The following is a 114,097-nucleotide window of genomic DNA, read 5'->3' as shown; positions in this document are numbered from 1 at the left end:
CGACCACTGGCCGCCGGGCTCGCGATACCACCCCGACACGATGTGCTCGTCGTTGCGCAGTCGCAGCTGCAGCCGACGCACCGCGGGCGCCGGCTCGCGCCAGTGGGTGCTGTGACCGCCGGCGTAGCTCAGCATCCGCTCCCCGTCGATCCCCATCCCGCAGAAGAGGCGGTCGTTGAAGTACAGGAGGATGCCGCCTTCCGCGGCCTCGCCGAGCAGTTCGACGTCGACGTCGACCTCGTACGCGTGCGCGTCGACGATCACCGCGAGGGGCGACGTGTCGGCAGGCGACGCACCGCGCGCCGAGACGATGAGTCCGTCGTCGAGCCGAAGCCGCTCCGCCTCACCGGGCGAGGGCGCGTGGAACGCCCAGCGCTGCCCGAGCAGCACGCTCGAGAAGTCGTCGTGGAATCCTTCCGCGGCGCGCTGCGGCGACGCACCGGCGGGAGCGGGCAGCGCGCCGCCGATGTCGGTCGCGCCCACGGGCCAGCCGTCGTCGGTCCAGGTCACCGGTTCGAGCAGGATCTGGCGGCCGAGCGTTCGGTAGCCGTTCTCGTAGCCGTGCGACAGCATCCACCATCCCTCGCCGCTCGGCCCGGGGACGATCGTCGCGTGTCCGCGCGACCACCAGGCCTGCGCGGGATCGGTCGTTCTGGCGACGGGGTTGTTCGGCGCGTTCTCCCATGGTCCGTGCACCGAGCGCGAGCGCGCGACGATGACCATGTGCCCGGTCGGCGGACCCGCTGTGCCGCCGACGGCGCTCACGAGGTAGAGCCACTGCTCGTGCCAGAACAGCTTGGGGCCCTCGAGTGCGTACGCCTCGGTGACCCAGTCATCGGGGTACCGCCAGCCGTCGTACACCTTCTCGAGCTGTCCGACGGTCGCGAGACCGTCGTCGGTCAGGCCGATGCGCCGGATGCCGTTGACGAACAGGTACCGCTTCCCGTCCTCGCCCACGACGTGACCGGGGTCGATCGCCCCTCGGATGCCCAGATCGATCGGCTCGGACCACGGCCCTTCCATGGAGTCGGCGTGGATCACGAAGATCGACGGAGCCTCGAGCGCCGACCACGGCGCGGGGATGAACGGGATGTAGATGAAGAAGCGTCCACCGTGCTCGGCGATGTCGACGGCGAACGTGCTGCCGAGCGGCTCGGCGAGCGCGGATCCCACGTACGTCCAGTTCACGAGGTCGGGCGAGCGGTAGAGCAGCAGGCCCGGTGCCGACACGAACGACGAGTACGTCATCCAGTACTCGTCGCCGACCTTGATGACGGCGGGATCGGGGCGGTCGCCGCCCAGGACGGGGTTGACGAAGGTCAGTCCAGTCACCGCCGATCCTTCCTTCCGCGATCCTCGCGCAGCATCAGCGCGCGATCCACGCGGCGATCGCCTCGACGGTCGGCAGCGCGGTCGGGTCGGACGGCTCGTTGACATGACCGTGGCCGGCGCCCTCCTCGAGCCGGAGCGTCACCGGCACACCCTCTTCCTCCAGCTGACGCGCGAACGCCTCGCCGGAAGGGCGGAGTGCGTCGAACTCGCACACGAGGACGAACGTCGGCGGGAAGCCCTCCGCCGGCCCGAGCCCGGCGAAGGCGTGCGGATCGGCGAGGGCCTCCGTCGTGCCGACGAAGTTCACCGACAGCGCGCCGTGCGGGGAGTCGGGATCGACCCGAGCCGACGCCTCGGGCCCGTTCGGGTGGACCACCGGGTAGACCAGCACGAGTCCCGACGGCACGGGCTCGCCGTCGTCGCGCAGGCGTGCCGTCGCGCCGGCCGTGAGGTTGCCCCCGGCGCTCGCTCCGCCGAGCACCACGGCGGAGGCGGGCACGCCGAACAGCTCCTCGGCGTGCCCGACGGCGTACCGCCAGGCGGCCAGCACGTCGTCCGACGGCTCGGGGAAGTGCGTGTCGCCGAGGCACTTGACGTAGTCGACGGCGAGGACGGGGATGCCTCGTGCCGCCAGCTCGAGCGCGACCCAGTTCGACTCCGGCATGTCCAGATGCCCGCCGATGAAGGCGCCGCCGTGCACCCACACGAGAGCGCGATCGGATGCCTCTGCCGAGGCATCCCGATACAGCCGGGCCTGCACCGCACGGCGGCCGCCGTCCACGGTGATGTCGCGCGTCGCGACCTCCGCGAGCCGGGGGAAGCGTCGCCGGAGCGACGCCGTGTCGATGTCGGGGCGAGGGTCCGCCGGTTCGCCCCGCTCGCGGAAGAGACGCAGCACGTCGGCGAGGGGCAGCGTCCGGAAGTCGACGTCGGTGTCAGACACCCGCCGCCTCCACCGCGTGCATCGAGCGGCGGATGAGGTCGTGCTGCCGGCGGACGAGGAGGAGCGGGTCGACCTCGCCGAGCTCGGCGAACGCGTGACCCTCCCACTCGCTCGACCAATAGCCTCGGTAGCCGCCCTCGACGAAGACCCGTACGAGCTCGGGATAGTCGATCGCGGGCTCCTGCCCGTTCTCGTCGATGTCGTAGAACTTCGCGTGCACGTGCTTGATCTGCGGCATGATGTCCGCCCACTCGCGCGGGTCGACGTGGCCGTGCATGTTGAAAGCGAGATGCGCGAACGAGCCGAGACGGCCCGGGTCGAAGTCGCGGCTGTCCAGGTAGGCGATGAACTCCTGCTGGCGGTCGCGCATCGAGGCATCCGTCGCCCAGATCTGCTGCAGTCGGGCGACCGCCTCGTCGTCGAGACCGGCGCGCCGGACGGCCCGGAGGAGCGTCGGCGACATCGCGTGCATCGTCGACGAGAAGTCGGCGACGAAGCCGAGCAGCGGCGAGTCGAGGTCGGCGTAGACGTCGCGCACCTTCATGATCTCGGGCGAGTTCGGCCCCATCGGCGCGTGGATCTCGTACGCGAGGGTGAGGTCGAGGGCCTCGGCGACGGGAAGAAGCCGACGCAGGAGCTCGGGCTTGGCCGACTGGATGCGCACCAGCGGGAAGCCGAGCTTCCTGGCGCCCTGGAAGAGCAGCTCGCTGAACTCGAACTCCTCGTCCGGCGTCATGTCGCGGTCACGGCGGCGGCCCATGTCGAGATTTGCGCCGAACGAGCTCTCGTCGAAGCCGTGGCGGTCGAACGCCGCGCGCCATCGCGCGACGAATGCGTCGGTGATGACCGGGTAGGTCGGCACGACCTGCGATGCGACGATCTCGATCCCGGGTCCGATGCCCAGGTCGGCGACGCGGTCGAGCAGCCCGTCGAAGTCGTACCAGCCCGCCCGGAACTCCGCGCTCGCGGAGTAGAGCGTGAGCCCGAGCTTGACGGGATCGGCGTCGGAGGCCGGCGGCGGCGGCGGGACGTCCGAGACCGTCGCGAGGGCCGCGGCGTCGCGGTCGGTGACCGTGAGGGTGAGGCTCTGGCGCACGACGTTCGGCACGTACATGCCCGGACCGCCGTCCCGGCCCGGGGCGATCTGCATGTACGGCAGCCGCAGCTCGCCGAAGATCTCGACCGCGTGCTCCTCGCCGATCGCGACGGGCGCGTCCCGGCGGACGACGAGGAGCGGATGCTGCTGCAGGAACCACAGCTGATCGCTCTGGCCGGGGAGCTCCGCGATGGCGTACCGCGTCCCGTCGAGCTCGAAGGCGAGGTCGTCGGCGGGGATCTCGGCGCCGTCCACCGTGAGGCGGATCGTCGACACCGACGAGAGCCACAGGCTGCGGTACCAGGGGATCGTGAGCCTCAGCGCCAGTCCGTCGGGGTGCGGGCGGAGGCTGTCTTCGGCGAGAAGTCCGTTGGGCATGTCTTCTTTCCTGACGTCGGTTCAGAGGCGCGAGGCGACGGAGCGCAGGAGCGAGTGCTGTCGGCGGACCTGCTCGATCGAGCGCCACGGGGCGCGCTCCCCCTCGTACTCGCTGGAGAGGTAGCCCGTATAGCCGACGTCCTTGAGGGCGCGCAGCACCGGCTCCCACGGGATCTGCTGGTCTTCGAGGTTCTCGTCGATGTCGTGGAACTTCGCCTGGATGAAGACGACGTGCTCCGCGATGTCGGCGATGTCGGCGGGGTCGACCGCGATGCCGTCGAGGAATGACGGCCGACGGCCCGGCAGCTCCCCGGGGCGCAGCGGGATCGGGCGGTCCTGGAAGATGCCGGTGTCGAGCAGGATGCCGAAGTGCTCGGTGCCGGTGCGCCGGATGAGCTCGACGTAGCCGTCCACGACCTCGTGCTTGATCGGCGTCGGCGAGTGGATCTCCGGGCAGATCACGACGTCGAGCTCGGCGGCGAGGTCGAGCGACCGCTCGACCGACTCGGTCCAGATCGGGTGCGGCACGAGGTCGCTCGACACGACGCCGATCTTCGGGCGCACGAAGCGGAATCCGAGGCGCTTCGCCAGCCGCAGGTCGCGCTGCAGCATCCCCGCCCCCTCCTCGGCGGTCAGGTCGCGCGCGCGAATGCCGCTGGAGTGCAGGCGCGTGTCGATCCACGACCCGTAGTTCGTCGGCTCGAGGGAGTACTTCTCGAGCAGGGCGAACCAGCGGTCGATCCACTCCGTCGTGGGCTCGGGGTACCGCTCGATGTGACCCTCGCCGAGGATCTCGACCCCGGTCGCGCCGACGTCGGCGACATGGGCGAGCGCCGTCTCGAGGTCGAGCACCGTCCCGTAGTCGGTCATGTAGCTGTAGAGGCTGACGCCGTACTTGAACGGGCCGCCGTCCTCGGCGGAGGTGAGGGTGATGTGGCGCGAGACGTCGTAGCGCGACGGCTGGTGCTCCTCGGGGATGTACGACATCCGCAGGCGCAGACCGATCGACACCTCGTGCGTCCCCTCCGGCAGCCCGCCGGGGAAAGGGACCGTGACGATCGCGGATTCTTCGAGCGGCCAGCGCACTCCCTCGGAGTCCCACAGGTCCTGGAGCGTGAACGTGCGACCGCCGAAGGTCCACAGGGGCACGTCGGGTCCGACATCCACGAGATCTCCGACACGCACCGAGACGCCGTCGATGAGCGACGCCGCCATCCCGCGGTAGGACGGCATCCGCAGGCGCAGCTGGAAGCCGGTCACCTCGTCGCCCTCCCGCACATTGCGGAAACCGGTGGACTGGATGAGGTCTCTCTCGAGAAGCATCGGTGCTCCCTTTCTCGCAGCGCGCCGTCGCGGCCGTCTTCCTCGAGACTATTCGGTTTAGCCGCTTTTGCGCATAAGTAGGTGCGATGTGGGCATTAGAGAAGCGGATGCCTCGGCATCCGTTCCCGCATCGCTCGGGGCAATGGCCCCTTCGGTCGGCATAGATTGCGTTGATACACTCGGCCCACGCCTCCGCACCCGAAGGATCACACACCGCCGTGACCGATCAACCGCTGCTCTCTCGGCTCGACCTCAACCTGCTCGTCGCCCTCGACGCGCTTCTCACCGAGCGAAGCGTGACCCGGGCCGCCGAGCGGCTGCACCTGAGCCAGCCCGCGCTGAGCGCGTCCCTCGCGCGACTGCGCACGCACTTCAACGACCCGATCCTGGCCCGCCGCGGCAACACCTACGAGCTCACGCCGCTCGCGCTGCGCCTGACCGAGCACACCACGACCGCCCTCGACGCCGCGCGCCGGGTGTTCGAGAGCCAGGCCATCTGGACGCCGCACGACTCCACCCGCGAGTTCTCGATCTACGGCTCGGACTACGGCTTCGCCACGATCGGCAAGGCCGTCTCGCGCCTCGCCGCGCAGGAGGCGCCGGGCGTGCGGTTCCGCTTCATGCTGCACAACCCCTCGATCGTCGACGACGCCGTCAACCGTCTTCGGTCGGCCGACGGGATGGTCATCCCGCACGGGCATCTCGCGGAGCTGCCCTACATGGACCTCTGGCGAGACGGATGGGTCGTCGTCGTCTCCGAATCCAACGCCGAGGTCGGCGACGAGCTGTCGATGGAGGTCATGGGACGCCTCTCGTGGGTGTTCACGTACCAGACCCGCACGGCCTTCACGTCCGCGACGCGGCAGCTGCAGCTCCTCGGCATCGAGCCCCGCGTCGAGGCGGTCGTCGAGAGCTTCCTCGCCCTCCCCCACTTCATCGCCGGGACCGACCGGCTCGGGCTCATCCAGGCGGGCCTCGCGGACTACGCCTCGAGCGTGCCGGGCATCCGCGTGCTCGACCCCCCGTTCGACGCCACGCCCGTGGTCAACGCGCTGTGGTGGCATCCCGTTCACGGGCGCGATCCGGAGCACACCTGGATGCGCGGGATCTTCGAGCGCGCCGGGGCCGAGGTCGGGGCGCAACCGGCCCGGCTCGTGCAGAGCGTATAGGGGGTCGGCCGGTCCTTCTGGGGCGCGCTCGCAGCCCGACTCTGGGCGCGCTGGCACAGCCCCCCAGCTTTCCGGTCCCCGAGCGAGCGAAGCGAGAGGAGGGGACGACACCAGTCCGACGAGGCGCGCCGCCGCCCCGCATCCTCTCCTCCCCACCCGCAGTTCTCCACAGTCTGCTTTCTCCTTCTGATCTGGGGTGAATCAGGCCGGCGGAATGTCGGAGCCCCTCGGCAGACTGGAGGTATGACACGGATCGTGAACGCGCTCGAGGCACTCGCCTCGCGCGTCGACGAGAGCCTCGCACCGGGTCTCCGGGATGGGGAGATCCGCGGGCTGACCGACGGCGAACTGCTCGAGGTGCTGCGCGTGGCGGCATACATTCAGCGCCGACTCGACGCCGTCGTGATGGAGGGGGTCGGCGAGGTGGATGCGCGCTCGCAGAGCGCCGTCCGAGACGAGCGGCTCAGCTCACGCCTCGGCTGTCACGACGTCGTCGAACTGGTCGAGCGAGTGACGCGGCTGTCCCGCGCGTCGGCCACGCGGTTCCGCAGAGCGGCTCGAGGCGTCGTCGGCGAAGAGTCCGTCACCACGGGGGAGGTGCTCGAGCCGGCATTGCCCGCCCTCCGGGGGGCGCTGCTCGACGGCGTCGTCGGCGTCGACGGTGTACTCGCCGCAAGTGCGCCGCTGCTCGCGATGGAAGAGCGGGCGCGCCGAGAAGACGTCCTCGCCGCCGACGCTGTGCTCGCGGCTCAAGCGCGCGGCGAGGCGCCGGACTGGGCGCCGCCCGCGTCAGCGGATCTCCTTCGGGTCCACGCGCAGACGTGGGCGGTGTTCCTCGACCAGGACGGCGCCGAGCCCCGTGACCGACGGGCGGCGCGTCACCGCGCGCTCGTGCTCGGCACCGCGACAGATCGCGGCGTCCCGGTCCGCGGGATGCTGCTCCCCGATGTCGCCGCGCAACTCCGGCGCATCTTCGACTCGCTGCTGTCACCGAAGGTTTCGGGTGTTCGCTTCATCGATCCCGACGGCGCGCTATCGGGCGACGAAGCGCAACTCCCGCCCGACGATCGCACCCGCGCTCAGAAGCAGCACGACGCGCTCGCCACCGCGCTCGGGGTCGCAGCGGCCAGTGGGGAACTGCCGACGGTCGGCGGCGCGGCGCCGACGCTCGTGGTCTCGGTTCGTGCGCAGGATCTGCACTCCGCTGTCGGCGAGGGTCATGCAGCGGGGTCCGACGTGCCGATTGCCCCCGCCGCCGTCCGTCGCGTCGGGTGCGCGGGAGTGATCCAGCGGGTCGCCCTCGGCGACGGCGGCCGCATCCATCGGCTCGGCACCGAGGAACGCGTGTTCAACCGCCACCAGCGCCGCGCGATCGCGCTGCGCGATGGAGCCTGTGTCATTCCGGGATGCGGGGTGCCAGCCGGCTGGTGCGAGATCCATCACGTCACGGACCATGCGCTCGGGGGACCGACTCACACAGACAATGGAGTGCTCCTCTGCTGGTACCACCACCGCCACCTCGACACTTCCGGATGGTCGATCCGCATGACCGACGGCGTGCCCGAGGTCAGGGCTCCGCAGTGGTTCGATCCGAGCGGTCGATGGCGGCGCGTCACCTCGTCGAAGGTCCGCCTCCTGGATGTCGTCCGCAGGCAGTAGGCCGATGACCCCCGCCCTACACGAGACGCAGTTCGGCGTCGATCGCGTCGGCCGCACGCAGCAGCGGCGGCACGTAGTCCTGCATCAGGTGCTCGAGGGAGTCGCGCGTCGCGCTCGTCGAGACGTTGATCGCCGCTGCCACCTCCCCGGACCGGCTATGGACAGGCGCCGCGACCGAGCGAAGACCCGGCTCGAGCTCACCGTCGACGAGCGCCCACCCGTCGCTGCGCACGCGGGCGATCTCGCCCCGCAGCGCAGTCCGATCGGTGAGCGTGCGCTCCGTGAGTCTCTGCAGATCGGATGCCTCGACCACCGCGGCGGCGGCATCCTCTTCGAGACCGGCCAGCAGCACGCGGCCCATGCTCGTCGCGTACGCGGGGAAGCGCGTGCCGATCGTGATCCGCACGCTCATGATCCGCCGCGCGGGGACGCGCGCGATGTAGACGATGTCGGTGCCGTCGAGCACCGCAGCCGACACGCTCTCTCCCACCTCGCGCGAGAGGCGCTCGAGGTGCGGCTGCACGATCTCGGGCAGCGACAGCGAGGAGAGGTAGCTGAATCCGAGCTCCAGCACGCGAGGGGTGAGAGCGAAGGTGCGCGCGGAGCCGTCGCCGCGGCCTCGCACGTAGCCGAGCGTCTCGAGCGTGCGCAGGAACCGGCGGGCGGCGGCGCGTGGGATGTCGCTGCGTCGCGCGACCTCGCTGAGGCCCAGCTCGGCGTGATCACCGTCGAATGCGCGGATCACCGCCAGACCCCGCGCGAGGGACTGGACGAAGTCGCCGGATGCCGCGGCCTCGGCTCCCTCGCTCATCGGCCGTCGCCCTCCCTCTGGTTGAGCGGGGAGCTGAACGACGAGACGATACGCGTCGAGCACGGCCGGAACGTCGCACCGAATCCACGCGCGGATCCGGTGCGTCTCGTCTCGCTTCGCTCGCTCAGCGAGCGAAGGGCGGCGGTCGGCACCGTGGTCAGCGCTCGAGGACGACGGCGAGGCCCTGGCCGACGCCGATGCAGATCGCCGCGACCGCCACCCCGCCGCCGCGGCGCTTCAGCTCGTGCGCGGCGTGCCCGATGATGCGGCCTCCCGAGGCGCCGAGGGGATGCCCGATCGCGATCGCTCCGCCGTGGACGTTGACCTTCTCGGGATCGAGGTCGCTCCACAGCTGAACGCACGCGAGGCTCTGCGACGCGAAGGCCTCGTTGAGTTCGACGAGGTCGACATCCGCCCAGGTGCGGCCCGCCCGCGCGAGAGCGCGATTCGCGGCTTCCACAGGCGCGATGCCGAAGACGTCCGGGTCGCTGCCGAACGCGGCACGGCCCGCGATGCGGGCGAGGGGCTCGGCATCCAGAGCCCCCTCCGCCCCGAGGAGCACGGCGGACGCGCCGTCGTTGATGGGCGACGAGTTGCCCGCCGTCACCGTGCCGTCCTTGGCGAACAGGGCGCGCAGCGTGCCGAGCTTCTCGAGGGTCGTGTCGTCGCGGATGCCCTCGTCGCGTGCGAGCTCAACGCCGGGGACCTGGACGATCTCCCCGTCGTAGGCTCCGGCAGCCCACGCCTCACCGGCCAGGCGGTGGCTGCGCAGGGCGAACTCGTCCTGCGCGCGACGGGAGATGCCGTAGATCGAGGCGAGCTTCTCCGCGGACTCGCCGTTGGAGATGGTCCACTTCGCGGGGAAGCTCGGATTGACCATGCGCCAGCCGATCGACGTGTTCCACAGCGTCTGGTTCCCGACGGCTGGGAACGGCTTCGGCGACTTCTCGACGACGAACGGCGCGCGGCTCATCGACTCCACGCCGCCGGCCAGGATGATGTCGGCGTCGCCGGCCTCGATCGCGCGGGATCCCTGGATGACGGCCTCGACCGACGAGCCGCAGAGCCGGTTCACGGTCACTCCCGGGACCGTGGTGGGCAACCCTGCCAGCAGCGCGCCGAAGCGCGCGACGTTGCGGTTGTCTTCGCCGGCCTGATTGGCGTCGCCGAAGATCACATCCTCGATCCGCGCGGGATCCACGCCCGTGCGCTCGACGATCGACTTCATCACGACGGCGGCGAGGTCGTCGGGCCGGACGCCCGAGAGAGCTCCGCCCGCACGGCCGAACGGCGTGCGCACGGCGTCGTAGACATACGAAGCGGTCATATCAGGCTCCTTGCGTTCGGTCCGGCTGCGCTCGCTCACCGACCGAGACGAGCGTCAGTCCGGTCAGCTGGGCGAGGGATTCGACGGTGTTGTCGCCGAAGGCCTCACGGACGGCGAAGCCGTCGGGCGTGACATCGAAGACGGCGTGATCCGTGTAGACGCGGGTCACGCAGCCGACGCCCGTCAGCGGGTAGCTGCACTCGGCGACGAGCTTGGACTCGCCGGTCTTGGTCAGGAGGTCGGTCATGACGTAGACCGCCTTCGCGCCGATCGCGAGGTCCATCGCGCCGCCGACGGCGGGGATCGCACCGGGCGCGCCCGTCGACCAGTTCGCGAGGTCACCCGTCTGACTCACCTGGAAGGCACCCAGCACGCAGACGTCCAGGTGCCCGCCGCGCATCATGCCGAACGAGTCCGCGTGGTGGAAGTACGCGGCTCCGGGAAGCGCCGTGACGGCCTGCTTCCCCGCGTTGATCAGATCGGGATCGACCCGGTCGGGCTCGGGCGCCGGCCCCATGCCGAGCAGCCCGTTCTCGGTGTGCAGGATGATCTCCAGATCCTCGGGCAGGTAGTTCGCGACGAGGGTCGGGGCTCCGATCCCGAGGTTCACGTACGAGCCCTCGGCGATGTCGGCCGCGATGCGGGCGGCGAGCTCCTCACGGGCGATGCGCGTGCTCACCGGCCGGCCTCCTTCGTTCCCGAGCGCTTCCCGGTCCCCGAGCTCGTCGAAGGGTCGGCGAGAGGTCGCCCCTCGAGGTCGACTCCGCCGACGAACTCTCCCCGCTGGAGCCAGCGCCGCTCGCCGACCGCCACGACGCGGTCGACGAAGAGCCCCGGCGTCACGACGTTCTCGGGATCGAGCGATCCGAGGGGCACGATCTCGTCCACCTGGACGATCGTCGTCGTGGCGGCCGACGCCATGACGGGCCCGAAGTTCCGCGCCGTCTCGCGGTAGACGAGGTTCCCCCAGCGATCGGCCTTCCATGCGCTGATCAGCGCGAAGTCCGCCGTGATCGGGTACTCCAGGACGTACTGGCGGCCGTCGATCTCGCGGGCCTCCTTGCCTTCGGCGAGCTGTGTGCCGACCCCGGTCGGCGAGAAGAACGCGCCGATCCCCGCACCGGCGGCGCGGATCCGCTCGGCGAGGTTGCCCTGCGGGACGAGCTCGAGCTCGATCTTCCCGTCGCGGTACAGCGCGTCGAAGACCCACGAGTCGGACTGGCGGGGGAAGGAGCACACGATCTTCCGGACGCGCCCCTTCGCGAGCAGCGCCGCAAGTCCGGTGTCGCCGTTCCCGGCGTTGTTGTTGACGATCGTGAGATCCGACGCGCCCTGCGCGATGAGCGCGTCGATGAGCTCGACCGGCTGGCCGGCGCGGCCGAACCCGCCGATCATGACCACGGAGCCGTCGGGGATGCCGGCGACGGCGGCCTCGGCATCCGGAACGCTCTTGTCGATCACGCAATGCTCCTTGTTCGCTCTGCGAACGATCGTTCGCTGGATGGCTCGACTCAGACTACTCCGCAGCCGCCACGCCGGCACGATCGATCCCGGTCGGTGGGAATCACGGGCCGGGCGACCCGCCGACGCGCGCGCAAACCAGCACAGCCGAGGAGTCCGCTCGGTCGCCAGCCCGTCCTCCGACCGATCGCAGTGAGAAGAGGTACGGCGCCGGACATCCGAGCACCGCGTGCGAGAGTCAGGGCTCGAGCGTCAGCGAGGCCGGGATCGGCACGATCCCCTCGCGCAGGCGGATGATGTCGCGCGCGTGCTCCCACAGCCGCACGTCCTCAGGCGTGGTGGGGCGCCATTGCGGCACCGCGGCGGCCACGCCGTCCGGCCCCGGGACGACGAAGACGCTCAGGCACTGCGTCGTGAGGGTCAGCTCGTGCGGCGTCCGGGGATCGGCCGACGACACGCGGATGCTGACGTGCATGCTGTGCGCGCTCGTGTAGACGATGCGTGCCTCGACCTCCACGAGATCGCCGATGCGCACCGGCGCGAAGAAGTGGATGCCGCCGGAGTAGACCGCGACGGCGGCGCTCGCATCCGCGCCGTCCCCGGCCCACCCCGCCGCGCACGCGTAGGCCGCCTCATCGATCCAGCGCATGACGGTCCCGCCGTGCGCCTTGCCGCCCCAGTTGACGACGCCCGGCGGCACGAGGAAGCGCATCGTCACGATCGGCGCCTCCGTGGGCGCACCGTAGTCCTCATCGAGCATGAGCCGCTTGATCTCGGCCCGCGACGGGATGCGGTCGAGCGCCGCCCCGGCGAGCTTGCGGTCGGAGCGCGAGACGGGCTGCCACTCCGGGACCTCGGCCGGACGCCCGTCCGGGCCCTTGGCGACGAAGATGAGGATGCACGTCGTCGCGGGCGTGTACACGCGGGTCTCGACCTCGGCGGACGACACCGTCACGACGACGTGCATGCTCGTGCGGCCGGTGTGGATGAGCCGGGCCTGCACCTCGATGAGGCTCCCGGGGGCGATCGGCCGGCGATGGCGCACATTCCCGACATAGGCGGTGACGCAGTAGGCCCCGGCCCACCCGACGGCGCACGCGTAGCCGGCCTTGTCGATCCACTCCATGACGCTGCCCGCGGCGACCGACCGGCCGCCGGCCGCCGTGTCGGCGGGCGTCGTCATGAACCGCAGCGTGATGCGGTCGTCGCGCCCGGCGGCGCGCCCGGAAAGGACCTCGGTCACGGGGCGAGCCTAGAGCCCCGAGGCGTCGCCGGCCTCGGCGAGGACCTGGGAGGCGATCCGGAAGGCGGTGTTCGCGGCGGGAACGCCCGAGTACACGGCGGACTGCAGGATGACCTCGCGGATCTCGTCCACCGTGAGGCCGTTGCGCAGCGCGGCTCGCACATGCATCGCGAGCTCCTCGTGATGCCCGTGCGCGATGAGCGACGTCAGCACTGCCACGGAGCGCGACCGGCGGTCCAGACCCGGGCGCGACCAGACGTCGCCCCACGCGACGCGCGTGATGAAGTCCTGGAAGTCCGCGGTCAGCTCGGTCGTGTTCGCGATCGAGCGGTCCACGTGCTCGTCCGACAGCACGGCCCGCCGGACGCGCATGCCCTGCTCCCACCGCTCGGCGTCGGTCAGTCCGTCCCCGTCAGGCCGCGGCATCCGTTCGTCCTTCCGTGATCTCGTCGAAGAACCGCAGCAGCACCGCCGCCGTCTCGACGGCGTCGTCGGCGGGCGGCAGATGGGATGCCTCGGCGAGGCCGACCGCGCGCCCGTCCCGCACGCCCTCAGCGACCAGACGCAGGGAGCGCTCGGGGGTCACCTCGTCATGGGCTCCCCACACCGCCAGCACGGGCACTTCGATGTCGGGCAGCAGCTCCCTGACGTCAAAGTCCGCGAGCGCCTCGCAGCACAGGGCATAGCTCTCGTCGTCCGTATCCTGCAGGGCGTGCAGGAGGCGGCCGGTGATGACGGGGTTGCGCTCGATGGACCCTGGCGCGAACCAGCGCTGGGCCGACGCGATGATGAGGCTCGACGTGCTCTGCGCGCGCACCTGCGCGGCGCGGTCGCGCCACCCCTGGGGTTCGCCGAGCTTCGCTCCCGACGCGAGGATCGCCGCGGCGCGCACCAGCCCGGGATGCCGCAGCAGCAGCTCGAGGCCGACGGCGCCGCCCAGCGACACCCCGGCGTAGAGGACGCGCTGCTCGCCCCGCTCCTCGATCGCGCGCGCCACGGCGTCGGCGATGGCTCCGATCGTGAACGGCTCCCGGGTGGGCGGCGCGGCGCCGTGGCCCGGCATGTCGAGGACCGCCACGCGGTACCGCTCGGCGAGAGCCGGAAGGGCGTCCTCCCAGAGGACGCTCGAGGTCCCGAGCGATGCTCCGAGCACGAGCAGCGGCGCACCGTCGGGTCCGGCGGGTTTCGAGAGGGCGATGGTCGGGAGGCTCACGTTTCCCTCGTTCTCCGGATGGGGCGGGGCGACGCGGTCGACGAGGTCGCCCGCGAGGCCGGTGTAGTTCGCTGGATCGAGCAGGGGCCCGACGTCGACCGCCGAGGTGCCGGCCTCGACGAGCGCCTCCTCGACGAGCGCCTCGAGGTCTTCGCCCGCGCCCGCCGCACGAACGATGCGGGCGACGCGCTTCGCCCCGACGACGGGGCCGAGCACGATCGAGAGGCGTTCGGCCAGGATGAGACCGCCAGTCTCCGCCAGGTTGCGCGCGACCGCGTCGGCGTCGACCCGCAGCCCCCGCACGAGCGTCGCGGCCTGCGCCGTCGCGCCGAGCGCGAGACGAAGCAGCTCCCGCAGCGTCGGCCACTCGGCGTGCCACGCACCGTCGGGGCGCTCGTCGACCGCGAGCGCGGCGGCGAGGTGGAGCGACGCGCCGAGCTGGGGCGCGCGCATGGCGGCGGAGCGGATGAGGACGGATGCCGCGGGGTTCCGCTTCTGCGGCATCGCCGACGACCCTCCGCCCGAGCCCTCGCGCAGCTCGCCGATCTCGGTGCGCGAGAGCGTCGCGACGTCGGCGGCGACCACTCCGACGGCGTCGATCGCCTGCACGAGGGCGTCGCCGAGCTCCGTGATCGGCCAGCGGGTCGTGTGCCACGGACTTTCGGGCGTCGCGAGCCGCAGCGCCTCGGCGTAGGCGCCCGGCAGACGGCCGGCCGCCTCGGCGCCCGCGACGGCGACGAACGACGCGAGGGTTCCGGCGGCACCGCCGAGCTGTGCGGGAAGAGCCCGGGTCGCGGCATCCACCCGCTCCTCGGCACGGCGCACGCCCCGCAGCCAGTTCGCCGCTCGGAGCCCGACGGTCGTGGGCACGGCGTGCTGCGTGAGTGTGCGCGCCGCGGCCACGTCGTCCCGGTGCGCGCGGGCGAAGGGCTCGAGCGCCCGAACCGTCTCGCGCAGCGACCCGGACACGAGGTCCGACGCGTCGCGAGCGACGAAGGCGAGCGCGGTGTCGAGGACGTCCTGGCTCGTCGCGCCGCGGTGAACCCACGCGCGCACGTCCGCCGGCACGCGCTCCCGAAGCTGCGCGACGAGCGGGATGACGGGGTTGCCTCCGGCGACGGATGCCGCGGCGAGCGCCGCCGCATCGATCGGCGCCGCCTCGTTGAGCGCCGCCTGCAGCGCGTCGCCCGTTCCTCGCGGCGCGGTGCCGACCGCCTCGTACGCTCGGACGAGCGCGACCTCGGCGTGCACGAGCGCGGTGAGGAACGCGGCATCCGTCACCGCATCGTCGTTGCCGACGGCAACGGGGGTCAGCAGACCGACGTCGAGGGGCGACTCGCTCACGATGGGCCCTTTCGTCCGGAGTCGCGCGGTCAATAGGTCAGGAACACCGTCTCCCGATCGCCCTGCAGACGGATGTCGAAGTGCAGCGATCCGTCGGCCCCGCGCGTCGCGATGAGCGTAGCGCGCTCGCTTTGGTCGAGCGACGACAGGAGAGGATCGGCGGCGAGGCGCTCGGCGTCCTCGGGGAGGTAGATGCGGGTGTGCAGCTTGTTCGGAAGCCCCCGCGCGAAGACTACGGCGGCGAAGAACGGCGCCTCGCCGGCGATCGAGCCGGGGTTGCGCGTCCAGAACTCGAAGTGCCCCTCGTCGTTCGTGTGCGAGCGGCCGAAGCCCGTGAAGGTGTGGTCGTCGCGCCGGCGGGATCCCCGGCCGCGCGGAAGCGACCCGTCGGCGTCGGCGCCCCAGATCTCGACGCACGCGTCGGGGATCGGGCTGCCCGCTCCGTCGTAGACGGTGCCGCCGAGCACGATCGCGCCCGGCGAGTGCGGGGAGGCGACCTCGTGCATCTTCGGATAGTTGAGGCCGAACGCGAAGAACGGCCCGATCGTCTGACCTGACGTCGGCTCATGGGTCTTGGCCGGGCGGCCGGCGAGGGCGGCTGCGGAGTCGTGCGCGGTCATGTCAGGCCTCCCCGTCCTTTTCATCCTTCGCCCGGCTGAACCGGTCGCTTCTCGTCGCCGCCCGCATCACTCGCCCTCCTCGGATTCGAACCAGGTCGCGTCGGGACCGTCGACGACGATGTCCCAGCGGTAGCCCATCGAGAACTCGGGCACCGTGAGGTCGTGGTCGTAGGCCGCGATCAGGCGGTCGCGGTCCTTCTGGCTGCGGATCGTGTTGTAGATGGGGTCGAGCGGGAAGAGCGGGTCGCCCGGGAAGTAGACCTGCGTGATGATCCGCTGCGTGAACGCCGAGCCGAAGATCGAGAAGTGGATGTGCGCCGGACGCCACGCGTTGATGTGGTTCTTCCAGGGATAGGGACCGGGCTTGATCGTCGTGAACTTCCAGAAGCCCTCGTCGGTCGTGACGATCCGCCCGGCTCCCGTGAAGTTCGGGTCGAGCGGCGCGGGGTGCTGGTCGCGCTGGTGGATGTAGCGTCCCGCGGCGTTGGCCTGCCAGATCTCGACGAGCTGGTTGCGCAGCGGACGGCCCCACGAGTCGAGCAGGCGGCCCTCGATCGTGATGCGCTCGCCCTGCGGCTCGCCCCTGTGCTGCAGGGTCAGATCCGACTCGATCTGTGCGACGTCGCGCTGCCCGAACGCGGGAGACCACAGCTCGATGGTCTCGGGGTCGACGAGGCGGGGGTTCTTGGTCGGATGGCGGAGGATGCTGGAGCGGTACGGCGCGAAGTCGTAGAGCGTCGCCGGCACCCGCTCGCCGGCGGCGAGGCGGCGCTCGGCGTCGGCGTGGAGGTCGAGGATCTCCTGAGTGATCCGGGCCTGCGACGGCATGTCGTGCGAGGCGAGCAGCGTCTCGGGCGCGGCCGCGGTCTGTTCGAGCACGACGGAGGACGAGAAGGCCTCCTGGCTGTTCGGATCGGACTCGACGACGGTCATGAAGTCCCCTTCGACGGTTCACACGTGGTCGTCTTCAGGGTCGCACCGGGATCGGAGCATCCCCGGGAGCGATCCCGCTCAGCGGGAATCGGCGAGGAGGGCGGCACGGATGTCGCGCGCCGCCTGTACGACGAGAGGCCCGAGGCGCCGCTCGTCCGCCCGCTCCAGGTGCACCACCACGCCGACCGCTGCGGGCGGGAGCCCGTCGACGGGGCCGAGGGCGGCGGCGACCGAGACGTTTCCGAGGGTCATCTCCTCGTGGGTCGTCGCGTAGCCGCGCGCCCGCGTACGCTCGAGGTCGAGCCGCAGCTCCCGCTCCGACGTGATCGAGTGCGTCGTCTCGCGCTCGAGGGGGGCGGCGAAGTACCGCTCGAGCCACAGGGCGTCGCGCGTGGCGAGCAGGGCCTTGCCGACCCCGGTCGTGTGCAGCGGATGCCGCCCGCCCATGCGGCTGAGCGTCGGGATCGAACCCGTGCCGGTGAGCCGCCCGACGTAGAGAGCCGAGGCGGTGTCGGGCGTCGGCGCGTCGAGCACCGCGAGGTGGACGTTCTCGCCCGTCGCCTCGTAGAGCCTCAGCATGTGCGGGAGGGCCGTCTCTCGCAGGTGCAGCGACAGCGGCGAGAGCTCGCCGAGCTCCCACAGCCGCACGCCGATCGTGTAGCGGTGTCCCGCGGCCCGCGTGAGGAGCCCGAACTCGGTCAACGACGCCAGCAGCCGGTGCAGGGAAGAGCTCGGCAGCCCCGTCAGCTCGCCCAGCCGGGCGGCTGAGAGCGCGGGCTCGTCGTCTGTGAAGCACTGCAGCACGCGCATCGCGCGGGCGAGCATTCCCTCTCCCTCGTCGGCCACGTGTCCTCCCGCCTCCGAGGCTACCCGCCGTCCCTGCTCGGCCGTCGAGCGGAGCAGCCGAGCAGCGACGACGAATCGCGCCCTGCCCGGGCGAAGGGGCGTGGCATCCTGAGCCCATGGCCAACTCGCCGTCGGGCGACTCGATGACGCAGCGCATCGTGCGGGTGCTCGAGACATTCACGGCCGACCGGACGGTGCAGACCGCGTCCGAGATCGGCCGTCGCGCCGGGCTCCCCTCGTCCACCGCGCACCGCCTCGTCGACGAACTCGTCGCCGAGGGGCTCCTCGACCGCGATCACGAGCACCGCGTGCGGCTCGGCCTGCGCCTGTGGGAGCTCGCCCTGCGCGGCTCGCGGGCCCTGCGTCTTCGGCAGGCTGCGCTCCCGTCCATGGAGCGCATCCAGGCGCGCGTCCGCGAGCACACTCAGCTCGCCGTGCTCGAGCAGGACTCCGCTCTCTTCCTCGAGCGCCTCTCGCACCCCGAGGCGGGGGCGAACATCACGCGCATCGCCGGCCGCCTCCCGCTCCACGCCTCCTCGTCGGGTCTCGTGCTGCTCGCCTACGCCGACCCTGCTCTGCAGGAGCGCGTGCTCGCGGGCGCGCTCCCCGCCCTTTCTCCCGACACGATGACGGATGCCTCGTCCCTCCGCCGCGTCCTGGCGTCGATCCGTCGCTCGGGCTTCGTCGTCGCGCCGGGCTCGGTCGAGTCGGTGTCGACGGGGGTCGCGGTGCCGGTGCGCGACGAGACCGGCGAGGTCGTCGCCGCGCTCTCGGTCGTCCTTCCGCGCGAGACGCCTCCCGAGGTCGCGGTCTCGGAGCTCCTCCGCGCTGCGCGCGAAATCCGCGCCGTCCTCTCGGGCCGCTGAGCGGCGCGGACCCTGCGAGCGGAGGAGATCCGGCGAGCGGAGGCGAATGCGGCGGCTCACAGCATCCGCTCCTCGGGCGGAAGGGAGGACGGGACGGAAGAGGGGCCTCGCGCCGCCCCGCCCCGGTCCCCGAGCGAGCGAAGCGAGAGGAGGGGACGACGTCGAGCCGCCGCGGAACCCGTTCCCGTTCATCAGGAACACGCCGTCCGGACGCCCGCGGGCGGAAGCACACTGGAGCGCAGCATCCACTCGTCGAAGGAGACGCGAAATGACCGCCACAGTGACGACCCGCGTCGCGATCATCGGCGCCGGCCCCGCCGGCCTGCTGCTGTCGCACCTGCTCGCCGACGCGGGCATCGAGTCCGTCGTGATCGACCAGCGCACGCGCGAGGAGATCGAGAACACGATCCGCGCAGGCATCCTGGAGGAGGGCACGGTCGGCGTCCTCTCGTCGTCCGGAGCGTCCGATCGGGTCGTGACGGCCGCCAGCCGCCACGAGGGCATCGAGCTCCGCTTCGCCGGGGAGGGCTACCGCATCGACTTCGCCGCGCTCGTCGGCCGCGCGGTCTACCTCTACCCCCAGCACGAGGTGCTGAAAGACCTCATCCGGGCACGCCTCGCAGGCGGACAGGACCTCCGCTTCGGCGTGACCGCCCAGCGCGTCGAGGGCGCGGGAACCGACCGGCCCGCCGTGATCGCGACCGACGCCGAGGGCCGGACCCTCACGATCGAGGCCGAGTTCGTGGTGGGCGCCGACGGCTCGCGCAGCGTCGCCCGCGCGGCCGTGAGCGGCTCGTCGACCGGCGGCTACTTCCGCGAGTACCCGTTCGCCTGGTTCGGCATCCTCTGCGAAGCTCCGCCGAGCTCCGAAGAGCTCATCTACAGCAACTCCCCCGATGGATTCGCACTCATCAGCCAGCGGAGCGCGACCGTCCAGCGCATGTACTTCCAGTGCGACCCCGACACCGACCCCGCCGCGTACTCCGAGGAGCAGCTGTGGGACGAGCTGCAGAAGCGCGTGCCCGGCACGACGCTCGCGCAAGGGCCGATCTTCCAGCGCGACGTGCTGCGGTTCCGCAGCTTCGTCGCGCACGAGCTGCTGAAAGGCCGCGTCGCGCTCATCGGCGACGCGGCGCACACCGTGCCGCCGACCGGTGCGAAGGGCATGAACCTCGCCGTCGCCGACGTGGTCGTGCTCGAGAAGGCGCTGCGGGCGCTTCTGCTGGAGGACGACTCGCGCCCGCTCGAGGCGTTCCCCGAGAAGGCGCTGCACCGCATCTGGAAGGCGCAGCACTTCTCGTGGTGGATGACGAGCATGCTCCACGTGGCACCGGATGCCTCGGACTTCGACCGTCGCCGCCAGCTCGGCGAGCTGCGCTCGGTGGTGGAGTCGGAGCACGGTCGGGCTTACCTCGCGGAGGCCTACACGGGCTGGCCGCTCGAGGGCCTCACCTGACCCGGTCCGGCGAGCAGAGGCGCGAAGCGGGGCACTCCCCCGGTCCAGCCCCCACGGCCAGGGTGTAGCATCCAATACCTATGGGCGAAGGGAAGCGCGCGCCGGCGATCGCGGGGCTTCTCGTCGCGACGTGTCTCGTCGCGGCGAACATGCGCCCCACGATCACGGCCGTCGGGCCGCTGCTCGGACAGATCGGCGACGAGACCTCGCTCTCGCCCACCCTCCTCGGGCTGCTCGGCGCGGTTCCCCTCCTCATGTGGGCCCTGGTCTCGCCGGTCGCGCACGAGCTGAGCCGGCGGTTCGGGATGTCGCGTGCCGTCACATGGTCGCTCGTCGTCCTCGCCGTAGGCACGGTCGTGCGTTCGATCCCCGGCCCGACGGCGAGCCTCTGGATCGGCACGATCATCATCGGCGCGGCCCTCGCGATCGTCAACGTCCTCATGCCCGCCGCGATCAAGCGCGACTTCCCCGCGCGCGTGCCGGCGATGATGGCGGTCTACACGGCCCTCCTCGGCGGCGTCGGGGCGATCGCCTCCGGCGTCGCGGTCCCCGTCTCCCACCTCGAGCTCCCGGGCGGGGAGGCGGGCTGGCGATTCGCCCTCCTCGTCATCGGCCTCGCCCTCCTGCCCTTCGCCATCGGCGCCTGGGGATGGGCGACGCGCGGAGCCCCGCATGCCGCCGGCAGCGGCCGGCACCGGGGCCGCACCGGCATCTGGTCCGATCCGGTCGCCTGGGTGGTCGCGGCATACATGGGGTTCCAGGCATCCACCTTCTACATGCTGCTCACGTGGCTCGCGTCGATCTCGGTCTCGACGGGCCGCAGCGCCGTGGTCGCGGGCTTCGACGTGATGATCTACCAGATCTTCTCGCTGGCAGGGTCCCTCATCGTGCCGTTCGTCCTGCGCGGACGCGTCGAGAGGTTCGTGCCCGCACTCATCCCGACCCTGGGGATCGTGGGGGTCCTCGGGCTCATGGCAGCGCCCGGGGCGATCGTCTTCTGGGTCGTGCTCATCGGCCTGTCGTCGGGCGCGTCGCTCGGCATGACCCTGACCCTCATGGCCCAGCGCGCCCGCGACCACGACGCCTCGGCCGCGCTGTCGGGCATGGGCCAGTCCGTCGGCTACGTGCTGGCGGCGCTGGGCCCCGTGCTGTTCGGCTGGGTGCACGCGGCGGTCGGGGGGTGGGTCGCGCCCCTCGTGCTCGTGCTCGTCGTGATGATCGGGCAGCTCGCCACGGGGGTGCTGGCCGGACGCGATCGGTTCGTCCTCGAGCGCCGCTGACAAGCCAGGACCGAGGCCGGGGGCCTACCCCGGATACGCGATCCGCGCGAGCAGATCCGCGAGCACCCGACGATCCGGCGCAGCGAGGTCGCCGTGCAGCGATCGCTCGGCCGCCCTCGTCGCCGCGGCCGCCTGAACGTGCAGCGAGCGCCCCTCCTCCGTCGCGACGACGACGTTCGCCCTCCGGTCGGCGGGGTCGGGTCGCCGCTCGACGAGTCCGCGCTTCTCGAGCTCGTCGACGAGCGCCACGACCTGGCTCGGGTCGAGGCGGAGGAACTCCGACAGGTCGCGCTGAGTCGGCCGCACCTCGCCGGCCGAGAGGGCGAGCACCGAGAACGATCGCACCTTGAGCCCGAACGGCGCGAGCGCCGCGTTCCCCGCCGACACCGAGAGGGCGTTCGCGCGGGCGAGCAGGAAGCTCACATCGGTGCCGAGGTCGCTCTCACGGAGACGGTCGGACGCCGCGCGGGCGGTGTCAGACGGCGTCCTCGGCATGCGCCCACTGTAGCAAACGATGAGATCGACAACCATTGACATTCTCAATCAATTCGTGGTGTCATGATCCCCTGGGCCGTCGCCCGCCCGCACGGCGCGTCACGAAGGAGCACACCGATGGAACTCGAGGGCAAAGTCGCCGTCGTCACCGGATCGGGCCGAGGACTCGGCCTCGCCTACGCGCAGGAGCTCGCCCGCCGGGGCGCCGCCGTCGTCGTCAACGACGTCGACGCCGAGGCGGCCGCTGCGGCGGTCGCATCCATCGAGGGCGCCGGCGGTCGCGCCGTCGCGGTCGTCGCCCCCGTCGGACCCACCGAGACGGCCGCGCAGCTCGTCCAGACCGCCGTCGACGCGTTCGGCGGCCTCGACATCCTCGTCACGAACGCGGGGGTCCTGCGCGACACCGTGCTGTGGAAGATGAGCGACGACGACTTCGACACCGTGATCGGCATCCACCTCCGCGGCACGTTCACGTGCGTGCGCGAGGCGGCGATCTGGATGCGGGAGCACGGGGTCGCCGGACGCATCATCTGCATCGGGTCTCCCACGGGCCAGCGGGGGAACTTCGGCCAGACGAACTACGCCGCGGCGAAGGCCGGCATCGTCGGGATGGTCCGCACGTGGGCGCTCGAGCTCAAGCGCGCGAACATCACCGTCAACGCGGTGATCCCCGTCGCCGCCACGGCCATGACCGCCACCGTCCCCTACTTCGCCGCCGCCGTCGAAGCCGATGAGAAGGGCGAGCCCATGCCCGCCTTCTTCCGGCACGACCTGGGCTTCGGCACCTCCGACGACGTCGCGGGCCTCGTGGCGTATCTGGCGACGGATGCCGCGGCCGGCGTCTCCGGCCAGGCGATCGGGGTCGGGGGCGACCGCGTTCAGCTGTGGTCGCACCCCGAGCCCGTGCTCACGGCCTACCACGACGGGGGCTGGTCGTTCGAGGCGCTCTCGGCGGAGTTCCCCGGCCTCGTCGACGGGCAGCTGCAGTCGGTCGGCGAGACCTTCCCGCCCCTCCCCGACGACCTCCAGCGCTAGGCGGCCTCGTCTCGCATCGCCCGCTCAACGACCGGAAACGCACATGACCCGCTACGAATCGGCGATCGACGTCGACGCGATCACCGCGATCGACGTCCACGTGCACATCGAGGTCGACGACCACGGGCATCACTCGCTCCCCGACGATCTCGTCGCCGCCGCATCGCGCTACTTCTCGGCCGACGGCCCCCGGCCCGATCTCGACTCGGTGGCCGCCTACTACCGCGACCGCTCGATGGCGGCTGTCGTGTTCACGGTCGATGCCGAGGAGCAGCTGGGCCATCCGCCCCTGTCGAGCGCCGACATCGCCGAGGGCGCGGCGCGCAACAACGACGTCCTCATCCCCTTCGGCTCCGTCGACCCCCGCCGGGAGGACGCGCTCGACCGCATCCGCCGGCTCATCGACGATCAGGGCGTGCGGGGCTTCAAGTTCCACCCCACCGTGCAGGGCTTCGACCCGAGCGACGAGCGCTTCTATCCGCTGTACGCCGCGATCCGGGATGCTGCGATCCCGGCGCTGTTCCACACGGGTCAGACGGGCATCGGCGCGGGGCTCCCGGGCGGACGGGGGCTGCGGCTGGCCCTTTCGAATCCGATCCTGCTCGACCCCGTCGCCGCGGACTTCCCCGACCTGCAGATCGTCATGGCGCACCCCTCCGTGCCATGGCAGGACGAGGCGCTGTCGGTCGCGACGCACAAGCACAACACGTGGATCGACCTGTCCGGCTGGAGCCCGAAGTACTTCCCCGAGCAGCTCGTCCGCGCCGCCAACTCGTACCTCACGCGCCGCGTGCTGTTCGGGTCGGACTTCCCGCTGCTCACCCCCGACCGCTGGCAGAGGGATGTCCAAGCCACGGCGCTCAAGCCCGACGTGATGCCGGGGATCCTCAAAGACAACGCCGCCCGGCTTCTCGGACTCGTCGTCGCGGACGACGCCCGCTCGACCCACCAAGGAGAACGACCATGACCACGACCGTCGACTACGCCGACGCCGCCGGACTCGCCGGGACCGACCTCGGCTGGACCGAATGGCTCGACGTGACGCAGGAGCGCGTGAACCTCTTCGCCGAAGCCACCGACGACCACCAGTGGATCCACGTCGATCCCGCCCGCGCCGCCGACGGCCCGTTCGGCGGCGCGATCGCGCACGGATTCCTCTCCCTGTCGCTGACGGTGAAGTTCTGGTCGGAGCTGTTCGACGTGACGGGCGTCACGACGCGCGTCAACTACGGCCTCGACAAGGTGCGGTTCGTCTCCCCCGTGCAGGTGGGCGCACGCGTGCGCATGAACGCCGTCATCGCCGAGGTGACCGAGGTGCGCGGGGGCTACCAGTTCGCCGTCGATCAGACGATCGAGATCGAGGGCGCCGAGAAGCCGGCCGTCGTCGCGCGAGGGCTGTACCGCTTCTACGCCTGACCCCGGCATCCCCCCTCGCTCCCATTCGCACGCTCGAAGGAGAGACATGCGCAATCGCGGAATCGGGTTCTGGCTCGCGAAGCGACGACTCAAGACCCCCGACAAGCCCGCCGTCATCTTCGGCGACGACCTGCTGACCTATCGGGACCTCGCCGACACCGCCGACCACGTCGCCGCGGTGCTGTGGCACCGGGGGATACGCAAGGGCGACGCCGTGGCGTTCATCGGGGAGAACAGCCCGCAGCTGCTGCAGGTGATGCTCGGGGCGGCCCAGCTCGGCGCCGTCTTCGTACCGGTCAACACCCGCCTGGCGGGCCCCGAGGTGACGCACGTCCTGGTCGATTCGGGCGCCCGCGCCGTCGTGCTCGACCCGGAGTTCCTCGACCGCGCGATGCCCGGCGTCGAGGCGGGGCGCATCGCGCACGTCATCGTCACCGGGGAGGGCGTCGCCGAGCATCCTGGACTCGCGCGGCTGGTCGCCGAGGCGCCCGGGGGGCACACCGTCGCCGACGTCGGACTCGACGACCCCGCCGCGATCATCTACACCTCCGGCACGACCGGCCGGCCGAAGGGCGCCATTCTGAGCAACGGCAACCTCACGTGGGTCGCGCTGAACTGCGTCGTCGACTACGACGTCGTGTCCGGCGACGTGTCGCTCATGATCTCCCCGCTCTTCCACGTCGCCTCGCTCGGCATGGGGGCGCTCCCGGTCATCCTCAAGGGCGCCACGCTCGTGCTCGAGAAGGGGTTCGAGCCCGGGCGGGCGCTGTCGCTCATCGAACGGCACCGCGTCACGATGCTCAGCGGCGTCCCCACGACCTACCAGATGCTGGCCGACCATCCCGCGTGGGCGACGACCGACCTGTCGTCGCTGCACAAGCTCACGTGCGGCGGCTCGGCCGTGCCCACCCGCATCCTCAACGCCTACGAGGAGCGCGGACTGTCGTTCTCACAGGGCTACGGCATGACCGAGACCTCTCCGGGAGCGACGTCGCTGTCGCCCGAGATGACGCGCGCGAAGCAGGGCAGCGTGGGCCTCCCGCACTTCTTCACCGAGGTGCGCATCACCGACGAGCGGGGAGACGTCGTGCCGCGCGGCACCGTCGGCCAGGTCGAGGTCGCGGGCCCGAACGTCTTCCTCGGCTACCACGGCATGCCCGACGCGACGGCTGACGCCTTCACCGAGGACGGGTGGTACCGCTCCGGCGACCTCGGCTACCTCGACCCGGACGGCTACCTCTACATCGCGGACCGCCTGAAGGACATGATCATCTCGGGCGGAGAGAACATCTACCCCGCCGAGGTCGAGAACCTCATCTCCGACATCGAGGGCATCTCGGGCGTCGCCGTCGTCGGAGTGCCCGACGAGCGCTGGGGCGAGGTGCCGTGGGCCGTCGTGACGCTGCGCGACGGCGCCGAGGTCGACACCGAGACCGTCCGCGAGCGCCTCGACGGACTCGTCGCGCGCTACAAGCTGCCGAAGAACGTCGTGGTCGTCGAAGACCTTCCGCGGACGGCGTCCGGCAAGGTGCGGAAGGCCGACCTGCGCGCCCGCTTCGGCCGCGAGTGACCTGCCCGCCCGCTTCGGCCGCGAGTGACCTGCGCGCCCGCTTCGGCCGCGAGTGACCCGCGAGTGAGCCGCTCGTAAGCCGCGAGTGAGCCGCGAGTGAGCCGCGGCCCGCTTACAGCGGATACTGCCCCGGCTCGCGTCGCAGGGTGATCCAGCGCGTCTCGGTGAACGCGTCGATGTTGGCCTGAGCACCCCCGTGGCGCGACCCGGTGCCCGAGGCGCCGACGCCGCCGAACGGCGCGTTGGCCTCGTCGCCCACCGTCTGGTCGTTGATGTGCACGATCCCGGTCGGGATGCGCTGCGCCATCGCGTAGGCCGCCATGACGTCACGGCTCACGATCCCGAGCGAGAGCCCATAGTCGGTGGATGCCGCGAGCTTCACCGCCTCATCGTCGGTCGAGTACGGGACCACCGACGCGACGGGCCCGAAGACCTCCTCGTGGTACGCGTCGACGTCGGCCGGGGTGTTCGCGAGCACGGTCGGGCGGTAGAACAGTCCGTCGTACGATCCACCCGCGCGCAGCTCCGCTCCCTGGGCCACGGCATCGTGCACGAGAGTGTGCACGCGGTCGCGCTGCACCTCGTCGATGAGCGGTCCGAGATGCACCTGCTCCGCCGCCGGATCCCCCACGTGCATCGAGTCGGCCTTCGCCGCGAGCCGCGACACGTACTCCTCGAAGAGGGACTCGTGCACGATGTGCCGGCCCACCGTCATGCAGATCTGGCCCTGGTGGAGGTAGGAGCCCCACGTCGCGAGGTTCACCGCCTGGTCGACGTCGGCGTCCTCGCGGACGATGAAAGCGGAGTTGCCGCCGAGCTCGAGGTGCGCGCGCGTGAGGTGCCGGCCGGCGAGCTCGCCGACGATCCGGCCTGCGCGCGTCGACCCCGTGAAGGCGATCACCCGCACGTCGGGTTCGGCCACCATCGCCTCGCCGACCTCCGCACCGCCCGGGACGAGCTGGAGAAGTCCGGCCGGAAGACCCGCCTCCTCGAAGATGCGCACCATCGATACGCCGCCCGTGACCACCGTGCGGGGGTCGGGCTTGAGCAGGACGGCGTTCCCGAGCGCGAGCGCGGGGGCGACGGCGCGGATGCCGAGGATGAGGGGGACGTTGAAGGGCGAGATGACGCCGACGACGCCCACCGGCACCTGCTGGGCGAGGGACAGCCGGGGCTCTTCGCTGGAGAGGATCGAGCCGAGCGGGGCCGAGGGCAGCGCCGCGGCCTCGTAGCACTCGGCCGCCGTCACGTGGAGGGCGAACCCGGCGAGGGGCGGGATGGCGCCCACCTCGCGGATGTTCCAGCCCATGATCTCGTCGGCGTGCTCCTCCCACAGCTGCGCGGCCCGGCGGAGGACGCCGGCGCGCACAGGGTGCGGCGTCACCGCCCACTCCTTCTGCGCCCGCGCCGCGCCCGCCGCTGCGCGGGCGACATCCGCCGGGGACGCGAGGCCGACGGTCGCGATCGTCTCACCCGTGGCGGGTGCGACGGAGGCGATGGATCCGCCTCCGGCGTCGACCCATTCGCCGTCGATGAAGATCCGCCCGGTGAAGGCGCTCTCGTCGATGAGCGTCGTCGTGCTCTCGATGGTGGTGGACATGTCGCTTCCCTTCTTGCGCGAGCGTCAGGCGTGGCTGCGCGCGAGTCTGTGTGCACGCCGGCCGGGCGCGCTGTCCGTCCACCCTTGACGGATGACGCGGACAGCATCCGTCGCCACCGCGAGGGCGTCGTCGAACGGAGCCCTCCAGATGGAGAGGATGTCGGCTGCGCCCCCGACGAGGGGCCTCGAGAAGGCCTCGACGCCCCAGCGTCCCGCGTAGCCGTCGTCCAGAGCCTGCCGGACGACGCTGGCGATGTCGAGGGCCCCCGTCGAGAGCGTGCCACGGCCGGACTGACCGAGCTCCAGGTACCGCAGCCGCGGAAGCGCTGCGCGGATCGCCGCCGCCATGTCGGCCTCCTCGATCGCCATGTGGAAGGTGTCGAGATGGATGCCGAGATTGTCCGATCCGCTGAGCTCCACGAACTCCATCGCCTGAGCGGCGGTGTTGACGGCGGATGTCTCGTACCTGTTGAGCACCTCGAACGTCATCGCGACGCCCTGCCCGGCGGCGTAGTCGGCGACCGCGCCCACCTCGCGCGCGGCCCTCACGAGCGCCGCTCGCGAAGTGGGTCCGCCCGGCGGGCCGAACAGCCCGTACGGCACGCCGTTGAGCTGGTCCGCACCGAGGGCCGCCGCGAAGTCGACGGCGGCGCGGAGCGCATCGGCGCCGGCGCGTCGCTCGTCACCGTCCTCCGACGACACGTCGGCGCCCGGCCGCTGGCCGGTCATGGCGATCGGCCTCACGTCGCACTCGCGGAACACGCGCGCGAGGGCTGTCGCGTCCGTCTGCGCCGGGTCGAGCGGCGGCAGCACCGCCCCGCGGTACTCGCGCGCCCGCAGTTCGGTGAGCAGCGGAGCGAGCGCGGCGGGCGTCGGATCGGCCAGCGCGATGCTGACGTGGAAGGCGACGTCGAGCTCGAGGTCGAGGTGAGGGTTCACGCGTCGGCCCGTCGATCAGAAGGTCGGCAGCGCGAACCGCTGCTTGAAGGCGGAGTAGCCGTCGTCGACGTGCACGACGGTGCCGTTGATCGCGTTCGCCTCGTCGGACGCGAGGAAGGCGACGACGTCCGCGATCTCCTCGGGCCGGGTGAGGCTGTTGCGCAGCTGCTCCGACGCGAACAGCTCCTTCAGCTCGTCGGAGAACTGGTTGATGATGGGCGTGCCCACGCGACCCGGCGTGATCGCGACGGCCCGCACGCCGTGCTCGGCGAGCTCGTAGGCCGCCGATCGGGTGAACGAGATCACGGCGGCCTTCGCGGCGCTGTAGCTGAACGCGAGCTCGGCGGCCTGCTCGCCGTAGATGGACGACGTCGAGATGATGACCCCGCCGGTCCCCTGGCGTGCGAACTGCCTCCCCGCGGCGAGGATGCCGTAATAGACGCCGTCCTGGTCGACGCGGATCATCGGGACGTAGTCGACGGCCGGGTCGTGCTCGAGCAGCGGCTTGCCGCCCGCGATCCCGGCGTTGTTGAAGATGACGTCGAGCTTGCCGAAGGCGTCGACCGCCGTCTGGACGGCCGCCTCGACCTCCTCGTACACCGAGACGTCCACCCCGACCGCGACGGCGCTCCCATCCGGGAGCGTGTCGACGACCTCCTGCGCCCTGTCCAGGGCGATGTCTGCGACGGCTACCTTCGCCCCCTCGTCGATGAACTTGCGGACGGTCGCCAGACCGATTCCGCTCGCGCCTCCGGTGATGAGGGCTGCTTTGCCTTCCAAACGCATGTCGTCGTCTCTTTCGTCTCGTGCGGGCGTCGGGGATGCCGGGGGCCGGTGCCGGTGGGGGCGATGGCCCGCCCCCACCGGCAGCGGCGGTTCAGCCGAGCTTGTCCGACGGCGTGATCTCGGCCGCGTTGTCCTTCGTGACGAGGGTGACCCCCACCGCCTCGAAGTCCGACGACGGCATGGTGCCGTCCTTCTGGAACGCGACCAGGGCCGCCGTCACGTCGTCGTTGATCGAGGGCCAGGGCTGCTCGACCGTCGCGAGGAAGGGTCCTCCGGACTGGATCGCCGCGATCGCCTCGCTCGTGGCATCCACACCCGTCACCTTCGCGTCGGAGCCCGCTTCGGAGATCGCCTGCACGGCGCCCAGGGCCGCGTCGTCCCACCCGACCCACACGGCGTCGAGTCCGCCGGGGTTCGCCGAGAGGTAGTCGGCGACAAGCGCGAGCGCTTCCGTGCGGCCCGTGGCGGGCGAGACGACCTGCTGGATCTCTCCGCCGGCGAGGTTCGCCCCGGCGGCTTCGACCGCCTCGGCGGCGAGGCCCGAGCGCATGCGGATGCCGGCGTGCGGGTCATGGCCGATCACCATGATGTTCTTGCCCTCGAGACCCCCGATCGAATCCGAGATGGCCTCCATGGTCTGATCGACGATCTCCTGCTGATCGGTGGTGATGTTGAGCGCGTACGCGTCGGTGGGCTCGGTGCCGGCATCGATCGCGAACATCGGGATGCCTGCATCCTTCGCGGCGGTCACGATCGAGCTGATCGAGGCGACATCGGTGTAGCCGTTGTACACGGCGTCGGCGCCCTGGCCGATGGCGCTCTCGACCGCGGGGTTCATCTTCTGGAAGTCGAAGTCGCCCTGCACCATGGTGAGGTCCCATCCGAGCTCTTCCGCCTGGGCCTCGACGGCCTTGACCCACCAGGCCCCGATCGGCGTCTGGTTGCCGGAGGTGAAGGCGACGACGCGGAACGGCTGGTCGCCGCCGCCGGCGTCGCCGGTCGAGCCGCCGGCACCGGAGCCGGACGAGCAGCCTGCCAGGGCGAGGACGGCGACGGTGGCCGCGGCCGCGAGGGTCTTGAGTGAGGTACGCACAGATCTACTCCTTCGTGTCATTGCGTGATTTCTGATCGGTGCCCGGGATGGATGCCCCGGAGCGACGAGAGGGCTGCGGGTCAGCGCTCCCGATGTCGGAGGGACGACAGCGTCACGGCCGCGATGATGATGAGGCCCGTCACAACCTGCTGGACATAGGCGTTCACGCCCAGGATGTTCAGGCCGTTGCTCATGACGCCGATGATCGCGACGCCGACCATGGTTCCGCCGATGTTGGCCGCGCCGGAGCGCACGACGGTCATGCCGAGGAACACCGCGGCGACGGAGAACAGCAGGTTGTCCTCCCCCTGGACGGCGCTCGCGCTGCCGAGACGCGCCGCCAGCAGAATGCCGCCGAGGGCTGCCACGAGGCCTGCGATCGAGAAGGCCAGCAGGCGCGCACGTCGCACATTCACCCCGGACAGGCGCGAGACCTCGGCGTTCCCGCCGGTGGCGTACCAGCGCCGGCCCATCGTGGTGAAGCGGAGCACGAACCAGAGGACGAGCGAGATCAGGATCGCGATGAACACCGGGAGCGGGATCTCGAGGAACCGTCCCTGTCCCAGCGCCGTGAACTCCGGCGGCAGGTTGAACAGCGTCGTGCCGGCGGTGACGAGGAAGGCCAGTCCCGTCACCGAGGTGAGCGTCGCGAGCGTCGCCACGAAGGCCGACAGATTCAGGTAGGCGATCAGGAGGCCGTTGACGATCCCGATGGCCAGCCCCACCGCGAGCCCGACGAGGATGGCCACGGGGACGGGCGAACCTCCGAGCATGAGCGAGGCGACGACGGCCCCGGCCAGCGAGGAGGTGGCGGCGACCGAGAGGTCGAAGTCGCCGACGACCATGACGATCGTCTGTGCGCCGGCGATGATGGCGAGGATCGCCACCTGGTACAGGATGTTGCGCACGTTGGTGAACGTCAGGAACACGTCCGGGCGCATCGCGAAGAAGAACACCACGAGGGCGATGAGCGCGAGGACGGTCCCGCCGGACAGGAGGGTCTGACCCACCGACCGTCGCGGCACCGCGACGGTGTCGGTGGTGTCCTCGATTCCGGGATTACGCATCGTGGTCATGCGATTCCGCCTTTCCGTAGCAGTAGCTGAGGAGGACCTCTTCGTCCGCCCCCTCGGCAGGCACCTCACCCGAGATGCGGCCCTCGTGCATGATGAGGATCCGATCGCTCATCCCGATCAGCTCCGGAAGCTCGGAGCTCACCGCGATGACGGTCGTCCCCTCCGCCGCCAGTCGGCGGATCAGGCGATAGATCTCGCCCTTGGTGCCGACGTCGATCCCTCGCGTCGGCTCGTCCATCAGGAGGATCCGCGGCCCGCGCGCGAGCATCTTCGCGAGCACGACCTTCTGCTGGTTCCCCCCGGACAGCTCGCCCACCGGCTGGCGCGAGCTGCGCGCCTTGACGCGCAGGTCGGTCATGCCGCGGCTCACGATGTCGGAGATGCGCGCTCCCGATACGACGCCGAGAGTGCTCACGGTCTTGATGTTCGCCAGTGCGATGTTGTCCCGGATGGTGGACCCCAGGATCACGCCCTGACTGCGGCGCTCCTCCGGGACGAGCGCGATGCCCGCCTCCAGCGCCCTCTCCACGCCCGGGGAGTGCCGCAGCACCGTCCCGTCGACGGAGATCGTGCCGGCCGAGTGCCGCTGGGCGCCCGAGAGGATCCGCAGCAGCTCGCTGCGACCGGACCCGGCGAGGCCTCCAATCCCGAGGACCTCGCCTCGGTGGGCGACGAACGAGACGTCCTTGACGCGACGGCCGTGAAGACCCTCGACGGCGAGAGCGACGTCGGCCGTGGAGGCGGAGCCGCGTTCGGGGTAGAGCTGCCCGGCCTCCCGGCCGACCATGCTGGAGATCACCTCGTCGATGTGGGAGTCCGCGACATCCTTCGTCACGATGGTCCTGCCGTTGCGCATGATGGTCAGCCGGTCGCAGAGCTGGAAGACCTCTTCCAGTCGGTGCGAGACGTAGACGATCGCCACGCCCTCGTCGCGGAGCCGGCGCAGCACGGAGAAGAGCTCGGTGATCTCGGTGTCGGTGAGCGAGGCCGTAGGCTCGTCGAGGATGAGGACCCGGGCGTCGGTGGCCAGGGCCCGCGCGAACGCGACCATCGTCTGCTGGACCGGGGAGAGCTCGCCGGCCAGCTTCCCCAGCGGGATCCGCTGGTGGATCCTGTCGAGCTGCTCCTTCGCGCGGCGCCGGAGGGTCCGCCACTGCACGACGCCGCCCCGGTTGGGCGTCTGCGCGCCGAGCAGGATGTTCTCGGCGACGCTCAGCGACGGGATGATCGACAGCTCCTGGTACAGCGCGACGACCCCCGCCCTCTTCGCGATGCGGACGTTCCCGAACTCGACCTCCTCGCCCGCGCGCCACAGCGTCCCGTCGTCGGGCGCGTAGACGCCCGTGAGCACCTTGATGAGCGTCGACTTGCCCGCACCGTTCTCGCCGAGGAGCGCGTGGATCTCGCCGCGCTGCACCGAGAGGTGAGCACCCTCCAGGGCGTGCACGCCATCGAAGCGCTTGACGATGCCGCGCGCCTCGAGGGCGGGCGCGGCGGCGGTGTCCGTGGTGAGCGTCATGCCGCCACCCCCTCGTCCGTCACGGCATTGCAGCGGATGACGACTTTCGGATGCTGTCCGCTCACGTGCGCCTCGAACGCCGCGGGCGCGTCCTCCAGGTCGAAGACGGCCCGCGTCAGCTCGTCGACCTCGAGGTGCGGAAGGATCTGCAGAGCCCGCGGAAAGGCGTACGGCGACACGAAGACCCCGGTGAGGGTGAGCTCTTTGAGGTACAGGTGGTCGGAGAGGTTCAGCGGCATCTCGAAGTCGGCCGGGTACATCGCCCCGTACACGACGGTCGCGCCCTTCGCCGCGATGTCGAGCACTCCCCGCACCGCTCGAACCGACCCCGACGCGTCGATCACGACGTCGTATCCGCGTCCGCCGGTGATCGCGAGCGCGCGGGCGACCTGGTCCTCCTCGACCGGGTCGATCGTGAACTCCGCGCCGTGGCGCACGGCCATCTCGCGGCGATCGGCGATCGGCTCGACGAGGGTCAGCGACGTCGCGCCGGCCATCCGCAGAACCTGGAGCGCGAGCTGGCCGATCGGCCCTCCGCCGACGATCGCGACCCGGTCGCCGACCCGTGGGCGCGCCTTGTCGGCGATGCGCACGGCGACCGACGTCGGCTCGAGCAGGCATCCCTTCAAAAGCGACACTCCCTCGGGCAGCCGATAGACCTGGGATTCGTGCCACGTGATCGTCTCGGCCATGCCGGGGCGGTTGTAGTCCTGGATGTTCTCGCAGAACTGCTGCCTGCCCTCCTGGCACGGGCGGCACGTGCCGCAGAAGCGGAGGAAGTTGCCCGCGACGCGATCGCCCACCCGGAGGCCGTTGCGGTGCGCCCGCTCCCCCAGCGCCTCGACGACCCCCGAGATCTCGTGGCCGAGCCCGATCGGCACGGCGGTGCCGAAGTAGCCCTCCGCGAGGTGAGGATCCGAGCCGCAGATGGCGGCGTACGCCACGCGGATCCTGACGTCCTCGGGCCCGAGGGGCTGGTCGGGGAAGTCGACCACGCCGATGCGGCCCCGCGTGTCGGGGTCGGGGTCGCGCAGACTCCCGATTCGAGTGACGGCGACGGTCCTCACTTCGCCTCCTCCTGCCCGCGCATCCCGCTCACGCGGCCGCGAGCACGCGCCGGAGGGCGGCGACGGTGGCGCTCAGGCCGTAGCCGTGCTTGTCGCGCAGCTGCTCGTCCTCGCCGAAGCCGGCGTAGACCTGCGGGATGCCGAGCCGCTCGAACGCCGTGAGGTGCACGCCGCGATCGGCGAGGACGTCGGCGATGCGGCTGGCCAGGCCCCCGTACGCCAAGTGGTCCTCGAGCACGACGAAGCGGCCGTCCGTCTCGTCGGCGCACTCGAGGATGAGGGCCTCGTCGACGGGCTTGAGGGTGAACATGTCGACCACGCGGATCGAGCGCCCGTCCTCGGCCAGCTGATCGGCCGCCTGGATCGCCTGCGCGACCGTCGTCCCGTGCGTGAAGATCGTGGCGTCGGTTCCCTGACGGGCGACGATCCCCTTGCCGATGCGGACGTCGTGCTGGCCGGGCTCGTAGAGCACCATGTCCTTCTTGCCCACGGCGAGCCGGATGTAGAGGGGGCCCTTCATCGACATGGACTGACGCAGGATCTCGCCCACCATCAGGGGGTCGCCGATCGAGGTCACCGTCATGTTCGTCAGCGAGCACATGAGCGACAGGTCCTCGACCGCGTAGTGGGTGGAGCCGCCGTTGCCGACGAGCCCGCCGTGGGTCCCGATGATCTTCACGGGGAGGTTGGGGTAGCAGACGTCGGTGCGGATCTGCTCGAGCGCGCGCATGCTGAGGAAGGGCAGCATCCCCGATACGACGGGGATGTTGCCGTCGTACGCGAGCCCGGCCGCGATGCCGACGCTCACCTGCTCGGCGAGGCCGACGTCGAGGAAGCGGTCGGGGAACTTGTCGCGGAACTCCACGAGCGTCGCCCCGATGTCCGGCGTGATCACCCACAGGTTCGGGTGGACGTCGCCGAGCTCGGCGAGGGTCGTCCCGATGACCGACCGGGCGCCGAGGAATTCTCCGAATGTGAACGTGACGGGCATCAGACCGTCTCCTTCCTGCGGGTCGACTCGAGCGAGGCGAGGGCGCGCTCGAGGTCGGCGGCGCCGAGCGAGCCGGCGTGCCAGGCGAGGTTGTGCTCCATGAAATCGACGCCCTTGCCCTTGACGGTCTCGGCGACGACGACCGTCGGACGGTCGCTGTCGGTCGCCGGCAATGCGTCGATCGCGTCGACGAGCTTCTGCATGTCGTGGCCGTCGGTCTCGACGACGTTCCAGCCGAAGGCGCGCCACTTGTCGGGGTAGGGCTCGAACACGACCCGCTCCTCCGCGAAGCTCGTCATGAGCTGGCGGTTGCGGTCGATGAAGGCGACGAGATTGCCGAGCCGGTTGCTCCGCGCCGCCATCGCCGCCTCCCACACGCTGCCCTCGCCGGTCTCGCCGTCTCCGAGGAGGCACACCACCCGGTGGTCCTCTCCGCGGTGGCGAGCGCTCAGGGCCATGCCGACCGCCAGCGGCAGCCCGTGGCCGAGGGATCCGGTGGAGCACTCGACCCCCGGGAGCTGCACCTTGCACGGGTGCATCCCGTAAGCGCTGTCGAGCTGGCCGTACGTCTGGACGATCCCGTCGTAGGAGAAGAAGCCGCGCATCGACATGGCGATGTACATGCAGACCGCCGCGTGTCCCTTGCTGAGGACGAACCGGTCGCGAGCGGGGTTGGCGATGTCGCCGGGATCGACGCGCAGGCCGTAGTGGAACAGCGCCGTGAAGATGTCGGCGGCCGAGAGATCGCCGCCGATGTGCACCGCGCCCTCGTAGGTGCCGCACAGGTGCAGCAGCTTCGAGCGGAGTTCGAACGCGAGCTCCTCCAACTCGGCGACGCTCGGCCGCTGCCCGATCTCCAGGGTGTGCGTTCCCATTCCATGCCTCCTCATCGACTGACATGTGAGGTCGATCGGACGCCGCGGGAAGGTCGTCGTCGACACTCGCTCTCGTCTCCCCGGCGGCATCGCCGTGGTGACGCGAGTGACGCTAACACAATCTGCTTTACAGGTAAACAGGATTATGCGTAAACACGTTGACATCTGTCCGAGCCCGGGGGATCGTGGATGCACATCGGCACGCGCGGCCCGACAGAGCGCGCGTGCGCCGACCCGAACGACACAGAGAGGTGTGAATTCGATGACTGACACGCTGAGCACGGCCGCAGAGGTGCGGACCGGCTTGTTCATCGGCGGAGAGGCTCGTGAGACGACCGAGACGCTCGCGATCGCCGATCCCGGCAAGCCCGGCGCCATCGTCGGGCACGCGGCATCCGCATCGCCCGCCGACGTCGCGGACGCCGTCGCGGCCGCGCGCGCGGCGTATCCCGCGTGGGCGGCGCTGTCCGCGCAGGAGCGCGCCGCGAAGATGGCGGAGGCGATCGCCGGGATCGCGGACGACCGGGACGTGGATGCGGCGGTGCTGTCGCAGGAGAACGGCAAGATCCGGTTCGAGTCGTGGGTCGACGCTCTGGTGTTCGAGATCCGCTGGAACCTCGCGCTGATGCTGGCCGACGAGGTCGACACCGGCCACACCCTCCCGGTCGTCCCGGGAGCGATCCCGGTGACGACCGACGTGTCGTACCAGCCGCTGGGAGTCGTGACGGTGATCGTGCCGTTCAACTGGCCGATCGCGATCCTCGGCGCGTCCCTCCCGCATGCGCTGCTGGCCGGGAACACCGCGATCGTGAAGCCCCCGCCCTCGGCGCCGCTGGCCACCACCCGGGTTGTGCAGCGGGTCGCCGAGAAGCTCCCTCCGGGGGTGCTGAACGTCGTCACCGGCAAGGACGAGAACATGGCCGGTCTCATCACCGACGTCGACAAGGTGTGCTTCACGGGGTCGGTCAACGGCGGGAAGCGGATCATGGAGATGGCCTCCAAGACGCTGACGCGGGTCACCCTCGAGCTCGGCGGGAACGACGCCGCGGTGGTGCTCGAGGACGCGATCGTCGACGACACGCACCTCGACCGCCTGTACGCCGCGATCTACGACACGACCGGGCAGATCTGCATGAACGCCAAGCGCGTCTTCGTGCACCGGTCCCGGCTCGACGAGGTCGTCGACGGGCTGGCCGCGCGGCTGGACAAGGCCGTCATCGGCTACGGGCTGGACGAGGGCACCACGATGGGCCCGCTGCACTCCCCGGCGCAGAAGGCGTTCGTGCAGGACATCATCCAGGAGGCAAAGGACGCCGGCGCCGATGTGCGCGAATACGGCGCGCTCCCCGGCGGCGACCTGGCGGGCGGCAACTTCCTGCGCCCCGCGATCGTCGTCGACCCCGACCCGCAGCTGCGCGTGGTCACGCAGGAGCAGTTCGGCCCCGTCATCCCGATCCTCCCGTTCGACACCGAGGAGGAGGCCGTCGCGCTCGCCAACGACACGTGGGGCGGCCTGTGCGGGTCGGTCTGGACCGCGTCGCCCGAGGCGGCGCAGCGCGTCGGCTCGCAGCTGGTCTGCGGGTATGTGTGGGTCAACGACCACGGCGCCACCCGCCTCGACCTGCGCGCCCCCTTCGGCGGCATGAAGCAGTCGGGCATCGGCCGGGAACAGGGCATCGAAGGCATCCGGGCCTTCCAGGACACCCGCTCCATCGCCACCATCGACCCCGAAGCCCTCGCCGCGATGGCCCATTAGGGGGCCGGCACCCGCACGCGGTCCTGCGTCCCTTCGGGGACGCAGGACCGATGCGTCTCTGCCAGACTCGTGACACGAAAGGAGCCGGATGCCTCGGCAGAACGCCACCACCACACGGCCCGCCCTGCCGCCCGGAACGGTGACCGAGCCTCTGGCCCACGCGCTGGACCCGGAGTCCTTCACCCCTCGCCTGCTGGCGCTTCTGTCCAACGCGCTCGTGTGGCGTGAGTCGCACGAGCTGCGCCGCCGCTTCGGACTGGGAACCAACGAATGGCGGGTGATCTCCGCCCTCGGCATCCGCCCCGGCACCTCGGCGACCGAGATCTCGGAGTTCCTCGGGGTGAACAAGGCGATCGTGTCCAAGAGCGTGAGCGTGCTCGCGGAGCGCGAGCTGCTCGTGCTCTCCGACGGTCCCCGCGGGTCGCGACCGCTGTACCTGTCGGCGGCGGGGGCCGAGATGCACGATGCGATGCTCCCCGTCTCGATGCGAGGGCAGGAGCTGATCCTGTCGCACGTCAGCGGCGACGACGTGGAGCGGTTCAACGCTCTGCTGCACCGGATGCTCGAGGAGCTGCGCGACCTTCAGATCGTCGAGCGCACACTCGCCAGAGCAGCGGAGATGGAGGCGGAGCACTAGCCCACGAGCGCCGCGAAGTCCCGCACCGCGGGGAAGGCGAACTCACGGTGTCGCCGGGTGAAGAGCTCGAACGACCGGTCGGCGGGCCAGTCCTCCCCCATGTACTGGCGCGGCAGTCGCGGGTCGGCGCGCAGCAGCGCCAGCCAGTCCGCGACGAGCAGCGTGCGGGCGGTCACGGGCGACAGGCCCGCCGCGGCATCCTCCGCCTCCCAGTGGGCGATGAACTCGTGGTGCGCCTCACGGATGCTCTCCACATCCCACGCCACGCGCACGGCGTCGGCCATGGGGAAGCCGTCGAGCTCGGTGGCCGAGAAGGCGATGACGGATGCCGGGGGGAGGTCCGGCACGATCGCGTCGCGCGCCGCGGCCAGGTCGACCCGACCGGGCGCGATCCACAGACCGTCGCGCAGCACGCCGAAACCCGACCAGGTGAGCGCCGCCCGAAGCCGGTGCCGGAGGTCGCGGAGGTTCTCGGGGAGGCTGAACGTCACAAGGGTCCAGCCCTCGCCCTGCGGCTCGAACGGGGCGGGACCGTTGACGCGCCCGGATGCCTCACGCAGCACCTCGCTGCCGTGCGAGGTCAGCTGGAAGCCGATCTCCCGCCCGAGGCGCCGGCGCACGAGCATCCCGCTCGCGACCATCCGGTCGAGATTGGTGCGCACGGCCGGCGCGGCGACCCCCGCCCCCTCGAGCACCGAGAGCAGCACGCTCGCGCGCAGCGGCTCGAAGTAGCGGTCGCAGACGTACTCGCCGAAGAACGCCAGCAGAAGCTGCCGCGGCTTGCGGGTCAGCACCGACGTCTCGACGACGGCGCGCGCCGCCGCGGGACCGGCCGTCATCGCGCGGGCGCGCCCGGCCGGACGGCCTCGCCGCGCTTGGCGCGTTGGATCTGCTCGTACACGTGCGTGCGCAGCTCGGTGAAGCGGGGCAGCGCGCGGGTCGTGATCTGGTCGCGCTCGGGCGCGAGGTCGATCGCCAGGTCCTCCTGCACCCAGGTCGGCGACTTGGAGAGCACGACGACCCGCTCGCCGAGGTACACCGACTCGTCGATGTCGTGGGTGACGAAGAGGATCGACATACCGCGGTCGCGGTGCAGCGCCCGCACGAGGTCCTCGAGGTCGGCACGCGTCTGGGCGTCGACGGCCGCGAACGGCTCGTCCATGATGAGCACCTCGGGCTGGTACGCGACCGCCCGGGCGATCGCCACGCGCTGCTGCATGCCGCCGGACAGCTGCCACGGGTAGCTGCGCGCCGCGTGCTCCAGCCCCACCGCGACGAGGGCGTCGTCGATGAGCCCATCCCGCTCCGCGCGCGAGAGCTTCTTGTGCTTCAGCGGCAGCTCGACGTTGCCGCGCACGGTGAGCCACGGGTACAGGCTGCGGCCGTACTCCTGGAAGACGAGCGCCATGTCGGGCGGGGGCGCCGTGACTCTGCGCCCGTGCAGCTCGACGACTCCCGCCGTCGGCCGCAGCAGCCCCGCGATGCACTTGAGCAGCGTCGTCTTGCCGCACCCCGAGGGTCCGACGATGCAGACGAGCTCGCCCGCGCCCATCGTGAAGCTGATGTCGCCGATGGCCTCGACCGAGCCCGTGGTGGACTCGTAGACCTTCTTGAGGTGCTCGACCTCGAGGAGCTTTTCAGGCACGCTCCACCTCCTTGATTCCGTGGTACCAGCGCAGCACGCGCCGCTCGACGAACCCGAAGATCGCCGCGAGCAGCACGCCGATGAGACCGAGCAGCAGGATGCCGCTCCACATCTCGGCGATGAGGTAGTTGCGCTGGAAGTAGACGATCCGGAAGCCCAGACCCGACGACGAGTAGCCGAGCTCGGAGATGACCATCAGGATGAGGGCGATCGACAGCGACTGCCGCACGCCGGCCATGATGCGAGGGCTCGCCGCCGGCAGTACGAGGAACCGCAGCCGCTCTCCGGAGGTCAGGGCGAAGGAGCGAGCCGTCTCGGTCATCACCGAGTCGGTCGAGCGCACGCCTTCTATCGTGTTGAGCAGGATCGGCCACACCGACCCGACCACGATGACGACGACCTTCATGGCATCGGTCGGGCCCATCAGGACGACGAAGATCGGCAGCAGCACCGGCGGCGGCACGGCCCGGAAGAACTCCAGCATCGGCTCCAGCAGCTCGCGCAGCCAGCGATTGAGGCCGATCAGCATGCCGGCCGTGATGCCGATGACGATCGAGAGCACGATGCCGACGGCGAGCCGCCCGAGGCTCGGCAGCACGTCCGTGAAGAACGCGGGCCCCACCCACGTGTCGACGAAGGCCTCGACGAGCTCGGACGGGGATGGGAAGAACCGCGCCGGCGCCACGGTGGCCCAGATGCCCCACAGGACGACGAGGATGAGCGGGAGGCCGATCGCGTAGGCGGTGTTCTCGCCGATCCTCGCCCACACGCGGGAGCGCCGGCGGGGAGTGACGACGGTGCTCGTATAGAGGGTCACAGGACCTCCTCCCCCCGCACGGACTGGTGCCACGAGAGCGCCCGGCGCTCCACGGCTCGGAAGACGAGGTTGATGAGGAGCCCCAGAATGCCCGTCACGATCACGAGGGCGTAGACGGTCGGGTAGTTGCCGGCCGATTGGGCGAAGACGATCTCGCGCCCGAGTCCCGGATTGCCGATGAACATCTCGGCCGTGATCGCGAGGATGAGCGCGACGGTGGCCGCCAGTCGCAGGCCCGTCATGAGATAGGGCAGCGCCGTCGGGAACACGAGGTTGACGATGCGCGATCCGCGCGAGAGGCCGAAGCTGCGGGCGGTGTCGCGGGCGACGGCGTCGACGTCGGCCACGCCGTAGAGCACCTGGATGAACACCTGCCAGAAGCTCGCGAAGACGATGATGACGAGCGCGGCCTGCAGCTGGTACCCGTACATCAGCACCGCGAGCGGGATGAGCGCGACCGAGGGGATGGGCCGGAGGAACTCCACCGTGGTGTGGGTCGCGCGCCGGAGGAAGGGCACGAGCCCGATGACCGTCCCGAGGACGGTGCCGAGCACCGTCGCGATGACGAGGCCGATGCCCCACGCCGTGAGCGTGCGCCCGACGTTCCGCCAGAACTCCAGGTCGCGCATCTGCTGACCGAGGGCGGCGAGCGTCTCGGTCGCCGTCGGGAAGAAGCGCGGGTCGACGATCCCGAGTGTCGGCAGAAGCTGCCACGTGAGGAGGAAGCCCGCTATGCCGGCGAGCCCGAGGCCGACCTTGCGGAGCGTGCGGAGCCGGCGCGGAGAGCGCGTGCGAGCCGGTGCGGCGTCGAGGGTGGCGGTGGCCATGAGAGTCCGATCGGGGGGCGGAGGCGGAGGAGGACGGGATGCCGCGGGCCGGGGCCCCGCGAGTGGGCGCGAGGGCATCCCGCCCTCCGGGATCCGCGTCTACTGCTGCTGGATCAGGCGGCTGTAGTCCGGCTCGGCGTCGATGTAGGCGAACTCGACGGCGAGGGCGCCGAGGTCCTCGATGCCGGCGTCGGAGAGGTCCCACGTGAAGGTCGGGAGCGTGATGCCCGCGGCGGCCTCCTCGGGGATCTCCAGGTTCGACGCGATCGCGGCCCGGACGGCGTCCTCGTTCGAGGCCGCCCAGTCGAGCGCCTCCGACATGGCGGCCGAGTACGACTCCACGAGCTCGGGGTTCTCGTCCAGCAGCTGCTGCGTCGTGATGTTCGTGAGCACGGAGAGGCCCGGGATCGTGGCCTGGTAAGGCTGCACCACCGACGTGCCGCCGGCGCCGACGATGATGGCGCGGAAGGGGTCGGGCGCCCACGCGGCATCCATCGTCCCCGCCTCGAGCTGCGCCGGCACGTCGGGGAAGGCGACCTCGACGAACTGGACCGCCGAGGGGTCGCCGCCGTCGTCCTGCACGGCCTTGCGGATGGTGAGGTCGCCGGCTGCGCCGATGGTGTTGACCGAGACGGTCTTGCCGGCGAGGTCGGCGGGACGCGTGATGCCGGAGTCGCCCAGGGCCACCACCGCGTTGACGTCCGTGCCCTCGGCGTTGCTGTTGGCGTAGTTGCCGACGATCGTCACGCCGAGGTCCTGCAGGTCGGCGCGGATCGGCCCGAAGGGCTGGCCGATGGCGAACTGGATGTCGCCGCTGAGGAGCGCGGGGATCGCGTTCGCCCCGCCCTGGGCGGGGACGACCTCGATGTCGAGGCCGTGGTCTTCGAAGATCCCCTCGTCGATCGCGGCCCAGAGGGCCCCGGTCTCGGCGATCGGGAGAGCGGCGACGCGCACGGGGGTCAGCTCGCCGCCCGCCGCATCGTCGCTCGGGGCGCTGCTGGGCTGCGCGGCCGAATCGGTGCAGCCCGCGAGGGCAAGGGCGGCGGCGGCGAGGACGCCGATGCCGGCAAGTCTCATCTTCATCGAGGAGGCCTCTCATGACGGGTATGGGTGGAAACCTCGACGGATGCCGTCCGCGCGGAGCGGAGGGTCGGCACGCCGTCGTGGTGACGCTCTCATCGTGGATCCGGCGCGCCGGAATGTCAATACTTTCTTGACGATCGACACGGAAGAGTTGAATATCGGATCGCATCCGCTGAGCGGAAGCATCCCCTCCCGTCGTCCCGTCCGGGCGGAGCATGGGAATCCGGCGCGTTACGCCGTACCTATTGCCATTACCTATGTCAATAGGTAATCTGGAACACCGCGGTGCAGAGACGCCCGCATGAGGAAAGGACCTCGATCAGTGGCACGCACGACTCCCGCCCCCGACCGGCAGGCGGCTCGCGAACTGGTCCGCGACTTCTCGCTCGAGATGACCGGCAAGGACATCCCCGGCCTCGAGGAGGCCAAGCACGCCATCCCCCTCGGCACGAAGATCAACGTGACCTTCCTCGGCAACGAAGACCTCGACATGCGGGTCGCCGCGGCCAAGGCGGTCAAAGACCTCGGGTTCGTCCCGGTCCCCCACATCTCCGCGCGGCGCCTGAAGTCGCAGGATCAGCTCGAGGAGTTCCTCGGCCGTCTGCAGGAGGTCGGCGCCGCGGAGCACGTCTTCTCGGTCGGCGGCGACCCGACGACGCCCGAGGGCCCCTACGAGTCGTCGCTCGACCTCATCCGGTCCGGCATCCTTCCCCGCTACGGCGTGCGGGAGGTGAGCGTCGCGGGCTACCCGGAGGGGCACCCCGACATCAAGACGGACGTGCTGTGGCGCCATCTCGAGGACAAGACCGCCGCCCTGAAGGAGCAGGGGCTGGATGCTGTCATCCTCACCCAGTTCGCCTTCGACACCGATCCCGTCGTGGACTGGATCGCCGAGGTCCGCCGCCGCGGCATCGCCACCGAGATCCGGATCGGCACGCCCGGTCCCGCCGGCATCAAGCGCCTGCTCGGCTTCGCCCGCCGCTTCGGCATCGGCGCGAACGCGATGATCGTCAAGAAGTACGGCTTCTCGCTCACGAACCTCATGGGGACGGCCGGTCCAGACCGGTTCGTGACCGATCTGGCGAGCCTTCTCGCGGACCCGTCGACCGGCGCGGGGACCGGGGGCGCGGGAAGTGTCAAACTGCACTTCTACACGTTCGGCGGACTGCTGGCGACCTCGGAATGGGCGCGCGACTTCAGCGCCGCCCAGTCCTAGGAGGCGACCACCCGATGACCCTGCACAGCGAGACTCTCCTCGATCACGCCTGCCTGATCGTCCACGGCCCCGACCAGCCGGGCCTCGTGGCGGCCGTGACCGCGCTCGTCACACGCAACAAGGGCAACATCGTCTCGCTCGACCAGTACTCGTCCGACCCCGAGGGCGGCGACTTCTTCCAGCGCGTCGTGTTCCACCGGCCCGATCTTCTGGCCACCCTGCCCGACATCGAGGCCGACATCGAAGAGACCCTCCGTCCGTACGGGATGCAGTGGCGCCTGACCGACCAGTCGATCCCCAAGCGCATGGCGATCCTCGCCTCCAAGAGCGACCACTGCCTGCTCGAGCTGCTCTGGCGCCACCGGCGCGGCGAACTGCCCGTCACGATCCCGATGGTCATCTCCAACCACACCAACACGGCCGAGGACGTCAGGTCCTTCGGCATCCCGTTCTTCCACGTGCCTTCGCAGGGACCCGACAAGACCGAGGCCGAGGCGCGGATCCTGGAGCTGCTCAAGGGCAATGTCGACTTCGTCGTGCTGGCCCGGTATATGCAGATCATCTCGGAGGACTTCCTCGACGAGATCGCCGTGCCGGTGATCAACATCCACCACTCGTTCCTGCCGGCCTTCATCGGCGCGGCCCCGTACCGCAAGGCCCACGAGCGCGGGGTCAAGCTCATTGGCGCCACGAGCCACTACGTCACGAAGGACCTCGACGAGGGCCCGATCATCGAGCAGGACGTCGCGCGGGTCAATCACGCCATGACGGCGGCCGACCTGCAGGCCCGCGGCGCCTACGTCGAGCGGGCCGTGCTCTCGCGCGCCGTCCAGTGGCACGCCGAGGACCGCGTCATCCGGCACGGCAACCACACCATCGTCTTCACCGACAGACCCTGACCCAACCCCGGGACGCCTCGCCGAGGCATCCCCCGAAAGAACAGAGAGGTTCACCCGTGGCCCGCAATCTGCAAGAGCTGCTCGACGAGAAGGGAAGCGCGGTCGAGCTGCTGCGCAACTCCCAGATCGGCTCCTACATCTACCCCGTCGTCCCCGCGGACTTCCAGAACTGGATCAAGGAGCAGAAGGCCTGGCGCGACACGGCGGTCCTGTACGACCAGTCGCACCACATGGACAACGTCTTCCTCAAGGGCTCCGACGCGATCAACCTCATCCGCGACACCGCGATCAACTCGGTCGAGGTGTTCCCCGTGAACCGCGCCAAGCAGTACGTGCCGACGACCGCGTCGGGGCACGTGATCGGCGACGGCATCCTGTTCCACGAGGCCGAGGACGAGTTCGTCTACGTGGGCCGTGCCCCGGCATCCAACTGGCTCCTCTTCCACGGTGAGACCGGTGGATACCGGAACCTGGACATCCAGGTCGACCGCCGCTCCCCCTCGCGCCCCTACGGCGACGCCGTGAGCCGCCGCTACTACCGCTTCCAGATCCAGGGCCCGAACGCGTGGCAGGTCATCGAGAAGCTCAACGGCGGACCGGTGGAGCAGCTGAAGTTCTTCAGCATGTCGACGATGCAGATCGAGGGCGCCCAGGTGCGCACGCTTCGCCACGGAATGGCGGGGGCGCCGGGCCTGGAGATCTGGGGCCCCTACGCTGACCACCACCGCGTCCGCGACGCGATCGTCGCCGCCGGAGAGGAGTTCGGCCTCGTGCCCGTGGGGTCGCGCGCCTATCCCTCGAACACGCTCGAGTCGGGCTGGATCCCCTCGCCGCTTCCCGCCATCTACACCGGCGCCGAGGAGCGCGCCTACCGCGAGTGGCTGCCCGCCGACGGCTACGAGGCGACCGGCACGCTCGCGGGCTCGTTCGTGTCGCAGAACATCGAGGACTACTACCTCACCCCGTGGGAGCTCGGCTACGGCTCGTTCGTGAAGTTCGACCACGACTTCATCGGCCGCGACGCCCTCGAGAAGATCGACAAGGACACCCAGCGCAAGAAGGTGACCCTCGCCTGGAACGCCGAGGACGTCACGAAGATCTTCGCGTCCCTCTTCGACACGGAGAACGAGAGCTACAAGTTCTTCGACCTGCCGCTGGCCAACTACGGGTCGGCGAACTACGACGCGGTGACGGATGCCGACGGCAGCGTCGTCGGCTACTCGATGTTCACCGGCTACAGCGCCAACGAGAAGCGCGCGCTGTCGCTGGCCACGGTCAACCCCGACGTGCCCGAGGGCGCCGAGGTCACGGTCGTCTGGGGGGAGCCGAACGGCGGCAGCAAGAAGGCCTCCGTCGAGCCGCACCGCCAGCTCGAGGTCCGCGCCGTGGTCAGCCCCGTGCCCTACTCGACGGTCGCGCGGCAGACCTACCACGGCGGCTGGCGCACCCAGTACCAGCCCGCCTGACGAGCCTCGGTCGTCGAGCGGAGGTCGCGGAGCGACCGCAGACGAAGCGCCCCGGACCACCGGTCGTCGCCTCGGTCGTCGAGCGGAGGTCGCGAAGCGACCGCAGACGAAACGCCCCGGACCAGCGTGCACGCGCGGGTTCGGGGCGTTCCGTCTTGCGAAGACCCAACCCCGAGCGGGCGACGCGAGACGAAGGGTGGCTCAACGAGCGGGGGCGAGCCCTGGGGTCGGTACGCTCGGCTAGCGAGAGGAGTCCGGATGAGCCTGAGGTACGCGCTGCTGGCGATCCTGCGGGTCGGCCCGCTCTCCGGGTACGACCTGCAGAAGCAGTTCCACCAGTCGGTCGGGCACGTGTGGCATGCGCCGGACTCGCAGATCTATCCCGAGCTGCGCAAGATGGAGGCCGACGGCCTCGTCGAGGCCGAGGAGCAGACCCGCGGCGAGCGCGGCACGCGCCGGCTCTATCACGTGACGGATGCCGGGAACCGGGCGTTCCTGGACTGGATGGCCTCGCCGCTGGACTACCAGCGCGTGCGCGACCCCGCGCACCTGCGGGCCGCCTATCTCGAGGCGACCGATCCCGACGAGGCCCGGCGCTTCCTCGAGGCGCACATCGCCGAGTGGGAGAGCGAGCTGGAGCAGTGGGAGGGCGAGATCGCCCGCATCGACGCCGTGGCCAACCCCATGCTGCTGCGCCGGCTCGAGGTCACGCCGCCGGAGCAGCGCGAGCGCACGATCGCCTACAAGCGCTTCGCCTACGAGGGCCTGGTCGAGCGCGCGCGCGGCGAGATCGAGTGGGCCCGACGAGGTCTCTCGCTGGTCGACCGCCTCTACCCCTGACCCTCGAGAGTCCGGGGTCGCCCCATCCTCTCGTCGCTGCGCTCCTCGCTCGGGGACCGGGTCGGTCCCTGACGTACCGCAGTCCCTGAGCCTGTCGGAGGGCTGCCGGGGCCTATCTTTCGGTTGCGGCGAATCGCGCGCCGACCCGCAGATCGCCGCAAGCGAACGTTCCGCGCCGCCGATCGCCGCAGCCGAACGCCACCCGCAGATCGCCGCAACCGAACGTCCCGCGCCGCCTTGGGTTGCGGCGAATCGCGCGCCGACCCGCCGATCGCCGCAACCGAACGTCCCGCGCCGCCTTGGGTTGCGGCGAATCGCGCGCCGACCCGCCGATCGCCGCAAGCGAGCGCGACCCGCCGACGCACGGCGACGGCCGGGGGCCGAAGCCCCGACCGTCGTCCGTGCCGCCCGTCAGGGCTTGCCGGGCGCCTTTTTGACCTTGCCCGTCGGCTCGGACACGAGGGTCTGCGCGACGTATCCGTCCGCCGAGACGGTGGCGCGCACAGTCAGCTCGGTCCCGACCAGGTCGGCCGTCGGCGAGAAGCTCGCGTCGACCGCTCCGGGGATGGGCGATCCGTCGGCCAGCCACTGGTACGCCACCGATGAGCCCTGCGGCGCCGAGCTGCCGGCGGCGACCGACTCACCCACGCGGGCGGTCCCCGAGATCCGGAGGTCCGAGGCATCCACGACCCGGGTGTCGCCGAAGTCGAGCCAGGTGCCCTCGAGCGGCGTGACTCCCTGCGGGCGCTGGGACCAGTCGCAGACGCCGGCGGGGAAGGTCGCCGTCAGGCGCGCCCACTGCGCATCGGTCACGCCCGGGTAGTCGGCCCGGTCGGCCGGCACGAGGGTGCATTTGAGCCCGTCGGCGAGAAGCGGCATCCCAGCCTCGGCGCGCGGCTGAGAGTGGAAGGGATACAGCCGGTTGCACGCCGTGGTCGGGTCGTCGTAGTCGACCGGCTCGGCGATGAACGTCATCTGCGCGTCGAAGCAGCCATCCGACAGCCCCGCGGGCCGTGCGGCCACCGTGCGCTCCCGGTCCCCCGGTCCTCCCGCCGCCTCGATCGCGTCGAGCCACTTCTCGAGCTGAGCAAGCGCCTGCTCGCGCATCTTGCCGGTGTTGGCGGTGATGTTGGCGCCCGTCCAGCTGACATGCGTGTCGGCATCTCCGTGGGCAGCCAGCATCCGCTCGCGGATGATGGCCGACCGATAGCGCTCGTGGAAGTCGCCCGTCGGGTCGGTGTAGTTGCGGATCTCGATCACCGGGATCCAGGCGAGGCCGCCCGTCATCATGTTGATGCGGCCGGTCGCGTACGCCCGCTCGATCGCCTCGAGGCTCGCCTCCGAGCGAGCAGCCGTGCGCTGCCCGTCGACGTTCATGCCGCCGACGCTCTCGTTGAGCGAGACGAACTGCTCCACCGTGATGGCGCCGCTCTGCAACGCGTTCCAGCCGTACTGCACGCCGACGTTGTCGGGCTCGACGCGCAGACCGCGGCCCTCGGCATCCGTCCCGTACACGTTCTTGACCATGTCGGCGATGGTGCAGCGCAGTCCGTCGGGGTTCGACGCAGACCAGCGGTCGGCCACCGGGATCGCGGCGTTGCAGCCGCGGTTGGGGTCGTCGACGCCGTCGAAGAACGTGAAGCCGAAGCACGTGGACGGCACGGCGTGGCCGGTCACGGCGATCTTCTGCGCGTCGGTCCATCCGGCACCCGCGGGCGAGTTCCAGTAGTTCAGCAGACCGCGGCAGTCGTGGCCCCCGATCGTCGTGGACCGCTCGTCGGGGTAGCCGATCTCACCGAGCACGCCGTCCAGGATGCCGGGGTAGTTGTTCGACAGCAGCAGCTGCTGCATCGTGCCGGCCGAACCGCCCGAGCCGACCGTGTAGGTCACGGGTCCGAGCTGCTCGATGACGTGCTCCCTGACCATCATCGCCGTCTCGGCGCTCGTGACGTCGTTGCAGTTCTGGGCGAACACGTTGAGGGTCGCGGATGCCACGGCATATCCGCGGCTGAGGAAGAGGTCGTTCTGCACATTGCCGGTCTCCCGGCCCTGCCAGTAGCCGACGCCGCACGCGCCGCCGAAGGTGTAGGCGAGCTTGCCGTTCCAGCCCGGCAGCGGCGCCCACGGGGTCGGCTCGGCCGAGCCCGGCGTGTGCAGGACGGCGGTCTCGTAGACGGCCCGGTTGATCGTGCCGCGCTCGATGCGCACGACGTAGGGCACCGTCTGCCCGTTCACGGTGGTCGTCGCCAGGTTCGCCGGCGTCGAGCCGTCGGTCGGGTAGTTCGCGAACGTCCCGGCGGTGGTGCGGTAGCGGTAGCTCACGACGGGCGCAGCGATGTGACAGTTCTCGTCGACCGGGCCGAGGAACCAGGGCTGTCCGGAGGCGGTGCAGTACATCGGATGCTGCGGCCCCGAGAAGACGGGACCCGTGATGGGGTGGTTCTCGACCTCGAGAGCGGCCTGGACCTGGCCGTTCTTCTTGGTCACCTCGACCTCGCTCGTCCCGAGGGGCAGGCCCTCGACGAGCCCGATCAGGCGGTCGCCGACGAGCTGGAACCCCTCGGTGACGTCGACGCCCGCGGCGAGGATGCGGAAGTCGCTGCGCGCCCCCTCGACGGAGACGAGCGCGTCGCCGCCCGAGACGCTGTCGGCGCGGCCGGACTCGACGGCGATCGTCACCGGCTGCGCGGCGCCGGCCATCGTCGGGATCGACAGCCCGGACAGCAGCAGGCCTGCGACGGCGAGCACTCCCATCGCGAGCGGACCGGATCGGGAACTTCTCATGTGGCATCCTCCGTCGACGTCGTCGTCACGGCGCGGCATCGTCGCCCGCCTTAGGCGACAGAGTAGAAGTTTCGATAACGCTCGTCAATGAAAGTTCAAGTATTGGACTCCTCGCGCATGCGACGACGGCTGACGAGCTCCGCGAGGCCCGCGTCGATCTCGGCGACGAGCCCGCGCATGCGCTGCTCCGCGCATTCGCCCAGCGCGTTGTATCGACGGGCCCACGCGCGTCGCGTCGAGACCCGCGGCCAGTCCGCCGGTACGAGCTCGGCCGGCATCCCGGTGTCCCGGACCCGGAACGCCTGCCATCCGAGCATGATCCGCATGCGCTCCCGGAATGCCGCGACCGGATCGCCGAGCTCCACCTCCCCGCCGACGCTCGCCGCGAAGCGGCGGTACTCCGCGGCGACGTCGTCGAGATCCCACGCCGACTGCGGTCCGCCGGCGATCGACGTCTCGAGCGTCGCGCGCATCGAGGTGACGTCGCGGACGCCGAGCTCCTGCAGCTGCGCCATCGCCTCGCCCGCCCGGTCACGCGGAGACAGCCAAACCCCGTCGTAGAGCGGCGCGAAGCCCAGCCAGCGCAGGCGCGCCCGCGCGAGGTGACGCGACGACCGCTCGGCTTCCGGGATCGAGAAGGCCAGGACGCTCCACAGCCCGTCCCAGGGCACCTCGACCAGCCCGAACGCGTCGAGCCATGCGCCCTCCTCGTCGACGACCTCCCGTGCGCGAGGCGTCAGCCGGTGCGTCGTGCGGCGTCCGACCCGGTCCGCCCGCAGCAGGTCGCCGCGGACCATGCGCGTCAGGGTGGCGCGCGCGGCGGCCTCCTTCAGGCCGAGATCAGTGAGCGCCGTCACGATCGCACCCGTGGGCATGGGCTCGGCGACGTGCCACCAGTAGTCCCCGAAGATCGTGAGCACCTGACGGACGGGCGAGGTCCGGCGGAATCCGGGAGAGGCGGCGCCGTCCTCATCGAGAGTCATGGGTCACATCATGGCACCGGCGCGGAGCGCGGCCGCGGCGCGTCAGAACACGTACTCCATGAGATCGACCCCCAGCGTGCGGAACGCCTCGTGGACCCGGAGCCGGTGCTGGATCGACAGGTCGTCGAAGCACACGATGAGCGCGTACGAGAGCCCCGCGCGCGGACCGGCGATGACGCCCGCCTCGACGCGGATGCCGGCATCCCGGCCCGTCTTGTTGATGAAGAGCAGCCCGTGCTCGTCGTTCTCGTGTGCGAACGGGTCGAGGCCGGTCGCCGACGCGACGAGCGAGAGGTCGTGGTTGAGGCTCAGCCACTCGGCCACCTGCGCACTCACGCTCGGCGACACCGCCTCGGCGTTGACGAGAGCGGCGAACACCTCCGCGAGCTCGCGTGCGGACCCCAGTGCGACGTGCGGCGCGTCGTCCGGGCCGCGCTCGTCGCGGAAGCGATCGAGCAGAGCGGCTCGGGACAGGCCGAGGTCCTCGATCCGGGCGCGCACGGCCTCGAGACCGACCCGCGCCATGAGCGCATTGGCCGCGGTCGCGTCGCCCGTCGCGGCCGCGAGCACGGCGAGATCGGCGAGGGGGAAGGCGGGTGCCTTGAGGTGCTGCCACACGCCGCCGACGCCGACCGGCGCGACGGAGGAGCGCTCGACGATCTCCAGCGGGTCCAGGTCTCCGGTCTCGAATGCCGAGGCCAGCTCGATGAGCAGGGGGACGACGCCGAGTCCCGCGACGGGGAGCGTCACGAAGTCGTCGCCGGCGAGGACCGACGTGCCGCGGTCGAGGTCGTTCACCCGCACCGAGATGCGCGCGCCGAAAGCGGCGAGCTCGTCGAGCGACTTCAGAGTCGATGTGAACGACCGGCGTCCGATGGCTGCCCTCTTCGGCAGTCTCCGATTGCTTCTTCTCGACCCCCGCAGCGAGTTCATGGCCCGTTCGGGCTCTGGGGGCGTGCCCACGAGGGCGTGTCCTTTCGTGGTGTCCGGGAAAACGGAAAGGGTGCGCGGCGAGGCGCCGATGCAGGGCATCCGTTGTTCGGTTGTGGGTGCTGGAACGGCTGGCGCGCGTCGACGACCGACCGGGAACCCGGCCGTCGGCGCAGGGACGTCACCAGATGGTGACGCGTGAGTCCTCCGGGAGCCACAGGGCATCCGCGTCGGTCACACCGAATGCATCGTAGAACGCGTCGATGTTGCGGACGATCTGATTGCACCGGAACTCGTTCGGCGAGTGCGGGTCGATCGTCAGGAGGCGGATGGTCTCGGCATCCCGGCCCTTCTGCTGCCAGATCTGCGCCCAGCTGAGCAGGAGCCGCTGGATGCCGGTGAACCCGTCGATCTCGGGCGCCTCGACGGGCCGCGGGGCGTCGTCGGTCGACGACGATTCGGTGTCCGAGTCCGCCGTGCTCCCCAGCGACAGCTCGTAGGCCTTGATCGCGATGCCGAGGCCGCCGAGGTCGCCGATGTTCTCGCCGATCGTGAGCGCGCCGTTGACCTTGTGCTCGTCCGACAGACCGCGCGGCGTGAGGCCGTTGAACTGCTCGATGAGGTTCTTCGTGCGCTCCTCGAAGGCGGCGCGGTCCTCGTCGGTCCACCAGTCCCGCAGCGACCCGTCGCCGTCGAAGCGGCTCCCCTGGTCGTCGAACCCGTGACCGATCTCGTGCCCGATCACTGCGCCGATGCCGCCGTAGTTGGCCGCGGCATCCCGGTCCACCTCGAAGAAGGGGTACTGCAGGATCGCGGCGGGGAAGACGATCTCGTTCATGAGCGGGTTGTAGTAGGCGTTGACCGTCTGCGGCGTCATGTACCACTCGTCGCGGTCGATGGGCTTGCCGACCTTGTCGAGCTGGCGGTCGTGCTCCAGCACGTGCGAGCGACCCACGTTGCCCACCAGGTCGGCGGGGTCGATCTCGAGGCCCGAGTAGTCCTTCCACTTCACCGGGTAGCCGATCTTGGGGGTGAAGGCGTCGAGCTTCGCGAGCGCTCGCTCGCGCGTCTCGGGGCTCATCCACTCGAGGCCCCGGATGCTCTGCCGGTACGCCTCGATGAGGTTCTGGACGAGCTCGTCCATCGCCTCCTTGGCCGCGGGCGGGAAGTGGCGCTCGACGTAGACCTTGCCGATCGCCTCGCCCATGGCCGCCTCGGCGAGCCCGACGCCGCGCTTCCACCGCTCGCGGATGACGGGGACGCCGGTGAGCTGCGTGCCGTAGAACGAGAAGTTCTCGTCGACGAAATCGTCGGTGAGGAACGGGGCGGCCGCGTGGACGACCGAGAAGCGCAGCCACGCCTTCCAGTCCTCGAGGCGCTCCTCGGTGAGGAGCGTCCCGAGACCCTCGAGGAAGCTCGGCTGGTAGACGACGACCTCCGCGAAGGCGTCGGGATGCCGCGGCGCGATCCCGTCGAGCCACGGCTGGAGGTCGACGCCCACGAGCTCCTGTACCTCGGCCCACGTCCGGAGGTTGTAGGTCGCGACCGCGTCGCGGCTGCGGACGTTGTCCCAGTGGTGCTCGGCGAGCTCGGTCTCGAGCGTCGTGATGCGGTCGGCGGTCGCCGCGGGGTCCGCGATGCCGGCGAGCCCCAGCATCCGCTCGACGTGCTCGCGGAAGGCGATGCGGGGCTCGGCGAAGTTGTCGAGCCGGTAGTACGACTCGTCGGGCAGCGACAGCCCGCCCTGGACCAGGAAGGGCAGATACCGGGTGGGGTTGCCGGGATCGGGCTCGACGTAGAGGGTCACCATGCCGCCGAGGCCGTCGCGCTCGAACTCGCCGACGGTCTGGAGCAGCTCGGGGATCGACGAGATCGCGTCGACCCGGGCCAGACGCTCCGCGAGCGGCTGGGCGCCCAGCTCGGCGATCCGCTCCGTGTCCATGAAGCTCGTGTAGAGGTCGCCGATCTTGCGTGCCTCGCTGCCGTGCTCGGCCCGCTGCGACTCCTCGACGATGGCGCGGACGTCCTTCTCCGCCTGCTCGGCGATGAGGTGGAAGGAGCCCCAGCGGGCCTTGTCCTCGGGGATCTCGGTGCGGTCGAGCCACGCGCCGTTGACGTGACGGAAGAGGTCGTCCTGCGGGCGGATCTCAGCGCTCAGCTCATCGAGCATGAGACCGGATCGGGGGGTCTCGGTCATCCGTCCAGGATATGCGGTCGGGCCGCCTGCCAGCCGTGCGCGCGACGGTCGGAGTCTGCAACGGACGTCGGGCGTTTCGCGCCGGATCCTCCGACGTCGCCGCGATCCTCCGACGACGGGGAGCGGATGCCGCGATCTCCCCGCCGTAGGCTCGGAGGGTGGCCGTCGACACGCTGAACCGCGACATCCTGCGGCTCGCGGTGCCCGCCCTCGGCGCACTCGTCGCCGAACCGCTGTTCCTCATCGTCGACGCCGCCCTCGTCGGGCATCTCGGGGTCGTGCCGCTGGCCGGCCTCGGGATCGCCTCAGCGGTCCTGCAGACCATCGTCGGGCTCATGGTCTTCCTCGCCTACTCGACGACGCCCGCCGTCGCGCGGCGCTTCGGCGCGGGCGACCCCACGAGGGCCGTCTCGGTCGGGATCGACGGCATGTGGCTCGCCCTCGGCCTCGGCGCGGCGCTCGCGCTCGCCGGGTTCGTCGCGACGCCCTTCCTCGTCGGCCTCTTCGGCGCGACGCCCGAGGTCGCGGCCGAGGCGGAGGCGTACCTCGGCATCTCGATGTGGGGTCTTCCCGCGATGCTCGTCGTCTTCGCCGCGACGGGCCTCCTGCGCGGCATGCAGGACACGGTCACCCCGCTGTGGATCGCGGGCCTCGGCTTCGCGGCGAACGCCGTGCTCAACTGGGCATTCATCTACGGCCTCGGCTGGGGCATCTCCGGCTCCGCCGCGGGGACCGTCGTGGCCCAGTGGGGCATGGTGGCCGCCTACGTCCTCGTGGTCGGCCGGCTCGCGCGGCGGCACGAGGCATCCGTTCGCCCGCAGCGGGAAGGGGTGCGCGGGTCTGCGCGCTCGGGCGGATGGCTGTTCCTGCGCACCGTGACCCTCCGCATCGCGCTGCTGGCGACGGTGCTCGTCGCGACGGGACTCGGCACCGCCGAGCTCGCCGGCTGGCAGGTCGCCTTCACGATCTTCTCGACGGCCGCGTTCGCGCTGGACGCCCTGGCGATCGCGGCGCAGGCCCTCATCGGCAAGGGGCTCGGGGCCGACGACGCGCCGCTGGTCCACCGGGTCCTCGGGCGGACGGTCGCGTGGGGCGCGTGGTTCGGCGTCGCCGTGGGCGGCGGCATCGCGCTGCTGTCGGGGGTCATCGGGCTGCTCTTCACAGGGGATGCCGCGATTGCCGCGCTCATCCAGCCCGCGCTGCTCGTGCTCGCCGTCGCACAGCCGGTCTGCGGCGTCGTGTTCGTGCTCGACGGGGTGCTCATCGGCGCGGGAGACGGCCGTTACCTCGCGATCGTGGGGCTGGTGAACCTCGTGCCGTTCCTGCCGTGCCTCTTCGTCCTGGCGTGGCTGCAGCCGACGGGTGCGGCGGGGCTCGCGTGGCTCGCGGTCGCGTTCTTCGGCGTCTACATGCTCGCGAGGCTCGCGACCCTGGGCTGGCGTGTCCGCGGCGCCGCCTGGATGACCGTCGGCGCATGACCGGGCGTCGGCTCAGCGCGGCTCGACCTCGCACACTCGGGCGCCACCTCGCACTCGCGGCCTGTCCCGGGGTGCGAACTCGGGCACCGATGTGCTGACTCGCCTGACTCGGCTCAGGCCCAGCGGCGGCACCACTCGTACATCACGACGGCGGCGGCCGCGCTGGCGTTGATCGAGCGGGTCGAGCCGTACTGCGTGATCTCGACGGTCCGGGATGCCGCGGCGAGCGCCTCGCGCGAGAGCCCCGGTCCTTCCTGGCCGAACAGCAGGACGCACCGCTCGGGCAGGTCGGCGCGGCCGAGCGGGATCGACCCCTCGACGTTGTCGATCGCGACGACCGGCAGGCCCGCGGCATCCGCCCACCGCGCGAAGGCGGCGACGTCCTCGTGGTGGCGCACATGCTGGTAGCGGTCCGTCACCATCGCGCCGCGGCGGTTCCAGCGTCGCCGGCCGACGATGTGCACCTCGGCGGCGAGGAACGCGTTGGCGCTGCGCACGATCGAGCCGATGTTCATGTCGTGCTGCCAGTTCTCGATCGCGACATGGAACGGATGCCGCTTCCCGTCGAGATCTGCCACGATCGCGTCCATCGACCAGTAGCGATAGCCGTCGACCACGTTGCGGGTGTCGCCGTGCGCAAGCAGGTCGGGGTCGTACCGCGGGTCGGCGGGCCACGCCTCCCGGCCGCCGGGCCACGGGCCGACGCCGTGCGGCAGCCGCGGCTCGGCCGGCTCGCGGGGCTCGGCGGCGTCTGTCACCGGCTCAGGCTATCCGCATCGCAATCCGGCTCGTCCCCCGAACGGCCGATCGACCGGCTCCGAAGATCTGAACATACTGGGAAGTGCATCTGTCACCGGACGGGGGGCCCATGTCGATCGATGAGAGCAGGCGCCAGCGCGCGCTCGATGCGATGGGGGTGCTCGATACGCCGCCGGACGAACGCGTGGACCGCGTGACCCGCCTGGCGCAAGAGCTCTTCCACGTGCCGATGGTGAGCGTCACGCTGATCGATCGCGACCGGCAGTGGCGGAAGTCGCAGATCGGGCTGAGCGACGAGGCGCCCCGCGAGGGTGCCTTCTGCGACCTGACGATCCGCCAGGGCGGCACCTACGTGGTGGAGGACGCATCTTCCGACGAGCTCTTCGCGACGAACCCCTTCGTCGTCGGAGATCCGCACCTGCGGTTCTACGCCGGGCATCCGCTCCAGGCTCCCAGCGGCGAGCAGGTCGGCACCCTCTGCCTGCTCGACGTCGAGCCGCGCGCCCTCGACGCGCATCAGCGCGATCTGCTGCGCGACCTCGCCCAGTGGGTGCAGGGCGAGCTCGCGCGCGACCGGGAGCTGGACGAGGCATCCCTCCTGCAGCGCGCGCTCCTGCCGCGCCGCACGCCGGTCGTCCCCGGCTACGTCCTCGCCGCGACGGCGGTCCCCGCCGGGCAGATCCTCGGCGACATCTACGACTGGTATCTGCACGGCGACAGCCTCCGGCTCACGCTGGCCGACGTCATGGGCAAGGGCGCGGGGCCCGCCATCATCGCCTCGGGGGTCCGGGCGTCGCTGCGCACCGCGCCCGACCGGTCGCTGGCCGCCTCGGTCGGCGATGTCGACCGGCTGCTGGAGCAGGACATCGGCGACACGAGCACCTTCGTCACGGCAGTCCACGTCGATCTCGACATCCCGTCGGGGCGCCTTTCGTTCATCGACGCCGGCCACAGTCTCGCCTTCGTGCTGCGCGCCGACGACGACTGGGAGCAGCTGCGGTCGACGGGACTGCCGCTCGGGATGGGACTCGGCGAGGAGCGCGTCGAGGCGACCATCGCGCTGCAGCCCGGCGACACGTTCGTGTGCTGCAGCGACGGACTGCTCGACGTGCTCGATCCGGCCGATCCGTTCGGCCACGTCCGGGACGTCCTGCGCGACCTCGGCCCGCAGGGCGCCGTCGAGGAGGCGGCGCGCCTCGCCCGCGCCGAGCACGCGCCCGACGACGTCACGGTCGTCGTCGTGAGGAGGCAGGCGTGACCGCGCGCTTCGCCACGATCCGCATCCTCGCGGCGCTCTCGGTGATCCTCGGCGTCAACTACATCGCGTGGCGCTGGCTGGATTCGGTGAACTGGTCGGCGTGGTGGATCGCCGTGCCGCTCGTCATCGCCGAGACCTACAGCCTCATCGACACCTTCCTCTTCGCCGCGACGATGTGGCGCGCGAAGGAGAGGCCGGCGCCCACCTCGCCGCCGACCGGGACGGTCGACGTCTTCATCACCACGTACAACGAGCCGATCGACCTCGTGATGGCGACGTCGACCGCCGCGAAGCGCATCGCCTACCCCCACCGGACGTGGATCCTCGACGACGGCGCACGGCCCGACATGGAGGGGGCGGCGCGCGCCGCGGGGATCGGCTACATCACGCGCTCGGCGGACTGGAAGGACAAGCCGCGCCACGCCAAGGCGGGCAATCTCAACAACGCCCTCTTCCAGACCGAGGGGGAGTTCCTCCTCATCCTCGACGCCGATCAGGTGCCCGACCCCCTCATCCTGCATCGCACGCTGGGGTACTTCGCCGACGACCCCGAGGTCGCGCTCGTGCAGACGCCGCAGTGGTTCAGCAACGTCGACGAGGCCGATCCGCTCGGCAGCCAGGCGCCGCTGTTCTACGGTCCGATCCAGCAGGGCAAGGACGGCTGGAACGCGGCCTTCTTCTGCGGCTCCAACGCCATCCTCCGCCGGGACGCGCTCATGCAGCTCGGCGTCGTCGGGTACGTCCGCGACCTCGAGAAGTCGACGGTTCAGACCCTCAGGGCCGCCGAGACGATGCTCGTGCGCGCGTCGAAGAAGTCGTCGACGGATGCCGCGATCCGCGGCGAGCTCGTGACGCTCGGCGCCGAGGTGGGCCGTGCGCGCGCGGAGATCGCGGGCGGTGCGCCGATCGCCGATGTCACCTACCGGGTCCAGGCGGCCGTGCATTCGGCATCCAAGCGGCTCGTCGCGCGAGACCTCGCCGGCGTCCGCGCCGACCTCGCCGCCATCGGCGAGCTGCCGGTCGAGCGGGATGCCGAGCTCGACGCGATCGTGATCGACGACGAGGGCCTCGACGCGCTGTCGGCGCGCGAGCTGTCCCCCCTCGGCACGGTGGAGTCGGTGTCGGCGCTCGTCGAGGCGCTCCGCGTGGACCGCCCCGGCGAGGCGCAGCCCGTCCAGCCCCTCGCCACGATCTCGGTCACCGAGGACATGGCCACGGCCATGCAGCTGCACTCGCTCGGGTGGCGAAGCGTCTACCACCACGAGATCCTCGCGCACGGCCTCGCCCCCGAGGACCTCCGCACGATGCTCACCCAGCGCCTGCGGTGGGCGCAGGGCACGCTCCAGGTCATGCTGCGCGACAATCCCCTCGTCAAGAAGGGCCTCACCGCCGGTCAGCGACTCATGTACTTCGCGACGATGTGGAGCTACCTGTCCGGATTCACCGCGATCATCTACCTCGCGGCGCCCGTCATCTACCTCGTGTTCGGGGTCATGCCGGTCACCGCATGGAGCCTGGACTTCTTCATCCGGTTCCTCCCATACTTCCTCGTCAACCAGATCCTCTTCCTCGTCGTGGCACGCGGCATCAAGACGTGGCGCGGCCAGCAGTACTCCCTCGCCCTCTTCCCGGTGTGGATCAAGGCGTGCACGAGCGCGTTCGCGAACGTCGTGTTCGGCAAGCCTCTGAGCTTCGCCGTGACCAAGAAGGACGGCCGCGCCGAGGGCGGCCCGCCGTGGCGCGAGATCTGGCCGCAGCTGACCGCCATCGCGGTGCTGACGGTCGCCCTCGTGATCGGTCTCGTGCGCCTGGGCCTCGGCACGGCGGACGGCACCGGCACCCTCGTCAACACCGCCTGGGTGATCTACGACCTCGCCGTTCTGAGCGTCATCATCCAGGCCGCGCTCTATCGCGGCCCCGCGCCGCAGCCGCTGGCCGCGTCGGATCCGTCGGACACTTAGGAGCACTATGGAGCTGAACGTCACGCACGCCGACGGCTACGCCGTCATCTCGCCCCTCGGCCGCCTCACCGCGACGGGAGCGCCGCAGCTGCGCTCCGCCGTCGACGACCTCATCGCAGGCGGGACGGCCAGGATCGTCGTCGACCTCGCCGGCACCCAGTTCGTCGACTCGTCGGGTCTCGGGGCGCTCATCGGCGGCCTGAAGTCGGCCCGCCTGGCCGGCGGCGACCTCCGCATCGCCGCCACGCCCGACGCCGTTCGCAAGGTACTGAAGCTCACCAACCTCGACCGGGTGCTCCGCGATCACCCGACAGCGGCGTCGGCGTTCGATGACGCCTGACCGGACGCCCGCGGTGCGCGTCGAGGGCGCGGCCGACCCGCGCTTCATCGACGGGATCCACGACGCCCTCGAGCAGCTGTGGCTCGCCGCACCGGAGGTGCGCGACGAAGACCGGCTCCTGTTCACCCTTGCGGCGAGCGAGGTCGCGACGAACATCGTGACGCACGCGTCGGCGGGGCATCCGATCGAGGCCGCGTTCGAGGCATCCGTCGCCTCCGGCGCCATCGAGGCGGCGTTCACCGACAACGCCGATCCCGCTCCCGTGAGCCTCCTCAACGCCACGATGCCGGGGACGGATGCCGAGTCCGGCCGGGGGCTCGCGCTCGCCCTCGCGGCGCTGGACGCCTTCACCCACGAGGGGTCGGGGGGCAACGTGTGGCGGCTCCGCCGCACCCTGCGCCCGTAGTCCGCCGTCCCGCGCCACCCCCGCCCGGCGCTCCGCGCCCTGCCTCGTTTCGCCGAGTCGAGATTCCGGGCGTGAGGCATGCCCCGCGGTGGCTCGACTCGACCCCGCAACCTCGACTCGGCGCGAGGTGGCGCGATCGCGGGCTTTCGGTACGCCGAAAAATCGCGTAGGTTTTCGGCATGCCGAAAACCGCGATGGGGCCAGCGGCGCTGGGCGACGCGCCTGCGCGCCGCGTCGGCATGCCCCGGCTCGCGTGGCTCATCGGTCCTGCCCTCGTCGCGGGGGTCGCCTACCTCGACCCCGGCAACGTCGCGAGCAACATGACCGCCGGCGCCGTGTACGGCTACCTGCTCGTCTGGGTCGTCGTGCTCGGGAACGTCATGGCCTGGCTCATCCAGTACCTCTCGGCGAAGCTCGGCATCGTCACCGGGCGGAGCCTCCCCGAGACCCTCGGCGGCCGCATCCGCAATCCGTGGGCCCGACGCGCGTACTGGCTGCAGGCCGAGCTCGTGGCCATGGCGACCGACATCGCCGAGGTCATCGGGGGCGCCGTCGCCCTGAACCTGCTCTTCGGCCTCCCGCTCCTGTGGGGCGGCGCGATCACGGGCACGGTCTCGATCGTGCTCCTGCTCATCCAGTCCCGCCGCGGGCCGAGGATGTTCGAGTTCGTCGTCATCGGCCTCCTCGCCGTCATCGCGATCGGGTTCACGTTCGGCGTGCTCGTGGCGCCTCCCGACGCGGCCGGAGTGATCGAAGGCCTCGTTCCGCGCTTCGAGGGGGCCGGGTCGGTGCTGCTCGCGGCATCCATCCTCGGCGCGACGATCATGCCCCACGCGATCTACGCGCACAGCGCGCTGGCCCGCGACCGGTTCGCTCCGGCGGGCGCCGGAACGGCCGCCGGAACGGGCGCGTCCCGCCCGTCGCCGCAGCCCTCCGACCTGGCCGAGCTCCGCGGCATCCCCACGAGCCGGCTGCTGCGGGCGACGCGGTGGGACGTCTCGATCGCGATGATCATCGCGGGCACGGTGAATCTCTGCATCCTGCTGCTCGCGGCGGCGAACCTCGCGGGCGTGCCGGGCACCGACTCCCTCGAGGGCGCCTATGCGGCGCTGTACGCCGGCCTCGGCCCCGCCGTCGCCACGCTGTTCGCCGTGGGCCTCCTCGCGAGCGGACTCGCCTCGACCTCGGTCGGCGCGTACGCGGGGGCCGAGATCATGCACGGCCTGCTGCGCGTCCGCGTGCCGCTCCTCGCCCGGCGGCTGGTGACGCTGATCCCGGCGCTGGTCATCCTCGCGGCCGGGTTCGACCCGACGCTCGCGCTCGTGCTGAGCCAGGTCGTCCTCTCGTTCGGGATCCCGTTCGCACTCATCCCGCTGGTCGCGCTGACGTCCAAGCGCGAGGTGCTCGGCCGGTTCCGCAATCGCGCGGTGACGACGGCGGCGGGGGTCGCGGCATCCGTGTTCCTCATCGCCCTGAACGCGACGCTCCTGTGGCTCGTCTTCACGGGCGCCTGACGCCGGAGGGCCGGCGCCCGCGCGGGTAGCCTGTTCCCGTGCCGTCCCCCGCCGTCGACGACTACCTGAAGACGATCTACCACCACACCGAGTGGCAGGACGAGCGCATCACGCCGTCGCAGCTGGCCGCCGAGCTCGGTCTCGCACCGTCGAGCGTGACCGAGATGGTGCAGAAGCTCGCCGCGCACGCCCTCGTGGCGCACCGGCCGTACGGTCCCATCGCGCTGACCGAGGCGGGGCAGCTGCGCGCCGCGGCGATCATCCGTCGTCATCGCCTCATCGAGACGTGGCTCGTGCGGGAGTTCGGCTACGGGTGGGACGAGGTGCACGACGAGGCCGAGGTGCTCGAGCACGCGATCAGCGACCGTCTGCTCGAGGGCATCGACGAGCGCCTCGGGCGCCCGACTCACGACCCGCACGGCGACGCGATCCCCGACGCCTCCGGCCGCGTGCACCGCGAGCCGTTCGTGCTGCTCGCCGCCGCGGCTCCCGGGCACTCGGGTCGCGTGCTGCGGGTGAGCGATCGCGACGGCGCCCTCCTGCGCGAGATCGAGAGCGCCGGCGTCACGGTCGGCGCTGCCGCGACGGTCCGGGATGCCGCGACCCTCCGCATCGCGGACACCGACGTGCATCTGCCCGACGGAGCGGCATCGGCGGTGTGGCTGACCGCCTGACCCGCCGATCGGGCGGGCGTGCGCGGGCAGCCCGGCGGGCCGATCAGCGCACGCGAGCCGCCCGGGCGAAGGGCCAGCTCACCCGGGTCGCCTCCTCGGCGAGACTCCAGAGGCGTTCCGCGATGTCGGTGCGGCGCACGATGCGCGACGGCTTCGCGATGACCGGAGCACCGCGCGTGCCGGCCCTGGGGCCGACGAACGCGCCTCCCTCGATGTCGCGGTCGACGAGCGCCCGCACGAGCGGCCACGCGCCGTGCTCCTTGGACTGCGCGACCACCGCCTGGAGGTTGTCGACGAAGCGCGTCATCCGCGACGGCTCGTTGACTCCATGGATGCCGGGGGTCCGCCCGCTCGTGGAGTAGCCGGGGTGGGTGACGAGGCTCGCGACGTGCACGCCGGCGTCGCGGAGCCGGCGGTCCGCCTCGAAGCCGAGCACGCTCGTGGCGATCTTGGACTGCACGTAGGCGCGCCACGGGGTGTAGGAGTCCACCAGCTGCGGGTCGACCGGGTCGTAGGGGCTGATCGTCGTCGACATGCTGCCGACCCAGACCATGCGGCCGGATGCTGCGGCCAGCGTCGGCAGCAGCTCGCCGGCCAGCGCGTAGTGCCCGAGGGCGTTCGTCGCGAGGACGAGCTCGCTGCCGTCCTGCGTCTGCTCGCGCTGCCTCGGGGGGTGCACGATTCCGGCGTTGAGGAGGAGGCCGTCGAGCTCGCCGCGACCGCGCACCGAGGCGGCCGCGGCCCGCACGGAGCCGAGATTGCTCGTGTCGATCAGCATGCTCTCGACCGAGGCATCCGGAACCCGCCGCAGAAGCGCGCTGCGCGCCGCCGAGAGCCGGTTCGGATGCCGTCCGGTCATGACGACGTGCGCACCGGCCCTCGCCAGCTGCTCGGTCGAGAAGTAGCCGAGCCCGGCGTTGGCGCCGGTGACGAGGTAGGTGCGTCCGTGCAGGTCGGGAAGGAGCTGGGGATCCCAGTCGGGGCGGGCCACGGGTTCGAGATTACGGCGCGGGGCCGCCGGATAGGCTGGGCCCATGCGGACACGCGCCGACATCGAGTGCTGGCTCACCGACATGGACGGCGTCCTCGTCCACGAGAACCGCCCGATCCCGGGCGCCAGTGAGCTGCTGGCGCAGTGGCGCGACTCCGGGACGCCCTTCCTCGTCCTGACGAACAATCCGATCTTCACGCCGCGCGACCTGAGCGCCCGGCTGCGGCGGTCTGGCCTGGACGTCCCCGAGGAGAGCATCTGGACATCGGCCCTCGCGACCGCGGACTTCCTGCACTCGCAGCTTCCGGGCGGCACCGCGTTCGTGATCGGCGAGGCCGGCCTCACCACGGCGCTCCACGAGGCCGGCTTCATCATGACCGAGTCGCAGCCGGACTACGTCGTGGTCGGCGAGACCCGGCAGTACTCGTTCGAGGCGATCACCAAGGCCATCCGCTTCATCAACGCCGGTGCGCGGTTCATCGTGACGAACCCCGACGCGACGGGGCCGACGCCGAGCGGCGTCGTGCCCGCGACGGGGTCGTTCGCCGCCCTCATCACGAAGGCCACGGGCAAGGAGCCGTACGTCGTCGGCAAGCCGAACCCCATGATGTTCCGCTCGGCGCTCAACCGCATCGGCGCGCACTCCGAGACGACCGGGATGATCGGCGATCGGATGGACACCGACGTCGTCGCCGGCATCGAGGCGGGCTTGCACACCGTGCTCGTGCTCACCGGCATCAGCGACCCCGCCGAGATCGAGCGCTACCCCTTCCGGCCCGACGAGGTGCTCGACTCCGTCGCCGACCTGCTGTCGGCCGAGCCGATCGAGTCGGAGCTGCCCGAAGGGCTGTGACGTCGACCCGCTGCCCTGTCGGCTGTTCGCGATAAGGTCCCTGCATGGGCGCGCTCGACGACGGCGAGAGGGTCATGGCGACGGATGCCGCGGCCTGGCGCGCGTGGCTCGAAGACAATCACGCGACCTCCACGGGGGCCTGGCTCGTGCGGCCCCGGCCCGGCTCGGGCCTCGAGCTCGTCGCGTACGAGGATGCCATCATGCAGGCGCTGTGCTTCGGGTGGATCGACGGTCCCGTCCGGTCGTTCGACGAGCAGACGGGCGGACTGTGGTTCGCGCCCCGCCGCCCCTCGAGCGGGTGGGCCGCGACGAACAAGGCGCGGCTCGAGATCCTCGAGCGCGAAGGGCTCATGGCCCCCGCGGGGATCAAGGCCGTCCAGGTCGCGAAGGCCAACGGGTCGTGGACGATCCTCGACAACGCGGAGGCGCTGCGCGAGCCCGATGACCTCGCGGCTGCCCTCGACGCCGACCCGATCGCGCGCGAGAAGTGGGACGCGTTCCCGCCGTCTGCGCGCAAGTTCGGGATCTCGGCGGTCGACTCGGCGCGGCGGCCAGAGACGCGCGCTGCGCGGATCGCACGGATCGTCGGCGACGCCGCCGAGGGGAAGAGGCCGGGCTGATGGCCACCGAGCAAGCGCTCCTCTACGGCGTGACGATCGTCGTACTCGCCGCGACCCTGGTCGTGTTCGTCGTGCAGCTCGTCCGCATGAATCGTCGCGACAAGGACGGCCGCGGCGACGACTGACGCCGCCCAGCGGGTTCGAGTGTGGCGCGGGCTTCAGGGCTCACTGCGGCTGCAGGCCGAGGTCGTCGAGGTCGACCGCGGCAAGCCACTGCAGGCCCTCCGCCTCGACCGCGGCCTGGGCGCCGGTCCTGCGGTCGACGACGACGGCGACCGCGACGGGCTCGGCGCCCTCGCGCCGCAGCGCCTCGACGGCCTTCAGCGCCGACTGGCCCGTGGTCGAGGTGTCTTCGACGACGACGACGCGCTTGCCTACGACATCCGCCCCCTCCACCTGGCGGCCGCGCCCGTGGTCCTTGGGCTCCTTGCGGACGACGAAGGCGTCGAGGGGCGTGTTGGTCCGGGCGGACTCGTGCATGACGGCGTTGGCGATGGGGTCGGCGCCGAGCGTCAGGCCGCCCACCGCGACGACGCCGTCGATGTCGCGGATGAGGTCGAGCATGATGCGGCCGATCGCGGGCGCAGCGCGGTGGTCGAGGGTGAGCTTGCGCATGTCGACGTAGTACGAGGCCTTCTTGCCGCTCGACAGCGTGAAGTCGCCGTGGAAGACCGCCTCCGCCTTGATGAGGGCGATGAGGTTGTGGCGGTCGAGTTCGAGGTCGGGCGTCGAGGCGACGGTCATACGTCCGAGGGTATCGAAACACGTTCGTGAGCGTTCCGAGCGCCTCCGGGTCCGGGCGGCTCCTAGAGTCGGAGGAAGTGCGCCGACGCAGCCCGCCCCGGCTGCTGCGCCGGCGCTCGGACGTGAGCACAGGAGCCTGGATGACCCGCATCGGCATCGTCGCTGAACAGCCCGGAGAGAACCGCGTCGCCGCGACGCCCGTCACCGTCGGCAAGCTGCGCGGGCTCGGGTACGAGGTCGTGGTCGAAAGGAGTGCGGGCGAGGCATCCGCGTTCCCCGACACCGACTTCGAGGGGGCCGGCGCCGAGATCGTCGATCGCGTGACGGCCTGGTCGTCGCCCATCGTGCTGAAGGTCGACCCGCCCACGCCCGACGAGGTCGCCCTGCTCGCCGACGGCGCGACGCTTCTCGGAATGCTGAGCCCGGCCCTGCGCCCCGACGTCCGCGAGTCGCTCACCACCCGCGGCATCACGGCGCTCGCACTCGACGCCGTGCCCCGCATCTCCCGCGCGCAGTCGATGGACGTGCTCAGCTCGATGGCGAACATCGCCGGCTACCGCGCCGTCGTGGAGGCGGCGCACGAGTTCGGCCGCTTCTTCACCGGCCAGGTGACCGCCGCCGGCAAGGTGCCGCCGGCCAAGGTGCTCGTCGCGGGTGCCGGCGTCGCTGGACTCGCGGCGATCGGCGCGGCCTCGAGCCTCGGCGCGATCGTCCGGGCGACGGACCCCCGCCCGGAGGTGGCCGACCAGGTGCGCTCGATCGGCGGCGAGTACCTCCCCGTCGAGGTGGACGAGAACATGCAGACCGCCGACGGCTATGCCCGCGCGACGAGCGAGGCCTACGACCGCGCCGCGGCCGACCTGTACTCGGCGCAGGCGCGAGACGTCGACATCATCATCACCACGGCGCTGATCCCGGGTCGCGCCGCGCCCCGGCTTGTCACGGCCGCGGATGTCGCGGCGATGCGCCCCGGAAGCGTCATCGTCGACATGGCCGCCTCGCAGGGCGGCAACGTCGAGGGCTCGGTCGCCGGCGAGCGCGTCGTGACCGGCAACGGCGTCGTCATCCTCGGGTACACCGACCTGGCCGGGCGGTTGCCGACGCAGGCCTCGCAGCTCTACGCGACGAACCTCCTCAATCTCGTCAAGCTCCTGACGCCGGGCAAGGACGGCGCGCTCGTCCTCGACTTCGACGACGTCGTCCAGCGTTCGATCACCGTCGTCCGCGACGGCGAGTCGACGTGGCCGCCTCCGCCTGTCGCCGTGTCGGCCGCGCCTGCCGGTGCGGCGGCCGCGGCATCCGTTCCCCCGACGCCGCCCGCGAAGCGCGCGGGGATCTCGCGGGGCGCGCGCATCGGCCTCCTCGTCGCCGGAGTCGCGGTGCTCTTCGCCCTCGCGGCCGTCGCGCCGCCGCCCCTGCCGCAGCACCTGACGGTGCTCGTGCTGTCGGTCGTCGTCGGCTTCTACGTGATCGGGCACGTCCACCACGCCCTGCACACCCCGCTCATGAGCGTGACCAACGCGATCTCGGGCATCATCATCGTCGGCGCGATGGTGCAGATCACCGTCCCGGATCCGACGGTGCAGGTCCTGGCGACGGCGGCGGTGCTGCTGGCGAGCATCAACATCTTCGGCGGCTTCGCGGTCACCCGCCGCATGCTCGCGATGTTCTCCAAGGGCGTCGACAGGTGACCGCGGCGTCGATCGCGACCGCGGCCTACCTCGTCGCGGCGATCCTGTTCATCCTGAGCCTGCACGGACTCAGCAAGCACGAGACGGCGCGCGGCGGTGTCGTCTACGGCATTGCCGGAATGGCGATCGCCCTGGTCGCGACGGCGTGGCTCACGGCTGAGGATGCCTGGACCACCCCGGGTGCGCCACTGGGGCTGGTGCTGCTCGTCGTGGCGGTGCTGATCGGCGGGTCGATCGGCCTGTGGCGGGCGCGGGTGGTCGAGATGACCGGGATGCCGGAGCTCATCGCACTGCTGCACAGCTTCGTGGGTCTGGCCGCCGTGCTCGTCGGCTGGAACGGCGCGCTGTACGACACCGGACTGACCGGGACGCTGGCCGACATCCACCACGCCGAGGTCTTCATCGGGGTCTTCATCGGCGGCGTGACGTTCACAGGGTCGATCGTCGCCTTCCTCAAGCTCTCGGCCCGGATGTCGTCGAAGCCCCTCATGCTGCCGGGCAGGAACGCGCTCAACCTCGGCGCTCTGGTCGTCTTCATCGCCCTGACGGTCTGGTACGTCATCACGCCCGAGCTCTGGCTCCTGATCGTCGTGACGATCCTCGCGCTCGCCCTCGGCTGGCATCTGGTCGCCTCGATCGGCGGGGGCGACATGCCCGTCGTCGTGTCGATGCTCAACAGCTACTCCGGCTGGGCGGCGGCGGCCGCGGGCTTCCTCCTCGACAACGACCTGCTGATCGTGACGGGCGCCCTCGTCGGCTCGTCGGGCGCGTACCTGAGCTACATCATGTGCAAGGCGATGAACCGCTCGTTCCTGTCGGTCATCGCGGGCGGCTTCGGCATCGAGGCCCCGCGCTCGTCGGACGACGAGGTGGGCGAGCACCGGGAGATCGACGCGCAGGGCGTCGCCGAGCTCCTCGCCTCGGCGTCGAGCGTCGTCATCACGCCGGGGTACGGCATGGCCGTCGCGCAAGCGCAGTACCCGGTCGCAGAGCTCGCGTCGCAGCTGCGCGAGCGCGGCGTCGACGTGCGGTTCGGCATCCATCCCGTCGCCGGTCGCCTCCCGGGGCACATGAACGTCCTCCTGGCCGAGGCGAAGGTGCCGTACGACATCGTCCTCGAGATGGATGAGATCAACGACGACTTCTCCGACACGTCGGTCGTGCTGGTCATCGGGGCGAACGACACGGTCAACCCGGCAGCGTCGGAGGACCCGTCGTCCCCGATCGCCGGGATGCCGGTGCTGCGCGTGTGGGATGCCGAGAACGTCGTCGTCTTCAAGCGCTCGATGGCGTCGGGGTATGCCGGCGTTCAGAACCCGCTGTTCTTCCGGGAGAACGCCCAGATGCTCTTCGGCGATGCCAAGGACCGGGTCGAGGACATCCTGCGCGCCCTCTGACCCCGAGGGATCCGGCGGAATGGAGAGGGAGCCCGGCCTCGCGGCCGGGCTCCCTCGGTGACGGTCGGGCTCCGTCAGGTTCTGACGCCGTTGCCGCGCAGGCGCGACAGAGCGTCGACGGTCGCGGCGAGGATCAGCACCGCGCCGGTGACCATGAGGTTGATGCCGGCGCCGAGGTTCAGCAGACCGAGACCGTTCGTGATGACGGCGATCACGAGGGCACCGATCGCCGCGTGCATCAGACGACCGCGTCCGCCGAAGAGGCTGACGCCGCCGACGACGGCTGCGGCCACGCCGCTCAGCACGATGTCACGGCCGACGGTGGCATCCACCGATCCGACGCGCGAGACGCTGAACAGCGCCGAGACGACGGCCAGGCTCGAGCAGATGACGAACGCCCACCACTTCACCCAGCGCACCTTGACGCCCGAGCGGCGTGCCGCCTCGGCGTTTCCGCCGATCGCGTAGATGTACCGGCCGAACTTCGTGCGGTCGAGCATGAAGGTGCCGATCCAGAGGATCGCGAGCACGATCGGGACGATGATCGGCACGCCCTCGACCGCCACGATCGACTGGCCGCGGTTCTGGTTGAGGATGAATACCGCGATGCCGCCGATGACCGCGATGACGGCGAGCTTCGCCCACACCAGGGCGATCGTCCGGTTCGGCACGCCGGCGCGGCGCCGCCGCGCGCGGTCCCAGAACGACGTGCCTCCCGAGACGAGCAGGATGACGATGAGCATCGCCCAGCCGGCCCACGGGGGCAGGTTGCCGTTCTGCAGCGCGATGAGCTCGGGCACCTCGAGCCGGAACAGACCGCCCGACCCGATGATGAGCAGCGCCAGGCCCTGGTATCCCAGGAACAGGCCCAGCGTCACGACGAACGATGGGATGCCGACCCTCGCGACGAAGAAGCCGATGAGGGCGCCTGTGGCGATGCCGAAGCCGAAGCCGATCAGCAGCGCGAGCGGCCAGGGCAGACCGAACTGGGCGTTGAGCACGACGAACAGCGCCATCGCCACACCGCCCGTGACGCCGGCCGACAGGTCGATCTCGCCCAGGAGCAGGACGAAGACGAGCGCCATGCCGAGCATGACGAGGGTCGCCGCCTGGTTCAGCAGGTTCGCGAAGTTCCGCTCCGTGAGGAAGAAGGGGCTCAACGAGGCGAAGAGGATGGTGAGCACGACGAGGCCGCCGACGGCGGGCAGCGCGCCCATGTCACCGCTGCGCACCCGCTGCCACCACGCGCCGATCTGGTCGCCGACGCCGCCTTCGACGCCGCTGCCGATGAGGTCGCCCGCGACGGGATCGGGCCCGGCGTTCGTGGTCGTCGAGACGGTCATGCCGCACCCCCGTTGGTCTCGATGTTCGTGGTGCCGATGAGCTCGACGCCCATCGTCTTCGTGCCGGTGATGTAGCCCACGACGTCGTCGCGGTTGGTGTCCTTCGTGTCGATCTGCGCCACCATCTGCCCCAGGTACAGCACGGCGATGTCGTCGGCCACGGCGAACACGTCGGCCAGGTTGTGGCTGATGAGGACGACGGCCACACCCTGCTCGGCGAGGCGCTCGACGAGGTGCAGCACCTGCTCGGTCTGCGCGACGCCCAGAGCCGCCGTCGGCTCGTCGAGGATCACCACACGCGCCTTCTTGAGCACGGCGCGCGCGATCGCGACCGTCTGGCGCTGGCCGCCGGAGAGGCTCGACACCTTCTGACGGACGGACTTGACGGTGCGCACGGACAGCGACCTCAGAGTGTCGGAGGCCTCCTTCTCCATGCGGCCCTCGTCGAACGTGCCGAACGAGAGCTCTTCGCGACCGAGGAACATGTTCTGGACGATGTCGAGGTTGTCGCACAGGGCGAGGTCCTGGTACACGACCTCGATGCCGAGCGCGGCCGCCTCGCGCGGGGTGTGCAGGCCCCGATGCTCGCCGTCGATGAGGACCTCGCCCTCGTCGTACGGCTGCACGCCGGCGAGGCCCTTGATGAGGGTCGACTTGCCGGCGCCGTTGTCGCCGACGAGCGCCGTCACCTTGCCGGGGCGGACCGTGAGATCGACCCCTTTCAAGACGCTCACGGGGCCGAAGGACTTCTTCACGCCCCGCAGTTCGATGATGGGTTCTGACATGCTCGCTTCCTTGCGCTGTCGTGCGTGAAAGGGGCGCCACGACGCGCTGTCGTGGCGCCCCTCGGTTGCACTTCCTACGGTGCCACGACTCCGTACTCCGTGCACTTGGCCTCGACGTCCGGCGTGCAGACGTCGTCGTACGCGGCGTCACCGGCGGCGACGACATCCTTGACCTTGTCGGGGCCGACGAGGATCGGGGTGACCTGGATGTACGGCGTGCCGTCGTCGAGCTCCGCCTGGGCGTCGACCTGCTCGCCCTTCAGCAGCGAGATGGCGGTCGCGACCGCGGCATCCGCCTCGTCCTTGACCGGCTTGTAGACCGTGGCGGTCTGCCAGCCGAGGAGGATGTTCTGCAGGCCCGCGACGTTGGCGTCCTGACCCGACACGGCGACGCCGGTCAGGTTGTTGTCCTGCAGCACCTTGATGACGCCGGCGGCGTTCGTGTCGTTCGCGACCCACACGCCGTCGACCTTCCCGCCCAGACCCGTGAGGGCCTGCTCGAAGTTCGTCTGCGACTTGGCCTGGTCCCACACCCCCGGAGGCTCGGCGGCGGGCTTGATGCCGGCGGCCTCCATGACCTCGACAGCGCCCTCCTTGAACATCGCCGCGTTCCCGTCCGTCGGGTCGCCGCCCATGTAGACGACGACGGCGCTGGCCGGGTCCTTGCCGGCGGCCTGGAGTCCGTCGAGGACCGTCTGGCCCTCGAGGCGCCCGACCTCGACGTTGTCGAACGAGACGTAGTAGTCAGCGCCGTCGAAGGGACGGTCGTAGGCGATGACGGGGATGCCCTCGCCCTTCGCCTTCGACGCGACGCCCTCCGCGGCACCCTGGTAGTCGACGAGGAGCATCACGCCGCAGCCCTTCGTGAGCTGCTGGTCGGCGATCGTGGCGTACTTGTTGACGTCGCCCTGCGCGTTCTGGATGTCGGCCTCGAAGCCGGCGGCCTCGAGTCCCTCCTGCAGGTACTTGCGGTCGAAGTTCTCCCAGCGAGGCGACGAGGCCGCGTCGGGGAGGATGACGCACGCGCGGCCGGCGGCGTCGCCGCCACCCCCGCTGGCCTCACCGGTCGAGGTCCCTCCGCCGGACGTGGAACACCCGGCCAGAAGGGCCACAGCCGCACCACCGAGTGCAACCGTGGCGAGAAGAGATGATTTCCTCATCGTTCGCCTTTCATCCTTGAATTTGCGAGCGCGCCATCGCGGGCTTTCGCGCTACGACCGATCATCGCGAGGCGGCTTCTTGTCGTCAAGTTGTGAACGTAACGCTTTTGCAACGGCGGATCAAGCGCGACGAGTGAGTTTCGTTCGGGCGATCGATCAGCCGCCGAACATGCAGATTGACGGACTTTCGGCTACGCGGTGCGCAGAATGCTGAGACGAACTTGGGGTTGAGCGCCGTCGTATTCGTCAAGTGAAGGCATCGAATCGAATCGACATCTTCACGCGCGCCCGGTCGCGGCGCGCGTGCGGCGCGAGATCGAGTCGACGATGACCGCGAGCACGAGCACGACGCCCGTGACCATGAAGCGCACGGAGGAGTCGAGGTTGAGGAGGGTCAGCCCCGACGAGATCGACTGGATGACGATGATGCCCAGAAGCGCGGAGAAGGCGGTGCCCCGCCCTCCGAACAGGCTGGCGCCGCCGATCACGGCGGCCGCGATCGCGTTGAGGTTCACGTCGCCGCCGCCCGTGCTCTGGTTGGCGGCGCCCAGGCGGGACGCCGCGAGGATGCCTCCGATCGCCGCGAGGCTCGAGCACAGCGCGAAGACCGAGAGATAGATCCGGTCGACGCGGATGCCGGCGCGACGCGCGGCTTCGACGGATCCGCCGACGGCGTAGACCGAGCGGCCCCACCGCGTGCGCGTCAGGACGAGGTGCAGCGCGACCACGAGTGCCACGAAGAACAGGAACATGAGCCCGACGCCTCGCGAGAGGTTGAGGTACCAGGCCGACACGAGCAGGAAGGCCAGCAGCGCGGCGCACCGCACGGCGATCTCGGCGTAGCCCTGACTCGCGAGGTTCGCAGCCGCCCGGCGGCGCGCGCGCGACACGAGCGACCAGGCGTAGGCCGCCACCGCGAGCACGGCGACGACGTAGGACGCCCAGGCCGGCAGGAACATCTGCTGCGCGAACTGCACCAGCCAGGAGTCGGTCGGGAGGTTGATCGACCCGGACGAGCCCAGCACCCACAGCTGCAGGCCGAGGAAGCCCAGGAGGCCCGCGAGGGTGATCACGAAGCTCGGCAAACCGAATCTCGTGAACAGGAACCCGTAGAGCAGGCCGACGAGCACGCCGGCGAGGATCGCCGCGCCGATCGCGAGCACCAGACCCCACTGCAGCTGCGCGAACGTCACGGCGAGGATCGCGGCGGCCAGGCCCGATACCGAACCCACCGACAGGTCTATCTCGCCGAGCAGCAGCACGAGGACGATCCCGAGCGCGATGGTCCCCGTCGCGGCGCACTGCATCGCGAGGTTGACGAGGTTGCGGCTGGAGAGGAAGACGGGGTTGAGCAGCTGGAAGGCCGTCCAGATGACGATCAGCCCGATGATGACCGGCAGCGACCCGAGATCGCCGCCGCGCACGCGGTCGACGAGCGCGGCGCCGGCGCGACGGACGGCACCGGGACTCAGCATCCGCTCGCCCTGCCGCCGGCGGTCGCCGAGGAGGGCCGTCCGGTCGTCCTGCGCTCCGCTCATCGGCTCCGCTCTCCTGCCCCGGGACCGCGGCGCTTCGTGCCCGGCGACAGGCGGATGATCTTGCCGTCTCCGGTCTCGGGCGCCGGTTCCGGATCCACGTCCCGTCGCGCGCCGCCCGTCGCGCCCGTGATCGCGGCGACGAGGGTCTCGCTCGTCACGTCGACGGCGTTGAACATCCCGTTGTTCCGGCCGAGACGCAGGACGACGACCCGATCGGCGACGGCGAGCACATCCGCCATGTTGTGACTGATGAGGATGACGCCGTGACCCCGCTCGCGGAGGCGTTCGATGAGGTTCAGGACCTCCGCCGTCTGCGCGACGCCCAGCGCAGCCGTCGGCTCGTCGAGGATCACGATGCGCGGGTCGCCGATGAGCGACCGGGCGATGGCCACCGTCTGGCGCTGCCCTCCCGAAAGCGATGCGACGGGAACGCGGACCGAGGGCACCTTGGCCGAGAGCTCGCGCAGCAGCGTCCACGTGCGCTGCTCCATCTCGACCTCGTCGAGACCGCCGCTCGCGGTGAGCTCGCGGCCGAGCCAGAGGTTCGCGACGACGTCGAGGTTGTCGCACAGCGCGAGGTCCTGGAAGATCGTCTCGATCCCGAGGGCCTGCGAGTCGGCGGGGGTGTGGATCTCAACCTCCTCGCCGTCGAACTCGACGGTGCCCGCATCGGGCGGGTGCACGCCCGCGAGGATCTTCACGAGCGTCGACTTGCCCGCACCGTTGTCGCCGATGAGGGCTACGACCTCGCCCTCATTGACCCAGAAGTCCACGTCGGTGAGCGCCTTGACGGCCCCGAAGTGCTTGCCGATGCCGCGCATCGTGAGCACGCGGCTGCGCCGGGGTGGGGAGGTGATCGGGTTCGACATCGCCCTACAGGATGCCAGCCGCTCGGCACGCCTCGGCGTAGTCGGGCGTGCAGATGTCGTCGAGGGTCCAGAATCCGTCGGCCACGACCGTCTGCAGGATGTTCTCCTTCGTCACGGCGACCGGCTGAAGGAGCGTCGTCGGCACGCCGTCGATCTCCATCGGCGCCGTCACGGCGCCCCCGCGCAGGAGGGTCACGGCGACCTCGGCAGCGAGCTCGGCCTGCGGCTTGATCGCCTTGTAGACCGTCATGTACTGGTCGCCCGTCACGATCCGCTGCAGCGCCGAGAGCTCGGCATCCTGACCGGTCACGACCGGGAGCGGATCGGCCGCAGCCGCCCGCAGGGCCGAGATCGCACCGCCCGCCGTCCCGTCGTTCGCGGCGTAGACCCCGGCGATCTCGTCGCCGTACTGGGCGATCTGGCCCGCCACCCACTCCTGGGCCTTGTCGGGGCTCCAGTCGGGCGTGTCGTACTCCGCGAGCACCCGGAGCCCGCTGTCGTCGAGGATCGTCGCGGCTCCGTCGCGGAAGAGGGCCGCGTTGCTGTCGGTAGGCGAGCCGTTGACCATCAGGATGCCGCCGCCGGCCTCGCCGCGTCGGTCGAGCGCGTCGACCAGCGCGGTGGCCTGCAGAACGCCCACCTTCTCGTTGTCGAACGAGACGTAGTAGGCGAGGTCGCCCCCCGCGATGAGCCGGTCGTACGACACGACCGGGACGTTCTGGGCGGTCGCCTCCTCGACGATGCTCACGGCCGCCTTCGCGTCGACGGGGTCCAGCACGAGGACGCCGGCTCCGGCCGCGAGGGCCGACTCGGCCTGCTGCTGCTGCTTCGCGGCGTCCTGGTCGGCGTTGGAGTAGAGCACCGAGAAGTCGCCGAGCTCGGCGACGCGCTCCTCGAAGAACGGCCGGTCGAACGTCTCGTACCGCGCCGTCTTGGCCTCCGGCAGAAGGAGCGCGATCGTGCCCTCGGTGCCGGACCGCGCCCCGCCGCACGCCACGAGCAGCGTCGCGGCGAGCGCGATCGCCGCAGCGGCGGCCACCCCGCGCAGGGGCGGCCTCGGAAGTCGTCGCCGGGACCGCGGCATCCATCGCCCCCGGCTCATGCCGAGACGGGAATGACTTCCGCGTCGACGGTCACGTGGTCGAGGGCGATCGCGATCGCGCCGCGCGTCTCGGCCCATTCGCCGAAGGACGCGCCCACGATCTCGGGCAGGCCGTCCGCCGAGGCGAGCGCCGTCCGTTCGAGGGAGTGGCGCATGGGAGCCATGAGGATCTCACCCGCCTGCGCGAGCTCACCGCCCACGACGATGAGCTCGGGGTCGATGAGGTTGCACAGGCTCGCGGCGGCGATGCCGATGTGCCGGCCCGCATCCGCGATGACCCGGCGCGAGCTGCCGTCGCCGTCCTCGGCCGCCTGCAGCAGGTCGCTGATGCGCTGCATCCCCGCGTCGGGCGGGAAGAGTGACAGCAGCGCGGGGCCCCCTGCGTACGTCTCGAGACAGCCGCGGTTGCTGCACCGGCAGATCGGGCCGTTCTCGTCGATCGTGACGTGCCCGATCTGGCCGGCCTTGCCGTTCACGCCTCGGAAGAGGTCGCCGCCGACGATTAGCCCGGCGCTGATCGTGTGGCCCACGCGGATGAAGACGGATGACGAGGCCGCCCGACCGCTTCCCTCGCGCGCCTCGGCGAGACCGCCGAGATTCGCCTCGCTGTCGACGTAGACGGGGCGTCCGATGCGCTCGGTCAGGCTCGCGGCGACGTCGACGCCCTCCCACCCGCGGAGGAGGCCCGGGGTCGAGACCATGCCGGTGCGCGGGTCGATGGAGGCGGGAAGCGCGAGGCCGACGGCGAGGAGGTCGCCGACCGAGCCGCCGAGCGACTCCATGAGCTCGCCGAGGAGGATCGCGAGCCGGTCGAGCTGGGCGTCGTGGCGGTGGTCGAGCGGCAGCGGCAGCGACGTCTGGCTCACGACCGTGCGGGTGACATCGGCGATCGCGATGTGCAGCTGGCGCGAGGTGTAGTGCGCACCCGCGACGAGCCCGAGCTGGCGGGCGAGCGACACCAGGGTCGCCCGGCGGCCGTTGCTCGAGGTGATCGACGTGTGCAGCAGCCCCGCCGCCGTCAGCTCCTTTACGATGTTCGAGACCGTCGCCGGCGACAGGCCCGTGCTGCCGGCGAGCTCGACCTGCGTCAGGCGCCCGTGGCGCTTGAGCGACTCGACCAGGCGCGCACGATTGGCCTCGCGGAGCGAGCTCTGCGAGCCGGGAGGAGACGTGCGGCGCACCACACCCACACTGTACCCGACCCCTTTCGGCCCGATCGGGCGGGAGATCACGACCCGAGCACGCCGAGGCGCCGGGTCGCGGCATCCCTCTCACCGGCCGGTGACGGCTCGCTCTCGTCGGCTCGTCCGCGTCATCTCGGCTCCCCTGGCGAGCCGACAGCCGGGGGCGACGTCAGGCAGCCGATCTAGGCTGGTCTCCATGCGTCTGGCCACCTGGAACGTCAACTCCATCCGCGCTCGCGTCGACCGCATCGTCGGCTTCGCCGTCCGGGAGAGCATCGACGTCCTGGCCATGCAGGAGATCAAGTGCAAGGCCGAGCAGTTCCCCTACGAGGCGTTCCACGACGCGGGGTATCACGTGGAGGCGCACGGCTTCTCGCAGTGGAACGGCGTCGCGATCGCAAGCCGTGAGCCGATGGCCGACGTCGCGCACGCGTTCCCCGCGATGCCCGGCTTCGACAAGGGCCGCTTCGGCCCCGACATCCCGCCGGAGGCGCGAGCGATCGGGGCGACGGTCGGGGGCGTGCGCGTGTGGAGCCTCTACGTGCCCAACGGCCGTGCGCTCGGCGACCCGCACTACGACTACAAGCTCGAGTGGCTGACCGCCCTCGAGGAGTACACGCGCGCGAGCCTCGCGGCGGACCCCGACCTCGCCCTCGCGCTGGTGGGAGACTTCAACATCGCTCCGACGGACGCCGACAACGGCGACCCCGCCGTCGTCGTGGGCTTCTCGACGCACGTGTCGCACCCCGAGCGGGCGGCGTTCGCCGCCCTCGAGTCGGCCGGGCTCTCCGACGCCGTGCGGCCGTTCGTTCCGACCGGCTTCACGTACTGGGACTACAAGCGCCTGCGCTTCCCCCGCAACGAGGGCATGCGCATCGACTTCGTCCTCGGCTCCCCCGCCTTCACCGATGCCGTCGCGGGCGCGTCGATCCACCGCGAGGAGCGCAAGGGCGAGGCGCCGAGCGACCACGTCCCCGTCGTCGTCGATCTCGACCTGGCCGGTGATGACGACGACGACCGCCCGATGATCTTCTGAGACCAGGCATCCTGGAGCGAGCGCCCCGACACGAGCGCACGCCCCCGCCGGGCGCAGGGCCCCGGGCCCCGACCCCGGCCCGACGCCCTTCAGTCGGCGCAAACGGACGGATGGATGCCGCGCAACCGACCATTCGGGCCAGGTGAAGCGCCGCCCCACGCGGCACCGCATCCAGGCCCCCAGACCCCGGGGGCTCGGTTGACGCAAACGGTCGGATGGATGCCGCGCAACCGGCTATTCGCGCCAGGTGAAGCGCGCCGGCCACGCCGCCCCTAGCGTCAGACGCCTCGATCGGGCAGCGTCATGTCGCCTGTCGTCGGCGTGCCGGCGGGCGCGTACCGCAGCGACACGGCGCCCGAGTCGCCCGTGACGGCCGGAGCGACGAGGCGGAGGGCCGTCGGTGCGACGCCGTCGGGGAAGACCTTCTTGCCCTGACCCAGCACGACGGGATAGACCCACAGCACCAGCTCGTCGAAGAGCTGCGCGTCGATGAGGCTGTGCGCGAGCTCGACGCTGCCGATCACATGGATCTCACGATGCCGATCGCGCAGGGCGTCGACCTCGGACAGCACGTCCGGGCCGAGCTGCGTCGTGCCCTCCCACGTCGGGGACAGCCTGTCCCGCGACACGACGTACTTCGCCACGGCGTTGAACTTCTCGGCGATCGGGCTGTCCTCGCCCGTCCGGTAGTGCGGCCAGTACGAGGCGAAGATGTCGTAGGTCCGGCGACCGAGCAGCAGTGCGTCGAGGCGCGAGATCCCCGCCATGATCTCGTGGCCGATCTTCTCGTCGCGGAACGGCGCCTGCCAGCCGCCGAAGGGGAAGCCGCCCGACGTGTCCTCCTCGGGACCGCCCGGCGCCTGTGCCACGCCGTCGAGCGTCGTGAAGAGATCGATGAAGATCCGGCCGCGGCCGGTGCTCGCGTTCGTCATGCCGACATCCTGAATTCGCGCACCGGCCCTCACCAGGCCCCCCGGCTCAAGCCGCCGCCACGCCCGCCGCGTCGATGCGGAAGGTCGCGGCGAAGCGGTCGAGCAGCGTGGCGTCGCCCGCGACGACGGCGAGCACGTCCCGGTCGATCGCCTCCCCCGGCGTCAGCTCGCCCGAGATCAGGCGACGGATGCCCGGGCCGGCCGCGAAGACCAGCTCCGGCGCGCCGCCCGGCGGCCTCGGAGCCCGAGGATCGATCGGACGCCCGGCCGGCGCCACCTGCGTGATGAAGAGGTCGTCGCCGTCCACCTGGACGCGCAGGACGATGTCGCCGACGTGCAGCTCGTAGACGGCGGGAGGGAGGGATGCCGCGGCATCCGCCCGAAAGGACGTCCGGAGCGCCATCGTCAGGGAGTCGGCCGTCACGACGTCGTCGGGGCCCGGCTCGCCCATCGCCTGGAAGCCCCACCGACCGAGCGCGAGGACGATCGGCTCGAGCATCCGCCCGTAGTCGGTGAGCTCGTACACGAGTCCGCAGTGCAGGAGCGGCACCCGACGGACGACCCCGCTCTCCTGCAGCTCCTTCAGGCGCGTGGAGAGGATGTTCGTCGGGATCTTCGGCAGCCCCTGCTTCAGGTCGGTGTAACGGCGCGGGCCGACGAGCAGATCGCGCACGATGAGCAGTGCCCACCGCTCGCCGATCAGCTCGACGGCCGACGTCACTCCGCAGTACTGCCCGTAGCTGCGGGAGGCCATGACTACGCTCGGGCCTGCTCCGCCAGGTAGGCCTCGGGCCCGTTCGCCGCCGCCTCGGGAGCCATCCACATGAACTGCACCCCGTTGCCGTCGGGGTCGATGAGGTCGCGCGCGTACATGAAGCCGTAGTCCTGCGGGTCGCCGGGCGCCGTGCCGCCGGCGGCGACGCCCGCCTCGATGGTGCGGTCGACGGCATCCCGTGATTCGCGGCTGATCGAGAGCAGCACCTGCGCGTGGGTGCGGGGGTCGGCGAACTCCTTGTCGGTGAAGGTGGAGAAGTACTCCCGCGTGAGGACCATGAAGTAGATGTCGTCGCTCCACACGATGCACGCGGCGTTGTCATCGGTGAAGAACGGGTTGATGTCGCACCCCAGGGCCGTGTAGTAGGCCTTGGCACGCTCGAGGTCCGACGTCGGGATGTTGACGAAGATGTTCGTGGTCATTTCGGGGCTCCTAGCCGGTCGGCTTCCTTGCCGCCCGCCGGTCGGTGGGCTGTCTCATGGTTGCAAGAAGCAAGCATGCTTGTCAATAACAAGTGCCCCTCCTCTCGCTCCGCTCGCTCGGGGACCGCCCTCCTCTCGCTCCGTCTCGCGGGGGATGCCGGGGCCCAGCCTCCGCCGTAGCGTGGAGGGATGTCCGCTCCCCCGTCCGCGGAACCCCGCCGGCGCCCGGCGCCGACCGCCCGCGATCGCCGCAACGACCTCTGGCTCGCCGCCGGGCTGCTCCTGTGCGCGATCCTCAGCGCCGCCCTGGGAAGCGTCGCGGGCGTGTACGGCACCGATACGGCGCAGGGCCTCGGCTGGGCGCTGGTCTACTCGGTCGCCCTCACGGCACCCCTCGCGCTCCGGCGGCGGTTCCCCGAGCTCGTCGGCGTGACGGTGGCCGTCGTGTTCTTCGTCGGGGTGACACTGCGCATCCCCGAGATCTACGTCGGCAACATCGCCGTCTTCATCGGCATGTACACCATCGGCGCATGGGTGGACGACCGCCGCCGAGCGATGTACGTGCGGATCGGCATCATCGTCGGGATGTTCGTCTGGCTCCTCGTGACGACCTTCCGGTCTGCGACGGCAGACACCGAGGAGGGCCTGTCGCGCGAAGGCCTCTTCTCCCCCTTCGTGGCGTTCATGCTCATCCAGTTCCTCATCAACGCCGCCTTCTTCGGCGGCGCGTACTACATGGGCGACCGCGCCTACGCCTCGGCCCTCGAGCGCGCGACGCTCGAGGAGCGCACCCGCGAGCTCGAGCGCGAGCGCGAGGTGACGGCCGCGCAGGCCGTCGCACTCGATCGCGTGCGGATCGCCCGCGAGCTGCACGACGTCGTCGCCCACCACGTCTCGGCGATGGGGGTGCAGGCGGGCGCCGCGCGCGCCGTCATGGACCGCGACCCGGACGCGGCGCGCGCGGCGCTCCTCGGCGTCGAGGCATCCTCCCGCACTGCTCTGGCCGAGCTGCGGCAGCTGCTGGAGACGCTGCGCACGTCGACTGCCGAGACGCCCAGCGGCTCGATCCTGAGCCTCGGCGGCCTCGAAGAGCTCGTCGCCCACGCCAACGCCAACGGGCTCCCCACGACCCTCACGATCGTCGGCGAGCCGCAGCCGCTCCCCGACCTCGTGCAGGTGAACGTCTACCGCATCGCGCAGGAGGCGCTGACGAACGCGCGCCGCCATGCGGGGACGGATGCCACGGCCGACATGCGCCTGCGCTACGGCGGCGACGCGATCGAGCTGGAGGTGACCGACACCGGACGAGCCTCGGCGCTGCACCGCCCGGGCCTCGGGATCGTCGGGATGAGGGAACGCGCGATCGCGTCGGGGGGCGCCATCGAGATCGGCCCCCGCGCACGAGGCGGCTTCCTCGTGCGGCTGCGCGTACCGGTCGCCGAGCGGGTGGAGCCGTGAGCGCCGCCGACGGCGAGGACCGCACCCGCGTCCTGCTGGTCGACGACCACGCCGTCATGCGAGCCGGGTTCCGGATGATCCTCGAGGCGGCAGGCGACATCGTCGTCGTCGGCGAGGCCGCGAACGGCAGGGAGGCGGTCGCCGCAGCATCCGCTCTGCGGCCGGACGTCGTGACGATGGACGTGCAGATGCCCGATATGGACGGACTCGAGGCGACGCGCCGCATCGTGGCCGACACGTCCGTCGACGCCGCCGTCGTGGTCGTGACGACGTTCGACCGCGACGACTACCTCTTCGAGGCCCTCGGAGCGGGCGCGACCGGATTCCTGCTCAAGAACGCGGGACCGGAGGAGCTCGTCAACGCCGTTCGGGTGGCGGCAGCGGGCGATGCCCTCCTCGCCCCCGAGGTCACTCGGCGCGTCATCGCGCGGTTCGCCGCGACGATTCCCGCCGAGGCGGCACCGGCCTCGGCGGGATCGGCAGGCTGCGCAACGACGGGCTCGGCCGGCTCGGCGGTGCCGGGCGCCGCTCCCGCGCGGGCCGGAGACCCGGAGCGCATTCCCGTCGACCTGACCGAGCGCGAGGGCGAGGTGCTGCGGCTCGTGGCGCAGGCGCTCAGCAACGCGGAGATCGCGGCACGCCTCCACATCGGCGAGGCGACGGTGAAGACGCACGTCTCGAATGTGCTGCAGAAGCTCGGGGCGAGGGACCGGGTGGCGGCCGTTGTGTACGCGCACCGCCACGGGCTCGCGTGACGAACCGGGAGGGACGGAGGCCGCAACCGACGCCGCGCCTCCGCGAAGGTCCGCCGCGTCTCGTCTCGCTTCGCTCGCTCAACGACCGGAGGCATGCGTGACGAACCGGGAGGGACGGATGCCGCGGCCGGCGCGCGAGGAGCGCCGGTCCGCGGCATCCGTCACCGCGAAGGTCAGGCCGCGACGGCGACCCGCGTGTAGCGGTCGACGAGGGCGCCGAACGCCTCCAGGTAGCCGACGAGGAACTCGGCCGTCTGGTCGTTCGTGACCTCGCCGGTCTCGGTGAACAGACCGGGCGTCGTCTGCACATAGCCCTCCGGCTGTCCGAGCGTCGGGGCGTTGAAGTGGCTGAGGATCGCCTTGAGGTGCTGCTGCGCCGCGGCCGTTGCGATGGGTCCGCCCGATGTGCCGATGACGGCCGTGGGCTTGCCGTTGAACGAGCCCTGACCCCACGGGCGGGCGGCCCAGTCGAGGGCGTTCTTGAGCACACCCGGGACCGATCGGCTGTACTCGGGCGTGACGATGATCACGCCGTCGACGTCGTCGATCGCCTGCTTGAAGTCGCGCGCTACCGGGGGGAAGTCGGCGTCGAAGTCGGGCGAGTAGAAGGGCAGGTCGGCGATGGGGATCTCGACGAGGGTCGTCCCCTCGGGGGCGAGACGCTCGAGCGCCTTCGCGAGGCGTCGGTTGATCGAGGTCGACGAGATGCTGCCGACGATGTAGCCGATGGTCCGCTCGGTCATGTGTATTCCTCCTCTAGAGAACGGCGAACGTCCACGGCGGAGACCACCATGGACGTTCCTGACGCCTGCAAGCGCCGCCCGCGCAGTTCTATTCCCATGCATGGATTGTTACGTCCGATGACGGGCGCTCCGCCGCGGGACGGGCCGGCGATCTCCTCCTGCCGGGGGAGGTCCCCGCGGTGCGGACTGCGTACCGTGACATTCGAGGGCGGCGCACCGCCCCGGCGACGAGGAGGAGCGGATGCTGCAGCTGACCGGGATCACGAAGAGCTACGGAGGCAGGCGCGTGCTCCACGACGTGTCGTTCGCCGTCCATCCGGGGCGGCTCACGGGCTTCGTCGGAGGCAACGGCGCCGGCAAGACCACGACCATGCGGATCGTCCTCGGTGTGCTGGCGAAGGACGCCGGCTCGGTGACGCTCGACGGCGAGGAGGTCGGCGCGAACGACCGCCGACGCTTCGGCTACATGCCGGAGGAGCGCGGGCTCTATCCGAAGATGAAGGTCCACGAGCACATCACCTACCTCGCGCGCCTGCACGGATTCCCCAGGACGGATGCCGCGGCCCGTGCCCGCGCGCTGCTCGAGCAGCTGGGACTGGGCGAGCGGCTGGACGACAACGTCGAGACGCTGTCGCTCGGCAACCAGCAGCGCGCCCAGATCGCGGCGGCGCTCGTGCACGACCCCGAGGTCCTGATCCTCGACGAGCCGTTCTCGGGGCTCGACCCGCTCGCCGTCGACGTCGTCGCGGGGGTCCTTCAGGAGCGCGCGGCGGCGGGCGCGCGCGTGCTCTTCTCCTCGCATCAGCTCGACGTCGTCGAGCGCCTGTGCGACGACCTCGTGATCATCGCCGGCGGAACCATCCGCGCGGCGGGTGCTCGCGACGCGCTGCGCGCGCAGCACTCCACGCGCCGCTTCGAGCTCGTGTCGGCCGGCGACGCGGGATGGCTGCGATCCGAGCCCGGTATCCGGGTGCTCGACTTCGACGGCGGCTACGCCGTCTTCGACGCCGACAGCGACGAGACGGCGCAGCGCGTCCTGCGCCGCGCCGTCGCGGAGGGGGATGTCGCGAGCTTCGCGCCGCAGCATCCGTCTCTCGCCCAGATCTTCAAGGAGGTCATCCGATGAGCACTCCCCCGACGCGCCCGTCCGCCGGACTCACCGCGGCGCAGGGCATCTGGCTCGTCGCCGAGCGCGAGATCGGTTCGAAGCTGCGCAGCAAGGCGTTCGTCATCTCGACGGCGATCCTCCTCCTCGCGGCTCTCGCTCTCGTGATCTGGGGCGGATTCGCCGCTGCGAACAACGCCGGCACGCCGATCGCCGTGACCCCGGACGCCGAGCAGTACGTCGCCGACGTGCCGGGCCTGGAGGTGACGGCGGTGGCCGATCGCACCGCCGCCGAAGCCGCCGTCGAGAGCGGCGACGTCGAGGCCGCCGTCGTGGCGGACGCCTCGTCGCCCCTCGGCTTCGCGGTCGTGGCCGACTCCAGCGCCCCGACGCAGCTGCTCCTGCAGCTCGCGCAGGTGCCCCCGGTCGTGCTGCTCGAGCCCGAGGAAGGCAACCCGGCGCTCGGCTACCTCGTCGCGGTCGGGTTCGGCGTGGTGTTCCTGCTCGCCGCGTCGCTGTTCGGCGGCACGATCGCGCAGAGCGTCGTCGAGGAGAAACAGACGCGGGTGGTGGAGCTCCTCATCTCCGCAATCCCGGTGCGGGTGCTGCTGGCCGGCAAGGTCATCGGCAACACCGTCCTCGCGATGGCGCAGATCCTCGTGCTCGCCGCGATCGCGGTCGTCGGCCTCACCATCACGGGCCAGACCGCGCTTCTGCAGGGGCTCGGCGGTCCCATCGCGTGGTTCGCCGTGTTCTTCCTCTTCGGCTTCATCCTGCTCGCGTCGCTCTTCGCGGCGGCGGCGTCGATGGTCTCGCGTCAGGAGGACATCGGCTCGACCACGACGCCTCTGACGATGCTCGTCATGGCTCCGTACTTCCTCGTGATCTTCTTCAACGACAACCCGGTGGTGCTCGCGATCATGTCGTATGTGCCGTTCTCGGCGCCCGTCGGCATGCCCATGCGCCTCTTCCTCGGCGAGGCGCAGTGGTGGGAGCCGCTCCTCTCGCTCGCGATCCTCATCGCGACGTGCGTCGGCGCGATCCTCCTCGGCGCGCGGATCTACGAGAACTCGCTCCTCCGCATGGGCGGACGGGTCTCGCTGCGGGAGGCGCTGAGCGCCTCCGGCCGCTGAGCGCAGCACTTTCCTGCGAGCGGGCCACGAATCTGCGTAGCGCTCGCAGGAAAGTGCAGCGGTCGCTCGATCACGAGGTGCCCGGCTCAGCGATCGGAGGCGTGACCGTCGTATCGACGCCGGTCGGCGGCGCGGCCGCGGGCGCCCATCAGGGCGTCGGCGGCGCGGACGAGCGCGAGATGCGACAGGGCCTGGGGTGTGTTCCCGGCATGACGGCCCGCCTCGACGTCGTACTCCTCCGAGAGGAGGCCGACGTCGTTGGCGAGAGCGCACAGGCGGTCCATCAGCTGCGCAGCCTCCTCCTGTCGTCCGCTCGTGGCGTACTGCTCGACCAGCCAGAACGAGCACGCGAGGAAGGGATGCTCGTGCCCCGGGATGCCGTCGACGCCCGTCGTCGTCCGGTAGCGGTGCAGGAGCCCGTCGTGCAGGAGGTCGCGCTCCATCGCGACGACGGTCCGCAGCATCCGCGGATCGTCCGGCCGGCAGTAGCCGACCTCGGGGAGGAGGAGAAGGCTCGCGTCGACCTCCGTCGATCCGTACGCCTGAACGAAGTGCCCGACGCTCTCGTCGTACCCGTGCTTGTCGATCTCATCCTTCATTCGGTTCCGGAGCCGCTCCCAGCGGTCGGCGGGGCCGTCGAGCCCTCCTTCCCGGACGGCGCGCACGCCGCGGTCGAAGGCGGCCCAGATCATGACCCTGGACTGCGTGAAGTAGCGGGGCTCGCCGCGGACCTCCCAGATGCCGTTGTCCGGCCGGTCGAGGTTGGCCTCGACGAAGGCCAGCAGCGCACGCTGCAGCGGCCACGAGAACCTCGTCTCCTCGGCGCCCGCCATCCGGGCCGCCTCGAGGCCGACCATGACCTCCCCCATCACGTCGGCCTGGTACTGCTCCACCGCGCCGTTGCCGATCCGCACCGGCGCCGCGCCGTCGTATCCGGGCAGCTCCGGGAGGATCCGCTCGGCGAGGTCGCGCTCGCCCGCGATGCCGTACATGATCTGCACGTCGGCGGGGTCCCCCGCGACGGCGCGCAGCAGCCAGCGCCGCCACTCGTGTCCCTCGTGCACGAAGCCGTGGTCGAGCAGCACTTCGAGCGTCAGCGAGGCATCCCGCAGCCACACGTACCGGTAGTCCCAGTTGCGGACGCCGCCGAAGTCCTCGGGGAGCGACGTCGACACCGCGGCGACGATCCCGCCGGTCGCCTCGTGCGTGAGGGCCCGGAGGACGAGGAGCGACCGGATGACCCGGTCGCGGTGCGGACCCTCGTAGTCGATGCGGCCGGCCCACTCGTTCCACCACTCGATCGTCTCGTCGATCGCCTCGTCGACGTCGGCCGGCTCGGGCACCGACTTGTGCGACCGGAACCAGGTGAGCTGCAGGTCGACGGTCTCCCCCGCCGCCACGTCGAACGAGGCGGTGTGCGAATGGTCGGCGCGGCGCAGCCGCGGGCCGCGTACGACGATGGCATCCGGCCCGGCCGTCGCGACCAGGGCCGGAGCCTCCGCCGTTCCGACCTGGCGGACCCACGGCAGCGCCCGCGCGTAGTCGAAGCGGATGCGCAGCTCCTCATGGAATCGCACGGTTCCCGAGACACCGCGCACGCGACGGATGACGTCGGCCCGCCCTCCCGCGTGCGGCATGAGGTCGATCACCTCGGCGACCCCCGTCGACGTCTCCCAGCGCGTGACGAGGACGAACGTGGGCCCGTCGTACCGGCGGGTGGCACGCGCATCGGGATCGGAGGGACGCAGCCGCCACCGTCCGTGGTCCTTCGTCCCCACCAGGGCCCCGAACATCGAGGGCGAGTCGTAGCGCGGAAGGCAGAGCCAGTCGATCGACCCCTCTCGGGAGACCAGGGCAGCCGAGTGGCAGTCGCTGAGCAGGGCGTAGTCCTCGATAGGCGTCGGCACAGGGGAGATTCTCCCAGCGCAAGCCCCGTGGGGGCCGGATGCCGCGGGACTACAGTGACGCCATGAGCGGCTCCGCGACCGAACCGACCGAAACGATCGACACGACGCTGTGCATCCTCGGCGCGTCGGGCGACCTCACATCCCGCCTCCTCCTGCCGGCGCTCGCGCAGCTTCTCACCGAGGACCCGCACCGTCGCGTCCGGCTCATCGGGGCGGGCATGGACGACTGGGACGACGAGAGGTGGCGCGGGGTGGTCGAGAAGGCGTTCGCCTCGGCCGACGCCGAGGGACCGACGGTCGAAGGCGTGCGGGAGCACACGACCTATCGCCGCACCGACATCACGGATCCTCACGACTTCGCGGGCCTGCTGAGCGAGTGCGCGGGGCGGGTGGCGCTCTACTTCGCCGTCCCGCCCGCGATCGCCGCCAAGGGGTGTCGCGCGCTCGAGGAGGTCGACCTCCCCCCGAGGCTCATCCTGGCCCTCGAGAAGCCGTTCGGCAGCGACCAGGCCGGCGCGCACGCGCTCAACGAGCAGCTCACGACGCTCGTGCCCGAGGAGCAGATCTACCGCATCGACCACTTCATGGGCCGCTCCACCGTGCTCAACGTGCTCGGCCTGCGCTTCGCGAACCGCGTCTTCGAGCCGGTGTGGTCCAACGAGCACATCGAGTCCGTCGCGATCCGGTACGACGAGACCCTCGGCCTGGAGGGGCGTGCCGGATACTACGACACGGCGGGAGCCATGGTCGACATGATCCAGAGCCACCTGCTCCAGGTGCTCGCCGTCGTCGCCATGGACCCGCCGGCGACCCTCGACGCCGTGGACTTCCGCGATGCGAAGGCCGCGGCCCTGCGTGCGACGCGTGTCTGGGACGAGGATGCCGCGGCGAACTCGCGCCGGGCGCGCTACACCGCCGGCGCGGTCGCCGGACGTGAGCTGCCGAGCTATGTCGACGAACCGGGGGTCGACCCTGCGCACGACACGGAGACGCTCGCCGAGGTGACGGTCGAGGTCGGAACATCGCGCTGGGCCGGGGTGCCCTTCACGCTGCGATCGGGGAAGGCCCTCGGGGTCAAGGTGAGCGAGATCGTCATGCGCTTCAAGGACGTCTCGCATCTGCCGACGGGCTTCGAGGGCTCCACCGAGCCGTCCGTGCTGCGGCTCTCGCTCGGCCCGGACCGCATGTCGCTCGAACTCAACCTCAACGGGCCGGGCGACCCCTTCCACCTCGATCGCGCGGCACTGGAGTCCGAGTTCGGCGAGGGCGAGCGGCGGGCCTACAGTGAAGTGCTCGAGGGGATCCTCGACGGCGACCCGACGCTGTCGGTCCGCGGCGACACGGCGGAGCAGTGCTGGCGGATCGTGCAGCCCGTCATCGACGCGTGGCGCAGCGGCGCCGTCCCACTCGAGGATTACCCCGCGGGCTCTTCCGGGCCGGAGGCCTGGCCGGAGCTCTGAGGCGGCTGTGCGGAGCTCTGAGGCGGCTGTGCGGAGCTCTGAGGCGGCTGTGCGGGGCCGGGCGGATTGTCGTCCGGGTGGAACGCCGTGAACAGCGAGTAGGTGTCACCGTCCGGGTCGGGGCCGCGCTCCTTGAACTCGTTCACGAGGAGCATGAGCCGGTTCTGCAGCTCCTCGCGGTGCTCGTCGTTGAGCTTCAGGCCGAGCCACGTCGTATCGAGGTCCTCGTCGCGCACGCTCTCGATCTGCTGCAGGAAGGTCTCGACGAGGATGTACGAGCCGCCGGGCATCGACGTCCGCCACGAGAGCCCCGTCGCCCGATAGGGCACTTCGCGGGCACCCTGCGCTCCCGCCCGATCCGGCTCGGCGGCGAGATAGCCGGTGTTCAGGAGCGTGCGCACATGGTGCAGCATCGTGCCGGGGTTGACGCCCAGAAGGCCGGCGAGCTCCTTGTTCGTGCGCGACTCGAAGGCGCACAGGCGCAGGATGCGCAGGCGCAGAGGCGAGCTGAGCGCCCGCATCCGGGCTTCGGCGTCGGGATCACCCGGCCGCAGCTCGATCCGCTCCTGGTCGCTCACGCTCCGACTCTAGCGACCGATCGAGGTTTCCCGATCGGTCGGCGATCCGTCACCCGCCCATCATCGGGGGCATCATCCTGCCGACGGCGATGACGTTGCCCGCCGGGTCGCGGAACCACGCGATGTCCGGGCCGCCCTCGAACCCGCGCGAGATGCCCTTCTCGTCGGTGCCGTAATCGGGGTCGGTGTAGATCTTCGTGACGACTCCGCGCTGGTTGAGGTCGTCGACCGCGGCCTCGACGTCCTCGACGTCGAAGTTGAGGACGGTGAAGACGGCCGGCTCGTGATCGGGTTTGGGATAGACGAAGATCGCGCCGCCTTGCGGGAGGGTGATGGTGAAGCCTCCCCCCATCTCCTCGTAGACGGTGAGGTCGAGCCCCAGGGTGTCGCGGTAGAAGGCGACGGCGGCCTCCAGGTCCGGGACGGCGAAGCTCGAGAACGGTCGATCCGGTGTGAACATGGCATCCTCCCCACACAGTTGTGCCGTTCCACACGATCCTCCTGCCGCGAGCACGTGTCCAGAGGAGAGGAGCCCGCTCGGCAGACCGCTGATTGACAATCCCCAATCGGCGCCGCACACTGATTGGCATGTCTCAATCACCCCGGGATGCCGGCGCCCACGGCCGTGTCGCATCCGGAGCGGACTCCCCCTCCGCGGGCGAGGTGCTCGCCGAAGCGCGGGCCGAAGCATCCATCCCGACGTCCCGGGGATCGGCCGACGACGCCGTCGAAGCCGACCAGGACCTCGAGAGGCGGACCGCGGGAGCGCCGGCGGCCACGTCCGCGCCGAAGGGCTCGCTGTGGCATGACCGCAACTTCCTCACGATGTGGAGCGGACAGGCGCTCAGCCAGTTCGGCGCCCAGATCACCGAGCTCGCGATCCCCGTGCTCGCCGTGCTGCTGCTGAACGCGTCGGAGTGGCAGGTGGGCGTGCTGACGGCTGCCAACGTCGCGGCCTTCCTCGTCGTGGGGCTTCCGGCGGGGGCATGGATCGACCGCGTGCGCAAGCGGCACGTCATGATCTGGGCCGACCTCGTCCGTGCGGTCGCGCTCAGCGCGCTGCCCCTTCTCGCCGTCCTCGGAGCGCTGCAGATGTGGCACATCTACGTCGTCGCACTGGTCATGGGCGTGGCCACCGTGTTCTTCGACGTGTCGAATCAGAGCATCGTCCCGTCGCTCGTGCGGCGCGATCAGATCGCCGAGGCCAACGGAAAGCTGCAGTCGACGGAGCAGCTGGCGGGACTGGCGGGTCCCGCGTTCGGCGGGTGGCTCCTCGGCGTGATCGCGGCCCCCTTCGCCATCCTCATCACCAGCGGCACGTATCTGGTGTCGTTCGCGGCGCTGCTGTTCACGAAGGACCGCGAGACGCTGCGCCCCGCCCACGAGCACGAGCCGCTCATCAAGGAGATCGGCGAGGGCCTGAGGTGGGTCTTCCGCAACCGTCTGCTGCGGCGCATCGTCGGCACGACGTCGGTCTCGAACTTCTTCAACATGGCCTCGACGACCCTCATCGCCATCTTCGCGCTGCGGGAGCTCGGGCTGAGCGTCGCCTCGTTCGGCCTGGTGTTCTCGCTCGGCGCTGTCGGCGGCCTCCTCGGCGCGATCGCGACGCCGCACATCGTCGAGCGAATCGGCGAGGCGCGGGCGATCCCGGTCGCGTCGATCCTGTTCGGACTCGCCCCGCTGCTCGTGCCGCTCGTCGTGCTCGTGCCGTCGCTCGCGGTGCCGATGCTCGTGGTGGCATTCTTCCTCGGCAGCTTCACGGTGCTGCTCTACAACATCACGCAGGTGACGTTCCGCCAGCGGATCACGCCGACGCGCCTCCTCGGGCGCATGAACGCGTCCATCCGCTTCGTCGTGTGGGGCGTCATGCCGATCGGCGCCCTCGTCTTCGGCGCGCTCGGCCAGTGGATCGGCGTCGTCCCGACCCTGTGGATCGGCGCCGTCGGCCAGCTGCTGGCGACCCTGTTCGTCGTGACCGGCCCCTTCTGGACCCTCGGCGAGCTTCCCGACCCCGACGTGCAGCCCCTGGAGGATGGCGGGGAATCGCGCCGGTAGCGGGTCACGCGTGCCTAAGGTGGACCATGGCCGCGAGCATCCTGTCGATCGGCACCGCCGTCCCCCCGGCTCGCGTTTCGCAAGAAGCGGCCCGAGACGTCTTCCAGGCGCAGCCGGGCCTCAGCCGGGTCACGCAGAGGCTCATCCATGCCGCGTTCGACGCCTCGGCGATCGAGCACCGCAACACCGTCCTGTCCGACCTCGTGGCCGTCGCGTCGGGCGTGCCGGCCGTCTCGGAGAGCGGGATGCCGCTGGCCGGCGAGGACGGCACGATCCAGGCACCCTCGACCGGGGTCCGCAACGACGCGTACATCCGGCTGGCGCCGCCGCTCTTCGCCGAGGCATCCGCCCACGCGCTCGCCGGCGCCGGAGTGCGGCCGGACGAGGTGACACACGTCGTGACGGTGTCGTGCACGGGGATGTTCGCGCCGGGGCCCGACTTCCGGCTCGTGAAGGACCTGGGGCTGTCGTCGGCGGTCGAGCGGTACCACATCGGATTCATGGGATGCGCGGCCGCGATCCCGGGCCTGCGCGCCGCCGCGCGGATCTGCGACTCGCAGCCCGACGCCGTCGTGCTCGTCGCGGCGGCGGAGCTGTGCACGCTGCACATCCGCTCGTCGGAGGACCCGCAGCAGATCGTCGCGGCATCCGTCTTCGCCGACGGTGCGGCGGCCGCCGTCGTCTCCGCACGGTCGTTCGCCGGCGGTCCCCGGCTCGCGCTCGGCCGCTTCGGCACGGTGCTGACGAGCGAGGGCGAATCGGAGATGGTGTGGACCATCGGCGATCAGGGCTTCGACATGATCCTCACCGCCGAGGTGCCCCGCATCATCGGACGCGAGATCCGGGAGGCCGTCGGCTCGTTCCTCGGCGGTGACGAACCGCAGGTGTGGGCGGTGCACCCCGGCGGCCGGAGCGTGCTCGACCGCGTCGAGTCGGGCCTCGCGCTCGATCCCGCGGCGCTCGCGGCATCCCGCGACGTCCTCCGCCGCCACGGCAACATGTCGAGCGCGACCATTTTGTTCATCCTGCGCGACCTCCTCGAAGACGACGCCCTCGGCGACTCCGAGGTCGCCGCACTGGCGTTCGGGCCCGGCTTGACGGTCGAATCGGCGCTCCTCCGCCGGACGACGGCGTGAGCCTCCGCGCGCGCGACACCGTCGTCGCCGAACTGATGGACGACCCGCGCTGCGATCCCGCGCGCCTGGCTGCGACCCTGCGCCGCTTCGACGTCGTCAATCGGCTGTGGAGCGGATGGGGCGCCCTGTATCGCGCGCGGCTCGGGCCGTTCCTCGCCTCGCTCGAGCGTCCGGCGCGCGTGCTCGATCTCGGGTCGGGCGGTGGAGACCTCGTCGCGCGCCTGGCCCGCAGAGCCGAGCGGGACGGGATCGACGTGCGGTGGGTCGGCGCCGATCCCGACGAACGGGCGCTCGCGGTCGCGCAGGAGCGGGCGTCGTCGCGCATCGAGTTCCGGGCGACGGATGCCTCGGCGCTCCGCGCAGGGGGCGAGCGGTTCGACGCCGTGCTGTCCAACCACGTGCTGCACCACCTCGGTGCGGCGGATCTCGACGCGTTCGCCGCCGATTCGCTCGCGCTCAGCGACGGCATCGCGCTGCACTCCGACATCCGCCGCAGCCGGTGGGCGTACGGCCTGTACGCCGTGGCGATCACGCCCTTCGCGCCGGGGACGTTCCTCCGGACCGACGGGCTGAGGTCGATCCGCCGGAGCTTCCGGGCCGCCGAGCTCGGCGCCGCACTCGGCACGCGCTGGACCGTTACGGATGCCTCGCCGTTCCGCGTCGTCGCCGAGGCGGGCGCCCGTGCCTGAGGTCGTCGCCGAGGCGGGCACCCGTGCCTGAGGTCGTCGTCGTCGGCGCCGGACCCGTCGGAACCCTCCTGGCCGCGGAGCTCGTCCGCCGGGATGTCGCGGTGACTCTGCTCGAGCAGCGCGCGACACCGAGCGACGGGTCACGGGCGATCGGCGTGCACTCCCCCGTGCTCGCGGCGCTCGAGGCATCCGGCCTCACGGAGCGACTCCTCGCTTCGGCGGTGCGGGTGTCCCGCGGCGAGGCGCGATCGGATGGCCGGAGCCTCGGCGTCGTCCGGTTCGACCGGCTGAACCGGCGCTTCCCCTTCGTCGCCGCTCTGCCGCAGGCGGCGACCGAGCAGGCTCTCGGCGCCGGGGCACCCCCCGCGCGGCGCGCGGCCGAGGTGACGCAGGTCTCCCCCGGGAGCGGATCGGTCCGCGTCCGCACGGCCGACGAGGAGGAGCTGACGGCCCCGCTCGTCGTCGTCGCGGGCGGTTGGCGCGCCCGCGCGCTCGTCTACCGCCCCGGCGTCGTGCGCGTGCGATCGTACGCGGATCGGTATCTCATGACGGATGTCGCAGCCCTAGACGGCAGCGACCTCGCCGTGATCGACATCGGCCGTGAGGGCGTGCTCGAGTCGTTCCCGCTTCCGGGCGCGAGGCGCCGGTTCGTGGCGTGGGACGCCGCCCCGGCCGATTCCTCGCCCGAGGCCCGTGCAGCCCGTTTGCGGCGAGCGCTGGAACGACGGGGTCAGGATGCCTCGTCCATCGCGAGCGCCACGTCGTTCGCCGTGCGTCGCGCGGTGGCGCCGGCGCTGCGGCGCGACCGGCTCTTCGTCATCGGCGACACGGCCCACGAGGTGAGTCCCATCGGCGGGCAGGGCATGAATCTCGGACTGCTGGATGCCGCGACCCTCGCCCCGCTCCTCGCCGCCTGGGCGCGTTCGGGCACGGCGCCCGAGGTCGAGCTCGCGCAGTGGGAGAGGCGCCGCGTCGCCTCGGCGCGGACCGCCGCCGCGATCGCCGGGCTCAACACCTCGCTCGGTCGTCCCCGCGGCACGGCGGGCGACGCCGCGCGGCGCGCCGGGCTGCGGGTCGCGCTGCTGCCGCCCGGGGCCCGCCTGCTCGCCCACACCTACTCGATGGGCTTCGACCGCGACGTCTGACCCCCGTCGCACCGAGCCCTCTCTCACCCACGCCCTCACCGACCCCTCTTCCACGCCTCTCGCGCTCCCCCCTCTTCCACCCCGCCCCACCCGCGCCTGTCGCGCTCCACCCACCGCTCTCCCCCGCCCACCCACGTCTCTCCCCCCGCGCTCCCCCACGTCTACCCCACCCCGCCGACCCCCAATCCACACACTCGTGCTCGAGCCCGCACATCCGGGCAGCTCGAGTGCGTGGACTCGGCCACGGATGTGCGGGTTCGGCGAAGACGGCCGGCGGGCGCCGCCGTCGGGCACGCCACACCGCCGGCGGGCGCCGCCGCCGAGCCTGCCGAGGCCGCACACTCGTGCTCGAGCCCGCACATCCGGGCAGCTCGAGTGTGTGGGCTCGGCCACGGATGTGCGGGTTCGGCAAGACGGCCGTCGGGCGCGGCCGGCGGGCACGCCACACCGCCGGCGGGCGCCGCCGCCGAGCCTGCCGAGGCCGCACACTCGTGCTCGAGCCCGCACATCCGGGCAGCTCGAGTGTGTGGACTCGGCCACGGATGTGCGGGTTCGGCGAAGACGGCCGGCGGGCGCGGGCGGCGGCGTCAGGCGGCGACGGCGCCGCCCGTCGCGACGAGCTGCGCCGCGAGCAGCAGCGCGGCGAGCATCACCAGTCGGAAGAGCGCGCGGGTGGGCGGCCGCACGAGGGCGAGCACGGCCGTCGCCGCCGCCACGATCACCACAGCGGCGAAGAAGACCCACCCGACGAGCGGCACGGCGGCGAGGTCTCCTCCCGAGGAGCCGACGAGCACCGCCACCGCCCCCGCGACGATCCCCGCTGCTGCGACGACGGCCGAGGCCCGGGCGCCCATCCGGTGGGGCAGGCCGCGCACCCCCGTGCGGCGGTCGTCGTCGAGGTCGGGCAGGACGTTCGTCAGGTGCACGGCCGCTCCGAGCGCGGCGCCGGCGATCCACCCCCAGGGCGCGGCGACGCCGGGGTCGGGCGCGGCCAGCGTCGCGAGCGAGGGGAAGATCCCGAAGCTCACGAGGAAGGGCACGATCGACAGCGGCGTGGACTTCAGTCCGGCGTTGTACGACCACGCCGACGCGAGGAAGATCGCGTGGGCGGCCAGCATCCCGAACCCGAGCGGGGCGGAGAGCAGCAGCGCGATCCCCGCTGTCGCGATCGCGGCTCCCCACGCCGTGCGCTCGGTGACGTCGCCGCGGGCGATCGGCTTGTCGGTGCGGCCCACGGCCCGGTCGCGGGGAGCGTCGATCGCATCGTTGGACAGGCCGATCGAGAGCTGGCCGAAGAAGACGGCCAGGGTCAGCAGCAGAAGGCGCCAGGGCTCCAGACCGACCGCGATGCCGAGCGCGAGTGCGAGGCCCGAGACGACGAGCGTGGGCCCCGGATGCGTCGAGCCCCAGAGCGCGCGGACGACCCTCACGTGGCTGCGGCCTGCCGGCCCCGGACGATGCCGGCGATCGCCGTCGCGAACTGTGCGAGGTAGGCGAGGCCGATCACGACGGCCGCACCGATGAAGACGGCCTGCGACGTCTCGTACGACATGCCGGTCCACGTGGACAAAGCGGAGTCCAGGTGCCCGCTGTCACCGGAGTCGGGGACGGTGAGCGACCCGACGACGACCCCCAGCCACAGCACGAAGGTCGAGATGTCGTACCCGAGCCGGGTCGAGCGCGCACGGCGTCCCTCGGTGTCGAACAGGGTCAGCAGGGGCGGCACGAGCAGCATCAGGATGACGAAGAGGCCGTAGACGATGCCGAGGAGCGCCAGCCATCCGAGCTCCGCCCCGACCGCGCCGCGGCCGAGGAAGAAGAACACCGGCAGCAGCACCGCCGCGACCCACTGGGCGACGAAGACGAACCGGCCGGAGCCTGCCATGCGCATGCTCCGACCGTAGTCCACTCGCTCCCGCTGGCCGGGACCGGCTCGGGGAATGCGGGATCGATGCATTCCGTTGCATAGACCCGGGCCGACGGCGTCCCGGCAATCGCACAGACCGAAGGAGACGCCATGTCCACCCTCACCGCCCGCCCCGCCGAGACCGACGCGCCGATCCTCGACGTCCTCGCCGAGCGCTGGAGCACCCGCATCTTCGATCGCGACGCCGCCATCGACGAGGCCGCCCTCGCGAGCGCCCTCGAAGCCGCGCGCTGGACTCCGACCGCCGCCAACTCGCAGGCGTGGCGCGTCATCGTGGCGCGCCGCGGATCGCAGTCGCACGCGAAGCTCCTCGCGACCCTCGCGGGCTTCAACCGCGCGTGGGCCGGAGACGCCGCCGCGCTCGTCGTCTTCATCGCCGAGACCGAGCGCGAGGGCAAGCCGCTGCGCTGGGCGGAGTACGACGCGGGACAGGTCGCTGCGCACTTCACGGTGCAGGCCCACGCCGACGGCCTCTCGACGCACCAGATGGGCGGCTTCGACGCCTCGGCGATCGCGGCGGACTTCGGCCTCGATGCGGGCTTCGTGCCCGTGACGGTCATGGCCGTCGGCGAGCTGGGCGACATCCGCACCGCCTCCGACGAGCTGCAGGCGCGCGAGAACGCCCCCCGCGTGCGCCGCCCGATCTCCGAGTCCGTGCTCGTCGACGACTGAGGCCGGTCCTCCAGGACGACGGATGCCCCGTCCCACGCGCGGTGGGACGGGGCATCCGTCTGTCCTGCGTCAGTCCTCGAGCAGCTCGGCCTCGATCACGTCGTCCTCGCCGGCCGGGGGCGCCTCGGGCCCGGCGCTCGTGAGCACGAGCTGCGAGCCGTCGGCCGCGACATCCACCCGCACCACGTCGCCGTCGCGGACGCCGCCCGACAGGAGCGCCATCGCGAGGCGGTCCTGGATCTCGGACTGGATGAGGCGGCGCAGCGGCCGCGCGCCGAAGACGGGGTCGTACCCGCGCTCGGCGAGCCACGTGCGGGCCTCGGGCGTGACGGCGAGCGTCAGCCGGCGGTCGCGCAGGCGGCGCTGGAGGGCGTCGACGGCGAGCTCGACGATCTGGGCGAGGTCGTCCTCGGTGAGTGCCGAGAAGATCACGATGTCGTCGAGGCGGTTGACGAACTCCGGCTTGAACGCCTGCCGCACCATGGCCTGCACGGTCTCCCGCTTCTGCTCGAGCGACAGCGTGGGATCGATCAGCACGGGCGAGCCCAAGTTCGAGGTCAGGATCAGGATGACGTTCTTGAAGTCGACGGTCCGGCCTTGGCCGTCCGTGAGGCGGCCGTCGTCCATGACCTGCAGCAGCACGTCGAAGACCTCGGGATGCGCCTTCTCCACCTCGTCGAGCAGCACCACCGAGTAGGGCCGGCGCCTGACGGCCTCGGTCAGCTGGCCGCCCTGCTCGTAGCCGATGTAACCGGGAGGGGCGCCGACGAGGCGCGACACGGAGTGCTTCTCGCCGTACTCCGACATGTCGATGCGCACCATGGCGTGCTCGTCGTCGAAGAGGAACTCCGCGAGCGCCTTGGCGAGTTCGGTCTTGCCGACGCCCGTAGGGCCGAGGAAGAGGAACGAGCCCGTCGGACGGTTCGGGTCGCTGATGCCCGCCCGCGAGCGGCGCACCGCGTCGGACACCGCCTTGACCGCGTCCTTCTGCCCGATCAGGCGCTTGCCCAGCTCCGCCTCGAGGTGCAGGAGCTTCTCGGTCTCGCCCTGCAGGAGGCGCCCGACCGGGATCCCGGTCCATGCCGCGATGACGGCTGCGATGTCCTCCTCGGTGACCTGGTCATTGACCATGCGCTCACCCGCCGGCTCGTTGCGCTCGGCCTCGATCAGCTGCCGCTCGAGCGCCGGGATCTCGGCGTAGAGCAGCCGCGACGCCTTTTCGAGGTTGCCCTCGCGCTGGGCGCGCTCGGCCTCCATGCGGGCGGCGTCGAGCTTGGTCTTGAGGTCGCCGACCCGGTTGAGCGACGCCCGCTCGTGCTCCCACCGCGCCTGGAGCTCGTCGAGGTGCGCCTGCTCCTTGCCCAGCTGCTCGCGTAGCGCAGCGAGGCGCTCCTTGGAGGCCTCGTCCTTCTCCTTCTTCAGGGCCAGCTCCTCGAGCTTCAGCCGGTCGACGTGGCGGCGCAGCTCGTCGATCTCCAGCGGCGCGGAGTCGATCTCCATGCGCAGGCGCGACGCGGCCTCGTCGATGAGGTCGATGGCCTTGTCGGGCAGCTGGCGGCTCGGGATGTAACGGTGCGAGAGGGATGCCGCGGCCACGAGCGCCCCGTCGGCGATGGCCACCTTGTGGTGAGCCTCGTACCGCTCCTTGAGTCCGCGCAGGATCGCCACGGTGTCTTCGACGCTCGGCTCGCCGACGTAGACCTGCTGGAAGCGGCGCTCGAGCGCGGCATCCTTCTCGATGAACTCGCGGTACTCATTGAGGGTCGTCGCGCCGATCATGCGCAGCTCGCCGCGCGCGAGCATGGGCTTGAGCATGTTGGATGCCGCGACCGAGCCCTCGCCGCCGCCCGCACCCATGAGCACGTGCAGCTCGTCGATGAACGTGATGATGCGGCCGTCGGACTCCGTGATCTCCTTGAGGACGTTCTTCAGGCGCTCCTCGAACTGCCCGCGGTACATCGCGCCCGCGACGAGGGCGGAGATGTCGAGGGTTACGAGCTCTTTGTCCTTGAGCGACTCGGCGACATCGCCGGCGACGATGCGCTGCGCCAGGCCCTCGACCACGGCCGTCTTGCCGACGCCCGGCTCGCCGATCAGCACGGGGTTGTTCTTCGTGCGGCGGGTCAGCACCTGGCTGACCCGCCGGATCTCGCTGTCGCGCCCGATCACGGGGTCGAGCTTGCCCTGGCGGGCTCGGTCGGTGAGGTTGATGCCGAATTGCTCGAGGGCGCTCTGCGCGTCCTCCTGCCCGGGCTGCTGCGTGGCGTTCATGGGACTCCTGAGATCTGAGGACTCAAACTTGAGTCGCTACGGCTCAAGTTTACCAGGTGTCGGATGCCGCGGGCAATGCCGCTCGCGGGCCCGGTGCGTTTCGTCTCGCTTCGCTCGCTCAACGACCGGGAACCGGGATGCTCCTCGGCCGCGCCGTGCTGCCGCTCGGCGACCCCCGGTCGTCCCGCGCTGTAACCCAGCCCACCCCGGTCGTTGAGCGAGGGAGCGCACCGACCGAGACGAAACGCCCCCGGCTCACCCCGGTCGTTGAGCGAGGGAGCGCAGCGACCGAGACGAAACGCCCCCGCCGACGGGAACCCCGGGTCAAGCGACGGGTTCGAGGACGGATGCCTCGGCTGCGGCATCCGTCGCCGCCGCCGGCGCGGTGCAGCAGAAGCGGGCGCGATAGGCCGTCGGCGTGATGCCGAGGACGCGCGCGAAGTTCTGCCGCAGCACGGCTGCCGAGCCGAACCCGCTCTCGTAGGCGATGCGGTCGAGCCCCAGGTCGGTCTTCTCGAGCAGGCGCTGGGCGTGGATGATCCGCTGCCGCGCGAGCCACGCCGCCGGCGTCGCACCGAAGTCGGCCTTGAAGCGCCGGGCGAACGTGCGCGGAGACATGTGCGCCTTCGCCGCGAGCTGGTCGACCGTGAGCTCGAGACGGATGTTCTCCAGCATCCAATCCGTCACCGGCGTCAGCGAGAGGCTCTGCACCTCGGGGAGGGGGCGATCGATGAACTGCGCCTGTCCGCCGTCGCGCTGCGGCGGCACGACCATGCGCCGCGCGATCTTGTTGGTCATCTCGGCGCCGAGCTCCTGCCGGAGCAGGTGCAGGCAGGCGTCCAGCCCCGCCGCCGTTCCGGCGCTCGTGATGAGGTGGCCGTCCTGCACGTAGAGCACATCGGGGTCGACGTCGATGGAGGGGTACATCGCCTTCATCGTCGCGGCGTACTTCCAGTGCGTCGTGGCCCTCCGCCCGTCGAGGACGCCCGCCGCCGCCATGACGAACGAGCCGCTGCAGACGCTCAGTACCCACGCGCCCCGGTCCGCGGCGCGCCGGACGACGTCGATGACCCGCCGGTCGACGCTCCCCCACGCGCGCCGCGGTATCGGCGTCACGACGACGAGGTCGGCCTCGTCGGCGAAGGCGAGATCGTGCTCGACGTTGATCGAGAAGGCGAGATTCGCGCGGACCGCTCCGGGCTCGGGCGTGACGATCCGGAAGTCGAAGTTCGGGATGCCGTCATCCGACCGGTCGAGCCCGAACGCCTCGCACGCGAGGCCGAACTCGAAGGGCGCGAAGCCTTCCTGGACGATGACGGCGACGGTCTTCATGCGTTGCTCCCCGGTCGAGTCGAATGGATGCCTCGGCACGTGCCACCGTGGCAGGATTCGTGCGGTACGTGTCAATCCTGCCACTCGTGGCAGTCCCGACGCAAGCGTAGCGTTTCTGCCATGTTGATGGTGATTCTTCTCGCAGCGCTCTCCGTCCTCGCGTTCGCCTCGACGATCGCCGCCCTCTCGAGGGACGGCTACCGCCGGATGCCGACGGACCGGACGCGCCTCCCCTGATCCGCCGCCCGCCTCGCCCCGTCGGAAACAGGCGATCTGCCGCACGCAGGCCGTTCCCCCGCGGAAGGGCCTGTGCCCGGCGGATCGCCTGCCGGCGGGCTCAGCGCGCCCGCACCCGCTCCGCCCGGCGGATCGCCTGCCGGCGGGCTCAGCCCGCCCGCACCCGCTCGTAGACCTCGATCATGGCCGCCGTCCGAGAGGACTGGCGGAACCGCTCCCGGATCGACGCGTCGGGCTCCGGCGCCGTGCCGGCCTCGACGTCGGCGGCCGCCCGGCGCAGCGCATCCGCGAGCGCGGCTGTCGAGGCATCCTGGACCGCCCAGAGGCCCGATCCCAGCTCGGCGGCGATGTCGGGGTCGCTCACGACCGACGGCGTGCCGAGCGAGGCCGCCTCGAACACCGTCATGCCCTGCGTCTCGAAGCCGATCGACGTCTGCACGACCGCGTCCGCCGCGCGGATGCGGCGCAGCGTCTCGGAGTACGACCGGCGACCGGCGAACACGACCGTCGCGTCCGGCCGCCGCTTCGCGAGCAGGCGCCGTGCGGCGCCGAGCTGCGCGCCGCCGCCGATGACCTCGACGTCAGCAGCGACGCCGGACTCCGAGAGAGCCTCGAGGAAGGGCAGCAGCCGCTTCTCGGGGCTCATCCGGCCGAGCCACACGAATCGCGGCGGTCCCGGCTTGCGCAGAGCCGGACCGGCGGCCAGGGCCGCGTCGAGCACGTCGTCGTCGATCCCGTTCCAGACGACGTCGACGCGACCCGATCGCGGCACGGCGCCGTGCTCCTCGAGCCGCCGGGCGAAGTGCGCGGACGGCGCGGTGACGGCGGAGCTCCGACCCGCGAGCCCGCGGAGGTACGCCCACCCGTCTGCGCCTCCCGTACGTATACCGAGGGCGCGGCCCTGCCACGCGTTGAGCACACGGAGGACGAGTCCGGGGAACGGCGTGGTCGCCTCGACGCCGACGTCGACGCGGTTGTGCATCGTATGGACGACCGGGAGGCCGTGGCGATGCGCGAAGCGGTGGCCGATGTAGGCGCCCCAGAAGTCACCCTGGACGTGGACGACGTCGACCGGCGGGCGGCCGCGGAGCGCGGCATCCACCCGCCTGTCGGTCCTCCTGCCAGGCCACGAGAACGAGTACTCGCGGTCGAGCGTGAGGGGGATCGAGGGAAGGTCGACATAGGCCCGATCGGGGACGACAGCCCGCCCCCGCGGACCGTGCATCGCCGGCGCCACGACGGTCACGGTGTGCCCCGCGCGCTCCAGGAACCGCCGCTGCAGCCGCATCGAGACCTGGGCGCCGCCGAGAGACTCGACGTGCTGGTCGCCGAACATCACGACGTGCACGCGACGCCTACTCGGGCAGCGGTTCGTCGCGGTAGAGGGCCTCGAACGTGTCGAGGGTGCGGTGGATGTCGTGCACCTTCACACCCTCGAGCGAGGCCTGCTGCATGCGCAGCCGCTCCTCGGGGCTCGCGGTGAGCACGTCCGTGAGACGTGCCGTCAGCTCATCGACGTTGCCCGGCTCGAAGAGGTAGCCGTTCTCGCCGTCGTGGACGAGGTGCGGAAGCGCGACCGCGTCGGCCGCGACGACCGGGAGGCCCGATGCCATCGCCTCCATCGTCGCGATCGACTGCAGCTCGGCGATCGAGGCGATCGCGAAGACGCTGGCCTTCGAGTACAGGGCGCGCAGCTCCTCCTCCGACGTGTGGCCGTGGAAGACGACGCGGTCCTCGAGACCGAGCTGATGCGTCAGGTGCTCGAGGTTGCGCCGCTGATCGCCTCCTCCGACGACGTCGAAGTGCGCGTCGAGGGCGGGGTCGAGCTTCGCGATGGCGCGCAGGACGTCGTCGATCCGCTTCTCGGTCGTGAGCCGGCCGACGAAGAGGATGCGGTTCGCATCGCGCGGCGTGAGGTCGGGCGTGTAGTTCGACCGGTCGATGCCGCAGCTGACCGGGATGACGCCGTCGATCGCGATCGTCGTCTCGAGGAACTCGGCCGCCTTGCGCGTCGGTGTCGTGACGGCACGCGTCATGTCGAACGTGCGCTTGGCGTCCGCCCACGCGATCTTGACGGCTCGGCGGGTCACCGCCTTGGGGAGGATCGTGAAGTCCAGCACGTTCTCGGCCATGACGTGGTTCGTGGCGACCACGGGGATGCCGCGCTGCCGTGCGATGCGCGTGAGCCCGCGTCCGATCACGATGTGGGACTGGATGTGCACGACGTCAGGGCGCACCTCGCTCAGGACGCGGCGCGCGTAGTGCTTCGATCGGAAGGGCATGACGAAGCGCAGCCAGTCGTGCGGGTACCAGCGCCACGAGGGCAGCCGGTGGACCGTCATCTCCTCGCCCTCGATGACCTCGCGGAAGGTGCCGTGCCGGCGGTGGGTCATGCTGGGGGCGCTGACGTGCACGTCGTGCCCTCGCGTGACGAGACCGGCGGCGAGTCGCTCGGCGAAGCGGGCGGCGCCGTTCACGTCGGGGTAGAACGTGTCGGCGCCGATGAGGATCGTGAGGCGCTCGGGAGGCGCGTCGGCGCGGGGAGCGGAACTGTCGGGAGTCGCGGGGGGAGTCACGGGAATCGGTGGCTGCCTATCTCTGCGGCGCGCCGGCGAGGGGGCGCAGGCGCTCGTCCACTCTACCCGAGGGCCTGTGCGACTCCCGGAGGCACCGCCGGGCGGCCCCGGCTCACGTCTTGAGATCCTGCTTGGGCACGACGACCTCGCGGATGATGAGGAGGATCGACGCCGTCACGGGGAGTGCGACGAGGACGCCGAGCACGCCCATCAGGGTGCCCCCGACCATCGCGGCGATGAGCACGAGCGCCGCGGGGATGGAGATCGCGCGGTTCATGACGCGGGGGCTCACGACGTACGACTCGATCTGGATGTAGACGAGGTAGGCGATGAAGAAGATGAGCGCCTGCTGCGGGCTGGAGAAGAGCGCGATGACCGAGGCGAGGATCCAGAAGATCACCGACCCGAAGAGCGGGATCAGCGTGATGACGAACGCGACGACCGCCATGAGGGCCGGGAAGGGCAGGTCGAGCACGATGTGCAGCACGAAGACGACGAGCGCGTTGAGCGACGACAGCGTCACCGAGCCGATGAGCGCGCTTCCCACCGAGGCCGTGATCCGCTCCGTCATGTCCGCGAGCTTCGGCCGGCTGCGAGCCGGGGCGAGGGAGTAGAGCGCCTCCTTCATCGCGGTGAGCGACGCGAGGAAGTACAGCGTGAGCGCGACCACGATGAACCCGCCCGAGATCGCGGACACCACGCCGATGCCGACCGACAGCACCCCGCCGCCGAGAGCGGCCAGGAAGGCCGGATCCGACAGGGTCGCGGCGAGCTGATCGATGGCGACCCCGAGGCCGACCTGCCAGTCGGGGGGGAGGGCGACGAACCACTCCGTCTGCGGGATCTCGTCGAGGGCTTCGGGGATGGCCCGCACGAACTGGCCGATCTGCGCGATCACGGGCGGAAGCACGAAGACGAGGAAGGCCGCCATGAGCAGAGCGAACGCGCCGAAGACGATGCCGATGCCGGCGCCGCGCTTGACGCCGTGCCGTTCGAGGAGCCGCACGATGGGGTCGAGGCCCAGCGACAGGAAGAGAGCGAGCACGATGTAGACGAGGATGGTCGAGATCGAGATGAGCGCCGAGCCGAGGAGGAGCGCCCCGAGCACCCCCAGCGTTGCGGCGAATCCGCCGACCAGCGGGCGGTCGATGACGGCGAGGATCCTCGCCCGGATCCCGCCGTCGGCTTCAGGATGGAGGACGGATGCCTCGCCCGGGCGCGCGGCGATGACCCCCGCTGTCTGCTGCTCCGGCGCGGAGAGGGGCGCACCGGACGAGGCGGGCGAGTCGCTCATGGCGCCACTTTAGGGCTCGGCGCCCGGCGCGCGCGCGATCCGGGCCGCCGGCGGATCACCCGCTCGGGATGAGCCCGTCCGGCCTTCCGGGCGGTACCGTTTCGGACATCGGCGGGGACCGGGCCCGCCTCCGACATCGGGAGCCGCTCGCCATGAACCCCGTGCTGACCGCCAACCTGCTCTGGATCGCGGGCGTCGTGGTGAACCTCGTCATCATCATCGCGGCGCTGCTGATCCTGCCCAAGCGCCGCAAGCCGACGGCGGCGATGGCGTGGCTGCTCGCGATCTTCCTGCTGCCGTATCTCGGCATCCTGCTGTTCCTCCTCATCGGCAGCATCAAGCTGCCGAAGTCCCGCGTCGACGAGCAGGCGAGGATCGATGCGCAGATCCGCGAGCGCGTGGCTCTCGCGAAGCTCGACCCCCCTCACGACGGCGAGCCGCGGTGGTTCCAGCGCGTGCTGCAGCAAGCCGAGACCCTCACCGGCATCCCGGCCCTCCACGGCAATGCGATGACGCTCAACGGCGACTACAACGGGTCGATTCTGCAGATGGCCGCCGAAGTCGACCGTGCCAAGCGCTATGTGCACGTCGAGTTCTTCATCATCGGCCTCGACGACACGACGCGTCCGTTCTTCGCCGCGCTCGAGAACGCCGTGAAGCGCGGCGTGAAGGTGCGGGTGCTCGCGGACTACATCGCGACCCGCAAGGTCGGCACGTCGAAGGAGGTGATCGCGTTCCTCGACCGCATCGGCGCCGAATGGGCGTGGATGCTGCCGGTCCAGCCCTTCAAGGGCAAGTACCAACGGCCCGATCTGCGCAACCACCGCAAGATCGTCGTCGTGGACGGCACGGTCGCGTACACCGGCTCGCAGAACATGATCGACCGCAGCTACGACTCCCCGAAGAACATCAAGCGGGGGCTGCAGTGGCAGGAGCTCGTGACCCGCGTGGAGGGGCCCGCGGCATCCGCCCTCAATGTCGTCTTCCTCTCGGACTGGGCTATCGAGACGGGTGAAGCGCTCACCGACGAACACGTCGCGGTCGATTCCATGCCTGCCAAGGGCGATCTGCTGTGCCAGGTCGTGCCGAGCGGCCCCACCTACAGCACCGAGAACAACCTGCGCCTCTTCCTCTCGCTCATCTACGGCGCGACCGAGAAGGTGATCCTGACGAGCCCCTACTTCGTCCCGGACGAGGCGATGGTCTACGCCATCACCTCCGCCTGCGAGCGCGGCGTCGAGGTCCAGCTGTTCGTATCGGAGATCGGCGACCAGTGGCTCGTGTGGCATGCCCAGCGGTCGTACTACGAAGTGCTCCTGCAGGCAGGGGTGCGGATCTTCCTGTACCCGGCGCCTTACATCCTGCACTCGAAGCACTTCTCGATCGACGACGACATCGCCGTGATCGGGTCGAGCAACATGGACATCCGCTCCTTCAGCCTCAACGCGGAGGTCTCGGTGCTCGTGCGCGGCGCCTCCTTCGTGGCCGGGATGCGCGAGGTCGAGGAGGGCTACCGTCGGGCCGGGCGCGAGCTCACCCTCGACGAATGGCGCCGCGAGCCGCGCAGCGCTACCTTCTCCGACGGCGTGGCCCGCCTCACCTCCGCCCTCAACTAGCCCTCAGGAACGGCCGGGTGCGACGGCCTACCCTGGGAGCATGCCCCGACTGCAGGCGGACGCCGACGCCACCCTCTGGGTGCCCGTGACCGATTCGCTCGGCTTCCGCGGCCGCCGGCATCGCAGGACGGCGATCAGGATGCTGCTGACCCAGGCCAACCGCGCCGTCGGGCAGACCGAGCGTCAGGGCAGCGGCTTCCTCGCGTGGAGCATGAGCCAGGTCGCGCCGTTCCTCATGCGGCGGGCCGCCGGACGCGTGCTCGTGTGGGTGTGGAAGGCCGATCCCGACCTGCTCGTCGTCATGGCGCAGATCCAGGAGGCGACCGCGCAGCTGCGCGCCGCCCGCGCGATGATGCCGATGGAGTACGACGACACGGAGTCGTTCCGCAACCCTCACCTCGGCATGGGCGAGAAGCTCGCGATGCCGCTTCCGAGCGACCCCCGCACCCCGCCGTTCGCGACGTACACGTGGGACACCGGCACTCACTTCGTCACGGTGACGGCCGTGTGCTCCGACCGCGAGCGCTTCGGCATCGTGACGGGGAGCATCGACGACCTCGCCCGCACGGTCCGCGTCGTGGACGACCTGGCGGTCGGCGAATCTCCGACGGTGCTGCGGATCGAGCCACCGCGGCCCTAGCCGAGCGCGCGAGCCGGGCATCGCTCCCGACGTCGGAGAATCGCACGAACGTCGGACCCGTCGCGCCGGTCGCTCCGACGAGGGGCGATGACTCCGACGCGCGCCCGGCCGGCGAGACTAATCCGGCTCCGCCGCGGCGGGGCGCAGGGGCGCGGCCTCGTGATCACCCGAGAGCCAGCGCAGCCACCGCGCGTCGGGGTCGCCCTCGAGCACGAGCGCGCGCACGAGCAGCGTCAGCGGGATCGACAGGATCGCGCCGAGCGGCCCGATGATGAACGTCCAGAAGATGACGGAGAAGAAGCTCAGCGTGAGGCTGAGGCTCACGGCGTCGCTGACGAACTTCGGCTGGACGAGCACCTGAAGCGTCACGTTGACGACGCAGTAGACCGCGATGACCACCAGCATGAGCGGCCAGCCGCCCACGACGAGTGCGAGCAGCGCCGGGGGGATGAGGCCGAGCACGAAGCCGATGTTCGGGATGAAGTTCGTCACGAACGCCAGGATCGCCCAGACCGCCGGCGCGGGCACCCCCAGGGCCCACAGCGCCAGGCCGTCGATGATCGCGACGATGGCGCCGAACGTCGCGTTGACGACGTAGTAGCGACGGACGCCCGAGTTGTAGATCTGGAACCGGCGGACGGTGGGACGCACGCCGCGGCCGAAGGAGGCCTCCGCGCGGGAGTAGCGGGCGCCGTCGGCCGCCATGAAGATGACGTAGGCCACGACGAAGAAGAACGCGGTCAGGACGCTGAGCACCGTGCCGCCGAGTGAGGTCGCGAATGCGAGCACGTTGGCGGGCCGGAGGATGGATGCCGTGGCATCCGCCGCCTGACCGTCCATGCCGATCGACTGCAGCCACGAGATGACGGCCTCGGCTGTCGACTTGAGCTGATCCTCGTAGTCGACCACGAGCTGCGCGAACTGCACCCCCGCGTACCAGAGCAGTGCGACGAGCACGGCGAGGATCAGGTAGCCCACGACGATGACGGCCGTCGTCGCGGTCCAGGTCGGCCAACCCCGCCGCTCGAGGGGGAAGCGCACGGGGTGGCAGATGATGACGATCACCGCGCCGAGCACGAGGGGTCCCACCAGATCGCGTGCGAAGTACAGCCCGGCCAGCGCGACGACGGCGGCGGCGAGCCCGAGGAGCACGCGCAGCGTCGGCGAGAGGACGGGCGCGGGCGCAGCGGGAATCCCCTGCGGCGGCCTGCGATGGGTCTTCCCGGTCATTTCTCGCCGATCTCCTTCGCCTCGGCCAGCTCCTTCCGGAGCTCGCCCATCTGCTGGAGGAGCCCGCGCATCTGGCCGCGGGTGGCCGGCTCGTCGTCGTCGCGTCCCTGTGCGGCTCTCTCGATGACCCACGACGACACCGTGGCCGTGACGGTGCCGACGATCGCGATGCCCCCGGCCATGAGGCCCACGGCCCATATACGCCCGAGCGGGGTCACCGGGTAGAAATCGCCGTAGCCGACGGTGGCCACCGTCACGAAGGCCCACCAGATGGCGTCGCCGAACTGCTCGATGTTGGCACCCGGCGCGCCGCGCTCGGCCTCCAGCACGGCGAGTGCGCACAGGTAGATCACCAGGATCGACGCCCCGGCGCCGTAGATGGCGATGCGGCTGCGCAGGACCGTCCCCGCCGACTGCTGGCCGAAGGTGAACTCCGTGAGGATGCGCAGCAGCCGCAGCATCCGGAGCATCGGTATCGCCACGATCGCGAGATCGAGCAGGTGCGCGCGGAACCACGGCGCCCGCGGGCGCGCCAGGAAGAGGCGCACGAGGTAGTCGACGACGAAGCCGATGTAGGTCACTCCGATGACGATCCACAGCCCCATGCCGGCGGGCCCGGTGACGTCGCCGATGACCTTCCAGGAGTAGGCCGTCAGCCACAGCAGCGACGCGATGATGAGCGGCCAGTGGGTGAGCTGGGCCCATCTCTCCTGGGTCATGGGGTCCCGCGCCATGGCTGAACTCTAGGGCCGCCCGCGGATCGGTCCGGGACGCATCGCCGGACCTCATCCGCGTCGCGTGAGCACCTGGCCGCCGGATGCGACGCGGTGGCAGGATGTGCCGCATGACAGAGGCCTACATCTCCAGCCTGCCGTGGACGCGCCCTTCGACCCTCGCCGAGCGCACGGCAGCGGGGAAGAAGGCGCGGGAACACGCACCGCGCAGCGGGCTCGCGCATCTGACGACGACGGCCCGCGATCCCCTCGCCATCCTCGACGAGCAGAACACCACGCGGCTGCAGGAGCTCGTCCCGCTCCGCATCGAGCGCATGTCGGCGAGCCCCTTCGCGTTCTACCGGGGGACCGCCGCGATCCAGGCCGCCGACCTCTCCCGCGATGAGAACAGCGGCATCCTCGTCGCCTCGTGCGGCGACGCGCACGTCTCGAACTTCGGGTTCTTCGCCTCCCCGCAGCGCACGCTCATGTTCGACCTCAACGACTTCGACGAGGCGGCCTGGGCGCCGTGGGAGTGGGACGTCAAGCGGCTCGTCACGAGCATCGTCATCGCCGGGCAGGCGACGTCGCGCGACGATGGGGTGGTTCAGGATGCCGCGCTCGCGGCCGTGCGCACCTATGCGCGGTCGATGGCGGCCAACGCCAAACGCAGCACGGTGCGCCGCTTCTTCGAGCACTTCGACGCCGAGTCGGGGTTGGCGGCGATGGACCCGGAGTCGCAGGGGACGATGCGCGCGGCGATCCACGCGGCCGAGAAGCGGACCGGCGACCGGGCGGCGCGCAAGCTCACGACGCTCGGCGAGAACGGCCGCCTCACCTTCGTGGAGCGGCCGCCCACCATGACGCATACGACCCCCGAGATCGAGGGCCGGCTGCACGAGAACATGCGCAGATACTCCGAGTCGGCGATGGTCGACGTCCGGCTCGTGCTCTCGCAGTACACCGTCTCGGACATCGCCCTGCGCGTGGTGGGTGTCGGAAGCGTCGGCACGCTCTGCACGCTGGTCCTCCTGCAGGACGGGGACGGGAACGCCCTCATCCTCCAGGGCAAGCAGGCCTCGCGGAGCGTGCTGGAGCAGTACGGCGGCGTCGCGCAGCCGCAGCCGGTGATCGACCACATCGCCACCCATGGCGAGGGCGGGCGCGTCGTCGCGCTGCAGCGGATCCTCCAGGCCGTGTCTGACCCGTTCCTCGGGCACCTTCAGGCCTACGCCGGCGACTTCTACGTCCGTCAGTTCAACGACATGAAGGGCGGCGTCGACATGGACCAGCTGGAGGATCCGGTGTTCCGCGAGTACGCCGAGATCTGCGCCTCGGTGCTGGCGAGGGCCCACGCCCAATCGCCCAACGCCGCCGAGGTCGCCGGCTACATCGGCAACGGCCGGATCGTCGGAGAGGCGCTCCTGGAGTGGGCATACGCGTACGCCGACCTCTCCCGGGCCGACTACGAGGCCTTCGTCGCGGCCCACCCGCGGCCCGATCACGCGACCGCGGCCGCGCGAGCGGCCGTCCGCGGGCTCGGCTGACGCCGGTTCGCTCAGCCGCCGGGAGCGTTGTCGGCGAGCCACTCCTTCGCGATCCGGCGAGGCGCCTTGACCAGCCACGCGTCGGTCACGACCTCGCGCAGCAGATCGGCCTCGATCGCGTCGAGTCTCGCGAGGACGGCCGGATACCCGTCGAAATGCGGGATGGTGAAGAAGACCTCGGGGAACGTCTCGAGGAGCGCCTGCTTCGCGTCGAGGCCGTCGGTCCGGATGCCGATCACCGCCCCGTCGGGCCACGCCCGTCCGAGTGCCTCGAGGGCGGAGAGATCGGCCTTGCTCGGCCCGCGCTCCCACGCGAACAGGCCGTCCTTGGTGCGCCAGGTCGCCCCGCCGCGGTGGCCGTCGACCGCCTCGTGGGTCCCCGGAAGCCCGCGGGCGATCGCGCGGACGTCGTCGAGGCTCGCCGGCACCGCGTCACCCTCCTGACGGATCGTCGCGGGGCTCGGCATCCTCCGGCTCGTCCCGCTCGAGGGACGTCGACGCGATGCTCTGGCGCGGGCGCCACAGCACGACCTCGGTCGCCCGTCGGACGCGCGTGCCGTGCCTCAAGGTCACCACCGACCCCGTCGCCCCCGCCGCGAAGACGCGGGCACCGGGGCGGCGGTCGAGCTCGGTGCGCACGCGGTCCTCCAGGTCGCGCACGCGCAGGTGCAGCTCGCGCACGCGGTCCTCGAGCTCCAGTATCCGGGCGATCGCCGGAAGGCCCATGCCGTCGGCGGACATGCGGGCGACCTCGCGCAGCTGCTGCACGTGGCGGAGGGAGTAGCGGCGAGAGCCGCCCTGCGTGCGTGCGGGCACGACCAGTCCCAGCCGGTCGTATTGACGGAGAGTCTGGGGGTGCATGCCGGAGAGCTCAGCGGCGACGGCGATCGCGAAGATCGGGGCATCCTCGTCCAGCTCGTCGTGCGTCATCGGTCACCTCCGTCTCGTGTCGTCTGTTCCCTCACTCTCGGTCGATGAGCGAGCGAACCGCGACGAGATGCGCGTCATCCACGATCATCCTCGGTTCGAGGCGTTTCATCTCGTCGCTCCGCTCCTCGCTCAACGACCGGGCGCTTCCACTCAGCCCCGCGCCTTCGACATGAGGTCGGCGCGGGGGTTCTCCTTCGGCTCGGTCGCACGGAAGCGCTCGAGCGCTTCCCGCGCGGCGTCGTCGAGGTGTGACGGCACGGCGACCTGCACCTCGGCGAGGAGGTCGCCCGTGCCCTTCGACGTTTCGACGCCGCGTCCCTTCACGCGCAGCACCCGTCCCGAGGGGGTTCCGGGTGCGACACGGAGCTTGACCGGGTCGCCGCCGAGCGTCGGCACCTCGATCGTCGCGCCGAAGACCGCCTCCGTGTAGGTCACCGGCACCGTGAGACGCAGGTTGAGGCCCTCCCGCGTGAACACGGGGTGGGGCCGGACGGTCACCGACACGACGATGTCACCCGCCTCGCCGCCATCCGGCGACGGGCGGCCGCGGCCGCGCAGGCGGATCTTCTGGCCGTCCGAGACCCCCGCGGGGATCTTGACCTTGAAGGGCTTGCCGTCCTCGCCCTGCAGCGTGATGGTCTCGCCCTTCGTCGCGGTGACGAAGTCGATCGTCGTCCGGGCGGTGACGTCGGCACCGCGCGTCGGTCCGCCGTACCCGCGGAAGCCGCCGGTCGGCTGACCGAAGCGACCGGAACCGAAGGTGCCGCCGCGGCCGCCTCGGGCCTCTTCGAACATGGAGAAGATGTCGTCGTAGTCGGTCCCCGAGGTCTGGAAGCGCACGTTGCCGGGCCGCCCGCCCTGGCCGAACATCGAGAAGACGTCCTCGAATCCGCCGGCGCCCTGACCCCCCGCTGTGAAGCGCGCACCCGACCCCATGGCGCGGATCTGGTCGTACTCCTTGCGCTGCTCGGGATCGGACAGCACCGAGTAGGCCTCGGAGATCTCCTTGAACTTCGCCTCGGATGCCGCATCCCCCTGGTTGGAGTCGGGGTGATGCGTGCGCGCGAGCTTGCGGTAGGTCTTCTTCAGGTCCGCATCGCTGACGTCCTTGGAGACGCCCAGGACCTTATAGAAGTCCTTGTCGAACCAGTCCTGGCTGGCCATGCGCTGCCTCTCAACCGGTCGCTGGGCCCGCGGAGGGTTCCGCCGGCACAGCGACGACGACCTTGGCAGGACGCAGCTCGACCGAGCCCAGGCGGTAGCCGACCTCGACGACCTCGAGGATCGTCGGCACCTCGGCGCCGGGTGTCGGCGCCTGGAAGATCGCCTCGTGGTGCTGCGGGTCGAAGACCTCGCCCGCCTCGCCGTAAGCCGTGATGCCGAGGCGCTCCACGACGGCGCGGATCTTCTCCCCGATCTGCGCGAACGGGCTCCCCTCCTCGAGGTCGCCGTGCTTGGCGGCCCGGTCGAGGTCGTCCAGCACGGGGAGCAGCCCCTTGGCGACCTCGCCCTTCGCGCGGGCGATCTCGACCTCGCGCTGCTCCTCGGTGCGGCGCCGATAATTGGCGTACTCCGCCTGCAGGCGCTTGAGGTCGAGGAGGAGCGCGGACTCGAGGTCGGCGAGCTTGGCGTCCTCGGCCGCCGCGTCGGCGTTCTGCTCCGTCCCGAGGATGTCGTCGATCGTCAGTTCGTCAGCACCGCCGGCTGCGGCATCCGTCCCGTCCTGCGGAGCGGGGCCGGAGGCCTGAGCCTCCGACCCCTCCTGCTCGGGACGAACCTCGTCACCCTGCGGCGCGTCGAAGTCCTTGTCGGTCATCGTTACTTCGACCCCCCTGAGCCTGACGAAGGGTTCTCGTCCTCGTCGTCCACGACTTCGGCGTCGACGACGTCCTCATCGGAGCTGGTCGGGCCCTGCTGCTGGTCCGAGGGGCCGTCGGGCGCGGCGTCGGGCGTCGCCTGCGAGGCCTGCGACGAGGCGTAGATCGCCTCGCCCAGCCGGCCCTGCGAGGCGTTGAGCTTGTCGAACGCCGACTTCACCGCGTCGTCGTCGTCACCGGCGAGCGCCGCCTTGAGCGCGTCGACGTCGGCCTGGACCTCGGTCTTCACGTCGTTCGGCAGCTTGTCGTCGTTGTCCTTGATGAGCTTGTCGATCGAGTACGAGAGCGTCTCGGCCTGGTTGCGCACCTCGGCCGCCTCGCGACGCTTCTTGTCCTCGGCGGCGTGCTCCTCGGCCTCCCGGACCATGCGCTCGATGTCGTCCTTCGGCAGCGACGAGCCGCCGGTGATCGTCATCGACTGCTCCTTGCCGGTGCCCTTGTCCTTCGCGGACACGTGGACGATGCCGTTCGCGTCGATGTCGAAGGTGACCTCGATCTGCGGGATGCCGCGCGGAGCCGGCGCGATGCCGGTCAGCTCGAAGGTGCCCAGCGGCTTGTTGTCGCGCGTGAACTCGCGCTCGCCCTGGAAGACCTGGATCGCGACCGACGGCTGGTTGTCGTCGGCGGTCGTGAAGGTCTCGCTGCGCTTGGTCGGGATGGCGGTGTTGCGCTCGATGAGCTTCGTCATGATGCCGCCCTTGGTCTCGATGCCGAGGCTCAGGGGGGTGACGTCGATGAGGAGGACGTCCTTGCGCTCGCCCTTGAGGACACCGGCCTGGAGAGCCGCGCCGACGGCGACGACCTCGTCCGGGTTGACGCCCTTGTTGGGCTCCTTGCCGGTCTCGCGCTTGACGAGCTCGGAGACCGCGGGCATGCGGGTCGAGCCGCCGACCAGCACGACGTGGTCGATGTCGGAGACCTTGATCCCCGCCTCGCGGATGACGTCCTCGAACGGCTTCTTGGTGCGGTCGAGAAGGTCCTTCGTCAGGTCCTCGAACTTCGCTCGGGTGATCGTCTCGGAGAGCGACACCGGGCCGTTCTCGGTGAGCGAGAGGTAGGGGAGGTTGATGCTCGTCGACGTCGAGGAGGAGAGCTCCTTCTTCGCCTGCTCGGCGGCCTCCTTGAGACGCTGCAGCGCGATCTTGTCGCCCGAGACGTCGACACCGGTCTGGTCCTTGAACTGCTTGATCAGGAACTCGACGAGGCGCTGGTCCCAGTCGTCGCCGCCGAGGCGGTTGTCACCGGCCGTGGCGCGCACCTGGATGGTGGAGAAGTCGTCGTCCTTCCCCACCTCGAGGAGCGACACGTCGAACGTCCCGCCGCCGAGGTCGAAGACGAGGATGAGCTCGTCCTCCTTGCCCTTGTCCAGGCCGTACGCGAGGGCGGCGGCGGTG

Annotated in this window: 105 protein-coding genes (2 of these 105 running past the window's edge); 41 read left to right on the top strand and 64 right to left on the bottom strand. The window is 70.9% G+C overall.

Annotated features, from left to right (window positions below):
• The 4 genes in view from EV279_RS03790 to EV279_RS03775 are tightly spaced (at most 34 nt apart) and all read right to left on the bottom strand, a layout consistent with a single transcriptional unit that may run on beyond the window.
• A protein-coding gene (locus tag EV279_RS03790; protein ID WP_243728423.1) for a family 43 glycosylhydrolase crosses the window boundary here: on the bottom strand, positions 1-1,332 show its 5' portion. 135 nt of this gene lie to the left of the window's left edge; only the first 1,332 of its 1,467 coding nucleotides appear in the window; its start codon is at positions 1,330-1,332; its stop codon lies off the left edge, out of view.
• 34 nt (positions 1,333-1,366) lie between these two features.
• Positions 1,367-2,275: an alpha/beta hydrolase gene (locus EV279_RS03785; protein ID WP_133541579.1), complete on the bottom strand. Its 909-nt coding sequence runs from the start codon at positions 2,273-2,275 to the stop codon at positions 1,367-1,369.
• A complete protein-coding gene (locus tag EV279_RS03780) occupies positions 2,268-3,749 on the bottom strand; it encodes a DUF6379 domain-containing protein (protein WP_133541578.1) in 1,482 nt (493 codons plus the stop codon). Before EV279_RS03780 ends, EV279_RS03785 begins: the two co-directional genes overlap by 8 nt.
• A gap of 21 nt (positions 3,750-3,770) precedes the next feature.
• Positions 3,771-5,072 (bottom strand): DUF6379 domain-containing protein, encoded by a 1,302-nt coding sequence (locus EV279_RS03775; RefSeq protein ID WP_133541577.1) that lies wholly within the window; start codon positions 5,070-5,072, stop codon positions 3,771-3,773.
• 218 nt (positions 5,073-5,290) lie between these two features.
• On the opposite strand from EV279_RS03775, the gene EV279_RS03770 reads away from it, so the two are divergent.
• Positions 5,291-6,241: a LysR family transcriptional regulator gene (locus EV279_RS03770; protein ID WP_133541576.1), complete on the top strand. Its 951-nt coding sequence runs from the start codon at positions 5,291-5,293 to the stop codon at positions 6,239-6,241.
• A 243-nt stretch (positions 6,242-6,484) separates the two neighbouring features.
• Positions 6,485-7,900 carry an HNH endonuclease signature motif containing protein gene (locus EV279_RS03765; protein WP_133541575.1) on the top strand — a complete coding sequence of 472 codons (1,416 nt, stop codon included), beginning with the start codon at positions 6,485-6,487 and terminating at the stop codon, positions 7,898-7,900.
• A gap of 16 nt (positions 7,901-7,916) precedes the next feature.
• Here EV279_RS03765 and EV279_RS03760 read toward each other — a convergent pair whose 3' ends face one another.
• The 10 genes from EV279_RS03760 to EV279_RS03710 form a co-directional block, all read right to left on the bottom strand.
• Positions 7,917-8,711: an IclR family transcriptional regulator C-terminal domain-containing protein gene (locus EV279_RS03760; RefSeq protein ID WP_133541574.1), complete on the bottom strand. Its 795-nt coding sequence runs from the start codon at positions 8,709-8,711 to the stop codon at positions 7,917-7,919.
• Between the two features lie 157 nt (positions 8,712-8,868).
• Positions 8,869-10,038 carry a thiolase family protein gene (locus EV279_RS03755; protein ID WP_133541573.1) on the bottom strand — a complete coding sequence of 390 codons (1,170 nt, stop codon included), beginning with the start codon at positions 10,036-10,038 and terminating at the stop codon, positions 8,869-8,871.
• A gap of 1 nt (position 10,039) precedes the next feature.
• On the bottom strand, positions 10,040-10,717 hold the full coding sequence (locus EV279_RS03750) for a 3-oxoacid CoA-transferase subunit B (protein WP_133541572.1): 678 nt from the start codon (positions 10,715-10,717) through the stop codon (positions 10,040-10,042).
• Positions 10,714-11,499 (bottom strand): 3-oxoacid CoA-transferase subunit A, encoded by a 786-nt coding sequence (locus tag EV279_RS03745; protein WP_133541571.1) that lies wholly within the window; start codon positions 11,497-11,499, stop codon positions 10,714-10,716. Before EV279_RS03745 ends, EV279_RS03750 begins: the two co-directional genes overlap by 4 nt.
• A gap of 238 nt (positions 11,500-11,737) precedes the next feature.
• Entirely contained in the window at positions 11,738-12,742 is a 1,005-nt protein-coding gene (locus EV279_RS03740) for a hotdog domain-containing protein (RefSeq protein ID WP_243728422.1), read from the bottom strand.
• A gap of 9 nt (positions 12,743-12,751) precedes the next feature.
• Positions 12,752-13,168 (bottom strand): 4-carboxymuconolactone decarboxylase, encoded by a 417-nt coding sequence (gene pcaC / locus EV279_RS03735; RefSeq protein WP_133541570.1) that lies wholly within the window; start codon positions 13,166-13,168, stop codon positions 12,752-12,754.
• The gene (locus EV279_RS16990) at positions 13,155-15,299 is read right to left on the bottom strand and encodes an alpha/beta fold hydrolase (RefSeq protein WP_243728421.1); all 2,145 of its coding nucleotides are present in this window, start codon (positions 15,297-15,299) and stop codon (positions 13,155-13,157) included. The genes pcaC and EV279_RS16990 overlap by 14 nt, the downstream gene beginning before the upstream one ends.
• 29 nt (positions 15,300-15,328) lie before the next feature.
• Positions 15,329-15,919, bottom strand: coding sequence for a protocatechuate 3,4-dioxygenase subunit alpha (pcaG, locus tag EV279_RS03720; protein WP_133541569.1), 591 nt, complete (start codon positions 15,917-15,919; stop codon positions 15,329-15,331).
• A gap of 66 nt (positions 15,920-15,985) precedes the next feature.
• Positions 15,986-16,852, bottom strand: a complete 867-nt coding sequence (gene pcaH / locus EV279_RS03715) for a protocatechuate 3,4-dioxygenase subunit beta (protein WP_133541568.1) — start codon at positions 16,850-16,852, stop codon at positions 15,986-15,988.
• Between the two features lie 78 nt (positions 16,853-16,930).
• Positions 16,931-17,698 carry an IclR family transcriptional regulator gene (locus tag EV279_RS03710; RefSeq protein ID WP_243728420.1) on the bottom strand — a complete coding sequence of 256 codons (768 nt, stop codon included), beginning with the start codon at positions 17,696-17,698 and terminating at the stop codon, positions 16,931-16,933.
• Positions 17,699-17,814: 116 nt separating this feature from the next.
• On the opposite strand from EV279_RS03710, the gene EV279_RS03705 reads away from it, so the two are divergent.
• The 3 genes from EV279_RS03705 (at position 17,815) to EV279_RS03695 (ending at position 21,300) form a co-directional block, all read left to right on the top strand.
• Positions 17,815-18,564, top strand: a complete 750-nt coding sequence (locus EV279_RS03705; protein ID WP_133541567.1) for an IclR family transcriptional regulator — start codon at positions 17,815-17,817, stop codon at positions 18,562-18,564.
• A 268-nt stretch (positions 18,565-18,832) separates the two neighbouring features.
• Positions 18,833-20,020, top strand: a complete 1,188-nt coding sequence (locus tag EV279_RS03700; RefSeq protein WP_133541566.1) for a 4-hydroxybenzoate 3-monooxygenase — start codon at positions 18,833-18,835, stop codon at positions 20,018-20,020.
• Between the two features lie 80 nt (positions 20,021-20,100).
• Entirely contained in the window at positions 20,101-21,300 is a 1,200-nt protein-coding gene (locus tag EV279_RS03695) for an MFS transporter (RefSeq protein ID WP_133541565.1), read from the top strand.
• 24 nt (positions 21,301-21,324) lie between these two features.
• Here EV279_RS03695 and EV279_RS03690 read toward each other — a convergent pair whose 3' ends face one another.
• Positions 21,325-21,795, bottom strand: a complete 471-nt coding sequence (locus tag EV279_RS03690) for a MarR family winged helix-turn-helix transcriptional regulator (protein ID WP_133541564.1) — start codon at positions 21,793-21,795, stop codon at positions 21,325-21,327.
• A 117-nt stretch (positions 21,796-21,912) separates the two neighbouring features.
• Here EV279_RS03690 and EV279_RS03685 point away from each other — a divergent pair, with 117 nt between their 5' ends.
• The 4 genes from EV279_RS03685 to EV279_RS03670 are packed head-to-tail and all read left to right on the top strand — an operon-like array spanning position 21,913 to position 25,816.
• A complete protein-coding gene (locus EV279_RS03685) occupies positions 21,913-22,830 on the top strand; it encodes an SDR family NAD(P)-dependent oxidoreductase (RefSeq protein ID WP_133541563.1) in 918 nt (305 codons plus the stop codon).
• Positions 22,831-22,873: 43 nt separating this feature from the next.
• Complete coding sequence (locus tag EV279_RS03680) at positions 22,874-23,797, top strand: amidohydrolase family protein (RefSeq protein ID WP_133541562.1); 924 nt, start codon at positions 22,874-22,876, stop codon at positions 23,795-23,797.
• Positions 23,794-24,246, top strand: coding sequence for a MaoC family dehydratase (locus EV279_RS03675; protein ID WP_133541561.1), 453 nt, complete (start codon positions 23,794-23,796; stop codon positions 24,244-24,246). Before EV279_RS03680 ends, EV279_RS03675 begins: the two co-directional genes overlap by 4 nt.
• A gap of 46 nt (positions 24,247-24,292) precedes the next feature.
• Positions 24,293-25,816: a long-chain fatty acid--CoA ligase gene (locus tag EV279_RS03670; protein ID WP_133541560.1), complete on the top strand. Its 1,524-nt coding sequence runs from the start codon at positions 24,293-24,295 to the stop codon at positions 25,814-25,816.
• Between the two features lie 112 nt (positions 25,817-25,928).
• Here EV279_RS03670 and EV279_RS03665 read toward each other — a convergent pair whose 3' ends face one another.
• The 9 genes from EV279_RS03665 to EV279_RS03625 form a co-directional block, all read right to left on the bottom strand.
• The gene (locus tag EV279_RS03665; protein WP_133541559.1) at positions 25,929-27,416 is read right to left on the bottom strand and encodes an aldehyde dehydrogenase family protein; all 1,488 of its coding nucleotides are present in this window, start codon (positions 27,414-27,416) and stop codon (positions 25,929-25,931) included.
• A 24-nt stretch (positions 27,417-27,440) separates the two neighbouring features.
• Positions 27,441-28,355 carry a sugar phosphate isomerase/epimerase family protein gene (locus EV279_RS03660; RefSeq protein WP_133541558.1) on the bottom strand — a complete coding sequence of 305 codons (915 nt, stop codon included), beginning with the start codon at positions 28,353-28,355 and terminating at the stop codon, positions 27,441-27,443.
• A gap of 15 nt (positions 28,356-28,370) precedes the next feature.
• The gene (locus EV279_RS03655; protein ID WP_133541557.1) at positions 28,371-29,141 is read right to left on the bottom strand and encodes an SDR family oxidoreductase; all 771 of its coding nucleotides are present in this window, start codon (positions 29,139-29,141) and stop codon (positions 28,371-28,373) included.
• 91 nt (positions 29,142-29,232) lie between these two features.
• Complete coding sequence (locus EV279_RS03650) at positions 29,233-30,234, bottom strand: sugar ABC transporter substrate-binding protein (protein WP_166644433.1); 1,002 nt, start codon at positions 30,232-30,234, stop codon at positions 29,233-29,235.
• Positions 30,235-30,314: 80 nt separating this feature from the next.
• A complete protein-coding gene (locus EV279_RS03645) occupies positions 30,315-31,310 on the bottom strand; it encodes an ABC transporter permease (protein ID WP_208109461.1) in 996 nt (331 codons plus the stop codon).
• Positions 31,294-32,829 (bottom strand): sugar ABC transporter ATP-binding protein, encoded by a 1,536-nt coding sequence (locus EV279_RS03640; RefSeq protein WP_133541555.1) that lies wholly within the window; start codon positions 32,827-32,829, stop codon positions 31,294-31,296. Before EV279_RS03640 ends, EV279_RS03645 begins: the two co-directional genes overlap by 17 nt.
• A complete protein-coding gene (locus EV279_RS03635) occupies positions 32,826-33,896 on the bottom strand; it encodes an alcohol dehydrogenase catalytic domain-containing protein (protein ID WP_133541554.1) in 1,071 nt (356 codons plus the stop codon). The genes EV279_RS03640 and EV279_RS03635 overlap by 4 nt, the downstream gene beginning before the upstream one ends.
• A gap of 28 nt (positions 33,897-33,924) precedes the next feature.
• Complete coding sequence (locus tag EV279_RS03630) at positions 33,925-34,887, bottom strand: transketolase C-terminal domain-containing protein (protein WP_133541553.1); 963 nt, start codon at positions 34,885-34,887, stop codon at positions 33,925-33,927.
• Positions 34,887-35,762, bottom strand: coding sequence for a transketolase (locus EV279_RS03625; protein WP_133541552.1), 876 nt, complete (start codon positions 35,760-35,762; stop codon positions 34,887-34,889). The genes EV279_RS03630 and EV279_RS03625 overlap by 1 nt, the downstream gene beginning before the upstream one ends.
• Positions 35,763-36,024: 262 nt before the next feature.
• On the opposite strand from EV279_RS03625, the gene EV279_RS03620 reads away from it, so the two are divergent.
• The gene (locus EV279_RS03620) at positions 36,025-37,518 is read left to right on the top strand and encodes an aldehyde dehydrogenase family protein (RefSeq protein WP_133541551.1); all 1,494 of its coding nucleotides are present in this window, start codon (positions 36,025-36,027) and stop codon (positions 37,516-37,518) included.
• 88 nt (positions 37,519-37,606) lie between these two features.
• A complete protein-coding gene (locus tag EV279_RS03615) occupies positions 37,607-38,155 on the top strand; it encodes a helix-turn-helix domain-containing protein (protein WP_133541550.1) in 549 nt (182 codons plus the stop codon).
• On the opposite strand, the gene EV279_RS03610 is transcribed toward EV279_RS03615, so the two are convergent.
• The 5 genes from EV279_RS03610 to EV279_RS03590 form a co-directional block, all read right to left on the bottom strand.
• Entirely contained in the window at positions 38,152-38,994 is an 843-nt protein-coding gene (locus EV279_RS03610; RefSeq protein ID WP_133541549.1) for a PaaX family transcriptional regulator C-terminal domain-containing protein, read from the bottom strand. The two genes, EV279_RS03615 and EV279_RS03610, sit on opposite strands and share 4 nt — an antisense overlap.
• A complete protein-coding gene (locus tag EV279_RS03605; RefSeq protein WP_133541548.1) occupies positions 38,991-39,800 on the bottom strand; it encodes an ABC transporter ATP-binding protein in 810 nt (269 codons plus the stop codon). The genes EV279_RS03610 and EV279_RS03605 overlap by 4 nt, the downstream gene beginning before the upstream one ends.
• Positions 39,793-40,617 carry an ABC transporter permease gene (locus tag EV279_RS03600; protein WP_133541547.1) on the bottom strand — a complete coding sequence of 275 codons (825 nt, stop codon included), beginning with the start codon at positions 40,615-40,617 and terminating at the stop codon, positions 39,793-39,795. Before EV279_RS03600 ends, EV279_RS03605 begins: the two co-directional genes overlap by 8 nt.
• On the bottom strand, positions 40,614-41,444 hold the full coding sequence (locus tag EV279_RS03595) for an ABC transporter permease (protein WP_133541546.1): 831 nt from the start codon (positions 41,442-41,444) through the stop codon (positions 40,614-40,616). The genes EV279_RS03600 and EV279_RS03595 overlap by 4 nt, the downstream gene beginning before the upstream one ends.
• 99 nt (positions 41,445-41,543) lie before the next feature.
• A complete protein-coding gene (locus EV279_RS03590; protein WP_133541545.1) occupies positions 41,544-42,527 on the bottom strand; it encodes an ABC transporter substrate-binding protein in 984 nt (327 codons plus the stop codon).
• Between the two features lie 391 nt (positions 42,528-42,918).
• Here EV279_RS03590 and EV279_RS03585 point away from each other — a divergent pair, with 391 nt between their 5' ends.
• From EV279_RS03585 to EV279_RS03570, 4 genes are all read left to right on the top strand, one after another.
• Complete coding sequence (locus EV279_RS03585; RefSeq protein ID WP_243728596.1) at positions 42,919-43,743, top strand: methylenetetrahydrofolate reductase; 825 nt, start codon at positions 42,919-42,921, stop codon at positions 43,741-43,743.
• 14 nt (positions 43,744-43,757) lie between these two features.
• Positions 43,758-44,642: a formyltetrahydrofolate deformylase gene (purU, locus tag EV279_RS03580; protein ID WP_133541543.1), complete on the top strand. Its 885-nt coding sequence runs from the start codon at positions 43,758-43,760 to the stop codon at positions 44,640-44,642.
• A gap of 56 nt (positions 44,643-44,698) precedes the next feature.
• Positions 44,699-46,108: an aminomethyltransferase family protein gene (locus EV279_RS03575; RefSeq protein WP_133541542.1), complete on the top strand. Its 1,410-nt coding sequence runs from the start codon at positions 44,699-44,701 to the stop codon at positions 46,106-46,108.
• Positions 46,109-46,366: 258 nt separating this feature from the next.
• Complete coding sequence (locus tag EV279_RS03570; RefSeq protein ID WP_133541541.1) at positions 46,367-46,948, top strand: PadR family transcriptional regulator; 582 nt, start codon at positions 46,367-46,369, stop codon at positions 46,946-46,948.
• Between the two features lie 411 nt (positions 46,949-47,359).
• On the opposite strand, the gene EV279_RS03565 is transcribed toward EV279_RS03570, so the two are convergent.
• From EV279_RS03565 to EV279_RS03550, 4 genes are all read right to left on the bottom strand, one after another.
• On the bottom strand, positions 47,360-49,732 hold the full coding sequence (locus EV279_RS03565) for a DUF6351 family protein (protein WP_133541540.1): 2,373 nt from the start codon (positions 49,730-49,732) through the stop codon (positions 47,360-47,362).
• 95 nt (positions 49,733-49,827) lie between these two features.
• Positions 49,828-50,715, bottom strand: coding sequence for a PaaX family transcriptional regulator C-terminal domain-containing protein (locus EV279_RS03560; RefSeq protein WP_133541539.1), 888 nt, complete (start codon positions 50,713-50,715; stop codon positions 49,828-49,830).
• A gap of 42 nt (positions 50,716-50,757) precedes the next feature.
• Complete coding sequence (locus EV279_RS03555; RefSeq protein WP_133544560.1) at positions 50,758-51,648, bottom strand: serine hydrolase; 891 nt, start codon at positions 51,646-51,648, stop codon at positions 50,758-50,760.
• A 178-nt stretch (positions 51,649-51,826) separates the two neighbouring features.
• Complete coding sequence (locus EV279_RS03550) at positions 51,827-53,842, bottom strand: M13-type metalloendopeptidase (protein ID WP_133541538.1); 2,016 nt, start codon at positions 53,840-53,842, stop codon at positions 51,827-51,829.
• 158 nt (positions 53,843-54,000) lie between these two features.
• Here EV279_RS03550 and EV279_RS03545 point away from each other — a divergent pair, with 158 nt between their 5' ends.
• Complete coding sequence (locus tag EV279_RS03545; protein WP_133541537.1) at positions 54,001-55,320, top strand: MATE family efflux transporter; 1,320 nt, start codon at positions 54,001-54,003, stop codon at positions 55,318-55,320.
• A 113-nt stretch (positions 55,321-55,433) separates the two neighbouring features.
• On the opposite strand, the gene EV279_RS03540 is transcribed toward EV279_RS03545, so the two are convergent.
• Positions 55,434-56,078 carry a TrmH family RNA methyltransferase gene (locus tag EV279_RS03540; RefSeq protein ID WP_133541536.1) on the bottom strand — a complete coding sequence of 215 codons (645 nt, stop codon included), beginning with the start codon at positions 56,076-56,078 and terminating at the stop codon, positions 55,434-55,436.
• Between the two features lie 110 nt (positions 56,079-56,188).
• Between EV279_RS03540 and EV279_RS03535 the strand changes: the two genes are divergently transcribed.
• The 6 genes from EV279_RS03535 (at position 56,189) to EV279_RS03510 (ending at position 62,232) form a co-directional block, all read left to right on the top strand.
• The gene (locus tag EV279_RS03535) at positions 56,189-57,337 is read left to right on the top strand and encodes a SpoIIE family protein phosphatase (RefSeq protein ID WP_133541535.1); all 1,149 of its coding nucleotides are present in this window, start codon (positions 56,189-56,191) and stop codon (positions 57,335-57,337) included.
• The gene (locus EV279_RS03530; protein WP_133541534.1) at positions 57,334-59,298 is read left to right on the top strand and encodes a glycosyltransferase family 2 protein; all 1,965 of its coding nucleotides are present in this window, start codon (positions 57,334-57,336) and stop codon (positions 59,296-59,298) included. The genes EV279_RS03535 and EV279_RS03530 overlap by 4 nt, the downstream gene beginning before the upstream one ends.
• Positions 59,299-59,305: 7 nt before the next feature.
• Positions 59,306-59,638, top strand: a complete 333-nt coding sequence (locus EV279_RS03525; protein ID WP_133541533.1) for an STAS domain-containing protein — start codon at positions 59,306-59,308, stop codon at positions 59,636-59,638.
• A complete protein-coding gene (locus tag EV279_RS03520) occupies positions 59,628-60,044 on the top strand; it encodes an ATP-binding protein (RefSeq protein ID WP_133541532.1) in 417 nt (138 codons plus the stop codon). Before EV279_RS03525 ends, EV279_RS03520 begins: the two co-directional genes overlap by 11 nt.
• Before the next feature lie 239 nt (positions 60,045-60,283).
• Complete coding sequence (locus EV279_RS03515) at positions 60,284-61,558, top strand: Nramp family divalent metal transporter (RefSeq protein ID WP_243728595.1); 1,275 nt, start codon at positions 60,284-60,286, stop codon at positions 61,556-61,558.
• 38 nt (positions 61,559-61,596) lie between these two features.
• On the top strand, positions 61,597-62,232 hold the full coding sequence (locus tag EV279_RS03510) for a metal-dependent transcriptional regulator (protein ID WP_133541531.1): 636 nt from the start codon (positions 61,597-61,599) through the stop codon (positions 62,230-62,232).
• A 43-nt stretch (positions 62,233-62,275) separates the two neighbouring features.
• Here the strand turns inward: EV279_RS03510 and EV279_RS03505 are convergent, their stop codons facing one another.
• Complete coding sequence (locus EV279_RS03505; protein WP_133541530.1) at positions 62,276-63,223, bottom strand: SDR family NAD(P)-dependent oxidoreductase; 948 nt, start codon at positions 63,221-63,223, stop codon at positions 62,276-62,278.
• A 43-nt stretch (positions 63,224-63,266) separates the two neighbouring features.
• On the opposite strand from EV279_RS03505, the gene EV279_RS03500 reads away from it, so the two are divergent.
• Genes EV279_RS03500 through EV279_RS16985 form a run of 3 tightly spaced genes read left to right on the top strand, consistent with a single transcriptional unit; the run spans position 63,267 to position 64,821 of the window.
• On the top strand, positions 63,267-64,076 hold the full coding sequence (locus EV279_RS03500) for an HAD-IIA family hydrolase (RefSeq protein WP_133541529.1): 810 nt from the start codon (positions 63,267-63,269) through the stop codon (positions 64,074-64,076).
• A 44-nt stretch (positions 64,077-64,120) separates the two neighbouring features.
• Positions 64,121-64,696 carry a YdeI/OmpD-associated family protein gene (locus tag EV279_RS03495; protein WP_133541528.1) on the top strand — a complete coding sequence of 192 codons (576 nt, stop codon included), beginning with the start codon at positions 64,121-64,123 and terminating at the stop codon, positions 64,694-64,696.
• On the top strand, positions 64,696-64,821 hold the full coding sequence (locus tag EV279_RS16985) for an FAM174 family membrane protein (protein WP_243728419.1): 126 nt from the start codon (positions 64,696-64,698) through the stop codon (positions 64,819-64,821). The genes EV279_RS03495 and EV279_RS16985 overlap by 1 nt, the downstream gene beginning before the upstream one ends.
• Before the next feature lie 40 nt (positions 64,822-64,861).
• On the opposite strand, the gene pyrE is transcribed toward EV279_RS16985, so the two are convergent.
• The gene (gene pyrE, locus EV279_RS03490; protein ID WP_133541527.1) at positions 64,862-65,440 is read right to left on the bottom strand and encodes an orotate phosphoribosyltransferase; all 579 of its coding nucleotides are present in this window, start codon (positions 65,438-65,440) and stop codon (positions 64,862-64,864) included.
• 140 nt (positions 65,441-65,580) lie between these two features.
• On the opposite strand from pyrE, the gene EV279_RS03485 reads away from it, so the two are divergent.
• Complete coding sequence (locus tag EV279_RS03485; RefSeq protein ID WP_133541526.1) at positions 65,581-67,131, top strand: Re/Si-specific NAD(P)(+) transhydrogenase subunit alpha; 1,551 nt, start codon at positions 65,581-65,583, stop codon at positions 67,129-67,131.
• Complete coding sequence (pntB, locus tag EV279_RS03480) at positions 67,128-68,528, top strand: Re/Si-specific NAD(P)(+) transhydrogenase subunit beta (RefSeq protein ID WP_133541525.1); 1,401 nt, start codon at positions 67,128-67,130, stop codon at positions 68,526-68,528. The genes EV279_RS03485 and pntB overlap by 4 nt, the downstream gene beginning before the upstream one ends.
• Before the next feature lie 74 nt (positions 68,529-68,602).
• Here the strand turns inward: pntB and EV279_RS03475 are convergent, their stop codons facing one another.
• From EV279_RS03475 to EV279_RS03445, 7 genes are all read right to left on the bottom strand, one after another.
• Entirely contained in the window at positions 68,603-69,871 is a 1,269-nt protein-coding gene (locus EV279_RS03475; RefSeq protein WP_133541524.1) for an ABC transporter permease, read from the bottom strand.
• Entirely contained in the window at positions 69,868-70,656 is a 789-nt protein-coding gene (locus tag EV279_RS03470) for an ATP-binding cassette domain-containing protein (protein WP_133541523.1), read from the bottom strand. Before EV279_RS03470 ends, EV279_RS03475 begins: the two co-directional genes overlap by 4 nt.
• Positions 70,657-70,730: 74 nt before the next feature.
• Positions 70,731-71,816 (bottom strand): substrate-binding domain-containing protein, encoded by a 1,086-nt coding sequence (locus EV279_RS03465; RefSeq protein ID WP_133541522.1) that lies wholly within the window; start codon positions 71,814-71,816, stop codon positions 70,731-70,733.
• 278 nt (positions 71,817-72,094) lie between these two features.
• Positions 72,095-73,291 (bottom strand): sugar ABC transporter permease, encoded by a 1,197-nt coding sequence (locus EV279_RS03460; protein WP_133544556.1) that lies wholly within the window; start codon positions 73,289-73,291, stop codon positions 72,095-72,097.
• 59 nt (positions 73,292-73,350) lie between these two features.
• The gene (locus EV279_RS03455; protein WP_208109458.1) at positions 73,351-74,223 is read right to left on the bottom strand and encodes an ATP-binding cassette domain-containing protein; all 873 of its coding nucleotides are present in this window, start codon (positions 74,221-74,223) and stop codon (positions 73,351-73,353) included.
• Positions 74,224-74,227: 4 nt separating this feature from the next.
• Entirely contained in the window at positions 74,228-75,262 is a 1,035-nt protein-coding gene (locus EV279_RS03450) for a substrate-binding domain-containing protein (protein ID WP_243728418.1), read from the bottom strand.
• A 59-nt stretch (positions 75,263-75,321) separates the two neighbouring features.
• Positions 75,322-76,509: an ROK family transcriptional regulator gene (locus tag EV279_RS03445; RefSeq protein WP_243728417.1), complete on the bottom strand. Its 1,188-nt coding sequence runs from the start codon at positions 76,507-76,509 to the stop codon at positions 75,322-75,324.
• Positions 76,510-76,705: 196 nt separating this feature from the next.
• On the opposite strand from EV279_RS03445, the gene EV279_RS03440 reads away from it, so the two are divergent.
• On the top strand, positions 76,706-77,545 hold the full coding sequence (locus EV279_RS03440; protein ID WP_133541520.1) for an exodeoxyribonuclease III: 840 nt from the start codon (positions 76,706-76,708) through the stop codon (positions 77,543-77,545).
• Positions 77,546-77,823: 278 nt separating this feature from the next.
• Here EV279_RS03440 and EV279_RS03435 read toward each other — a convergent pair whose 3' ends face one another.
• Genes EV279_RS03435 through EV279_RS03425 form a run of 3 tightly spaced genes read right to left on the bottom strand, consistent with a single transcriptional unit; the run spans position 77,824 to position 79,674 of the window.
• The gene (locus tag EV279_RS03435) at positions 77,824-78,477 is read right to left on the bottom strand and encodes a dihydrofolate reductase family protein (protein ID WP_133541519.1); all 654 of its coding nucleotides are present in this window, start codon (positions 78,475-78,477) and stop codon (positions 77,824-77,826) included.
• 46 nt (positions 78,478-78,523) lie between these two features.
• Positions 78,524-79,231, bottom strand: a complete 708-nt coding sequence (locus EV279_RS03430; protein WP_133541518.1) for a helix-turn-helix domain-containing protein — start codon at positions 79,229-79,231, stop codon at positions 78,524-78,526.
• Positions 79,232-79,233: 2 nt separating this feature from the next.
• Complete coding sequence (locus EV279_RS03425) at positions 79,234-79,674, bottom strand: glyoxalase (RefSeq protein WP_133541517.1); 441 nt, start codon at positions 79,672-79,674, stop codon at positions 79,234-79,236.
• Between the two features lie 189 nt (positions 79,675-79,863).
• Between EV279_RS03425 and EV279_RS03420 the strand changes: the two genes are divergently transcribed.
• Both EV279_RS03420 and EV279_RS03415 read left to right on the top strand, forming a co-directional pair.
• The gene (locus tag EV279_RS03420; RefSeq protein WP_133541516.1) at positions 79,864-81,132 is read left to right on the top strand and encodes a sensor histidine kinase; all 1,269 of its coding nucleotides are present in this window, start codon (positions 79,864-79,866) and stop codon (positions 81,130-81,132) included.
• A complete protein-coding gene (locus tag EV279_RS03415; RefSeq protein ID WP_279526915.1) occupies positions 81,129-81,887 on the top strand; it encodes a response regulator transcription factor in 759 nt (252 codons plus the stop codon). The genes EV279_RS03420 and EV279_RS03415 overlap by 4 nt, the downstream gene beginning before the upstream one ends.
• A 173-nt stretch (positions 81,888-82,060) precedes the next feature.
• On the opposite strand, the gene EV279_RS03410 is transcribed toward EV279_RS03415, so the two are convergent.
• A complete protein-coding gene (locus EV279_RS03410; protein WP_133541515.1) occupies positions 82,061-82,630 on the bottom strand; it encodes an NADPH-dependent FMN reductase in 570 nt (189 codons plus the stop codon).
• Between the two features lie 241 nt (positions 82,631-82,871).
• On the opposite strand from EV279_RS03410, the gene EV279_RS03405 reads away from it, so the two are divergent.
• Together EV279_RS03405 and EV279_RS03400 are read left to right on the top strand one after the other, a co-directional pair.
• Positions 82,872-83,756: an ATP-binding cassette domain-containing protein gene (locus tag EV279_RS03405; RefSeq protein ID WP_133541514.1), complete on the top strand. Its 885-nt coding sequence runs from the start codon at positions 82,872-82,874 to the stop codon at positions 83,754-83,756.
• Entirely contained in the window at positions 83,753-84,868 is a 1,116-nt protein-coding gene (locus EV279_RS03400) for an ABC transporter permease (protein ID WP_133541513.1), read from the top strand. The genes EV279_RS03405 and EV279_RS03400 overlap by 4 nt, the downstream gene beginning before the upstream one ends.
• Before the next feature lie 86 nt (positions 84,869-84,954).
• On the opposite strand, the gene EV279_RS03395 is transcribed toward EV279_RS03400, so the two are convergent.
• Positions 84,955-86,775, bottom strand: coding sequence for a glycoside hydrolase family 15 protein (locus EV279_RS03395; RefSeq protein WP_208109457.1), 1,821 nt, complete (start codon positions 86,773-86,775; stop codon positions 84,955-84,957).
• 62 nt (positions 86,776-86,837) lie between these two features.
• Between EV279_RS03395 and EV279_RS03390 the strand changes: the two genes are divergently transcribed.
• The gene (locus tag EV279_RS03390; RefSeq protein WP_133541511.1) at positions 86,838-88,235 is read left to right on the top strand and encodes a glucose-6-phosphate dehydrogenase; all 1,398 of its coding nucleotides are present in this window, start codon (positions 86,838-86,840) and stop codon (positions 88,233-88,235) included.
• On the opposite strand, the gene EV279_RS03385 is transcribed toward EV279_RS03390, so the two are convergent.
• Positions 88,190-88,813, bottom strand: coding sequence for a winged helix-turn-helix domain-containing protein (locus EV279_RS03385; protein ID WP_243728416.1), 624 nt, complete (start codon positions 88,811-88,813; stop codon positions 88,190-88,192). The two genes, EV279_RS03390 and EV279_RS03385, sit on opposite strands and share 46 nt — an antisense overlap.
• A gap of 49 nt (positions 88,814-88,862) precedes the next feature.
• Positions 88,863-89,273: a VOC family protein gene (locus EV279_RS03380; protein ID WP_133541510.1), complete on the bottom strand. Its 411-nt coding sequence runs from the start codon at positions 89,271-89,273 to the stop codon at positions 88,863-88,865.
• A gap of 128 nt (positions 89,274-89,401) precedes the next feature.
• On the opposite strand from EV279_RS03380, the gene EV279_RS03375 reads away from it, so the two are divergent.
• Genes EV279_RS03375 through EV279_RS03360 form a run of 4 tightly spaced genes read left to right on the top strand, consistent with a single transcriptional unit; the run spans position 89,402 to position 93,841 of the window.
• On the top strand, positions 89,402-90,871 hold the full coding sequence (locus EV279_RS03375; protein WP_133541509.1) for an MFS transporter: 1,470 nt from the start codon (positions 89,402-89,404) through the stop codon (positions 90,869-90,871).
• Between the two features lie 26 nt (positions 90,872-90,897).
• Positions 90,898-92,007 carry a 3-oxoacyl-[acyl-carrier-protein] synthase III C-terminal domain-containing protein gene (locus EV279_RS03370; protein ID WP_133541508.1) on the top strand — a complete coding sequence of 370 codons (1,110 nt, stop codon included), beginning with the start codon at positions 90,898-90,900 and terminating at the stop codon, positions 92,005-92,007.
• Complete coding sequence (locus tag EV279_RS03365; RefSeq protein WP_133541507.1) at positions 92,004-92,696, top strand: methyltransferase domain-containing protein; 693 nt, start codon at positions 92,004-92,006, stop codon at positions 92,694-92,696. Before EV279_RS03370 ends, EV279_RS03365 begins: the two co-directional genes overlap by 4 nt.
• 23 nt (positions 92,697-92,719) lie before the next feature.
• The gene (locus EV279_RS03360) at positions 92,720-93,841 is read left to right on the top strand and encodes an NAD(P)/FAD-dependent oxidoreductase (protein ID WP_133541506.1); all 1,122 of its coding nucleotides are present in this window, start codon (positions 92,720-92,722) and stop codon (positions 93,839-93,841) included.
• Between the two features lie 587 nt (positions 93,842-94,428).
• Here EV279_RS03360 and EV279_RS03355 read toward each other — a convergent pair.
• Positions 94,429-95,271, bottom strand: a complete 843-nt coding sequence (locus EV279_RS03355) for a UbiA family prenyltransferase (RefSeq protein ID WP_133541505.1) — start codon at positions 95,269-95,271, stop codon at positions 94,429-94,431.
• Positions 95,268-95,732 carry a hypothetical protein gene (locus EV279_RS03350; protein ID WP_133541504.1) on the bottom strand — a complete coding sequence of 155 codons (465 nt, stop codon included), beginning with the start codon at positions 95,730-95,732 and terminating at the stop codon, positions 95,268-95,270. Before EV279_RS03350 ends, EV279_RS03355 begins: the two co-directional genes overlap by 4 nt.
• A 126-nt stretch (positions 95,733-95,858) precedes the next feature.
• On the opposite strand from EV279_RS03350, the gene EV279_RS03345 reads away from it, so the two are divergent.
• On the top strand, positions 95,859-96,440 hold the full coding sequence (locus EV279_RS03345) for a nitroreductase family protein (RefSeq protein WP_133541503.1): 582 nt from the start codon (positions 95,859-95,861) through the stop codon (positions 96,438-96,440).
• Positions 96,441-96,509: 69 nt separating this feature from the next.
• Here EV279_RS03345 and EV279_RS03340 read toward each other — a convergent pair whose 3' ends face one another.
• The 5 genes from EV279_RS03340 to EV279_RS03320 form a co-directional block, all read right to left on the bottom strand.
• Positions 96,510-98,711 (bottom strand): AAA family ATPase, encoded by a 2,202-nt coding sequence (locus EV279_RS03340; protein ID WP_133541502.1) that lies wholly within the window; start codon positions 98,709-98,711, stop codon positions 96,510-96,512.
• A 324-nt stretch (positions 98,712-99,035) separates the two neighbouring features.
• Positions 99,036-100,043 (bottom strand): helix-turn-helix domain-containing protein, encoded by a 1,008-nt coding sequence (locus EV279_RS03335; RefSeq protein ID WP_133541501.1) that lies wholly within the window; start codon positions 100,041-100,043, stop codon positions 99,036-99,038.
• A gap of 385 nt (positions 100,044-100,428) precedes the next feature.
• Positions 100,429-101,628, bottom strand: a complete 1,200-nt coding sequence (locus EV279_RS03330; protein ID WP_133541500.1) for a glycosyltransferase — start codon at positions 101,626-101,628, stop codon at positions 100,429-100,431.
• A gap of 7 nt (positions 101,629-101,635) precedes the next feature.
• A complete protein-coding gene (locus EV279_RS03325; RefSeq protein WP_133541499.1) occupies positions 101,636-102,856 on the bottom strand; it encodes a glycosyltransferase in 1,221 nt (406 codons plus the stop codon).
• Between the two features lie 112 nt (positions 102,857-102,968).
• Entirely contained in the window at positions 102,969-104,150 is a 1,182-nt protein-coding gene (locus EV279_RS03320) for an AI-2E family transporter (protein ID WP_133541498.1), read from the bottom strand.
• Positions 104,151-104,302: 152 nt separating this feature from the next.
• Here EV279_RS03320 and cls point away from each other — a divergent pair, with 152 nt between their 5' ends.
• Complete coding sequence (gene cls / locus EV279_RS03315) at positions 104,303-105,766, top strand: cardiolipin synthase (protein ID WP_133541497.1); 1,464 nt, start codon at positions 104,303-104,305, stop codon at positions 105,764-105,766.
• Positions 105,767-105,806: 40 nt separating this feature from the next.
• Positions 105,807-106,406 (top strand): hypothetical protein, encoded by a 600-nt coding sequence (locus EV279_RS03310; RefSeq protein WP_133541496.1) that lies wholly within the window; start codon positions 105,807-105,809, stop codon positions 106,404-106,406.
• A gap of 117 nt (positions 106,407-106,523) precedes the next feature.
• Here the strand turns inward: EV279_RS03310 and EV279_RS03305 are convergent, their stop codons facing one another.
• The gene (locus EV279_RS03305; protein WP_133541495.1) at positions 106,524-107,636 is read right to left on the bottom strand and encodes an AI-2E family transporter; all 1,113 of its coding nucleotides are present in this window, start codon (positions 107,634-107,636) and stop codon (positions 106,524-106,526) included.
• Positions 107,633-108,370: a potassium channel family protein gene (locus tag EV279_RS03300; protein WP_133541494.1), complete on the bottom strand. Its 738-nt coding sequence runs from the start codon at positions 108,368-108,370 to the stop codon at positions 107,633-107,635. Before EV279_RS03300 ends, EV279_RS03305 begins: the two co-directional genes overlap by 4 nt.
• Positions 108,371-108,480: 110 nt before the next feature.
• Here EV279_RS03300 and EV279_RS03295 point away from each other — a divergent pair, with 110 nt between their 5' ends.
• Entirely contained in the window at positions 108,481-109,896 is a 1,416-nt protein-coding gene (locus EV279_RS03295) for a DUF2252 domain-containing protein (RefSeq protein WP_133541493.1), read from the top strand.
• A gap of 11 nt (positions 109,897-109,907) precedes the next feature.
• On the opposite strand, the gene EV279_RS03290 is transcribed toward EV279_RS03295, so the two are convergent.
• From EV279_RS03290 to dnaK, 5 genes are all read right to left on the bottom strand, one after another.
• Positions 109,908-110,363 (bottom strand): hypothetical protein, encoded by a 456-nt coding sequence (locus tag EV279_RS03290; protein WP_133541492.1) that lies wholly within the window; start codon positions 110,361-110,363, stop codon positions 109,908-109,910.
• Positions 110,329-110,826 (bottom strand): MerR family transcriptional regulator, encoded by a 498-nt coding sequence (locus EV279_RS03285; RefSeq protein ID WP_166644432.1) that lies wholly within the window; start codon positions 110,824-110,826, stop codon positions 110,329-110,331. Before EV279_RS03285 ends, EV279_RS03290 begins: the two co-directional genes overlap by 35 nt.
• Positions 110,827-110,976: 150 nt before the next feature.
• Positions 110,977-111,990 carry a DnaJ C-terminal domain-containing protein gene (locus EV279_RS03280; protein WP_133541491.1) on the bottom strand — a complete coding sequence of 338 codons (1,014 nt, stop codon included), beginning with the start codon at positions 111,988-111,990 and terminating at the stop codon, positions 110,977-110,979.
• A gap of 10 nt (positions 111,991-112,000) precedes the next feature.
• A complete protein-coding gene (locus EV279_RS03275; protein WP_133541490.1) occupies positions 112,001-112,642 on the bottom strand; it encodes a nucleotide exchange factor GrpE in 642 nt (213 codons plus the stop codon).
• Between the two features lie 2 nt (positions 112,643-112,644).
• Positions 112,645-114,097, bottom strand: partial view of a molecular chaperone DnaK gene (gene dnaK, locus EV279_RS03270; RefSeq protein ID WP_133541489.1) — the 3' portion only. The gene runs 443 nt beyond the window's last position; only the last 1,453 of its 1,896 coding nucleotides appear in the window; its start codon lies beyond the right edge, outside the window; its stop codon occupies positions 112,645-112,647.

The organism is Microbacterium sp. BK668 (assembly GCF_004362195.1).
In the GTDB taxonomy this organism is placed as follows: domain Bacteria; phylum Actinomycetota; class Actinomycetes; order Actinomycetales; family Microbacteriaceae; genus Microbacterium.
The sequence above is the reverse complement of the archived record's forward strand: the minus strand, read 5'-3'. Positions and strand labels throughout refer to the sequence as shown.

Bases quoted from the DNA above. Each gene is read 5' to 3' on its own strand.
- EV279_RS03780 (WP_133541578.1), bottom strand. From the start codon at position 3,749: ATGCCCAACGGACTTCTCGCCGAAGACAGCCTCCGCCCGCACCCCGAC.
- EV279_RS03775 (WP_133541577.1), bottom strand. From the start codon at position 5,072: ATGCTTCTCGAGAGAGACCTCATCCAGTCCACCGGTTTCCGCAATGTG.
- EV279_RS03765 (WP_133541575.1), top strand. From the start codon at position 6,485: ATGACACGGATCGTGAACGCGCTCGAGGCACTCGCCTCGCGCGTCGAC.
- EV279_RS03760 (WP_133541574.1), bottom strand. From the start codon at position 8,711: ATGAGCGAGGGAGCCGAGGCCGCGGCATCCGGCGACTTCGTCCAGTCC.
- EV279_RS03755 (WP_133541573.1), bottom strand. From the start codon at position 10,038: ATGACCGCTTCGTATGTCTACGACGCCGTGCGCACGCCGTTCGGCCGT.
- pcaC (WP_133541570.1), bottom strand. From the start codon at position 13,168: ATGCCGCGGCCTGACGGGGACGGACTGACCGACGCCGAGCGGTGGGAG.
- pcaG (WP_133541569.1), bottom strand. From the start codon at position 15,919: ATGACCGCGCACGACTCCGCAGCCGCCCTCGCCGGCCGCCCGGCCAAG.
- pcaH (WP_133541568.1), bottom strand. From the start codon at position 16,852: ATGACCGTCGTCGAGTCCGATCCGAACAGCCAGGAGGCCTTCTCGTCC.
- EV279_RS03705 (WP_133541567.1), top strand. From the start codon at position 17,815: ATGGCCAACTCGCCGTCGGGCGACTCGATGACGCAGCGCATCGTGCGG.
- EV279_RS03700 (WP_133541566.1), top strand. From the start codon at position 18,833: ATGACCGCCACAGTGACGACCCGCGTCGCGATCATCGGCGCCGGCCCC.
- EV279_RS03695 (WP_133541565.1), top strand. From the start codon at position 20,101: ATGGGCGAAGGGAAGCGCGCGCCGGCGATCGCGGGGCTTCTCGTCGCG.
- EV279_RS03690 (WP_133541564.1), bottom strand. From the start codon at position 21,795: ATGCCGAGGACGCCGTCTGACACCGCCCGCGCGGCGTCCGACCGTCTC.
- EV279_RS03685 (WP_133541563.1), top strand. From the start codon at position 21,913: ATGGAACTCGAGGGCAAAGTCGCCGTCGTCACCGGATCGGGCCGAGGA.
- EV279_RS03680 (WP_133541562.1), top strand. From the start codon at position 22,874: ATGACCCGCTACGAATCGGCGATCGACGTCGACGCGATCACCGCGATC.
- EV279_RS03675 (WP_133541561.1), top strand. From the start codon at position 23,794: ATGACCACGACCGTCGACTACGCCGACGCCGCCGGACTCGCCGGGACC.
- EV279_RS03670 (WP_133541560.1), top strand. From the start codon at position 24,293: ATGCGCAATCGCGGAATCGGGTTCTGGCTCGCGAAGCGACGACTCAAG.
- EV279_RS03665 (WP_133541559.1), bottom strand. From the start codon at position 27,416: ATGTCCACCACCATCGAGAGCACGACGACGCTCATCGACGAGAGCGCC.
- EV279_RS03655 (WP_133541557.1), bottom strand. From the start codon at position 29,141: ATGCGTTTGGAAGGCAAAGCAGCCCTCATCACCGGAGGCGCGAGCGGA.
- EV279_RS03645 (WP_208109461.1), bottom strand. From the start codon at position 31,310: ATGACCACGATGCGTAATCCCGGAATCGAGGACACCACCGACACCGTC.
- EV279_RS03640 (WP_133541555.1), bottom strand. From the start codon at position 32,829: ATGACGCTCACCACGGACACCGCCGCCGCGCCCGCCCTCGAGGCGCGC.
- EV279_RS03630 (WP_133541553.1), bottom strand. From the start codon at position 34,887: ATGCCCGTCACGTTCACATTCGGAGAATTCCTCGGCGCCCGGTCGGTC.
- EV279_RS03625 (WP_133541552.1), bottom strand. From the start codon at position 35,762: ATGGGAACGCACACCCTGGAGATCGGGCAGCGGCCGAGCGTCGCCGAG.
- EV279_RS03620 (WP_133541551.1), top strand. From the start codon at position 36,025: ATGACTGACACGCTGAGCACGGCCGCAGAGGTGCGGACCGGCTTGTTC.
- EV279_RS03615 (WP_133541550.1), top strand. From the start codon at position 37,607: ATGCCTCGGCAGAACGCCACCACCACACGGCCCGCCCTGCCGCCCGGA.
- EV279_RS03610 (WP_133541549.1), bottom strand. From the start codon at position 38,994: ATGACGGCCGGTCCCGCGGCGGCGCGCGCCGTCGTCGAGACGTCGGTG.
- EV279_RS03595 (WP_133541546.1), bottom strand. From the start codon at position 41,444: ATGGCCACCGCCACCCTCGACGCCGCACCGGCTCGCACGCGCTCTCCG.
- EV279_RS03590 (WP_133541545.1), bottom strand. From the start codon at position 42,527: ATGAAGATGAGACTTGCCGGCATCGGCGTCCTCGCCGCCGCCGCCCTT.
- EV279_RS03585 (WP_243728596.1), top strand. From the start codon at position 42,919: ATGACCGGCAAGGACATCCCCGGCCTCGAGGAGGCCAAGCACGCCATC.
- purU (WP_133541543.1), top strand. From the start codon at position 43,758: ATGACCCTGCACAGCGAGACTCTCCTCGATCACGCCTGCCTGATCGTC.
- EV279_RS03570 (WP_133541541.1), top strand. From the start codon at position 46,367: ATGAGCCTGAGGTACGCGCTGCTGGCGATCCTGCGGGTCGGCCCGCTC.
- EV279_RS03565 (WP_133541540.1), bottom strand. From the start codon at position 49,732: ATGAGAAGTTCCCGATCCGGTCCGCTCGCGATGGGAGTGCTCGCCGTC.
- EV279_RS03560 (WP_133541539.1), bottom strand. From the start codon at position 50,715: ATGACTCTCGATGAGGACGGCGCCGCCTCTCCCGGATTCCGCCGGACC.
- EV279_RS03555 (WP_133544560.1), bottom strand. From the start codon at position 51,648: ATGAACTCGCTGCGGGGGTCGAGAAGAAGCAATCGGAGACTGCCGAAG.
- EV279_RS03550 (WP_133541538.1), bottom strand. From the start codon at position 53,842: ATGACCGAGACCCCCCGATCCGGTCTCATGCTCGATGAGCTGAGCGCT.
- EV279_RS03535 (WP_133541535.1), top strand. From the start codon at position 56,189: ATGTCGATCGATGAGAGCAGGCGCCAGCGCGCGCTCGATGCGATGGGG.
- EV279_RS03525 (WP_133541533.1), top strand. From the start codon at position 59,306: ATGGAGCTGAACGTCACGCACGCCGACGGCTACGCCGTCATCTCGCCC.
- EV279_RS03520 (WP_133541532.1), top strand. From the start codon at position 59,628: ATGACGCCTGACCGGACGCCCGCGGTGCGCGTCGAGGGCGCGGCCGAC.
- EV279_RS03515 (WP_243728595.1), top strand. From the start codon at position 60,284: ATGCCCCGGCTCGCGTGGCTCATCGGTCCTGCCCTCGTCGCGGGGGTC.
- EV279_RS03500 (WP_133541529.1), top strand. From the start codon at position 63,267: ATGCGGACACGCGCCGACATCGAGTGCTGGCTCACCGACATGGACGGC.
- EV279_RS03495 (WP_133541528.1), top strand. From the start codon at position 64,121: ATGGGCGCGCTCGACGACGGCGAGAGGGTCATGGCGACGGATGCCGCG.
- EV279_RS16985 (WP_243728419.1), top strand. From the start codon at position 64,696: ATGGCCACCGAGCAAGCGCTCCTCTACGGCGTGACGATCGTCGTACTC.
- pyrE (WP_133541527.1), bottom strand. From the start codon at position 65,440: ATGACCGTCGCCTCGACGCCCGACCTCGAACTCGACCGCCACAACCTC.
- EV279_RS03485 (WP_133541526.1), top strand. From the start codon at position 65,581: ATGACCCGCATCGGCATCGTCGCTGAACAGCCCGGAGAGAACCGCGTC.
- EV279_RS03475 (WP_133541524.1), bottom strand. From the start codon at position 69,871: ATGACCGTCTCGACGACCACGAACGCCGGGCCCGATCCCGTCGCGGGC.
- EV279_RS03470 (WP_133541523.1), bottom strand. From the start codon at position 70,656: ATGTCAGAACCCATCATCGAACTGCGGGGCGTGAAGAAGTCCTTCGGC.
- EV279_RS03465 (WP_133541522.1), bottom strand. From the start codon at position 71,816: ATGAGGAAATCATCTCTTCTCGCCACGGTTGCACTCGGTGGTGCGGCT.
- EV279_RS03460 (WP_133544556.1), bottom strand. From the start codon at position 73,291: ATGCTGAGTCCCGGTGCCGTCCGTCGCGCCGGCGCCGCGCTCGTCGAC.
- EV279_RS03455 (WP_208109458.1), bottom strand. From the start codon at position 74,223: ATGTCGAACCCGATCACCTCCCCACCCCGGCGCAGCCGCGTGCTCACG.
- EV279_RS03440 (WP_133541520.1), top strand. From the start codon at position 76,706: ATGCGTCTGGCCACCTGGAACGTCAACTCCATCCGCGCTCGCGTCGAC.
- EV279_RS03435 (WP_133541519.1), bottom strand. From the start codon at position 78,477: ATGACGAACGCGAGCACCGGCCGCGGCCGGATCTTCATCGATCTCTTC.
- EV279_RS03430 (WP_133541518.1), bottom strand. From the start codon at position 79,231: ATGGCCTCCCGCAGCTACGGGCAGTACTGCGGAGTGACGTCGGCCGTC.
- EV279_RS03425 (WP_133541517.1), bottom strand. From the start codon at position 79,674: ATGACCACGAACATCTTCGTCAACATCCCGACGTCGGACCTCGAGCGT.
- EV279_RS03420 (WP_133541516.1), top strand. From the start codon at position 79,864: ATGTCCGCTCCCCCGTCCGCGGAACCCCGCCGGCGCCCGGCGCCGACC.
- EV279_RS03410 (WP_133541515.1), bottom strand. From the start codon at position 82,630: ATGACCGAGCGGACCATCGGCTACATCGTCGGCAGCATCTCGTCGACC.
- EV279_RS03405 (WP_133541514.1), top strand. From the start codon at position 82,872: ATGCTGCAGCTGACCGGGATCACGAAGAGCTACGGAGGCAGGCGCGTG.
- EV279_RS03400 (WP_133541513.1), top strand. From the start codon at position 83,753: ATGAGCACTCCCCCGACGCGCCCGTCCGCCGGACTCACCGCGGCGCAG.
- EV279_RS03390 (WP_133541511.1), top strand. From the start codon at position 86,838: ATGAGCGGCTCCGCGACCGAACCGACCGAAACGATCGACACGACGCTG.
- EV279_RS03380 (WP_133541510.1), bottom strand. From the start codon at position 89,273: ATGTTCACACCGGATCGACCGTTCTCGAGCTTCGCCGTCCCGGACCTG.
- EV279_RS03375 (WP_133541509.1), top strand. From the start codon at position 89,402: ATGTCTCAATCACCCCGGGATGCCGGCGCCCACGGCCGTGTCGCATCC.
- EV279_RS03370 (WP_133541508.1), top strand. From the start codon at position 90,898: ATGGCCGCGAGCATCCTGTCGATCGGCACCGCCGTCCCCCCGGCTCGC.
- EV279_RS03350 (WP_133541504.1), bottom strand. From the start codon at position 95,732: ATGCGCATGGCAGGCTCCGGCCGGTTCGTCTTCGTCGCCCAGTGGGTC.
- EV279_RS03345 (WP_133541503.1), top strand. From the start codon at position 95,859: ATGTCCACCCTCACCGCCCGCCCCGCCGAGACCGACGCGCCGATCCTC.
- EV279_RS03340 (WP_133541502.1), bottom strand. From the start codon at position 98,711: ATGAACGCCACGCAGCAGCCCGGGCAGGAGGACGCGCAGAGCGCCCTC.
- EV279_RS03335 (WP_133541501.1), bottom strand. From the start codon at position 100,043: ATGAAGACCGTCGCCGTCATCGTCCAGGAAGGCTTCGCGCCCTTCGAG.
- EV279_RS03320 (WP_133541498.1), bottom strand. From the start codon at position 104,150: ATGAGCGACTCGCCCGCCTCGTCCGGTGCGCCCCTCTCCGCGCCGGAG.
- cls (WP_133541497.1), top strand. From the start codon at position 104,303: ATGAACCCCGTGCTGACCGCCAACCTGCTCTGGATCGCGGGCGTCGTG.
- EV279_RS03310 (WP_133541496.1), top strand. From the start codon at position 105,807: ATGCCCCGACTGCAGGCGGACGCCGACGCCACCCTCTGGGTGCCCGTG.
- EV279_RS03305 (WP_133541495.1), bottom strand. From the start codon at position 107,636: ATGACCGGGAAGACCCATCGCAGGCCGCCGCAGGGGATTCCCGCTGCG.
- EV279_RS03300 (WP_133541494.1), bottom strand. From the start codon at position 108,370: ATGGCGCGGGACCCCATGACCCAGGAGAGATGGGCCCAGCTCACCCAC.
- EV279_RS03295 (WP_133541493.1), top strand. From the start codon at position 108,481: ATGACAGAGGCCTACATCTCCAGCCTGCCGTGGACGCGCCCTTCGACC.
- EV279_RS03290 (WP_133541492.1), bottom strand. From the start codon at position 110,363: ATGCCGAGCCCCGCGACGATCCGTCAGGAGGGTGACGCGGTGCCGGCG.
- EV279_RS03285 (WP_166644432.1), bottom strand. From the start codon at position 110,826: ATGACGCACGACGAGCTGGACGAGGATGCCCCGATCTTCGCGATCGCC.
- EV279_RS03280 (WP_133541491.1), bottom strand. From the start codon at position 111,990: ATGGCCAGCCAGGACTGGTTCGACAAGGACTTCTATAAGGTCCTGGGC.
- EV279_RS03275 (WP_133541490.1), bottom strand. From the start codon at position 112,642: ATGACCGACAAGGACTTCGACGCGCCGCAGGGTGACGAGGTTCGTCCC.